The sequence below is a fragment of the Bacteroidota bacterium genome, assembly GCA_016718825.1.
Taxonomy (GTDB): Bacteria; Bacteroidota; Bacteroidia; order J057; family JADKCL01; genus JADKCL01.
In genome coordinates, this window is record JADKCL010000011.1 from 57672 (window position 1) to 173014 (window position 115343).

Here is a 115343-nt window from a genome sequence, read left to right on the forward strand (position 1 = left end):
CCGCCTCTTCATATTTCGGGGCAATGACGACCGCGCCACTCGAATCGGTAAATCCCCAGAAGCCGCCTTCCTTGTAAGGGATGAGCAGGCGCTGGCGCATCGCGGCTTCCTCCTCGGGTGTGATCAGCGGCTTGGTCGTGTCCACGCCGATCAGCGGCTCCATCACGTAGGTCTTCTCTGCCGATTGACTTTCTTCACTGCTCCCGCCGCAACCTGCAACACAAAAGCCAAACAGCCCGATGAAGGCCAATACAGGAAGGGAGAAGCCAATGCGAATCTTCATGGCATCAAAAATAGGGGGAAATTCGCTGGGATTGAAACGGAGGAGCTGTGCCTGACGAATGGCAGCCTGCTTTGCTTTCAACTTCAATCAATAGGATAAGCCTCCTCGGGTGCTTCCATTTCCAAAGTGGATTCCACGGCTGCGGGCGACGCATCCGAACCGACTACCTTGCCGATATTGCTGCTCACAATCTTGATGGCAATGGCCAAGAGGATGATCCCGAACACGCGCCGCACAATGGCGATTCCGCTAGGACCCAAAATGCGTTCGATCAGGGTAATGCTGCGAATCACAACATAGACGATGATGAGATTGATGAATACACTCAGGAGAATGTCGGCCGTCGTGAAGACCGCCTTGAGGGAAACGAGTGTCGTCAAGGTTCCGGCCCCGGCGATCAGCGGGAAAGCCAAAGGCACCACGGTTCCCGTCATGGGATTGCTGTGTTGCCTGAAAAATTCGCGGTCAAGCACCATTTCCATCGCCACGATAAAAATGACCACCGCGCCTGCCAACGCAAAGGAATGCACGTCGATGCCGATCAGCGAAAGCAATTGATCCCCCACAAAAAAGAATCCGACCATGATCGCACCCGAAATCAGGGTCGCCTTCAAGGCGGGAATGTCTCCCATTTTGCTGCGCAAATCGATCATCGTGGGAATGTTTCCCAAAATATCGATCACTGCAAAAAGGGTGAGTGAGATCGTAAGGACGTTGCTGAAAATGAACATAAGCTTTGACCGAAATTGAATTCGGAGGCAAAATTAGGCGCATTGAATTTCTTCCCGTCCGCAACCACTGTGACCAGAATCATATCGCTATTAAACTCCAGGACATGGTGCCGAATGGCCCAAGTACAACTGGCAATCCCTCAGGTCCAAATCGGATAGGCACCGATTCGACCCGGCAAACAGGCGAAAAATATTTTTTGACTAGGCGGGATTTTGCGGCTGTGAATGCGCTTCTCCCTGCCAACCCGCACGTTTGTGCGCGCCATCGCAGAAAGGCTTCTTCTCCGAAAGGCCACAACGGCACAGCGAACACTTCTCCGTCTCCATGATCAGGTTGCCTTCCAAGTCCACGATCCGCACCTTGCCGACAATGCGCGCCGAACCGTTGGGGACGATTGTGATCAGAATGGGTTCAACTTCCTCCACGGGTTCGGGCTCCGGTTGCTGTGCCAAGGCATAGCTCAATGCGCCACTCGGGCATTTTTTGACCAAGTCCACGATTTTGTCGATGCTGTCGCCATTCACATCGATCCACCGCTTGCGGTGGATGTCAAACACCGAGGGCAATTCCTTGATGCAAACCGCGGAATGCTGACAGATATTGGGATCAAACCGAACCGTGATTTGATCGTTGCTGTATTCTTGTACTCTTTTGACTTCGCTCATTGCAATCTTGCTTTGGATCTGCTGAATTGATCTCCCCGATTCTCCCCGAATCAGGAGCGTGAATAGTTGGGCGCTTCCTTGGTGATTTGCACATCGTGCGGATGGCTTTCGCGCAAACCTGCAGAGGTGATGCGTACGAAGGATGCTTCTTGCAAAGCCCTGATGTCGGCTGCACCGACATAACCCATCGCTGCACGCAGGCCGCCGACGAGTTGATACACCACTTCGGAGACATTGCCCTTGAAGGGAACACGTCCGACGATGCCTTCAGGAACCAATTTTTGGATATCGTCTTCGACGTCCTGGAAATAGCGGTCCTTGCTTCCTTCTTTCATGGCTTCGATCGAACCCATGCCACGGTAGCTTTTGAACTTGCGACCTTCGTAGAGGATGGTTTCGCCTGGGCTCTCTTCCGTACCGGCAAACAGTCCACCGGCCATGATCGTGCTTGCACCGGCGGCGATTGCCTTGGGGATATCACCCGAATACTTGATGCCGCCGTCTGCGATGAGCGGGATGCCTGCCTTGAGGGTGTATTTGGCCGCCTCGATGACCGCAGACAACTGCGGAACGCCGACGCCCGCCACCACGCGGGTGGTGCAAATCGAACCCGGACCAACACCGACCTTGATGCCATCGACGCCGGCATCTCCGAGGGCTTCGGCTGCGCTGCGTGTGGCAATGTTGCCTGCCACCACTTGGAGTTCGGGGAAAAGCTGCTTGATGCGCTTGACCATGTCGAGTACGCCTTGGCTATGTCCGTGGGCGGTGTCGACGGTGATGCAGTCCACGCTTGCGTGGACGAGCGCGGTAATGCGGTCGAGCGTGTCGCCTGAAACGCCTACGGCTGCGCCGACGCGCAGGCGACCAAGGTGGTCTTTGCAGGCGTTCGGGAAGTTGCGCTTCTTGAGAATGTCTTTGTAGGTGATGAGGCCGGTGAGGCGGCCGGTTTTGTCCACCACGGGCAACTTCTCGATTTTGTGGCGTTGCAGGATCTGCTCGGCTTCCTCGAGGGTCGTGCCTTCCGGAGCGGTGATGAGATTTTGCGAGGTCATCAGGCTACCGATCGTGCGGCCGTCGGCGGCTTGGAAACGGAGGTCGCGGTTGGTGATGATCCCGACCAACATACCCGCAGCGTTCACGATGGGAATGCCTCCGATTTTGTTTTCAGACATGATGGCCGAGGCACGGGCGAGGGTATCTTCCGGGCTGAGCGTAATCGGATCGACAATCAATCCGCTTTCATGGCGTTTGACGCGGCGGATATGCTCCACCTGCATCTCGATGCTCATGTTTTTGTGGACGAACCCGAGACCGCCTTCGACTGCCATGGCGATGGCCATTTGGTATTCGGTGACGGTATCCATGGCTGCAGTAACCAATGGAATGTTGAGCTTGATTTCGCGGGTCAAAAAGGTTGCTGTGCTCGCATCTCTTGGCAAAATCAAAGAGTGGGCAGGCAATAGTAGAACGTCGTCGTAAGTGAGACCTTCGTAGAGAATTTTATGTGAAAAAGGCATGGCGCAAATATTCTTGATATTTGCCAGACAAAGCTACAAAAGAAATCTTGAACCGAGAGATTAAGATTTTGTGATGTGCTAGAAAGTGGGATCCGCTGCCGGATTCACTGTTGTTTTCTTCTCCCAAGCGAATTCAGCGACCAAGTATTCCTCGCCTTTGAACATCACCGTAAAGCCGATTTTGCTTTCGATTTCATAGACTTTGGGGTCGAGATCGGGGTTGAGCATGACGTTGTCGCGGATCAAGTCGACACCCAGATCATCTTCGGCCGCATAAATTTGCATCAGAAAATCTTCGCGGCGCAAGCTGTCACCCGCCACGTGTTCCAAGGCCTCGGGAGACATTTTCCACCCCAAATCGTTGAGGATCAACAGGGCGTCATCCTCTTGATAAGTAGATAAACGCCGCTTCTTGCGGTGACGGACGCCACCGATCCAACTGCTGACTGCTCTTTTGAGTCTCTGGAATTCAGACATGATTTCTACTGTTGCTTGAGTTCAAAGGTATCGCTTTTCAGGAGAATGTGGAAGTCGTGCCTACCTGAGGAAATTTCAACATCCTCATCGATGGATAACGAGCGCACACCAACCTTGGCCCAACCATTCAAATGGTATTGCCCGGGCAAAACGTTCAGGATGTATTCCGAGGACAAACCCTTTGGCTGCTGCTTTTCCCAGCTCATAACTTCCTCCCTGCTCAATCGGATGGAACAGCTTTCTACGGTTGTATCCTCCATGGTCATTTCGATGAGAAATTTGACAGGGACCAACCGCGAATGCAATCCGTCGGAGACAAAACTAGCTACGAGAGCATAAACGTCATTGAACCGCTGTTGATCTTCGTCAACGACAAAACTACCGCCGGCATTGTCGACATTGACCGTGACCTTCTCATAAGAAACTTGCATCGACACACCGCCACGGTCATGGACGATGCCCTCCTCCCTGGCACGAATGCCTGTCGGATTCAATGCGCGAACCTTATTATAGAAGTCATCGAGTTTGGCCTTCTCGGGCTCAAAGACCCAGCGGTTGTTGCTTTGCTGAAAGAAACTCTCCCGACCTGCGCTGTCTTCCGTGATAAAATAGGTTTCGCTCTCCGGAAGCATCCCTCCGCCTTCGTAAAAAGTGATTTTGAAATCCGCCGGCCGCTTTTCGGGAAGTTTGGGGCCGCCGCCGAGCGTGGAACAGCTAAAGCACAGCATAGAAGCGATGCAAAAAACGAAGTGCAGGGATTTCATGAAATGAATTTACGCGAATCCCTGCAGAATCCGAAATAGACTGGCTGGTGCTTGTTCGAACCTGAAGCTGGCATTTTCCAAAAGCAGGATCGGGTTCGCCGTTCGAATTTTGGCTAATTTGCCGCCACATGAAAAATGGATTGCATATCGCAGTGATTGGCGGCGGTGCCGCCGGATTTTTTGCGGCTATCCGCTGTGCGGAGCTGCATCCGGAGCATACCGTCACGATTTTGGAGCGGGGCGGCGACTTTCTGGAAAAAGTCCGCATCTCGGGCGGCGGGCGTTGCAATGTCTGCCCTTCGGAGTTTGTCCCCCGCGAATTGGTGAAATACTATCCGCGTGGCGGCCGCGAATTGATGGGCCCCTTCAATACATTTTGCAGCGGCGATACGGTGGGCTGGTTTGAAAGCCGCGGGGTGGCCCTCAAAACCGAGGACGATGGCCGGATGTTTCCCGTCACCGACGATTCCGAAACCATTGTACAATGCCTCCGGCAAGCCGCCAAGGCGGCAGGCGTCTCCATGCTTGCCAAGCGCACCGTGATCGGCATCGAACCCGTCGATGGCCGCTGGCAAATCGACATCGCCCGCGACAATCCGCTGGTGGTGGACCGCGTCTTGGTCGCGCCGGGCAGCACCAAAACCATCTGGGCCATCCTCGAAAAGCTCGGCCATACCATCGAACCGCCCGTGCCGTCGCTGTTTACCTTTCACATCAGCGACCCGCGCATCGAAGGCTTGCAAGGGCTGTCCGTACCGGATGCGGAGGTGCGTGTGAGCACCGTGTCCTCGCAAAGCGGGAAGGGTTTGAGCGCAAGGGGGCCGCTGTTGATCACGCATTGGGGCATGAGCGGGCCGGCCATCTTGAAGCTGAGCGCTTGGGGGGCACGGACATTCGCGGAATTGGGCTATGGGTTTGATTGTGTCGTCAATTGGTTGGGGATCTTCTCCATGGAGCAGATGCAGGAACGCTTGCGACAGGAAAAAGAGGTGCAGGCGCGCCGCAAGGTGCAGGGCAAAAACCCATTCGATTTGCCCAACCGCCTCTGGAACACACTTTGCACGGCAGCCAAAATTTCGGACCACGCCAATTGGGGCGACCTGAGCAAGCAGCAGTTACAAGCCCTCGCCACCGAATTGGTCGCTGGAACCTACAAAGTCACGGGCAAAAGTGCCTTCAAGGATGAATTCGTGACCTGCGGCGGCGTGCGCCTGAGCGAGGTCAACTTCAAGACCATGGAAAGCAAGGTTTTGCCGGGCGTCTTTTTCGCTGGCGAAATCCTGGACATCGACGCGGTCACTGGCGGATACAATTTTCAGGCTGCCTGGACGACGGGCTGGGTGGCGGGGAGCGCCTTAGGGAGCGAATAGGTCATCCCTTCCAAGGTTGTCGGATAAATTTCCTGCACCTACAACTTCACCACCTTTTTCACCAGCACAAAATCCGACGACTTGACGCGCAAGGCGTAGAGTCCCGCAGGGATATTTCCCGTGCCAAGGGTGAACAGTTGGGTGCCCGCCTCCCCTTCCTGCCTGATCACGACTTGCCCGAGCTCGTTTTGGAGTTCGATGGTACAAGCTTCCACCGTGGGATGGTCCAATGCAACCTGTAACTTATTGGAGAAGGGGTTCGGGTAAATGTCACCGCGCATTTCGTTGCCATCTGCAAGGCCTACATAAACAAACTGGATGGAAATACTGGATGTGTCTTGACAACCAATCGAATCCGTGAGGATCAAGGTGACCACGTAAGCGCCGTCTGTGGCATAGGAATGCATTGGATTGACGGAAGTGGAGGTGTCACCATCCCCAAAATCCCAAAGATAACTCGTCGCATTTTGCACGGTTGGAGAGAAATTCCAATCCAAGCTTTGGGCGACTTGTTGGCCGGAGAAGCTGGCGTCGGGAATGGAAATTGCAACATCCATTTCTTTTCGCGCATAGCAACCCCATTGGTCGGTCACCAGCAAACCGTAGGTGCCGGGTGTGGTGAAAACAATGGTGGATGTATCAGGCCCGGGTTGCCAGTTGTAGTCGAACTGGGTGCCATTGAAGCCTGCGTCATAAAGGGTGGCATTGCATACGACCGTATCGGTTGGCAGATAAAAGACGGGCGGGGCAACATTCTCGGAATCGAGTTCGAGGTCCATCCAAGCCAATCGCCGCCCCATGTAGCTTCGGAGGGAATCCATGTGGACGTCATAAGTTTGACCACCCAGCAGATTCCACTTCACAAAATTGCGGGACTGCGCCTCGTTGACCAGTCCGTAGAGGCTGTCGATCAACGTGGTGAATGCGGTGTCGCTCAATGTATTTTCCCGGAGCATCGACCAACGGCAGGCGACTTGCTTGCGATAGTCTTGTTCCGTCCAAAGCTTGCTCCACCAAAACGGAAATGGCCAATAGGGGTGGGTCATCTCCCAAACCCAGCCGCTTGTGCGGGCCGGCAGGGTATAGTCCATGGCGCGGTCATAGTCCCAAGGCGGACCAATTTTGAGCTTGCCGCCATCGGTCGCCTTTTCCTTGTACAAAAATGTGCTTCGTCCGTAACTGTCATAATTGACGCTGAATTCGTTGACGATCAAGAAATCAACAAAGCTGGAGACCTTGATGAACTTCCGATATCCAGAATCCGGGTGAGCGAAATTGGGCCCATTCAGCACATTTTCAAAAGAGTCGACCACAGCGTGAATGTAATTTCTCTGCACAGGCAAGATGGTCGTTGCATTGGGATAGACAAACTTGAACTCCACTGGATAGTTGCAGGTGAGGTCGTTGATGGGAGGATAAATCGAATTCCATCCAGCAGGATCGCCGTTGATGTTCATTTCAATGATGTATCCCCCGGTCAAATCAACGCCGGCAGTATCGGTCGTCTTCAGTTTGGCAATGTCGACGCGGTTGGAGTCGCGCTTGATTTTTTCGGTCAATGTATAATAACCGCTGTAGACGCCATCTACAAGCACTTCACAGGCCTTTGTCCGTGGCGCATAGACACCCATCCGCCTTGCCATTTCATAGGTAATCGTGTTTTTGATCAAGGTGCGGTCCAGGTATTCTGCCTTGAAAATCCAATCGTGCTCCACGGGCAATCCCAACAAATTGGTGTCCAATTCGAAGCCAAGGCTGTCGACGAGTTCAAAATCATAGTTTTTCTTGGGATAGGTAGGCCCGGTAAACCCTTGCCATTCGGCCATGATCGTCCCGACAAACGCATAATTGGTCTGGTTGGTGTAGTTGCGATTGCCCGGGCCGTTGTCGATGATTTGCATCCTGACCGGCACCTTCGGATCATTGGCCATCGGAGTTCCCAGCGTTGTGAGCTTTACGATGGGTAGATTGCTCGAATAGAAAGGAAAAGGCTTGGCAGGATTTGCGCTGAAGGTAAGCCTCCAATCCACCAATGTGCCCACCCTTTGCGCGGCGGTATCTTTTACCCTTAACTTCCAGACCCCGTTGGGATTTTGGCCCATGTTGACATCGCCTAAATAACCTTGGCAGAGGTAGCTACCGGTAAACGGGGCAGTTCCCGAAGCAATGGGTGTCCCCAATCCGGTCATGCAGGTATTGGTGAAATTGTCCCCGCTCCCACCGACCCCGGCAAAAAGCTTGATGATGACACCATTCGGTGCTTCGAGCCTGACATCCATGTCCGAGTCACGGGTGTGCAGGATGTTGATGCAGACAGACTCCAAACCGTAAGTGGTATCGATAAACGGTGCCAAACCACTCACGGTGAGCGTGTAAATCGTTGTTGTGTTGTTGTCTGGGATTGTCTGATTGACTGTCGACGTGAACGTCTGACCAAACAATGAAGAAACGCAAAACAGCCCTACAAGAAGGGAAGCCAATCGATTCATACCTTTGAAATTTCTCAGATCCAATACTACCTACCTGCCAAACCGGCACCGAAATATGAAGCTATTAAGAATTTATTAATATTCCATTTATCAGCACCAAATCCCCTCAAAAAGCAGCGGTCTCCCGATCTAGCTCGAAAAAAAGAAGCTTTTTCGTTCAAGAATTACTTGATTAGCTTACTTTTTGGCCTGCCAACTTCTGATAGAATTTTAGTCGAAGCATAAAAAAAATCGCGCACAACGTCCATGAATCCTCCTCAATTTACTCCGCTGCCCACCATTCTTTTTCTGGTCATCACACTGTTTGTCTTCGTGGTAATTGTCCAAGGCTTGGTGGTCGGATTGCGCGGCATTAGACATCCGAATTATACGAGCATTCTTTATCTGGCGATTTTGGGGATGTTTTCTTGGCTGGGAGGACTGTTTCTCTTGAGTACGAATGGCTTCTTTGCCAATTTCACCTCCATGCCACCGCGTGTAACGGTGACGATTATCGTTCCATTCGCAGTGATTTTGTTTTTGACCTTCAAGCGTTCGTTCGGGGAGTTTTTGGATGTTTTGCATCCGATATTTCTCATTTACCTTCAGGCGTTTCGGATCTTGGTCGAAGTGGTGCTTTGGCTGCATTTCCGGGATGGCAATTGTCCCGAACAGATGACCTTTGAAGGATGGAATTTTGACATCATCGCCGGCATCACGGCGCCGATTGTTGGCTGGCTGGCATTCGGAGGAGGGCGCGAAAACAAGAAGTTGGCCATCGTCTGGAACTTGATCGGCATGGGGCTCCTGCTCAACATTGTAATTACAGCCATGCTTTCCGTCCCACAGATTGGCGTCTTCACCCCACCCAACTACATGGTCGCCTATTGGCCGATGGTTTGGTTGCCCGGGTTTGTGGCCCCGTTTGCGATGATGCTGCATTTGTTTTCGCTAAGGCAGTTGTTTCGGATGAAGTGACCGATGGTTCCAAAGCATCAATCGGCAAATTCGGGCAAAGCCAAATAAAATAATCGCAGCCCTTGGCGCCCAAGACCGCCTACAATTCCCCGCAGAATCGTAATTTTGCAGCACATTTCTTAAGAATGGAAGATAAGATCAATGCCGTCCATGCCGAGCTTGCCGCCTACGCGGGCACGGACGCAGAGGAATTCAAGCGGCTTTTCACGGGCAAAAAAGGATCGATCAGTCAGCTGTTTGAGGACTTCAAGGACCTCCCCGGCCCCGAAAAAGGCAAATTCGGGAAGTTGCTGAACGAGCTCAAGAATGCTGCAACGGTGCGCTTCACCGAATTGCAGTCCGAGGCACCCGCCAAACGCAGCAGCAGTGCGCCCGCCGACCTGACCTTGCCGGGCGACCCGCATTTTGTCGGTTCAAGGCATCCATTGTCGATCGTACAAAACCGCATTGTCTCCATTTTTGAGAAAATCGGCTTCGTCATCGCCGATGGCCCTGAAATCGAAGACGATTGGCACAACTTCACGGCCCTCAACATGCCCGAGGACCATCCGGCACGCGACATGCAAGACACGTTCTTCCTGAGCGACGACATGCTCCTGCGCACGCATACGAGCAACGTGCAGATTCGCGTGATGAAGGATCAAAAGCCGCCCATTCGCATCCTCGCGCCAGGCAAGGTCTACCGCAATGAAACCGTTTCGGCCCGTGCCCACGCATTCTTCCATCAGGTCGAAGGGCTTTACGTGGACAAGGACGTCTCCTTTCCCGACATGGTGCAAGTGCTGGATTACTTTGCCAAGCAGATGTTTGGTTCCGAGACCAAGGTGAAGTTGCGCCCAAGCTTCTTCCCGTTCACAGAGATCAGCGCTGAGATGGATGTGAGTTGCATGATCTGTGGCGGCAAAGGCTGCAATGTCTGCAAACACAGCGGCTGGGTCGAAATCCTGGGTTGCGGCATGGTCGATCCGGCGGTTTTGGAAAACTGCGGCATCGACCCCAATGTGTACAGCGGCTACGCCTTCGGGATGGGCATTGAGCGCATCGCGATGTTGAGCTACGGCATCAACGACTTGCGTTTGTTCTCACAAAATGACCTTCGCTTCCTTCAGCAGTTTCAGGTTTTGAATCCTTATTGAGATGAAAACGATCAAAGACATCCATCATGTAGCGGTCATCGGTGCAGGCGTCATGGGACGCGGCATTGCGCTGGCGGCAGCATTGGTTGGTTACAAATCAACGGTGTATGATATTCATCCTCAAATGCTTGAGGATGCCAAAGCCTACTTTGAAAAGTTCCTGAATGACTCGGTAAGCCGTGGCAAGATGGACGATGCAGGCCGTCAAAAAGTGCTTGACAACCTGGTCATCACCAGCCATTTGGGCGACCTTAAAGCCGACATCATCATCGAGGCCATTCTGGAAAATCTGGACCTGAAGCAAAAGGTTCTCCGCGAAATCGAGGCGATCAACACGGAGGATGCGATCATCGCGAGCAATACGAGCACCATTCCGATTACCCGCATTGCAGCAGGATTGAAGGTTCCAGGTCGCCTGATCGGCATGCACTTTTTCAATCCGGCGCCGATCATGAAGCTCGTCGAGGTGATCTCGGGTGCAGCAACAGAGGCTTGGGTGAGCGATGTGACCTTTGCCTTGGCAAAGAAAATGGGCAAGACTCCGGTGCACGCACAGGACGAACCCGGCTTCATTGTGAACCGTGTCGCGCGACACTATTATCTGGAAAGCCTCAAACTGTTGGAGGAAAACGGTACGGATCACGAAACGATCGACCGCCTGATGGAAAATGTCGGTTTCAAGATGGGCCCCTTCAAGCTGATGGACTTGATCGGTGTGGAAACGAACCATGAAGTGACCAAGTCACTCTACGAAGCATTTTTCCATGACGAGAAATTCAGGCCGAGCAGAGTCCAGCAAAAAAAGGTCGATGCAGGCCATTTTGGCCGCAAAACCGGACGCGGATTCTACAACTACTAAATTTCTTCAAAATTTGGTGTACCTTTTGCTAGGCTTTTGCATTTGGATCTTAATCCCAACCCAAGAATTATGAAAGTGAAACATACGCTGCTTGCCCTTTTGCCGATCATGGTATTGCTCATGACAGGTTGTCCCGTCGGATTGGACTATTCACTGGGAAAACCGGGCTCTGAGGAAATCAACAAGGCGTTGATTGGCACATGGGTCAATGCATCCGAAGAGGCGGAAGTGAAAAAGGTGAAACTCGCCAAAGGCAAAGACAACAGCTACGAGGTCACGGTCTTGGAACGCGGGGAAATGTATTCGCTGGAAACAAACGATCTCCAAGGCTGGGTCACAAGTGTCGGGGAAAAGAGTTTTCTCTACCTGAAACCCGACGGAGAGGAAAAGTACTACCATTACTGCTACTGGATGGACGGCGAAAATCTGATCACCTGCGATGTTTCCCTTCTCGATGGCGGCGTTGATGCAGTCACTTCGACGGAAACCTTGCGCCAACAAGTCGCCAAGTCCATGAGCATGTCTGACTGGGGCTCTGAAACACAGGAGTGGGGCAAGGAATAAGCCTGTTCCTGGCTATCCTTTCGCTGCCAATCCGAAATTCAAATTACATTTTACCGCATACGACTTCGAGCAATTGATCGGGTTGCAGGTACTGCGCTGCAAGCCGCTGGATATCTGCGGGTGTTAAGGCCATGATGATATCGTGCTTCCGGTCAATTTCTTCGAATGAGAAGTCATTGATCAGTGCATTTTGGATCAGACCGAGCAGTTGGGAAGGCGTTTCGCGACCCGTCGCGGACTTTCCGAGCATGTAGTTGCGCACCAAGTCCAATTCAGACAGCGGCAACCCTTTGTCGATCAACAACAGCATTTCTTTTCGAATCTCTTCGAGGGTCGAATGGATATATTGATTGCCGACATCGGTTTGTACGACAAATAGTCCGTCGTACTTCATCGTCAGCCAAGCTGAACCAACACCGTAGGTATAGCCTTTTTCTTCGCGGATGTTTTTCATCAGGCGCGATCCGAAGTAGCCACCGTATACCGTGTTCACGACCTGCATCGGATAATGGTCAGGATGGCTGCGCGGAAACGCGCGATGCCCTACACGTATGGTCGCCTGCATGGAATCAGGCTTTTCAAAATAATGAAGGCCGGTTGCCGCAGTTGGCATATCCCATCGGCCATGTGAGCCCGAGAGCGAAATTTTTTGATCGGGTGAATCCAACTTCTGACGGCCAATCGTTGCCTCCAACAATGCCAGCAATTGTGCTTCATTAAATCTGCCGGTAGCAATCACGCTTGCATTGGCGACATGGAAATGGGAGGCATGAAATTCCTTCAACTGCTCCAGGGTAATGGCGCGAATGTCGTCCTTTCCAGAATGCGCACCATAAGGATGTTGCGTTCCGAACAGCAGCCGATTGTACTCCTTGCGGGCGATATAGGCGGTTTTTTGCTCCTCGACATCCATGTGTTGCAAGGTCCGATCGCGCATTTTTTCCAATTCGTCGGCGGGAAATGCAGGCTCCTGAATCATCTCGGCCCACAGCGGCACGGTGGATTGCAAATGCTTGGCAAGCGAAGTCAGGCCGACGGTGGCCGATTCGTAGCCCGATTCGACGTGAATAAATGCCCCAAACCGGTCCAAGACCCTGGCAAATTCAAGGCTGTTGTGGCTACGGGTCCCTTCTTGCATCATTTTTGCCGTGAACCCAGACACGGACGGCGCTGCTTCAAAGCTTTTGCCAGCAGGAAACAAGGCGTTCAACTCAACGATTTCCTGCGTACCAAACTGCAGCAGGTAGACGGGAATGCCATTGGCGAGATGGGCGACACGCACTTTTGGAAAAAGGATCTTTTCAAGGGGCGCTGCAGCGGGCGTAAGCGTACGATCAAGCATTGGATTTGCCATTGGAGGGTAGATAATAGAGGGTGGAACAATTGTCTGGACGAAGGTACTTTTTTGTGGCAGCAATGAGGTCCTCGCGGGTGAGGCTCAGGTAATTGGCCAGGGAAGTATTGGCCAACTCAATGTCACCCAGTGCGTCACACATGGCGAGGTTCATGGCCTTGCTGAGCAAGGTCACACGGTCCATGACATACTGGCTTTCGATGCTGTTTTTAATCCGTTGCACTTCGTCTTCCTGCACGGTGAGCATGCCATCCAGCACTTCCTGCAGTGCCGCTTCGTATTCCTCCACGGTTTTCCCCTTGGCAATGGTGCCGTCGATGCTCAATGCCCCGGGATCATAGGCTCCCCAACTGAAGGCCCTCACCGAACTCGCCACCTGTTTGTCTTTGACCATGTGTTGGTAAAGATGGGCAGCCTTGCCACTGCTGAGAATGTCAGAAACCATGTCAATTGCAAAATAGGCAGGGTCGTCCTTGGCGGGGATATGGTACATTTTATAGACGGAAGCGAAAGGAACATCGCGGTAAACGGTTTGCTGCCTTGCTTCGCGCTGCTCCGGCTCGACGGGCAAAGGCTGATGCAGCAATTCCCTGCGGGGAATTTCCCCGAACCATTTTTCCGTGAGGGCTTTGACCTGCTCGACGGTCACATTGCCGGCGACCACCATGGTGGCATTGTTGGGGGCGTAGTAACCGTAGAAGAATGCCTTCACATCCTCGAGTGTCGCGCTTTCGATATGGGAAATTTCCTTTCCGATCGTCGGCCAACGGTAAGGATGCGTGGTATAATGCAGCCCACGCAAGATGAGGTGCGCGTCGCCGTAGGGTTTGTTGAGGTAACGCTGCTTAAATTCCTCGATGACCACACTCTTTTGGACATCGAGGCTTTTCTGGGAAAAGTCCAATTCGAGCATGCGGTCACTTTCCAACCAAAACCCCGTTTCCAATTGGTTGGAGGGCACCGTCAGGTAATAGTTGGTAATGTCATTGGTGGTGAAGGCGTTGTTTTCGCCGCCTACCATCTGCAAGGGATTGTCGTAACTGGGGATGTTTTTGCTGCCGCCGAACATGAGGTGCTCAAACAAGTGTGCGAAACCCGTTTTGTCGGGGGTTTCGTTCCTGGCACCAACACGGTACAGAATATTGACGACTGCCGTCGCAATGGAAGGGTCTTCGTGAACGATCACTTTCAGGCCATTGTCAAGGCTGAAAGTGTGATAGGGTATTGCAGACATTGGAAACAAATAGGGTGTCAAACGCGACGCACCGGAACTATTGTCCGAGGCGGTGCAAAAATAGCGAGGCCCGCCCAATAAGAGAAGCGTGAACTAAAAGGATGCGAGGCCCAATCGGGGCCTCGCGGGGACTAAAGTTTAGTAAGTGGGTTGGACTGGTCGTCGGAATTGGAAAAGAGAATGCCCATTTCCCTCCGCCGTAATTTTTCCATGAAGGGTCTTAGTGAAATGTCCCACTCAGTGTTACAACCCCATGCTCTCTATCATACACAAACAAATATAAAAACCAGCACACACCCATGCAAGAAATAAGCCCTGTTTTGCAAAATAAAAATGCGGGACCAACGAAAATTTGATGATTTCGGCGAAAAAGGTGGACCCAAATTGAAAAAGAGCCTAGATGTGTGTCGAATCGGGCGTAAAATTCGAAAAGACGGGGAGTCCTGCGATGCGAATTTGTTGTAAGATAATTGGCCACTCTCGCACACAAATCATTCACCCGACTAGACTTGCAAAAAATGCCAACGGTAACCCCTCGTTGGAGTGCAACAATTGTCAAGTGAAAATTTAGGTGATCGGTTTAGATCAAGTTAAGGCGATTCATCAGGCTGTCACGGTAAGTGCCGCCCACCGGAATAATTTTCTTGCCAACCGATACAGTTTTGTCTTCGATGGCATCGATTTGATCAATTCTTACAATATAGGAGCGATGAACGCGCACAAATTGGTCCGCCGGCAGCTTGGATTCGATGGACTTCATTGTAGAGTGACAAACATATTTTTTTTCTTTGGTGACAAGTGCGACATAGTCAGCAAGTGCCTCCACCCACATTAGTTGCCGGATATCGACTTTCACTAGTGCCGTATCTGACTTTACAAACACGTAATCGCCCTTAAACTGAACAGCTTGGTCTTGATTAAATTTGTCTTCGACCTTTTTCACGGCTTTGAGAAAGCGCGCATAGGTCAGTGGTTTCAGTAAAAAGTCTTCGACATCAAACTGAAAACCATCCACGGCATACTCCGCCTTGCTCGAAACCAAGATCACGGCAGGTTTTGTCTCCAGCGCGCCAAGAAGCTCGAGCCCGGTCATCCCTGGCATCTCCACATCCAAAAAAAGGATGTCCACCGCGTTTTCACGAAGAAAGTTCACTGCTTCTACAGCACTGGAAAAGGACCTTGTATGGACAAGGGATTCGGTTTGGGCAATGAGTCCTTCAAGCAATCTTACCGAAAGCGAGTCATCGTCGACGATCACACAGTTCATAGCCATTCAGTCCTTCGTTTAGAGCATGCTAAATATATCAATCTTCCTGCAATTGTACACTGTCCAATGGAAATTCGATACGGAGGTCATTCCAGAAAAACTTCTTGCCATGCTCCACGATCATTTCGCCACCACCCTCAAACTCTTTGGCAATTCGCTGGAAAAGTTTGGGATTCTGTGCCCCAAATCGAATTGGATCAATCTTTTTCTTGCGCAGAAATTCCTGAAAGTCCATAGTGGTTAATCATCTTTTTATCCTTGTCCCTTGGGGCTTCCCATTCAGCGGCTATTGAATCTTGCATCGCAAAACATTTCCCGCAGGCATTCCCTTCACGAAGTTTTCATTCACTTCATGCAGCACCTCAGCAATTTGTTCTGGAGTAAAATTGCTCGTGCATGCACCAAGCACGATGTTGCCTTCTTTTTGCAATTCTGCCAAGGTCCATCCCTCAAATGCTCCACGCGTGATTTCCAAGGCATACAATGGCACAAGCCCGGTGGAAAAATCGGGCAGATGTGCATCCATTTGAATTGCCAAATCCAAGGTGAGCAATTCGCCTGCAAGTTGGTTGTCTACCTTTCCAGCCTTAACGGCGAGGTCTGTGGTAGTCAGTGGTTGCGGCTTTCCATTCATCGGGAGGCTAGCAAGCAGGTCCCCGGCTGTCGCAAATTGAATCTGATGGTTGCAACCAATCGTAAGCCCATTCGGATACCTCACTTCGAAAGCGGCACGCAGTTGATCGCCCAAACTTGCATCGCTCGACCACTGTGTTTGCGGGACGGTGCGTGGTAAAAGTGCAGGATCATCTAGCCGGCACGTGCTTGCGCGGTGATCACATCGCCGCATGCAATACTCGACACCGGAAGAAATTTGTTGGCCTGTGCCGGAAAGCAATTCGCCGACCAAAATGCCGGCAGGCGACTGTACGGAAAACTGAAGGGCAACAAACGCACATTCCTCCAGTTCATCCAACGGAATCCGCGCTGCCCAGGATCCCCCATTTGGAAATTCATTTGCCTGAATTGGAAACTCTTCGTAGATACTCTCTCCGGTAGCTCTTCTTGGAGCTTGATGGTAGTCTCCGACAAATGCAGACAAGGACTTCAGCTTCATCCCCGATGCAGGATTCAAGGTAATCCACAGAAAAGCCGAATCATTTTGCAGCTCCAGCACGCCAATCGACCGATCGTTCGCTCCGTTTACATTGAGAAGTTCGGCATCACCACAGAAGCGGGTAACCAAGCTATCTTCCGAAGGCTTTGCTTCATTGGCGTCTGAGCGCTCCAAGGAGCCGCAACCACCTAGGGTCAACAGACCAACCAATGTACAAACGAAAAAAACCAGGGGGTGGCGTTTCATCTTGCTGAATTGCAAGCGTGATATTACAAAAATCTTGTCGAATGCCTTTCAAAGAAATTTGATCCCGCACACGAGAGGCCTATTTGCAAGTACCCGGCATGAATGCGTCCATCCAAGCCATGCGCGTCACCAACCAGTACTTGATCCTACGCACCTCTCCTTCATAATCGGGTTCATAAGGTTTGGCATTGGGCCACACGTATTCTCCCAAAATTTGCCAAACCTGAAAGTTTTCCTGTTGCGAATCATTGATGCTTGCCGCAGCCGAATCAATCACCGCAAACAACCTTTCCTGGCTCAAAATGCCCTTTCGCAATTCGAGCCACCTGCATTTCATTTGATTCTGAAACGCAGGATCCCTTGCCAAAAAATCCCACCAAAATGGTGTTTTGTCTGAAGTTGTGCCATACTCTTCCCAGTGCCAACCGCTGGGTGAATAGCCATAGTGGTGTTCAAAGTTGCCAAAACCCAGGTCATAGTCCCAAATTGGGCCAGCATGCAGTTTTCCTCCTTTGCTGTTCCTGTCCTTATAATAGTATGAACTCAACCAGAAGGCATCGACATTCTTGGCCAATTCGGCGACGATCATCACATCAATAAAACTTGGCACATCAATAAAGTGGGGATAGCCACCCTTTTCATCGGTCAGCCCCTTGTTACAAGCGAGCTCAAAACTATCGACGTAGGCGTGAATGTAGGCGCGCTGAGGATCCGTAATGTCGTCGGATTCGGGGTAATGAAAAAGCCAATATTGGAGCTCATCCGAGCGCATGGGGTAAAATTGGGATTCCCATCCATCGTTATTCGCTCCTTGCTTCCAATCCGTCTTGATGATATAGCCCCCCGTCAAACTATCTCCAGCATTGTCGTCTTTGTCGAGCTTGGCAATGTCAACACGCTTGTTGCCACGCTTGATCTTTTCACCCAACAAGTAGATGCCGCGGTATTCGCCATCCATCACAAGATCTACAAAACGGACTCTTGGCGAATAATGGCCCATTTTCCCGAAAATATCGTAGGCAAGAAAGTTTCGGAGCAGCGACTTGTCTGAAAAATTGGCGGTGAGCACGAATTCGGACTCCTTGGGCAGGTCAAGCAGCTTTGCACTCTTTGGCTTTTCTCCAAGAGAATCACGCGTTTCAATGGCAAATGACATTTTGGAATGTCGCTGCGAACTTCTTCCACGATACTCCATCCCTGCAAATCCATCGAATCCATTCCATGGATCTTGGGGATGATTCAAGTTGCCAGTACCGTTATCGATGATTCCGATTCGAACTTTTGACTTAGGCTCATCTCGGACGACCTCGCCTTGGCTTTTGATGACCACGATTGGCAAACTGCTCTCTGCCAAGAAATAAGGCTTTGCAGGATTCTTTCCAAAAACCAATTTCCAATTGAGCACTTTGCCCGTCTCTTCCTCCGGTTCGATATCCAAAATGGCCAATTTCCAAGTTCCGTTAGGGTTTTGTCCATTGTTGAGGCCTCCGAATGCAATTTCTGGGCGATAGGTTCCTGTGAAAGGGGCCTCACCCTCATTGATACTGACTTCAGCATCTTGGCTAAAACAGCAGTCGGTGAAATTGTTGCCGCCGTCGCCGTTGCGGCGATTCAATTCTGCAACAGCGCCATCGGGTGCGATCAGGTAAATGCTCACATCAGCATCCCACGTGTGTTGGATGTTGACACAAATCTTCTCCAAACCAAACTTTTGGTCGAGCGCAGTCGGCAGGCCGGCAATTTTTAACGGAAAAATATTGAGCGTTCCGTCGTCCTTGAGCTGACCCCCGACACCTGTGAAGGTCTGGGACCTACCATGAAAAAAGGTGCAGGCGGTGATCAACACCAACAAAAAAGGATTGAGACTTCTGATCTTCATCATCCGAAATTAATTCTTCTTGAAATCGCTGGCAAACGACACGGGGGTTGGTTTACCAAAATCAACGCTGGGCTTCACAATCAGGGTTCTGTACGGGGGAATCAGCATAAAGCATGTCGACAGAAAAAACACGGGCCGCATACAATGATGCGGCCCGTGGTAATTTCAGTCTCTGAATTCAGAAAGAATTAGAGGCAAGGGTTGCTGTTGCAAGCACCGATCATGTCACCTGGGTGACCACCGCCTTGATTGCCTTGGCAACCGCCACCGTGGTTTGAACCATGGCCGTGTGCATTGGAGCCACTTCCATGGCCACCGCTACCGCTGCCTTGGCCGCTACCATGGCCGCTGCCGCTACCACCGCTGCCGCTGCCGCTGTGGCCGTTGTTGCAGTTGCCACCTTGGTGGTGACCATTACAGTTGTTGGTGTGACCGCCGCAGCCATGGCCATTGCCACCACCGCTACCGGAGCCAGAGCCGCCGTTGCCAGAACCAGAGCCGCCCCAGCCGTGGCCGGATCCGTTACCAGAACCAGAACCGCTACCAGAACCATTTCCTGAACCGGAACCACCGTTGCCGCCGCCACCGCTATTGCCGCCGCCACCATTGTTGGTTGGGCAAACGCCGGTCACGTGCTGAGCAAGTTGGCTATAAGGTACGCAAACCGTGGTTGCACCGCCAGGGTTTCCTGGGGGAACGTGGCATACTTTTACGCCTGGGATAGTGGTGGTATTGCCGCCGCCGCCGTTGCCGCCGCCGCCATTTCCACAATTCCCGCCATTGCCGGAGCCGGAGCCGCTGCCGCCGTGACCAGAACCTGAACCTGAACCGCTGCCGCCGTTACCATTGTTGTTGGTGTTACAACCACGATAGGCGTGGTGGTTTCCATTACAACCTTGTGCATGCTGCAAACCAGTGTTGCATGTGTTTCCATTGTGCTGACCGGTGCAATTGTTGCGGTGACCGCTATTGGTTTGGCACGTTTGGTTGGTGCTGTGTGTACCACGGCATCCGCGAGTGTGGCCACCATTGCAAGAACGATTGTTGGCATGACTGCCCGAACAACCACGACCGTGGCCACGGTTGTTACAATTGTTATTGTTGCCGCTATGCTGTGCGTTGCAGCCATGCTGGTGATTGCCACCATTGCAGTTGCTGTTGTTGTTGTGGTTGTGGTTGCACCCTGGATGATGGCTACCGGAACCGCCGCTACCATTCCCGGAACCGGAACCACCATTGCCTGATCCAGAACCGCCGCTGCCGCCATTTCCACCACCATTGCCACCGCCGCCATTGCCACCACCACCTTGGGTGATTGTGCAGGAAACGTCAATTACGTTCACAGTGAAAATCACCACGTGCGTTGGAACGCCATCGACACTGATGACGACTGTGTAATCAGTGGTAACCGTTGGGCTCACCGTAAGATCTTGTGTGGTTGCACCGTTGCTCCAAGCGTAAGTGATCACGCCGGTTTCGGAGGTTGTTGGGTGCAATACAGTTGAGTTCAAGGTATTGCCAGTGCAGGTAAGGCCAGTGTAGACCACTTCACAGATGCGTGTCGTGTCCATCGGTGGTTCCTCTGGGCCATCCAAACAACGCAATGGGCAAAGGCTCTGCAACCATGGTGATGGCGAATTTGCTGGGTGGCCAGTAACGTTCCAATTGCGGTTACGACCCCAAAGGGTTGTTTGCGAACCAGCAACTACTGCACCGAAAAGATTCAATTTGATCGCACCTACACGCAATGCTACTGCATAGCATGGGTCAGGAAGCACCGTGGTGGCGATCCTCAACTGCCAGCGGTTGGCAGCAGGTGCAACGATGTTAGCGCTCCAGTCGTTTGTGACGAGTGGAATGCCGTTCTGATCAAACTGGAATGCAGATGCAATGCTGAACTCCCAGTTGTTTTGGTCACAGAACCATCCTGGAGCCATGGTGAAGTTACAGTCGATGTAACCGGTATCGTTCAGGTAGCCTTCCAACATGTTCAAATAACCCCAACGCATTGCTGATTCCGTTGTGTTACAAGGACGAGGACCAGCAGGTCCGTAGCATTTGTCGATGAACTCCGATCCATTGTCCTCGCGAACAAGAAACATCGTATCGGCTGTCTGACAGATGGTATCCAAGACGGGGTGCGGATCACCAACTGCACCTGCAAGGCTTGGATTCCCGTTGCCATTCTCTGTTGGAGCGACATTGTCTGGATTACAAGCGAAGAGCAACATGCCCATCGCAAGTATTAACATTGTTGACTTTCTGATGAATTTCATACCTCTACCTCTTTAGTAGTTAATTGATAATTGTTGACTGAAAAGCGTACCCCAGAACCTCTAGCAGGAGCCGCAATTCAAAGATTGCAGGAAAAAAATTCAGATGCAAGAAATTTGATCTTTTTGTCGAAAAACAATTCTCACCAACGAAGCATAAGGTCCAAAAGGCGGTTTTTGAGATCCAGAATTGGTGCCAAGCCCAAAAACCGCATGTAAGGTTTTTCAGATTGTGCAAATAATGTATGTACGATTTAAAATATTTCAGATGCTATGTTGTTTCACGCCACGCCACGTATCCTCTCGTGGAGTTTGTTAAAACAGCCCAAATTCGAGGATAAACAGACCCGCCTAAAAGAACAGTGGAATCGATATCAGGAAAAATGTCACATTATCTCGTTCCAAAACGTGTACGAATTGAGTGATTTTTTCCACGCTAAAACCGTGACGCGCACCGATTAGTAATATGCAGAAGCGGTGGCTTGGCGATTTGAAAAGCCTTAAAATTCAATGCCCCTCTCATTTGAAACCAAAGAACCAAAATCGTTTGCTAGAACAATGTCAATGCAAAAGCAGAAAACATCGAAGCCCAGGACTGCTGCCTTCATCACCGAAAAATTTTACCAATTCCAGAGGAACGGGGTTTCACATTTTCATGAATAAAGAAGGCAACCCAATCAGTACAATGGCAAACGCACACAAGATTCAGGAGACAATCGGCTAAAACGCTAACACAAAAAAAAGGGGGAGGGCATTGCTGCCCTCCCCCCTTTTTTTGCTGCCTCCTTTCCCTATTAGAGGCAAGGATTGGAACCGCAGCGGCCGATTTCACAGCCTGAGTCGTGACCTTGGTTAGGGTTACTGCCCGGGGCACGGAACCGTTCAATATGCGCTGGCAAAGCACTCCAATCAATACAGATGTCCTGAACATTGCTTGGGTTTCCTGGAGGAACGTGGCATACCCAAACTTTGTGTATACCATTATTGCCATTACCGTTTCCACAAGCTGCGTCCACGTAATTGACCGTGATCAAGTTGATCAAAACAGGCGCACCATTGCTGCTGATCGTCACCGAATAGTCGGTAGTCGCAGTTGGGCAAACACTAATAGAAGATGTCGTTGCGCCGGTGGACCACTCATAGGAAAGCGTTCCGCTCAAACCAGTGGTATTGGCGGCGATATTGGTACAAGCCAGTTGCGAAATGCCCGAATAGAAAGCAACGCAGGAGCTATCAACCGGAATCGGTGCCTGTTCGCGGCAACGCAATGGGCAGAAGCGCTGCAACCATGGGGAGATCGACTGCGCAGGGTTGCCCTGGACATTCCAGTTGCGGTTTTTGCCCCAAAGCACCGTGTAGGATCCTGGGACGACTGCTCCAAAGAGATTCAACTTGTTGGCGCCAACACGCAAGGCAACGTCATAACAAGGGTCTGGAAGGATCGTCGTGCTAATGCGCAACTGCCAGCGATTTTGATTGGGAATCACGTTGCTGGAAGCCCAGTCAGATGTCACAAGTGGAATACCATTCTGGTCAAATTGGAAATTGGAGGCAATGCTGAACTCCCAGTCGTTGCGGTTGCAAAACCAACCTGGCGCCATCGTGAAGTTGCAATCGATGTAATTGGAGTCACCATAGTAGCCTTCCAACATCTCCAAGTATCCCCAAGGACGAATTTCAGATGGGAAACAGGCACGTGGTCCAGCAGGGCCATAGCATTTATTGATCACTGGCGAACCGTCATCTTCACGGACCAAGAACATCGTATCTGCTTTTTGACAAACGGTATCCAAAACCGGGTGTGGGTCGCTGGCGGAGCCTGCCAAGTTTGGCTCGCCATTGCGGCCCTCCGAAGGGCCGATGTTATCAGGGCTACAGGCAAAAAGCATCATAGCCATTGCGAGTAACAGTACTGTTGATCGTTGAAAGAATTTCATACAATACCTATTTTGAATTTTAAAACTGTTGACTGATCAGGACCCATACGTACATCGCAGCGATCCCTAATTCAAATATTGCATGTGTAAGAACAAGATGCAAGATTTGTGGTGCTTTTGTCGCAAAAAATATTTTTTACCCTCCAAATATCCCTCCAGAAGGCGAAATGCAGGGTCCCTCCAAAAACGGCAAGAAAAATATTTGGAAAAAGCCACCTTAGAGAAGGTACAAACTTTAAAACTGAACATGGATTCATACGCTGCATATTCTCAAACTCAGATCAATCCATCTACGGACGTTGACTGTGTTTTGGATCACCGAAACCTCTGGTATCTGGCGCAAATCATCAACGCCATGGCCGCCTTTCTTAGGAAGATAAGCAAGGGCATGAAGGATCACTGATCAACGGCAAACTTGGTCCGGCTCACAAGCGAAAAATGGCCCCAATTTGGCAATGTGACCCATCATAACCCAAAGGGATCAACTTATCCCAATAGGAGCGCGGCAGTTGGCACCCCGCAAAGTCCACTGAAATCACCAACCGGAATTAGCATGAAAGAAAATGCACTCTTTGTAAAAATTTTGAGCGCCTTCCGACATTTTAAGAACACCAAGCGGCTCCATCAGAGCGGCAACAAGGGGAAACGGAATGCCGTCAAGTCAAAAATGCCCGACCTGCTTGGCGTCAATACATCAAAATGCAAACATCCCAAACATTTTTCAATGCTTGGGATGTCCAAAAATCCTTTATGCGTCAAAAACTCAGGCACTACAAACCATGCACTCATCTGGATTCTCCAATGAGCAGCTGATTTCGGCAAAGGCAGTGTCGCGGTCCTTTTCTTTTTTATCACGCATCATCTCTGCATCGACGGTAAACTTGATGGCGTCAGCGGCCGACTTCGTGCGGAGATAGTACATCCCCGTTTTGAGCCCCTTCTCCCAGGCATAGAAGTGCATGGACGTGAGCTTGCCAAAGTTGGCGTCTTGCATGAAGACGTTCATGCTTTGGCTTTGGCAAATGAATGCACCACGGTCGGCGGCCATATCCACAATCGACTTTTGCTTGATTTCCCAAGCAGTCTTGTAAAGCTCCCGGATATGGGCAGGGATCTCCTCAAAGCCTTGGATCGAACCATTGGCTGCGAGCAGCCTGTTTTTCATATTGTCGTTCCAGAGCCCAAGTGCAATCAGGTCTTTGAGCAAGTGCTTGTTGACCACGATGAATTCTCCGCTCAGCACACGGCGACTGTAGATGTTGCTGGTATAAGGCTCAAAGCACTCGTTGTTGCCCAAGATTTGCGATGTGCTCGCAGTCGGCATCGGTGCAACAAGAAGGCTGTTGCGGATACCAAACTTCTGCATCTTCGCTTTGAGTGTGTACCAATCCCAGCGCAGGCTTGGCTCCACGCCCCACATGTCAAATTGCAGGATGCCCTTGCTTGCCGGCGAACCCTCGTAGGTTTCGTAGGCGCCGTCACGTTCGGCAAGCTCCATGGATGCTTCCATGGCTCCGAAATAAATCGTTTCAAAAATTTCGCGGTTCAAGACCCGCGCTTCTTCGCTGTCAAAAGGCATGCGCATCAGGATGAAAGCATCCGCCAAGCCTTGAACACCGATACCGATTGGCCTGTGGCGCATGTTGCTTTTCTTGGCCTCAGGAACCGGATAGAAGTTGACATCGATCACCTTGTTCAGGTTGCGTGTGATCACCTTGGTGATCTCATACAGGCGCTGATGGTCAAATTTGCCGCCGCTGACGAACTGATTGAGTGCGATCGAGGCGAGGTTACAAACGGCAACTTCATCGGGGGCAGTGTATTCCACCACTTCCGTGCAAAGATTGCTGCTACGAATCGTGCCCAGATTTTGCTGATTGCTCTTTCCGTTGCAGGCATCCTTGTACAACATATAAGGAGTGCCGGTTTCGATTTGGCTCTCCATGATTTTGAACCAAAGTTCTTGAGCCTTCACGACGCGGCGTGCGCGGCCTTCAGCTTCGTAGCGATGGTACAACTTCTCAAAATCAGCACCCCAGCAATCATAAAGACCCGGCGCTTCATTGGGGCAGAATAGCGACCAATCTCCACCGTCTTTCACGCGCTGCATGAAAAGGTCAGGAATCCAGAGGGCAAAGAAAAGGTCACGGGCGCGGTTTTCTTCCTTGCCGTGGTTTTTCTTCAGGTCGAGGAAGTCAAACACGTCAGCATGCCAAGGCTCCAGGTACATGGCGAATGCGCCTTTGCGCTTGCCACCGCCTTGGTCCACATAACGGGCAGTATCGTTGAACACGCGCAGCATCGGTACGATACCATTGCTTGTTCCATTGGTGCCTTTGATATAGGAACCCGTCGCACGAATGTTGTGAAGGCTCAGGCCGATTCCGCCAGCGCTTTGGGAAATCTCGGCGCATTGCTTCAACGTTCCGAAGATGCCTGCGATGCTGTCATCTTGCATGGTCAGCAAGAAGCAGCTCGAAAGCTGTGGCTTTGGAGTTCCTGCATTGAAAAGTGTTGGTGTGGCATGCACAAACCATTTTTCACTCATCAAGTTGTAGGTCTCGATGGCAGCTTCCAGATCGCGGCCATGGATACCGACCGAAACACGCATGAGCATGTGTTGCGGCCGCTCGACCACTTCGCCTTCCATTTTCAGGAGATAGCTGCGCTCGAGTGTCTTGAACCCGAAATAGTCAAAATTGTAGTCGCGGTCATAGATGATGGTGCTGTCGAGCAAGTCGGCATTTTCCATCACGATGTTGTAGGTTTCCTCGCCGATCAAGCCCGCAGCTTCACCGGTTTTGGGATCCACATAGTTGTAAAGCTTCTCGATGGTCTCCGAAAAGGATTTTCCAGTCTCTTTGTGGAGGTTGGAAATCGCGATGCGGGCAGCCAAAATGGCGTAGTCCGGATGCTTGGTGGTCATGGAAGCCGCTGTTTCGGCGGCGAGGTTGTCGATCTCGGTGGTTTCGACATTGTCATAGACGCCGTCAATGACCTTTTTGGTCACTTCGACCGGATCTACATAATTGGCATCCAAGCCATAAACCAGCTTTTTGATGCGGGCAGTGATCTTGTCAAACTTCACTGCCTCCCTTTTTCCGTTTCTTTTCGTTACAAACATGGTGGTCGAGGATTAATACGAGGGACTAAAACAAATATGGGGGTGATTGGGAATACTTAGAAATCTTCGTTGAGGCTGAATACCTGATCCTCCTTCTTGCTCATGACACCGGCCTTCTGATACTCGGCGACACGCTTCTCAAAGAAATTGGTTTTGCCTTGGAGGGAAATCAGGTCCATCCAGTCAAAAGGATTGGGGGTTCCGTAGGCTTTTGAATAACCAAGGGTAACCAACAGGCGGTCGGCTACAAACTCAATGTACTGTCCCATCAGGACAGCGTTCATGCCAATCAGCGAAACAGGCAAGGCCTCCATCACAAACTCCTTCTCAATCCCGACTGCTTCCATGATGATCTCACGGATGCGCCACTCTTCCATTTTTGTTTCCAGCATGCTGTAAAGCAAACAGGCAAAATCACAATGCAGCCCTTCGTCGCGGCTGATCAACTCATTGCTGAAGGTCAGGCCTGGCATCAAACCACGCTTCTTCAGCCAGAAGATGGAGCAGAAGCTACCGCTGAAGAAAATCCCCTCAACAGCTGCAAATGCCACAAGCCTTTCAGCAAACGTTGCATCACTACCGATCCAACGCATCGCCCACTCGGCCTTTTTCTTTACACAAGGCACGTTGTCCAAGGCATGGAACAAATGGTCCTTTTCCTTGTCGTCCTTGATATAAGTATCGATGAGGAGACTATAGGTCTCGCTATGGATATTTTCAATTGCGATTTGAAATCCGTAGAAGCAACGGGCCTCTGGAACCTGTACCTCGGAAAGAAAACGCTCGGCAAGATTTTCGTTCACGATGCCGTCACTTGCAGCAAAAAAAGCGAGCACGTGTTTCACAAAGTGGCGCTCGTTGTCATCGAGTTTCGCCCAGTCGGCATGGTCGGCAGAAAGGTCGATTTCTTCGGCAGTCCAGAAACTTGCCTCGGCTTGTTTGTACATGCGCCAAATCTCATCGTGTTTGATGGGGAACAGCACAAAACGGTCGCGATTTTCTTTGAGTAAGGGCTCCATTGGTCTTCGGGCGATAAATAAAACTTTACAAACGGGTACAGCAAACAATAATTCCAAATACAGCCGACAATCCTCCCTAGGCATCTGCGACGCGGGGCAGCGTGCAGGTCCAAAATGTGGTGTCCACAGACAATACCAAGTAAGAATTGTTGCGACTGGACTACAAGTTTAAGCAGCCACAGACTAAAACGCCGCTGGACTTTTCAACAGAAAATCATGCATAAAATTTAAGCGTCTAAAAAACAGGAGATTGGGCTGTTGATACGAATTTAACGACATGTTCACCACAAGTTTTCCTTGCATATCTCCAATCGTAGGCAGTTGTGAAATTTGGCCGAATTGGGTTTTGCACATTAGGAATATTCAGCTTTAAGCCGAGGCCAAGCCTTTCTTGATCAATGTATTGACACACTTTCCTTGGTGATCAGGTGAGTGTGATCGGATTCGGAGAAAAGCACAAAATAAAGATGAGGATAGCCGCCCAACCCATAATTTTCTGCCGTGTTGTCAAGGGGGTATTGTCAGGCGCAACAGGGTGGTCCAGACCGATCAAACGCACCGCCATTCCGGCATACAAAAGCCAAATTACATTGGGCAAAACGGGGCCAAAACCGAGTGCAAGTACAAATTGTAAACCTGATAAAAGTATGGTTGCCATGACCAGCCATTGCCACTTTTTTCCGGCAAAAATTCTACCTAAAACATAGTACAAAAAAGCAAAATATAGAAGTGTTAGTGCGATTTGACTGAGGACATCGTACCAAATCAGCCCGGAAAACAGCAATTGCACATCCTGTAAAGTAAACATTCCCACGCCTCCGACGAGGAGCAGGCAGAGCACAGCTACACGGCTGATGATTCCAGCAATGCGCCCTCCAAAAAGCCCGTAAGTGACGTGACCGCCGTCAAGCTGACCGATTGGGAGGAGGTTCAAGGCGGTAAAAAAGAGGGTGAGAAATCCGACAAAGAGGTACGGATAATGCGCGATTTCGAAGCTGGGCGGCATATTGACATCGGAAGCGAAGAGCCTGTGCAGCAACTCGTAAAGCAGGCTTCCGCCAAAACGCAGAACACCCGGCGCGTTTGCCATCTCTGCCTCCGTCGGAACTCCGCCAAAAACTTGCTGGTAGTCCGGGTGTATTCCCAAGACCGTCGGCTCCATCGGGGGCAAATGCGTAAATCCATAAATCAGCAGGCCTACTGCTACCACAAAACCTGCCAATGGCCCCGCAACACCGATGTCAAAATACTTTCTGCGGCTCGACGGCACCTCTTTGATCCGGATGACGGCCCCGAAGCTTCCGATGTTGACGGGCATCATCGGGATGTAAATCGGAATATAATAAGGTAGGGTGCAGCGCACTTTGTGGTACACCGCGGTGAGGTAGTGGCCGAATTCGTGAACGGTGAGGAAAAGCAAAAACGAGAAAGAAAAGGGCGCCCCTTGCCAGATTCCGTCCTTCAGCCTGCCCCATAGGCCCGGCAAAGCCTCCAAGAACGACAAGTTGAACGGCCAAATGATCGATTTCGCACTGATCAATTCGGCCCCTGCCACCATCGTCGTGAACACGGTCACAAGAAAAAGAAGAATATGTATGTGATACCGCTGCTTCATCATATTGCCGGATTTAACGTCGGCTGCAAACGAATGTTTAAGGAATTATGCGTTTTCAACACTATCAACATAGATACGGGATTGACGGGGATAGACTTTCATTAATTTTGCAGGCTAGGTAAAAAAAATGGATTCTCCGGTAAATATCACGACTCCGACTGGAAAGGTATTGGAAGCACAATCGCCGATGATCAAAAAGTTTTGGGAAAGGCTCATGCCTGCTCAAAACGCCGAATTGCCCTGTTTGCACGAATGGCAGGCTGGCAAGTATCAGCCAACCTCCTTTAAGGATGTGCATGCACAAGCGCATTGCGCTGCAGGTTATCTCATGCGCAGAGGCTTGCGCAAGGGCGACCACGTGGGCGTTATTGCCCACCCGGGCATGCGCTACCACGTCTTGCAGATTGCTTTGCAGTTCCTTGGGGCGATCAATGTGACCATTCCACACAATTTTTCCACCGAAGAAATTGACCAACTCGCGCACCGCTACCATTTCCGGTTGTTGTTTGTCGACAGCGCGGCGCAGTTTTTGGCCTACGGCGAATTCAAGGAAATGAAGGAGCAACTTCTGGGCGTCGTGATCGGCGAAGACGATGTCGATGCGTTGGATCCGGAAAAGATCGTAACCTATGATCGCGTAGTTACTTTGGGCAAGGCTGCGTGGCGCGAGGAAGCCAATGAACTCAAAGCGATGAAGGGGGCGATGTTGCCGCAACACCTCTGTGCCATTCTGCTGGAGCCTGAAGGAAAGGCCACACAGGTCAAAATGGAACAATGGATGGCCGCTGTGGACCAGGCGGAAAAAGCGCTCCTCAACGCACAAGCAAAAAATCTCCTCACGAGCATCGCGCCCGACCGCCTACTTTGGCGTGCATTCGGATTTGCAGCAATTTTTAACCGTGTGGCTTGGTGGATTCGCCCGGCGCAAGACCTTCGCGGGGCTGGATATACGTTGATCAAACCAGAAATGGCTCTGCTGGATCCTACTGGACTGCGCATGCTCTACGATCTGCTTCCGGAATTGATCGACGTTCCTGAAAAAGGGCGCAAAGCGATCACCTTGGCCATGGAGGTCGTGCGCAAACGCGACGACGCCAAAGCCGCCGGCAAAAAAGATCCGATCATGAACAGGCTGAAATACAGCACATCCAACCGCAAACTCTACAAGCGCATCCGCAACAAACTCGGCGGTAAAATCTGCGAATTGGTTCTTGACAAGGGCGTGGTCGATGCCGATGCAAGACTCCTTTTTGAAGAAGCAAGCATCAAAATATCCCAACCGGGGTAAGTGAAAAGTGAAAAGTGAAAGGCGGCGGTCAGGCTTGGCGTCTAGCAGCGGCATTGAACGGCTCCTATCATTTGTGAAAAGTGAAAAGCCCCAGCAGGAACTGTGAAAATTTGCGTTAAGCTTCTAGCACTCTGACTTATGCGAAGGCAAGCCCCAAAGGAACTTTTCGTTTTTCAATTTTCACTCAATCAGGCATGAGGAAGGGGTAGCGGTAATCCGTCGGCGGCACAAAGGTTTCCTTGATCGTGCGTGGGGAAACCCAGCGCAAGAGATTTAGGTAGGAACCGGCCTTGTCATTCGTCCCGGAAGCGCGAGCGCCCCCGAACGGCTGCTGACCAACGACGGCGCCCGTTGGCTTGTCATTGATGTAGAAGTTGCCCGCCGAATTTTCCAGCAAGCGGCTCGCCTTTTCGACGACATAGCGGTCACGGGCAAAAATTGCACCGGTCAAGGCATAGGGGCCCGTTTTGTCTAGAATGCCAAGAATGTCTTCCCAGCGCTCATCATCATATTCATACACCGTGATCACCGGCCCAAAGATCTCCTCACACATCGTGAGGAACATCGGATTGCTGGTTTTGATGACCGTCGGCTCGATAAAGTAGCCTTTGGACTTGTCATAATTGCCGCCGACGATGATTTCGGCCTCGGGACTTGCTTTTGCACGGTCGATGTAGCTGGCAATTTTGTTGAATGACCTTTCGTCGATGACCGCATTCACAAAATTGGTGAAGTCGCGGGGATCACCGATTTTGAAGCTATTGACCTCGCTGATCACTTGCGACATTACATCCACATATATCGATCTTGGAATGTAGGCACGCGAGGCTGCCGAGCATTTCTGCCCCTGAAATTCGAATGCACCACGGCTGATGGCGACGGCAACCGCCTTTGGATCCGCACTGTTGTGCGCAAAGATGAAGTCCTTGCCACCCGTTTCACCGACAACTCTTGGGTAAGACTTGTACTTGGTGATGTTGTTCCCGATCTCCCGCCAAATATGTTGAAACACGCCCGTCGAACCGGTGAAGTGCAAGCCTGCAAATTCGGGATGCTGGAAGATGATGTCGCCCGCCATCGGGCCATCGACGTAAATCAAGTTGATGACGCCATCGGGCAAACCCGCTTCGCGGTAAATTTCCATGATGACCTGCGCCGAATAGATCTGCGTTTCGGCAGGTTTCCAGACGACCGTATTCCCCATCATCGCGGGAGCGCCACACAGGTTGGCGGCGATGGATGTAAAGTTGAATGGCGTCAAGGCAAAAACGAATCCCTCGAGGGGGCGGTATTCCAGACGGTTCCAAACCCCTGGCAACGACTCCGGCTGATCTTTGTAGATCTGCGTCATGTAGGCGACGTTGAAGCGCCAGAAGTCGGCGAGTTCGCAAACTGCATCAATTTCTGCTTGGAAGGCATTTTTGCTTTGACCGAGCATGGTTGCCGCATTCATCTTGGCACGGTACGGACCGGTGAGCAAGTCGGCGGCCTTCAGGAAAATGGCTGCGCGCTGCTCCCAGGGCATGGCGGCCCACTTGCTACGGGCGGCAAGTGCTGCATTGATCGCAGCGTGGACATGCGATGCATCGCCCCAAGCGTGGTGCCCGAGCAAATGTGAGTGGTTGTGCGGCGGATGCATGGCGCGCTTGTCGGAGGTGAAGACAACCTCGCTGCCGATGTACATCGGGATGCTTACCTGCTGGGCAGCAAGCTCATCGATCTTTGCCTGAAGGGCTTTGCGTTCGGCACTGCCGGGCGCATAGCTCAGCACAGGCTCATTTTTGGGAACGGGAACGTGAAAAATTGCGTTGGCCATAGGGAATTCTTTTCCTTGAAATTGGCCACAAAGTTACGCAGGATTTTAGGATTCAAGGTTTCAGGAATCCTGTCGGAAAGCAACAAAGGTCACAGAATTTCAATCCGGTCTCTCAATCCTTGAATTCAGCCAAAAACCGCACGAATTTCCGCTTGGCGACCGGCACCAAGGAGGCTTCCTCTGGAAAACGCAGCTTCGAATTCACCGAAAAAGTAGCAGGATTGGGCAGGTCACGCTGCTGCCGGATGAGTTCCCACTTGATCGATTCGTAAGTCGTTCCAATGCTGAGCGTAAAGTCTGCGACAAACTGCGAATGAATGCCGCGGTAGCGCTCATTGGCGCTTTCAAACATTGTAATTTGGTAGGAATAGGCCTTTACCTGATGGGCATTGCCCCCTCTGAGCAACAAATAGCCTGCGTCGCGGTACAGCGGAAGCAAACCCACCGTTTCGATTTCAATGTTTTCTTCGATCAATTCGTAGAGTTGTTTGCCTTCTTCAACGGTCGCTTTTACCTGTGGCAAGGAGAATTCGACAATTTCTTCGATTTCACGGAGGGCCTCGTCATCAGCCAACAACGAAGCGTACAATACCTGGAATTTCTCCCAATCTACTGCGCGCATCTGTTTGGGAATTGCGCCTTCGAATTGCAGTTTGCTCTGCTGAAAAGCGTGAAGGTTCTGGTAATGGCTGATCAAATCCGAAAACACCGGATACAACAGGCTTTGATCGAAGGCCTGTTTCACACTTTGGAGATAGGCAAGCAGCACATATTTTTTGTATTCAAAGTCCTGCAAGCCTTCCACGAACCAATCCGAATGGAGCGTTTTCATCGTTCACTTGATTTTCAACAGTAGAATCTACGCAAATCCCATCCAAAAGGAGGCTGATGTCCCGGTCCGCCCCAACCTGCGGGACGAAAGACAACAAGTGAAATTGTGCCTGATTTTCAAGGAAGATCCATGACCAAGATCACCCTCCGTTCCAACGAATGATTGGTTGATTGCTGTGAAATTTCGGAGATTCGGGCATGGATAAGAGAATCACCGCCATCTTCCTCATTTGCTTCGCCGTCCTTGCCTTTCAACGCGTTGTCGCCCAAACCACCTCCGATTCCCTGCTTTGCACCTATTTCTATATGGAATCCGGAGACATTTTTGTCGGCGAAGTCTTGTCAGAATCCAAAGAAGAATGGCGAATCAAGGAGCAGTTGCTCGGGGAAATGTCCTTGGACCCACGTGAGATCAAGGAAAAGAAAGACCTTTTCAAAGGAAGCAAGGTCAGCTTTTCACTGAATGACAATACCCGCTATACCGGCGTGCTGAATGGCTTGGAAAGCGATGCCTACATTGTCTGGATCGCACCCAATGGCGAAATCCGCATTCCAAAGTCCAAAGTGGCTTCGTTGGAAATTCTTCCGGAAGATTCTGATGTGCCACAAAATGCCAATGCGACACGCTATCTGTTTGCCCCATCGGCGATTCCACTGGAAAAGGGATCCGGTTACTATCAAAACGCCTATATTCTTCTCAATTCGGCAAATTATGGCATCACCGACCACATTTCGATCGGCGGCGGGGTGGGCATTCCCTTGTTTTTCTTTGTGAATCCCAAAGTTGGTTTCAAGGTCGCAGACCGGTTTTACCTATCCGGCGGCGCTATTGCTGCAACCACTTTCATCGGCGACAACATTACGGTTGCCATTCCATTTGCGGCGGCGACCTATGGGACCCATGAAACCAATGTCACGCTTGCAGCAGGCTACGGACTCTTTTGGTTCAGTGGGGATTTTGAACATTCCAAATACCCGATTGCAACGGCAAATGGCATGTTTCGCCTTTCGAAACGCTTGCACTTGATTACCGAGAACTGGGTGATCCCGATTCAGCGGGAGCGCGTCACGTTTGATCCTTTCGGGCAACCGACCGTGGTGAATCGACTCGAAACTTATGTCGCTTCAGGTTTGGGGCTGCGCATTCAAGTGGGCAAAAGTGCTACGTTTGACGTTGCGCCCGTTTACGTGAACGTAGGCGAAGCCCTGATTTTGCCCTATTTGGACTTTGTCTACAAGTTTTGAGCCTCCCGCTGTTGTCCAAATCCACACGCCTTTAATCACAAATTCCAATCCCGACCGGAAGTCGACATTGGAATTTGGTATTACATTCAGCGAATGCCTTAGATTCCCAACAGCAGACGCGCTGGATCCTCGAGGAATTCCTTGACTTTGTACAAAAAGGTCACCGCTTCCTTGCCATCGACCAAACGGTGGTCATAGGAAAGTGCAAGGTACATGATCGGGCGGATCACAATCTGACCGTTCACAACCACGGGGCGGTCTACGATGTTGTGCATTCCCAAAATCGCGCTTTGCGGCGGATTGAGGATCGGGGTGGAAAGCATCGAACCAAACACGCCACCGTTGGTGATCGTGAAGGTGCCACCGGTCATGTCGTCGATCGTGATCTTGCCTTCGCGGGCCTTCACGGCGAAGGCACCGATCGCCTTCTCCACTTCGAGGATGCTCATTTTCTGGGCATCGCGAATGTTGGGAACAACCAAGCCACGGTCTGTGCTCACAGCCACACCGATGTCGATGTAGTTGAAGCTCACCATATCATCGCCGTCAATTTGGCTGTTGATATTGGGCACAAACTTCATTGCCTCGCAACATGCGCGCACGAAGAATCCCATGAAGCCAAGGCCTACACCGTGAACTTCCTTGAATTTGTCTTTGTATTGTGCGCGCAAATCCTTGATCGCCTGCATATCCACCTCGTTGAAGGTGGTGAGCATGGCAGTGTCATTTTTGGCACCCACAAGACGCTCTGCGATCTTGCGACGCAAGACCGTCATTTTCTTGTGCTCGCTTGCACGGTCACCGGAAAGTGCGACAGGCTCCACAGCGGCTGTTTTGGTCTCCTGCTTTTCTGCAGCCGGCTTGACGGACGATGCACCATTGCCTCCGCCCTTGACGGCTTCGACCACATCAGCCTTGGTCACGCGGCCATCACGGCCCGTACCGACAACGGATTCCTTCGACAGGCCTTGATCCTTGATCATCTTTTCGGCGGACACCGAAGCCACGCCTTTGGCGTAGGTTGCTTCCTTGCCAGCCTCAACTTTGGCAACCGTTTCCACTTTGGTGGTTTCTGCCACGGGTTGTGCTGCAGGTGTTGCCGCGGCCGATGTATCGATCTTGGCGATCACTTCGCCGACGCGTACAACATCTCCCTCTTTGCGGAGGATTTCGATGCGGCCCTCACCTTCTGCATTCACAGTCAGTGTTGCCTTGTCTGAATTGATCTCGACCAATTCGGCATCCATCTCGACGATGTCGCCCGTTTTCACCAACCATGCACCCAATTCGACCTCAGTGATCGATTCTCCGGGAACAGGTACTTTCACTTCCAGAATCATGCGAATTATGCTTTGGAGAGTTCCTTTTTAGCTTTCTCTTTGCCCTTTGGGCCGCTTGTGGGCGCGAAGGCGCGCTCCATGATGCTCTTGTGCTCCAACAGGTGCACTTTTTTGTATCCCGTTGCCGGGCTTGCACTTTCTGGCCGTGAAATCACTTCCAACGGCAAGAAGCGCACTTTGCGCAGCAAAAATGACCAAGGTCCCATGTTCTCGGGTTCGTCCTGAACCCAATTCCACTGCTTGGCATTTTTGTATTTGGCTTTCAAGGCCTCCAATTGCTGTGTCGGAAGCGGATAAATCTGCTCCAAACGCACCACGGCAATGTCGGTACGGCCTTCTTCTTTTTGACGCTTGACCAAGTCGTAGTAGAGCTTGCCCGAAACGAGCAAGACGCGTTCCACGCTGGCTGCCTTGACGTTTTGATCATCAATGAGCTCTTCGAAGCGACCCATCGCCAATTCGGCCATGGTGCTTGTCGCCTCGGGAAGACGCAACAGGCCCTTGGGCGTGAAAACAATCAACGGCACGCGGAATGGGCGGTGCAATTGGCGACGCAGCAAGTGGAAAATCTGAGCCGGGGTTGTCGGCTGCACAATCTGCCAGTTGTTGCTGCTACACATTTCCAGGTAACGCTCCATCCTTGCGGAGGAGTGCTCGGGACCTTGACCTTCGTAGCCGTGGGGCAACAACATCGTGAGGCCGCTCAAGCGCATCCACTTTTGTTCGGAGCAGGAGATGAACTGATCGATCATGATCTGCGCACCGTTTCCAAAGTCCCCGAATTGTGCTTCCCAGAGGGTAAGCGTATTGGGTGAGGAGAGCGAATAACCGTATTCAAAGCCAAGGACCGCATATTCGCTCAAAAGCGAATTGTAGATGTCCATGGACTTGGTGGCACCAAGATTGTTGAGGGGTGTATATTCTTCCTCCGTCTGATCTATTTTCAGAACCGCGTGGCGGTGGGCGAAGGTGCCGCGTTCGACATCCTGACCCGACATGCGCACGCCGAATCCTTCCTGCATCAAAGTGGCATAGGCAAGCAATTCACCCATGGACCAATCGAGGCGATCGGATTTGACCTGTTCGCGACGGTTTTCAAAAATCTTGATGACCTTGTCAAAGAATGCCTTGTCTTTCGGAAGTTCAAGCATCTTCTCGGTCAAACTACGCAAAAGGTCCATCTTGAAACCCGTGTCCGGGCTTTTGGTCCAGTCTGCGGCTTCTTCCCTTCGAATGCCTTTCCAGACCGATTCTCCGAAGCTGTACTTGACGGCTTGGCCGTTTTGCTTCACTTCATTGAGCTGATTTTGCAAGGACGACCGGAAAGCCTTGTCCAACTGCTTGTCATAGCCAGCCTCGACAGCGCCTTGGGCGAGAAGGTGCTGGTAATAAATCTCGCGTGGATTGGCATGCGCCTCGATGGCCTTGTAAAGCGTGGGCTGCGTGAAACGTGGCTCATCCCCTTCATTGTGGCCGTGGCGACGGTAGCAAAGAAGGTCAATGAAAACGTCACGGTGAAATTCTTGACGGAACTCCATCGCCAATTTGCAGGCGAAAACCACTGCCTCCACGTCGTCACCATTCACATGGAAGACAGGGGAATTGGTGACTTTGGCGACATCGGTACAATAGGTGCTCGTGCGGGCGTCGTGGTAGTTGGTGGTAAAGCCAACCTGATTGTTGATCACCAAATGGATGGTGCCGCCTGCTTGGTAGCCTTCGAGTTCACTCATTTGAATCTGCTCGTAGACAACGCCTTGCGCAGCTATGGCTGCATCACCGTGAATCAGAATCGGGACGATTTTCTTGCGATCACCGGCATATTTCTGATCGAGCTTTGCGCGGGCCTTTCCTTGCGCCACCGGACCGACAGCCTCCAAGTGGGAGGGTTGGCACAGAGGCTCAGGTGCACTTGCGCACCCGTACGGGAGGTCACATCACAAGAATAGCCGTGGTGGTATTTCACATCCCCGGCAAAATCCTCGATTTCATTATAGTAGCCTTCAAATTCGGTAAAGATCTCCGAATGGGGCTTTCTAAGAATGTTGACCAGCACATTCAAGCGCCCGCGGTGGGCCATGCCCACCACATATTCTTGGACGCCGAGTTCCGAGCCCGATTCGATCACCTCATCCATGGCTGGGATGACCGTTTCGGCACCCTCAATGGAAAAGCGCTTTTCGCCGACGTATTTCTTGGCGAGGAAGTCTTCAAAGACCACCGCCTCGTTGAGCTTGGAGAGAATGCGTTTCTTTTGGTCGAGGGAGAAGGAGGGCGTGTTGCGCGGCTCCTCCATTTTTTTCCGCAACCAAAATTGGATTTCCGGCTCGCGAATGAACATGTACTGAGCACCGATGTGGTGGCAGTACGTTGTATCGAGCATTGCGACGATGTCGCGCAGCTTGGCGGGGCCAAGGCCCACATCCACACCTGCCTGAAACACGGTGTCCAAGTCGGCATCGCTCAGACCAAAGTTTTCCAAGGCCAATGTCGGCAGGTACTTGCGCCGATCACGCACCGGATTGCTCTTTGTGAAGAGGTGTCCCCGGGACCGGTAGTCATTGATGAGGTTCAGGACATAAATCTCCTTGACATCCCCGCTTGCCTGGCCTTGATCGCCAAACTGCATCCGGGCAAAATCAAAACCCTCAAAGAATTTGCGCCACCCGTATTCAACACTATCAGGGTCGCTGAGGTATTGTTGATAAACCTGATCGATGTAGCCGGGATCGGCGTTGCTCAAATAGGAATAATTAGATGCCATTTCTACTCATTCAAGATACAAAACCACCTGCTCAGGAAACCGCAAACACTGCCTTTTCGGTGACACGGGCTTCAAATTCGCCCCGGAATTTCTTCAAGGCAGAACGCACCGGCCATGCGGTTGCATCCGCCAAGGCGCAAACCGTGCGACCTTCCATCGTATCGCAGAGATTCAGCAACACCTCAATGTCGCGTGTAGTTGCCGTGCGGTCGACAAATTTCCGGAGGGTCTTGACAAACCAACCTGTGCCTTCACGGCAAGGGGTGCATTGTCCGCAAGATTCGTGGTCGTAAAACTTGGCGACACGGTAGGTAAACTTCACCATGTCAGTGTCTTCATCCAGCACACACATGCCGCCTGTTCCCAATACGGAACCGACGCTGCGTAGCGAATCGCTGTCCATGGTGAGCCCACTGTGGACCTCATCATAGGTCAGGAATGGGCAGGAAGAACCGCCCGGGACGACACATTTGATTTTTTTGCCGTTACGAACGCCACCGCCGACCTCGTAGATCATGTCGGTGAGCTTCATCCCGGTAGGATATTCGTAAACGCCTGGGCGATTTACGTGACCGGAAATGCCATAGAGCAATGGGCCTGGATGGGTTGGTGCACCCATCGCCGACCACCAAGCAGCACCATGCCGAATCACCAACGGCACATTGGCCAGTGTCTCGATGTTGTTGATGGTCGTGGGCTTGCCCCAAAGACCATATTGGGCAGGAAATGGTGGCTTCGACCTTGGATAAGGACGATTGCCCTCGAGCGACTCCATGAGTGAGGTTTCTTCCCCGCAGATGTAGGCACCGGCACCCGTATGGACATAAACGTCGCAGGAAAAATTGGTGCCGAAAAGGTTTTTGCCCGCAAAGCCTTTCATGTATGCTTCGTCCACCGCACGCTGCATCACATCGATCCAGTCCATGTATTCACCACGGATGTAGACATAGGCAGCCTCCATTTCCATCGCGTAGCAGGCGATCAAAGCCCCTTCGATGAATTGGTGCGGGTTGAATTCATAAATGCGGCGGTCCTTGATGGTGCCGGGCTCCGACTCATCGCCGTTGCAGGCGAGGTAGCGGGGCACACCCTCTTTTTTGGGAGGCATGAAGGACCATTTGAGACCGGCGTTGAAGCCTGCGCCACCACGTCCCCTGATATTTGCTGCTTTCACCTCGTCGATCACCTTGCGGGGATCCCATTCGTTGGAGGTGACAACTTTTCGCAGCATCTCATACCCACCGTGTTGCGTGTAAACGTCTATACGGTTGAGGTTAGGGATGTCCGGAAGTAATACTTTTTTGTAATCGCGCCAGTTTTCCATTGCCGATCGTCTTTTCAGATTGGAGGCTAAAGTTAGAAAACATTTTTCACATATAGCCAGAATACAGGCATCTTTTGGGATTTTACAGCATTGGGGGCGTGTTAAACATCCTGTCAAGGTGCTTGTTCGGGGGCTGTGGCAGCTTCTGATGCTGCAGCCGCAATTGTGTCCTCTTCCGTTGATGCTGCCTCGGTCGCACTTGCTTTGAAAAACCGTCTCTGAAAGATGATGATCGCGACGATCCCCACCGTGATGGCTGCATCGGCCACATTGAAGACAGGCAAGAGGTTCATTTCCAGACCCATCACCTCTCCATGCACGAGATTCACATAAAACATGTCTACCACCCGCCCATGCAACAAACCGCCCTCATAGTCATTGATTCCAGCAAACCATACTCCGTAAAACACCCGGTCGATGATGTTGCCAATGGCTCCTCCAAGGATAAAGGCTAAGAAATAGGGTAGGGAAGTGCGGGAATTTCGGACGGTTTGTAACAGGTAAATAATCACAATCACCGCAAAAATCGAAAAAAGCGTCAGGGCAAGTTTGGCCGTCTCGTCGTCGATGGAAACACCCACCTTCTGAAAGAGGTCACTGATTGTCAAACCAAAGGCTGCGCCTTTGTTTTCGATATAATTGATGCGGACAAAGTCTCCTGCGATCCTGATTTCTTCATAGGGGATCATCGTGAATTTCACCACAATTTTGACCACCTGATCGATCAGAACCACAAAAAAAGCCCACCAGAAAAACCTATAATCGAAAAAAAAGCGCTTGAGGGCCCCTTTTTCGCTAAAGACTTCTGATGGGTTTTGACGTAACTCGCTCAAGGCACAGCGTATTCTATGAGCAGCTTTTATTTGGGCTGAATGCGCTTTGCCTCGATTGACAGCTCTGTATGGGGCACAGCGCGCAAGCGCTCCTTGGAAATGAGCTTTCCCGTCTCTTTGCAGCGACCATAGGACCCGTTTTCGATACGGTCCAAGGCGCGCTGTAGGGAGCCGATGAACTTCATTTGCCGAGCCATGAACATTTCCGTCTGCTCCTTTTCAAGGGTGTCACTTCCGAAGTCGGTCATGTTATATCCGTCGGCGGTGGAGACATTGCTGTCACGAAGACTTTCCGCGAGTTCCTTGTACTCACGTTCGGCGGCATGCAATTTCTCGGTGATCAGCACGCGAAACTCCTCTAGCTCCGCTTTGCTGTAAAAATTCTTCTCTTTCTCTTCCATGATTACCGGGCGATTTTGATCCACCCTTGCACTCCATCGACTTCGACCGCAGTTCCCTCAACAAGTCCTGACTCGATTTTCAATGAATCCGCAAGGGTTTCATTACAAATATAATAGTTATTCTCAGTCAACGCCTCCCGCCACTCAGGAACATCTGAAAGCAAAACAGAAATGCGGTCTGTGACCTCCAATCCGCTGTCTTTCCGGATCCCTTGGATGCGGCTCACAATCTCACGTGCGAGACCTTCACGTTTCAACGCATCGCTCAGCGTAAGGTCGAGGGCCACGGTAACATTTTCGTTGGAGGCCACCCGCCATCCGGGCACGTCGGCTGTGCGAATTTCCACGTCGTCCCGCAACAATTCAAAAGGTGCTCCATCGACTTGGATCGTCAGCTTCCCGTTTTTGGTGAGCTCGGCAAATTCCTTGTTGCCAAATTTCTCGATGGCTTCTGCTGCGAACTTCATCTTCTGGCCCAAACGGGCTCCCAATGCCTTGAAATTGGCCTTGGCCTTTTTGACAATCACGGTGTTACCGTCTCCGTCGCGCACCAACTCGATGGCTTTGACATTGATTTCCGAGAGGATGATGTCCTGCACGGCGAGCACTTGTTGCGCCATGGCCTCATCGAGCACAGGGACGAGCACGCGGGCGAGCGGCTGACGCACCTTGACATTCACCTGCGGGTTTTTGCGGATGCTGTGAACCAACGAGGTGATTTCCCTGGCAAAATTCATGCGTTGCTCGAGGTCCAAGTCGATTTCTGCTGGATTGGAAACCGGGAATTGAGCCAAGTGTACAGATTCAAATGCTTCTAGACCCGTCGTTTTATTGAGGTCTCCGAATAATTTTTCGCTGTAGAAAGGAGCATAGGATGCCATCAACTTTGAAAGCGCAAGGAGGCATTCATACAACGTTTGGTAAGCGGCGACTTTTTCATCCGACATTTCGCCCTTCCAGAACACACGCCGACTCAACCGGATGTACCAATTGCTCAATTCGTCGAGGAAGGCCTCCATGGCCTTCACGCCACGATGAGGTTCATATTCGCCCAGGGCATTGTCCACCTCAGCGATCAAGGTATTGAGTTTGGACATCACCCAACGGTCCAATTCTCTGCGCTCAGAAACAGGAATGCGCGGCTGACTGAAGTCAAATTGATCGACGTTGGCGTATTGCGCAAAGAAGAAGTAGGTGTTGAAGAGCGTGCCAAAGTAGCTTTGTTGGCTCTCCTTCATGTGGGCCTCGTTGAACTTGAGGTTATCCCAAGGGGCAGCGTTGCCTACCATGTACCAACGCACGGTGTCGGCGCCAAATTCGGGCAGCACCTTGAACGGATCCACCACGTTGCCGAGGCGTTTGGACATTTTGACCCCGTTTTTGTCGAGGACCAAGCCGTTGGAAACGACATTTTTGTAGGCCACCTTGTCAAAAACCATCGTCGCAATCGCATGGAGGGTAAAAAACCATCCGCGGGTCTGATCGACACCCTCGGCGATGAAATCCGCCGGGAAATTTTGCTCAAACAGTGCCTTGTTCTCAAAAGGATAGTGCAATTGCGCTGCAGGCATGGAGCCTGAGTCAAACCAGACGTCGATGAGGTCGGGTTCACGGCGCATGGGTTTGCCGCTGTCGCTCACCAGCACTACATAATCTACATAAGGGCGGTGCAGGTCGTCGCGCAAGGAGAATTCGGTCGCTTGGTCTTGGGTCATGAAGCCCGCGGCCACGGCCTTTTGCATTTCGGCGACGAGTTCTTCGCGTGAACCGATGCATTTTTTCTCTGCGTAATCATCGGTGGCCCAGATCGGCAACGGAATTCCCCAGAACCGGGAACGGCTGAGGTTCCAGTCGACCAAGTTTTCGAGCCAATTGCCAAAGCGGCCCGTACCTGTGCTTTCGGGTTTCCAGTTGATGGTCTTGTTGAGCTCCACCATCCGGTCTTTGACAGCAGTGGTTTTGATGAACCAAGCGTCGAGCGGGTAGTAAAGAATCGGCTTGTCGGTGCGCCAGCAATGCGGGTATTCGTGCTCGTATTTTTCGACTTTGAAGGCTCTGTTTTCCTCCTTGAGCTGAATGGCGATGAGCACGTCGGTCGATTTGTAGTCTGCAGCGCTTTCATCGGCGCCGGTGTAGTTTTTCACGTACATGCCGGCGTAGGGTCCCATTTGGGGAACAAATCGGCCTTTCTTGTCCACGAGCGGGCCTTTAGAGCCATCGGGGTAAGTGATGAGCAGGGCAGGGACGCCATTTTGGGCGGCAACCCGGAAGTCATCTGCTCCAAAAGTTGGTGCGATATGGACGATGCCCGTACCATCTTCGGTCGTCACGAAATCGCCGACGATCACGCGGAAGGCATCGCCTTCCGGTTGCACATAAGGCATCAGTTGTTCGTAATGGATGCCCGCCAAGTCGGCGCCGGCATAGCCTCCGACAACTTCAACGTTGATCTTCTTGCCACCAACTTTGCCGGTGCCTCTGCCATCGACCAATGCGCCCTCCAACCCCAGCACCTTGCCCAGCAATGGTTCGGCAAGGATCACCGAGATCGGAGCATCGGTGTAGGGATTGCTGGTATTGACCTGCACATAATTGATGGTCTTGCCAACCGCCAAGGCAGTATTGCTCGGAAGCGTCCAAGGCGTCGTCGTCCAGGCGAGAAAAAACAGGTCGCCTGCTGCATTTTGGAACAAGGTCTCCGATTTTGCATCGCGCACGACTTTGAACTGTGCGACAATGGTCGTGTCTTTGACGGTTTGGTAGGTTCCGGGTTGGTTCAACTCGTGGGAGCTCAAACCCGTACCCGCAGCAGGCGAATAAGGCTGGATTGTATATCCTTTATAAAGGAAGCCTTTGTCAAACAATTGACGCAGGAGCCACCAGCAGCTTTCAATGTAGTTGCTCTCGTAGGTGACATACGGATGCTCCATGTCCACCCAATAGCCCATGTTTTCGGTGACTTCGTTCCACTCGTTGGTGAAGCGCATCACTGATTCTTTGCAGGCCTTGTTGTAGTCTTCGACGGAGATTTTGACGCCGATATCGTCCTTGGTGATGCCAAGTTCCTTCTCGACATTGAGTTCGATGGGCAAGCCATGGGTATCCCAACCTGCTTTGCGATGGACTTGGAAACCTTTAAGTGTTTTGTAGCGGCAGAAAATGTCCTTGATAGTGCGTCCCATCACGTGGTGGATTCCGGGGTGCCCGTTTGCGCTGGGTGGACCTTCATAGAAAACAAAAGCGGGGCCGCCTTCCCTTGTGGAAATGCTCTTGTTAAAGATGTCATTTTCCTTCCAAAACCGGAGGATGTCTTTGTCGAGCTCTGGCAAAGAGAGCTTTTGGTATTCGGGATAATGCTTGGCCATAAGGGTGCCTTTTGTTTCCATTGCGATTTTGCTTCGAATCCAGACTGGTTTGCGGCACAATTGCCAAACGGCAAAAAGCTGCGAATACCATCCAAAACCCGTTTTGAAAAAGAGTGGCAAAGTTAGAAAAAATCTATGAGGCTTGGTACGCCCAAATGCGGCGAAATGGTCACTTCGAATGATTTGCATTTGAATCCCAACTGCACCGTTTGATTCGATCACTGCAAAATCACACCTGCCCCAACCTTTTCAAATGGTGTCAAAAAGGAAAACGGATGCCAATTGACACCCGCTTACCACTACTATCCGCTGATTGATGTATTTCTATCTCAATGGAAAACGTCAAGTTTACCCTTGAACAATTTTCCGTTGATGGAGATTCTGTAAATATAAAGGCCGTTTGCAAAATCGGCAACCGAGACTTGCTCTTGGTACAAGTCTTGATGATCGACATCAAATTCCACTTGCTTGACGAGCATTCCGGAAATGTTGTAGATCTCAAGGCTTGTCGGACCTGCATTTGGGGCGTAGAACTTAACGGTTACCTGATCATTTGCCGGATTCGGGAAAATGCCATGCATCACAGCATCTTCAGGACCAGCCAATTCGATGCGTTGATGTTCCGTGAAGCTCGACAATCCATCGAGGTCCATCTGCTGGACACGGTAATACCAAGGTTCTCCGGTGTAGGGCGGGGTGTCAAATCGTTGGTAATGGGCACCCTGATTAGGATTGCCGGTTGAAGGCACAAATCCAAGGGATTCCCAAACAAAATGACTCCCGGCTCCAGAGCCTTCCAATTTTCCGCGCTGTACGTAAAATCCGCGGTTATTGACCTCCTGAATCGTACTCCAGTCGATTTGTACACGTTGGGGTCCCACCAAGGCGGCACGAAAATCTGACCAAACCACGGGAAACGGTGCGCCCAATCGCGTGATTTGATAGCTGCAATCATCATTTGCATAGCCGTCAAGCATCAAACGGTAGGTGTTTCCGACGACAAGCCCTGTCGCCTGTATCACGCCGCTTGATTGCAGAAGCGGGTTCCAACAATTGGATCTTGGGGTGAAGTTGATACAATCAACTGTCTCAAAAATCTGTGCCTGAATTCCATAGCCAAAATTGCAGTCAGGAACGTCGATCCTCAGTGTCATTCTTGAAGAATCCGCCACAAATGAAAACCAGCCATTGTTCTCGATCGATCCACAAAAATCATTGTCGAGGTCTACCGAAAAATCTGGCGTGTACAATTCATTGGTGAATCCGCAGACTGTGTCCGTTACCCCAAAGGAGACCAAGGTTGGGGAAACACAAAAATCACTTTCGTTTGGATTGCGAACACAAGCTGGCTCGCAGGGCTCGATTTTTATATTAAAAGGTGTGCAGGAGGGTGTGGGCAAATTGGAGACCATGATATAGTAGGTGCCGGGAGCCGTCAAGCTGATTGACCGCTTCTTGGGGTTACCACCCACAGAGGTTTGGGAGGCAATGCAGCTTGTTCCGATCAAATCCGGGCAGCCATTGTAGACAAAAAATCCTGTTCGAGGCTGTGTATTGCTCAATTCGACCGAAATGCATTCATTTCCTGCGGATACATATTTGAAGAGAAAGTCCTCACCATTCATGTAGGTGCTGTTGCACGCCATGGTGCTGTTGTAGGTGTTGCCGCGCCCGCAGGTCGTAAAGCCCACCTGATTGTAGGGCAAAGACGGAATCGTAAATGCCGTAGCGCAAGTTGCTCCCTGACCTACGCCTATACAAGGCACGATTGTGATGTCAAACGGAGAACAGTAAGGAGGTGTGTTTCCCTCCATGTCAAATACGATATAATAGGTGCCTGTAGAAGGCAGGGTGATGTTGTACAAATTGGGGTTTCCCGAGGAAGCCTCATGAAAGGCAACACAGGTACTGCCAACCACGTTGGGGCAACCTCTTATCAAAAACAGGCCGGTATAGATAAATGTGTTGGCCGTGTAAATGGAAATGCATTCGCCGGCAGTTCCGTTGTAGCGCATCACAAAATCTTCTCCATTCATGTACTGCGACCCGCAGGCATTTGCGCTGGTATATTCATTCCCGTAGTAGCACGAAGTCAAGCCTGACTGACTGTAAGGAAGGGAAGGGATAATCCACGGATTGCCACAACTGACGCCTGGTCCGCCGTAAGGGTTGAGCTCGGTGTGGTAAGCCAAGGTACCGCACGTGCTACCGCCTACACAATTGTATTGCGTGACAAGCACACGGTAGGTGCCCGTAATGGATGGTGTCCAGTACCATAGATGAGACTGCAAACCGCAATCGTCATCTGCGTAGCCCATTGCCGTAGGAACGCCGCTGTTGTCAAGTACAGTGATTTGGGTGTCCCAGCTTGCATAGCCACCACCCATACAAAAGGAAAACGTGTAAAATTCGCCGGCTGTGGCGGTAAAAGTATAATACTCTCCTCCCTTGATGCAAGGTATTGTTTGCCAGCCCAGTGTTGGAGCAATGGTGCCTGCAAATGTACCCCCTGTACACTGTGCATTCAGCGCATTCATCCACAATGTTATGAACCCAATCACCAGCAGACGCTGTGCAATTTTTTGTACACTTTTTTCCATTCCAACACCCTTTCCTTTTGGTTCCCGAAAACCAAGGCTTGCTGTTTAGAGATGTTGTCTGCCGAACCTTTTTTCCAACCTACTTAATAACTCTAATTTAAGGGCATGGTTTCCCACATCCAAATGTGGAATAGGCATTTATTCGGTTTTCCTTACATCAAGGAATGCGGTTTGAGAAATTAACAATTGCCGAAATCGTCAAGCCAAAATTGCCAATTTGGGCATCTAAATCCTTTCAGGTGACAAACCTGCTTCACCATGCAACTTGCCCTACTGGGCTATGATTCATGGGTTTATTCCCAATCTTCCTCAGTTGCTTGGAGTATTTCCCAGATCCGATCATTCAGTTGCTCCAATCCTACATTGGCGACGGAAGAAATCGTCACCATTTCCTGCTTGGGTAGCGATTTCTTGATTTTCTTCTCTAAAGCTTTCATCGCCTTTGAGTCCAGTAAATCGCACTTTGTAATCGCCAACAGCATTTTCTTGTCCAAAAGCTCTGGACTGTACGCCTCCATCTCATGGATCAAGGTCTTGTATTCCGCGATCGGGTCCGGGCTGTCGGCTGCTACCATGACCAACAAAATGGAATTTCGCTCGATATGCCGAAGAAAGGTAATACCCAAGCCCCTGCCCTCACTCGCACCCTCGATGATCCCCGGAATATCGGCCATCACATAGGACTTGAAGTCCCTGTATTTGACGATTCCGAGGTTGGGAACCAAGGTTGTAAACGGATAGTCGGCAATCTTGGGTTTAGCTGCGGATAGGACACTCAGTAACGTACTTTTGCCAGCATTGGGGAACCCTACCAAACCAACATCGGCCAAAACCTTGAGTTCGAGGATCGCGACCAATTCTTGGGCATAACCACCGGGGGTGGCATGTTCGGGGACTTGGTTGCTCGCTGTTCGGAAGTTCCAGTTGCCACGACCTCCAAATCCGCCGGCCAAAATCGTGAGCCGTTGGCCGTGCTCGGTGATTTCTCCCATGAATTCACCGGTTTCAGCATTCGTGACGGTCGTGCCGAGGGGCACTTTCAGCACTTCATCCTTGCCTTCGCGGCCAGTGCGCTTTCCACCTTCGCCATTCTTCCCGGCTTCGGCCTTGATGAACTTACGGTAGCGCAAGTCAAGCAAAGTCCAAAGCTGTTTGTCTCCTTCAAGGATGATATGTCCGCCGCGTCCGCCATCGCCACCGTCGGGACCGCCTCGTGGAACGTGCTTTTCACGACGCCAAGCCACGATCCCATCTCCCCCCTTACCACTGGTGAAATAAATCTGGACGTGATCGACAAATGGGCTGGGTGCTGACATATTAGAATCGCATTGGGAAAGGTCACCAAGGCCGATGGCCTAGGCGATCTCTCAGAAATTTTTTCAAACAATTAGTGGCTAGGCAGTTGCTAGCGCGTTGTCAATAATCGCGGTGAGACGACCGAACACTTCGTCCAATTCGCCCATGCCATCGACGACATGCAGTTTTCCTTGCGCTTTGTAAAGTTCGGCAACGGCAAGCGTCTTGGTATTGTATTCGACAACGCGTGCCTCTATCACTTCGGCTGTATCGTCCACACGTCCCTTTTCAATGGCGCGTTGCAACAGGCGGCGCACCAATTCATCTTTGGGCACATCCAAAAACAAGGTCAACGTAACGCTGCTTCCGACAAACTTGAGGTAGCCATCCAAGGTCAAAGCCTGCTCGTTGGTACGTGGGAAGCCGTCAAAGATGAATCCCGGAACCTTCCCTGCAAATTCGTCGATCCTGTTTTTGACGATCTCGTTGACGATTTCATCCGGGACAAGCAAACCTGCAGCCATGATTTCGGCCATGCGGTTGCCCAGATCGGAGCCCGAGGCTTTTTCCGCACGGAGCACATCTCCGGTGGAAAGGTGTTTGAGGCCGTATTTTTCAAGCAGTTTTTCTGCTTGTGTGCCTTTTCCGGATCCGGGAGGGCCAAACAAGACGATGTTGAGCATTTTATTCGATCCCATATCTAAAGTGAATAATGGGGAATGCAAAGTTAGGCATTCGAATGAGAAGTTGACAATCTAAAGTGCATGAGGGTTGTCATGGATCATCAGGGAAATATGCAAATGATCTCCGGTGCCGCCATGGCGCAACGTGCGATACCCCATCAGCCAAAAATAGGTCTCCAGCAATTTGTTTCGCCATTCGGGACGGCCATTCGTGCGCAGGTCCAAAGCATGTACATAGCCATCGCTCTGGGGGTAATGCAGGCTCTTTTTCTTCTGGAACAAGCCCATTTCGAGGTAATCGGCATGGGTGCGGGCCATGTCGGTCACAACCAGGTCGTGGTCAAAAATGATAAACGAGCTCACGCCCAGGCGCAGCAAGGGATGTGTCGTCGCATACTCTTCCTGCACATTTTGGGTTTTGGCATTTCCCGCAGCGAGGTAGAGAATGGCATACAGGCAAAATCCGGCGACGGCCACCAAAACGAGCTTCAGGTTGATGCTTTTGGCCTTTTGAACCGCCTTTTTCTTCTGAACCACATGCCCGACGATCCAAGTCAGGTAGAAATAGAGGGCCACCATCGAGGCGATGGCCGGAATGGCGATGCAGAGATAGGGATTCCATTGGGTCAATTCGTAGAGGGTGACCGATCCACGAAGCAGCAGGAAAAATGGCAGCACCAAGCCCGCCACGAATTTGAGTGGCCAGAGCAAAATCGCGACGACGACCGAGGAACCGCCCTTCTTTTTCTTGGCGGCCATGGATCAGGGTTTCAGGCTGTAGATCGCACGTAAGTTGCGGCCACGCTCGGCATAGTCCAGGCCGTAGCCGACCACAAATTCGTTGGGGATGCGGAAGCAATAGTATTCCGGAGGTGTCTCAAACATGTACATCTCATGTTTGAAGAGCAGGCTTGCGATTTTCACCGAGTTCGCGCCCTTGTGCATCAGGTCGCTTCTGAGCCAGTCCAAGGTGCGGCCCGTGTCGACAATGTCTTCGACGATCAGGACATCACGCCCCTCGGGGCTGTTGCTCAAATCGAGCAAAACGCGCATTTGACCGGAAGATTTAGTGCCACCGTGGTAAGATGACAACCGCACGAATTGAATTTCAGGATCCCAATTCAGGTGACGTACGAGATCGGCAGTAAAAATGAATGCCCCATTCAACACCGAGACAATCAGCGGATCCTTGCCTGCATAGTCCTTGTTGAGTTGCCGACCCATGTCGGCGATGCGTGATTGGATGTTTTCCTCGGAAAGGAACTCCTGAAATGTCTTGTCACCAACGCGAATCTCTTTCATTTCCAAAATTGCTTCCGCGAATATAGGGATTTGGAGATGTTTCACATGTAATTCTGCGATCCCGGTCGCTTCCCCGAAAAGTGCGGCCACCTGTGGGACAACTGTTCCATAATTGTTAACAATCTTAACATAGCGAATCAAAAAGTCTGCTTTAACTTTGCACTTTGAATCTGCCACCTAATCCGGGAGACACCAGTGTCTGACGCAATTAAGCACGAATGCGGGGTCGGTCTGATCCGCTTATTGAAGCCCCTCAAGTTTTATCAGGACAAGTATGGCTCGCCACTTTGGGGCCTCTTCAAGATGTACCTCCTGATGGAAAAACAGCATAACCGTGGTCAAGACGGGGCCGGACTCGCCGCCGTCAAAATCCACAGCCCTGCTGGAAAACCCTACCTCACCCGCAAACGCAACAATTCCTCCTCCTCTTGGCAATCGCTCATCAACGAAATCCAAGCCGAGCTCAAAGCGCTGGCTGTCAAGTATCCCGGAATTGAAAAGGATCCCGAATTGTTGCAACAGCATTTCAGCTTTGCGGGCGAACTCCTGCTCGGGCACTTGCGCTATGGCACCCACGGGGACAATACGATCGACGCCTGCCACCCAGTGGTGCGTAGCAACAACTGGCGCAGCCGCACGCTGACGCTGGCAGGAAACTTCAACCTCACCAATGTCGACGACCTGTTTCAGTACCTCGTCGATCTGGGGCAGCACCCACGGTACGTTTCCGACACGGAAACCGTCCTGGAGAGAATCGGGCATTTCCTCGATCAAGAAAACCAAAGCCTCTTTGACAAATTCAAGGAGCAAGGCAAATCCAATTTTGAAGCATCCGAGCTCATCGCGCAGGAATTGGACATTCGCAAGATCTTGCAGCGGGCAGCCAAACGCTGGGACGGTGGCTATACCATGGGCGGCATGATCGGTTGCGGAGACGGCTTTGTCGCCCGCGACCCCAACGGCATCCGGCCCTGCTACTACTTTGCCAATGATGAATTTGTCGTTGTCGCTTCGGAGCGCCCGGCGATCAGCACGGTCTTTGGGATCGACTATGACAAAATCAAGGAGCTTGATCCCGGCCATGTGATCGGCATCAAGGCTAGCGGCCAAGTCAGCATCAAGGCCTTCACCGAGCCTGGCGAAAAGAAAAGCTGCTCCTTTGAACGCATCTATTTCTCCCGTGGCAACGATCCCGACATTTACCGTGAGCGCCTTGCCTTAGGCGACCTCCTTGTTCCCAAGATTCTGGAAACCATTCACTACGACCTTCAAAACACGGTATTCGGGTATATCCCCAATACAGCTGAGATGGCGTTTTGGGGAATGATCAAGGGTGTCGAAACCTATATGATCAATGAAAAAATCCGCAAAATCCGGGAGCTGAATGGCAAAGCCACCGACGAGCAGCTGGTGGAGGTCCTCAGTTCGAGGCCGCGGGTGGAGAAGGTGGTGCTCAAGGACATCAAGTTGCGCACCTTTATTACGGACGACAGTTCGCGGGATGACTTGGTGGCACATGTGTATGACATTACGCAGGGTACAATCAGACCTGGCGTGGACACATTTGTCTGCATCGACGACTCGATTGTACGCGGTACAACGCTGAAAAAGAGCATTCTCAGCATTCTCAGCCGCCTCAAACCCAAGAAAATCGTCATCGTTTCCTCTGCACCGCAAATCCGCTATCCGGATTGCTACGGCATCGACATGAGTCAGATTGGACGTTTTGTCGCTTTTGAGGCTGCGATCGCCCTGCTCAACGACCGGGGTATGCACGGGATCATTCACCAAGTGTACCGTGAATGCCTTGCGATGAAACAAAATGGCCTTCTGGAAACCCGTAACGCGGTGAAAGCCATCTACGATCAGTTTTCGGAGGATGAAATCTCGCGAAAAATCTCGGATTTGCTGAAGCCTGAAGACATCTCCTGTAAGGTCGAGATCGTCTTTCAGCCCTTGAGCAACTTGCCCAAAGCGATCCCCAACCATTTGGGAGATTGGTACTTCTCAGGCAATTATCCGACCCCGGGTGGCAATCGTGTCGTGAATCAGGCCTTCATCAACTACGTCGAAGGCAAGAGCGAACGCGCCTACTGAGGCGTAAGATCACTGACAAGATTCATTTCCTTTTGGCAGGCTATTTGCTCATCTTTATTCTATTGCTTTTTGTTTCATAGAATAAAGGAGGATCCCATGAAAAAGCTGTTGTTGAATGTTGTGGCGTTGTCGATGGTATTTTTCATCGGCAGTGGATTTACAGCCCGTTTAGGGGAAGAGGCGATTGTGAAAATCGATGGTCAGGTTGTTGAGCCGGATGGAGAATTGACCTTTGACCGAGACGATACGGTTTATTTGGAAGCGACAGGCATCAAGCCCAATTCCAAGATTCATATCAAGGTCAAAAAGCTCGGGATTGCTTGGATGAAGGATGAATATCCAGTAGACAAAACCGGCGAGGTCAAGGGCATCATGCACATCCCGGAAGAAAAACTCACGGTCAACTGCTTCATCGAATACCATGCTGCCGATGGCAGCTTCCATGAAGTTCAGTTCAAGTGCAAAACGCGCTAGACCCCGCCGGATGCTATTCGGATCAGGCTGATTGGAGCATTCTGAAGATCGAATCTTTCAGATGCACGCGGTGCCTGCGCAGTTCGTTGAGATGCTCATCTGCCACTGCCACTGCGCCGCTTTCGATGCTGTGAATCTCGTGGTCGAGTTCATGGTACTCATCAAAAATCTTGCGAAAGTGAGTGTTGCTGATCTTCAGATCGTGAACCTTTGCGGCCAATTCTGGGAATTCGTGAAGGATGTCGTGCTTTTGCATAATTGTTTTCAACATTTTGATAGCACAAACCTCGTCGGAAAATCCCCGGTCAAAAATGACTGATGTCATGTTTTTGGGAGAGGGTTATCAGGAAAACGGGGCACTGGTGAGTGGTGACATTCGAAGGGATCAAATGAGGACACGACAAGCTTACAATGTACTTTGCCCCTCGAATCATGCTGCAAATCACTAACTTGCACCAAAATCAGAACCCAAATGAAAACAAAAACACTCATCCTCTGGACACTTGCAGCGATCTCGCTTCTTTTCGCGGCATGCGAGGGAAAGAAATTCAAGACGATGGGTGATGAAGACATGGACGCTGTCCTCGCCAACGATCTTTGCGGGGCATTGGGTGGCGCAACACTGCAAATGCAAGCAAGTGGGCGGATATGCGCGGGCTGGGAACCCTACAATGCATGCGGAGCATCTGGGGATTCTTCCAATTTATCTGGCGGGCAATTGGCGGCTTACCTTTACATTGGTACTTGGTTTTGGACAAAGAACTGCATCTTCGGCGTCCCTTCAAATGTCCATTTTTCCATGGGAGGAACCAATGAATACCATGGCGATTCGAAGTTGGAGCAAAATTTTGGTTCGGCTTTTCAGAGGTGGGACGTAACCGACCTCGACACATCCACCACAACCTATACCCTGAACGGCACCGGGTTAGTCATTGCAGGGGGAACTTTGAATGTGAAATGGCGGGACAAATACTTTGCATACACCGACAGCCTGCGGTATATCGATGTCAAGATTCGCAAAACTGACCATGCGATCATCGGCGGCGGTGGGACAGCGCGCATTTTTGGAACGATCGGACGACTGTCCAGCAACGATTTCGACCGTAAGGCGACCTTTGTCTTCAATCCCGATGGCAGCTATACCGTGACTTTGGACAATGGCACGGCGTTTACACGCTCGCAGTTCTGAAACGAAGCTTACGGTTGCTGTCGGCCTTTGACAATTTAAGCACGAGAGTCTACCCACGATCACTTTCCAACAACATTGAAGAGGCACTCGCATTGGGGAAGTGCGCCGAAGGATCTTTTTTCGTAATCTTGCCTCAGAGAAAATTCAATCTTATGCCGAAGATTTCCCAGCGTGGCCAAGAAATGCCGCCAAGCCCCATCCGCAAGCTTGTTCCATTTGCCGATGGCGCCAAAAGCCGTGGTGTGCATGTCTATCACCTCAACATCGGTCAGCCAGATTTGCCGACTCCGAAACAGTTCATGGAAACCGTGCGGAACGCCAATGTGGAGACCATTGAATACAGCCCGAGCGGTGGCTTTCCCACGCTGATCGAGAAATTCGCGGAATATTACCGTCGTCTCGGCCTTCCCGTGAACAAGGAAAACCTGATCATCACCACCGGAGGCTCCGAGGCATTGCTGTTTTCGTTCATGTCTTGCCTCGATCCAGGCGACGAAGTCATTGTTCCAGAGCCATTTTACGCGAATTACAATGGCTTTGCGATTGCATCCGGCACGAAGGTCGTTCCCATCACCACGCGCATCGAAGACAACTTTGACCTGCCGGAAATCGACGAATTCGAAAAACTCATCACCCCACGCACCAAGGCCATCCTGATCTGCAATCCGAGCAACCCGACAGGGAAGCTCTACGGTCAGGCTGCGTTGGAGAAATTGCGTGACGTCGTCAAGAAGCACGACCTCTTCCTGTTTGTCGACGAAGTGTACCGCGAATTTGTCTACGACGGCCAAACGCATTACTCTGCATTGAAGCTCGAAGGCATTGACCAGAATGTCGTGATCGTGGACTCCATTTCCAAGCGCTACGCTGCATGCGGTGCCCGCATCGGAATGGTCGTCTCACATAATAAGGATGTGATGGCTGCTGCAATGAAGTTTGCACAGGCAAGGCTCTCGCCCCCTACGCTCGAGCAAATCGGCGCCGAAGGCCTCACCGAACTGCCACAAAGCTACTTTGACGAAGTCAACGCCGAGTACGTGAGCCGCCGCGACACGATGGTGCGCGAGTTGCGCAAGATTCCGGGTGTGCTCGTGCCCGAGGTTTCGGGCGCATTTTATGCGGTCGTGCGCCTTCCGGTCGACGATACCGAGAAATTTTGCCAGTGGATTCTCGAATCCTTCCAATACAAAGGCGCCACTGTCATGATGGCACCCGCAAGCGGATTTTATTCGACGCCGGGCCTCGGTCGTGACGAGGTGCGATTCGCCTACGTCTTGGAAAAACCCGAATTGGTCCTCGCGATCGAATGCCTCGGGGAAGCCCTCAAGGTCTATCCCGGAAGCAAAATCGCCACGGCGGCCTCACACAGCAACGTTTAAGCTGTGGCGGGCATCTACCTGCACATCCCTTTTTGCCACAAGGCCTGCAGTTATTGCGACTTTCATTTCAGCACCAACCTCAAGAAGGTTGACGAAATGGCTGTGGCCATCGGCAAGGAAGCTGAATTGCAAAAAGGCTATTTCGAAGGCCGGCCCACCATCGACACCATCTACTTTGGTGGCGGTACCCCAAGTTTGATGCCGGCCGCCCACCTCGGAAGAATTCTGGATCAACTCCGTGAGAACTTTCTGGTTTCATCCACGGCCGAGATCACGTTGGAAGGTAATCCCGATGACTTGGATTCGAAGAAACTCAGGGAACTGTATACCATGGGTGTGAATCGCTTGAGTGTTGGCGTTCAGTCCTTTTCGGATGCGGATTTGTTGCTGTTGAATCGCAACCACAATGCCCAACAAGCCGATCGTTGCATCAAGGCGGCGCAGGACTTGGGCATCGACAACATCACCCTTGACTTGATTTACGGCATTCCCGGCAGCGGATGGAAACAATGGCAGGCAAATGTGGACCAAGCTATCGCGCTCCAAGTCCCACATGTGTCTGCCTACGCGCTCACGGTCGAGGAAAAAACCTTGCTTCACCACCAAATTGAAAAGGGAATGCTGACCGCAGAGCCCGATGCAACCCACGAAGCACAGTACTTCCACCTGATCGATCGCTTGGGTGAGGCGGGAATCGAGCAATACGAACTCAGCAATTTTGCCAAACCCGGCTACCGTTCGCGGCACAACGGTGCCTATTGGAAGGGAATTCCCTACCTCGGTTTGGGACCTTCCGCGCATTCTTACAATGGCACGACCCGCACCAACAATGTCGCCAACAATGCCGTCTATTTGCGGGCCTTGGACGAAGGTCGCCTCGCCATTGCAAGCCAAGAAACACTTTCCGACCGCGACCAGCTCAATGAATACCTGATGACGCAGCTGCGCATCGTCGAGGGACTAGACTTGCAACTTCTCAAGGAAAAATGGGGCTTTGACTTGCTGTATCAAGAGGAAGAGCTCGTCCAAGAATGGCTTTCGGAGGATCTCATTCGGATTGAAAACAACCACCTGCGACTGACGCGACATGGTTTTATGGTTTCGGATGGGATCATTCGGGAGTTGTTTGTGGTTTGAGGATCGCTCACCACTCTGGCGGAATCTACCTCGGTGTCAACGGTTGCTCCACAAAGGCTTTCACCAAGGCCGGCAGATCGGCGGTCAATTCGTTGGAGCGAATGTCCAAATCCCGAATCATGCCGCCTCCATCGATCAGATAATTCGCGGGAATGGCTTTCAGGAGGTATTGGCTCACCTCGGTGCTCTGTGCACCATTGGGTAACCGAATATGCGTAGCCCAGTTCAATCCAGCTTCTTTGAGTCCGGCGCGCCATTGGGCTTCGGTGTCATCCAAACTCGCGCAGACCAAGACGACGCCATTGTCGGCAAACAATTTTTCAAGCGAATCCATTTTGGCATTCTCGACGCGGGAGAATTCGCAGTAAGAGGCCCAGAATTGCAGCAAAACAGGTTTTCCACGCAGGGCGCTCAGGTCAAACGGCTTGCCATTGGCATCCGTCGCGGTGATGTTGGCGGCAATTTCGCCGATGCGACGATTGGCCTCTTGGTTCAGCGCATTGTTGAGCGCGGAGGCTGCAGGTGAGCCCGGCAGCTCGGACTGAATGCGGGCAGTCATTTTTTCAAGGTAATGGTAGTTGCCATTAACCGTAAGAGACAAGGCAGCGTGGGCGCGCAAGACAGGAATGCTGACCGTGTCGCAAAACGTCCGCAGATAGTCCCGGTAAACCACCATCGCCCGGTCGGTGACCACCTCGACTTCACGCCATTTGGTCGAATCCACCTTGCGGTCAATTGCATCGAGTTCTGCTTCAGACCCCGCGAAGGTCAGGTAAAGCCGATATTGGGTCAGGTTAAAATCGCGCAAAAGTTGCGACCTTGGGCTTCCTGTCACCTGAAAGGCCTCCATTTCATCGACCTTCGCATTCACGGTCAAGGCATCAAACTCGGGCATGAGCAAAATTCTGCCGCCATTTTTGATGCGGAGTTGAAAAATTGCATCCTTCATTCCCTTGGCGGTTACGGAGAATTTACCTTCTCCATCCGTTTCCACTTCTTTCACAGGAATCGCCGAAATGCCTTCCAAGCGTTCCAATTGCATTGATTTGCCATCCAACCCCTCGATTTGCCCTTCGACACGAAACTCATCTTCCCCTTTTTCAGGTTGGCCACAACTTGCGACCATCAGCACGGCCAAGAAAAGCGGAAAAACGATTTTGTGGATCTTGATTTTAGCGAACAACATGCGTTTGGAAGCGATTATCGGTTCAATATCGTCCATTCGAAGAAAAAGGAGGATTCAAGGTTTGCAAGACGAAGGGGCCGCCAAACCCAATGGACTACAGTTCAATATTAGAAAAACACAGGTTGGAGATCAAGGTCTATTTTGAGGCTTGCCGACTCAGCGGGAAATGGTAAATTGAATCCCATGAAGCAGGAACGTTATTCCTTTTTTGAAGATGTTTGGGACGTGGTGCGGCTTATTCCAAAAGGTCGGGTAACCACATATGGCGCGATCGCCGAGTATCTCGGGACAAAAATGAGTGCCCGCATGGTCGGCTGGGCGATGAATGTGAGTCCCGCCGATGTTCCTGCACAACGTGTGGTGAACCGCAACGGCCTCCTCACGGGCAAACACCATTTCCCTGAACCGGGGATGATGCAAGCATTGCTGGAAAAGGAGGGCATTACTGTCGTCGACGATAAAGTTCAAGATTTGCCGAAAGTGATTTGGCATCCCAAGGAACTGGAAACTTGATGGACGAGGCGCAGCCATTGGTGGCATCTGAATTTCACCTGCCGGTTAACAAAATCAAGACTTCACAGTTCAATTTGAATCAATCTCAAAATTCGATCATGCGTCAAAAATTATTTACCTGGGCAACGTTGGTGTGCTTGATGTTCGTTCACCTCGCCCTCAAATCACAAAATATGAATCAGACGGTCTATCAATTCACTGTTCAGGATATCCACGGAAAGGATGTCTCACTCGATCAATTCAAAGGAAAGGTCCTGCTCATTGTGAACGTCGCCAGCGAATGCGGCTACACCCCACAATACGCCGACCTTCAAGCATTGTATGAATCACACAAGGATAAAGGCCTGGTAGTCTTGGGCTTTCCTGCCAATGAATTCGGTGCGCAGGAGCCGGGAACCAATGCGGAAATCCTGACCTTTTGCAGCACCAAGTTTGGTGTGGACTTCCCGATGTTTTCCAAGATTGTTGTTAAAGGAGAAGATCAACATCCACTCTACAAATTCCTTACGCATAGCGATTTGAATGGTTCTGTTGATGCCGATATGAAATGGAATTTCCAGAAGTTCCTGATCAGCCGTGAAGGCAAGGTGCTCCGCAGCATCAAACCCGGCATGTCGGTCAACGACGAAGAGGCCCATGCCGCGATCGAGGCTGCGCTCAACTAAAAAACTGGCTTAAGCATTCAACGGTTCCACCGTCAAACTGAAATTTCAGTTGACCGTGGAACCGTTGTCGATTTTACCCTCTGGATTCAGCAGGTGCAACTTGCCGTTGGTGTCCTCAGCAAACAAAACCATGCCTTGGGATTCGATTCCCATCATCGGGCGCGGTGGCAGGTTGGCGAGGAAGGTGCATTGTTTGCCAATCAGGTCTTCCGGCGCGAAGTGCTCGGCGACTCCTGACAAAATCGTGCGCTGATCCAGCCCGCTGTCGATCAACAACTTGAACAGCTTTTTGCTCTTCTCGACGCGAGTGGCTTCCACAATCGTCCCAATCCGAATGTCCATTTTCTGGAAATCGGGAAAGGAGGTCATATCCTTGAATGGCGTCAAGGCGCCCGGTGCTTTTTCTTCCATTTTTTCGACTTGTTTTTCTTCTGTTTTTGCGGGTGCGGATTCCCCAGCTTTTGCCGCAGCCTGTTCTGCTTGGAGTGCAGCCTTGCGTTGCTGCAACTTATCAACCTGGGCAGCCACCACTTCGTCTGGCACGCGGCTGAAAAGGTGGGCGATCTCGGTGATGTTACCGCCTGCTTGTACGAAATCAAAGTTACCCGTCGTCACAGCCTCCCACTTCAGAGGCGCAATGCCGAGCATTTCAAAGATTTTTGCAGATGTACCCGGCATAAACGGCTCCGACGCGACAGCCAAAATTGCGGCGACGTTCAAACCAAGGTTCAAGACGTGACCTGCGGCTTCCTTGTCGGTTTTGACGAGTTTCCAAGGTTCGAGGTCGCTCAAATAGCGGTCACCTGCACGGGCAATCGCCATCATTTCATTCAACGCCTCCTTGAACCGAAATACCTTGATCAGTTCACCGACTTTGGTGAATGCATTCATCGCATCCCGAATGAGTACGTCATCCCTTTCCGATAAAGCACTACGCGAAGGAACGCCACCAAAATTCTTGATCGACAAGACTTTGATGCGGTTGACGAAGTTCGCGAAGGTATCAACGAGCTCGGTATTGCAACGCGTTTGATAGTCCTCCCAAGTGAAGTCGGCATCCTTGGTTTCCGGCATGATGGCCGTCAGTACGTAGCGCATCACATCTGCCTGACCGGGAAATTCCTTCAAATATTCATGCATCCAAACCGCCCAATTGCGCGAGGTGCTGAGTTTCTCGCCTTCGAGGTTCAAGAACTCGTTTGCGGGGACATTTTCCGGGACGATGTAGCCGCCCTGACCATGGAGGATGCAGGGGAAAATGATGCAATGGAAGACAATGTTGTCCTTTCCGATGAAGTGGTAAAGGGCAGTTTCCTTGTCCTTCCAATAAGGTTCCCAGTCCTTTCCGGTTGCGAGCGCCCATTCCTTGGTGGCCGAAACATAGCCGATAGGGGCGTCAAACCAAACATAGAGCACCTTTCCTTTTCCTTCCGGCACGGGTACCGAAACGCCCCAATCAAGGTCGCGGGTAATGGCGCGCGGCTTGAGGTCGTCAATCCAGGATTTGCATTGCCCGTAAACGTTGGTCTTCCAATCCTTGTGCCCTTCCAAAATGTAGGAATTGAGCCATCCATGGAATTTGTCTAGCGGCAAGAACCAATGTTCGGTGTCCTTTTTTACGGGAGTCGTATTGGAAACGCGGCTTTTGGGATTGATGAGTTCGTCGGGACTCAGGTCTTTGCCGCATTTTTCGCATTGATTGCCGTAGGCGCGGTCATTGCCACAATTGGGGCAGGTGCCCATGACAAAACGATCGGCCAGGAAAATCTCCTTTTCCTGGTCAAAAAGTTGCGTGCTTTTGCGGCGAATCAAGTGAAACGGATCGCTGACCGGCTTGTTGTAGAAGTTCATAAAAAACTCCTGCGCGGTCTCGTGATGGATCGGGTTGGATGTGCGGGAATAGATGTCAAAGGACACATTGAATTCCTGAAAGGCATCCTTGATCATTGTATGGTACTTATCTACAATGGCTTTGGGGGTGGTGCCTTCATCCAATGCTTTCATCGCAATGGCTGTTCCATGCTCATCGGAACCGCAGATATACACGACGTCTTCGCCGCATGAGCGCAGGTAGCGCACGAAGATGTCGGCAGGCAGGTAGGCGCCCGCAAGGTGGCCAATGTGCAAAGGGCCATTGGCGTAGGGTAACGCGGAGGTAACTGTGTACCGTTTGAAGCGTTTGCTTTCACTCATGCGCCAAAATTAACAAATGAATGCAGAGAATGCAGAAATCAGCCACCATGTATTGTGGTTGGATCGTTATTTTTGCAAAAATTGAATTGTTATGCGACCCATCTTGATGATCGAAGGCTTAAAAAATCTACACGACGCACGCTATTGTGCGGCGGTAGGTATTTCCATGGTGACGTTTCAGATGGATTCAGCCTCAGAGGAGGCGATGACTCCTCCCGTTGTCAAAGAGATCGTCGAGTGGCTCAGCGGATTGGAATGCATCGGTCAGTTTGGGCACGAAGCATCCAACGTGATCACGGAGAAGGCCACCATCGCGCTGATTGACCGCGTGATGTTGCCTATTGCCTATCCTTTGGAGGCTGCAAGCAATTTGGCGATACCCTTGCTTTTTGATGCGCGTGATGAAGTCTTGTCTGCTCAGCTTTCTCAGCGGTTGCAAGCGATCCATTCCCAACTTCCTGAAGCCCTATTTTTACTTCGAATCGATGCATCGGCACTCGCCTCAATTGAATGGATCAACCTGCTCAAACCGGTGCTAGGGAATACAATTCTCAGGTATGATGATCCTCAGGATATTTACTTTCAGGCAAACGCCCAAGGCACATTGCCTTACGGGTTTTGTCTCGGTTCATTTGCGACGGATCAAAGTGGCTATCTAGACTACGATTCCTGCGATGCGTTTCTGGAGACCTTTCAGTCGATGGTTCCTGCGTGAATTTGAGGTTTTGTTTTCTTTTCATGGGATCAATATTCTCCCTTTTGGGCCTTTTCGGTCGCTTTGATCTCATCTTCCATTTGTTTGATGCGGCCATGGTCGCCGTAGCTGTACCAATTTTGGCGGGCAACGATGACGTGATCCAAAACTGGAATATCCAGCAACTTACCTGCGGCGACAAGGTTGCGCGTAAGTGCATCGTCTGATTTGCTCGGTTGTGGATTGCCGCTCGGATGGTTGTGGCATAGGACAATGCTTGATGCCAGGCGGTTGATGGCCTCCTTGAACACAATCCTCGGGTCGACATTGACGCTGGAAACGCCCCCCTCGTGAATTTTGGACTCGCCGATGACATTGTGTTTGCGGTCCAAGGATATCACATAAAACATCTCCTTGCGCTCGTCCCCGATTTTCGGAATCAGATAGCGTGCGATGTCTCCGGAAAATGTGAAGTTGACCAGTTGATGCTCCGTTGAAAGTTTGCGTCGGGCCAACTCAAAGGCGGCTACAATGCACGAGGCCTTGGCCATCCCCACGCCCTGCATCGTCATCAGCTCCGGCATCGAGGCACGACTGAGGTTGCGCAATCCGCCGAATTCTTTCAGCATATCCTGCGCCAGGCTGATGGCATTCTTCTTTCCGAATCCTGATGCCAACAGAGTGGCCAACAACTCGGCTTCTGTAAGCGCTGAAATGCCTCTTTCAAGCAGTTTTTCGCGAGGACGGTCTTCTGCTACCAATTCGCGAATTGGTTTTTCTTTGTAGTTCATGTCTGCGGGTGTTGGATGAAACTGATGCAAGGTTAGGGCATCATCGGTTTCTGTCAATGGACAATTTCGCGAAAAAGTAACGCAGCCACCCATTTGTTGGAGCGATTCACGCCATCCACACGCATTCGTTTCCTAAAAGTGTATCCACAAAGAGACCGCCCGGGAGTCCGTAATGACATTGTACATTACCGAAATCCCAGGCGGTCGAAAAAAACCCCGCCAATGGCGGGGAAAAAATATTCTTGACTTCTTAGTCCACCAAAGGCGGATTAAGCAAGTTTAGAGACGAATTTGGTAAGCTGACCCTTGAGGCGACCAGCTTTGTTGTCGTGAAACAAGTTCACTTTTGCACACTTGTCGATCAAGGAAATCGTTTCGGGCAGCAATTTTTCAGCTGTTGCCTTGTCAGATGCATGGCGCAATTTCTTGATGGCGGTACGGGTTGTGATCAACCTGTAACGGTTGCGCAAACGACGAACGGCGTTTTGGCGAATTCTCTTTTTGGCACCTGCGTTATTAGCCATATCAATCTAATTTTTTCTTCTGTCTTAAAATAGGAGTGCAAATATAGGAAGACATGAGAAAAACAAAAAATTTTTTCCCCGAATGTGTACGAGAAAAAAAGAATACTTCGCTTTCGCGGCCCATGGATTCCTGATTCGCAACGCAAATTACTACGTGATGGCCACAAAACCTTGTAGTTTTGGCTTGATTTCCGTATCATTTCCATTCTGATCACCCCATTGAGAATGCGATTTTCCAACTTTAGGCGCCTGTACTTGCTGTTTTGTTTTTGCCTGACCTGGTTTGTGCTTCCATTTCACGCGGCAAAAGCAACACATATTGTTGGCGCCGAACTCTACTATGAATGCCTGAATTCGAGCGCAAACACATATTTGCTCCGTCTGCGTATGCTGCGGGATTGCCAGTTTGGGGAGGCTCCGTTTGACGAGGTGATTACGCTTTTCATCTTTCCGCGCAACAATCCTTCCAACTATTCCATGATCAATGTGCCGAAGCCGGCCTCGACGCCCCGGGTTTTGAACACGGGCTACGAATTGTGTGTCGACAACTCTTCGCAGCCTTGTGTGGAAGAAGGGATTTATGAGACTGCGACGACTTTGCCGCCGATTCAAGGCGGGTATGACGTCGCCTGGGCCCGCTGTTGCCGCAACAACAACATCGACAATCTGAATCAACCGCTGAATCAAGGGGTGACATTTTTGGCGCACATTCCAGGCCCTGAATTGGCGGTTTGCAATTCGATGGCGACATTTAATCAAAACCTACCCACGTTTATATGTGCCGACGAAGACTTCTATTTTGACCACTCCGCAACGGATGTCGATGGGGATTCGCTGGTCTATGCACTTACCTGGCCCTTTGACGGCATCAACATGCAGGGCTTCGGAGCAGGCAATCCCAACTTTGGCGGCAACCAACCCGTGGTGGATTTATTGAACCCGATGGGTCCCCCGCCTTATCGTAACGTCCAATTTCTGTCCGGATTTACTTTTGGCAGTCCATTTGGGCCGCCGCCGACCGCTGAAATCAATCGATTCACCGGCCGACTGCACTTCAAGGCACCCAGTCTCGGGGTTTTTGTAATTGCCATATCGGTCTTTGAATACCGCAACGGCGTTTTGATCGCGGAAAACAAAAAAGACATGCAGTTGCGTGTTTTGCAATGTTATCCGCAAAATGATCCGCCAATTATCAGCCACACCTTTTCACCAGCTGATTCTGTTGTCGGCGATACTTTGGTGATCTACGCCATCGACACAGGTTGTTATCGGGTCACGCTCTTCGATCCAGACTCTAGCCAACTTGCCGTGCAAGCGATTTCGTCGTTCTTCACCGGCCCCAATGCACCCACGGTGACAATTTCAGGCACCAATCCAATGTTTGTCGATATCTGCTGGGTTTCGAACTGCACGTTTTCCGGAACGGAGATCGAGCTGATTCTGATGGGTTACGACCTGGCGAATTGTCCCGTTTACAATCCTGCATTTGACACGGTATTTATCAAGGTGATTCCACCGCCCGATGCACCTCCGGTTGTCAATCATGCACTCCCACCGACCAATCCGCTTGGGCCCGATACGTTGTTGCTGGAAGTCGATTCGAATGCCTGCTTTTTCGCTTGGATCGTCGATACACTGGGCGGCAACGGGCCGATTACCTATTCTTATAGTGTGACTGACTTGGGTGGCAACGGCAACATGGCTTTCTCGGTGGTCGAAAACCGCAACAATCCTGACAGTGTCGGTCTGGAATTTTGCGTTACCGGCGGCTGCGACAACCGCGAACACATCTACCGACTTGTCCTTCGCGGTGTTTTGGAGGGCATTTGTCCGCCAGAAAACTTTGCCCTGGACACCCTGTACATCTTCGTGCCTCCAGTGCCGAACCCGCCGCCGACCGTGGCGCCCGACTTGTCGGGAAACAACTTTGACAATGACACCATGCTGGTGGACGTGCACGACACGATTTGCTTTCTTGTCGCGGTCAATGACACATTTCCCGGAATAGGACTTGATTTGCAAGCCACCATCAGCGCGATCGATGGCCTTCCGTCCGGGGGATTTCAGCCGAATGTTACCTTGCTCAGCAGTGGAGACAGCTTGGTGGTGCGGGTATGTTGGTACGCTGTCTGCGACAACGTCAATCGTCTTTTCCGCATTGTCTTGGAGGGAATACAAAACAACCGCTGTGCGCAGGATTCCGCCTCACTTGACACGGTTTTTGTTCGCGTGCAGGATGTTTTTAATCCGCCGCCGATTCTCTCCCATACGATCGACACAACGGTTTACCAATCAGCGGGGGACACCATTTTCATTGCTGCGGACAGTGCGGCTTGTTTTGGCTTTGCGTTGCAAGACCAGGGCAACAATGTCTATCTCGAACTTCTCACAGAGGTTTATTTACTTCCCGGCGGGATTCCCACGGCACACGCACCCACGGTCAATTTTTCTACAGTGAACGACACGTTGTTGCAGGGGCAAGTATGCTTTGTGCCGGGCTGTGCCTATCTCGGACAGGATTTGATGCTCGTTCTGATTGGCAGGGACACGTTTGACTGCAGCGAAAATCACATTGTGCGCGACACCGTTTACATCCAGGCTATACCACCCACCAATAGTCCCCCAGTGGTAAGCCACGACCTCAGCGGGCTGCAATTTTCTGGAAACCTGATCACGAGTGTGCCGATTGGCGAGCCCTATTGCTACCACGTCATCGTCTCGGATACTGATGGCACGGCAGCGCAACTGACAGCGACGGGCGTAGGAAACATCTTCGAGGATTGGTGGCGCTATGGCAATCCGGCAACATTGACGGTCACTGAAGGCAACCCATTGGATGTGGCGGTGTGCTGGAATCCAAGCTGTTACGATGCCGGGGAAACCTTTGCGATTGTAATCTGTGCGCGCGACACTTCGCGTTGCGATCTTGCGCCTACGGTTTGTGACACGGTCCGTTTCACGGTGGATCCTTGTTCCTTGCTGATTGGAAATGTGTTTACACCCAATGGTGACGGGATCAACGATGTATTTGTGCCTTTTGAGGCCGTCGGCGTCGATGATTATTGGATGAAGGTTTATGACCGTTGGGGCCACCTCGTTTTCACAGGCAACAATACAGGCTGGAATGGCGGAATGAATGGCGTTGCAGGTCGTCTTGTACCAGACGGGGTCTATTATTTCGACTTTGAATACCGGCTTTTCAGTGCGAGGGGCGTCCCGCTCAAAACGCGGCAAGTTGGCCACGTCACCTTGTTGCGCTGAACCCTACCAACGATTTCTATCGCCTCGTCGGGGTTGGCCTTTAGCGTCAGGATTTGTTATCCTCGCCGCGATGCAGCCATTTCGAGAATCGACTCGGCATATTCCCTGGCGTTGCTGAGTCTTGGCACCTTGTTTTGCCCACCTAGTTTGTCGCGCAGGCGCATCCATTCGTAGAATGTTCCCGCAGGAAGGCTATGCAACTTGGGTTCTCTCAATCCCCAGTTTCGATTTCGCTTGGCGGCATAATCTCCGTTGATGGCACAAAGCTCCTCATCCAAAAAATGCATGAATGCCAATCCGTCGGCAGGAGCCTTGGTGAATTCAACGAGCCACTCGTGATAACCGGGTTCGCCCCCTTGGCCGTAAAACGGGGCGGCGGTATAGTTGTCAATTTCAGCGCCCGTCTTTTCACAGGCAAAAGCAAGGGCACGATCGGCATTGTCGACCATCAATTCCTCACCACATGAATTGATAAAGTGCTTCGTGCGACCTGCGATCACGATTTTTGGGGGATTGAGGCTGGTGAACCGCACCGTGTCCCCAATTAAATAACGCCACAAACCCGCATTGGTGCTGATGACCATGGCATAAGTGACACCCAAGGCAACGTCGGCGATGGTATAGGCTTTAGGAAACGGATTGTCGATCTCTTCGAGCGGCAAAAACTCATAAAAGATTCCATAATCAAGCATCAAAAGGAGATCGTCTTTGTCTGGTTCATTCTGAAGTCCAAAAAACCCTTCGGAGGCATTGTAGGTTTCAAAGTAGCGCAGCTGATGGCTCGGCAAAAGGGCTTCAAACTGATGCTTGTAGGGCTTCATGCTCACCCCGCCATGGAAATAGACCTCGAGTCCCGGCCAAATTTCCAGAAGATTGCGGTCTTGGGTTCCAGCCATTTCCAGAACCTTGTTGATCAAGAGCAAGGTCCAAGTCGGAATTCCGGCGATGCTCGTGATGTTCATGTTCATCACACTTTCTGCAATGGCCTCGACTTTTTCTTCCCATTCGCCCATCAACGCGACCTTTTTGCTTGTGGCCCGGAAAAGGTTGAAGACATGTGGGGTATTTTGAATCAACACCGCGCTGAGATCCCCGTAATAGCTATTGGCATTGAGCTTGTTGATCTCGTGACTTCCACCGAGCGGAAGTCCGCGGCCGGAGAAGATTTCGCTGTCAGGACGGCTGTCGAGGTAGATCGCCAACATGTCCTTCCCACCCTTGAAGTGGCAGTCCTGCAATGCTTCTTCGCTTACGGGAATGAATTTGCTGCGGTCGTTGGTGGTGCCGGAGGATTTGGAAAACCACTTAATCTTCCCGGGCCAAAGAACGTTGTCTTCGCCCTTCAGGATGCGTTCGATTTCGGGGTACAATCCCTCGTAAGTATTGACAGGAACACGCTCCTGAAATTGCTGGATAGATTGGATGTCGGCGTAACCATGCCGTTGGCCCCAGTCTGTTTGTGCTGCGGTACTGATAAGCCGGTGAAAGACCTCCATTTGGGACTCCACCGGGTGCTTGATGAACAGGTCGATCTGGTAAATCCGCTTTTTGAGATACCAGCTTGCGATTGAGTTGATGAAACTCATTTACCCGCGGTTAAGTTGGAACTTGTCTCCGAGGTAGACTTTGCGCACCATCGGATCTGCCGCCAAATCTTCGGCGGTTCCAGATTTAAAAATCTTTCCTTCGACTAGCAAATAGGCACGGTCCACAATGTCAAGGGTCTCGTGCACGTTGTGGTCGGTGATCAAAACACCGATATTTTTCGTCTGCAGGTTGCGCACAATGCCCTGAATTTCCTCCACGGCAATCGGGTCGACACCTGCAAATGGCTCATCCAAGAGGATAAACTTCGGATCTGTAGCCAAGGCTCTTGCAATCTCCGTGCGGCGGCGCTCTCCACCCGAGAGCAGATTCCCCTGGTTTTTCCTAACGTGCATCAGGGAAAATTCGGCGAGGAGCATATCCGTTTTCATGCGACGCTCCTTGCGGGAGAGTTTGCTCGTCATTTCCAGAATGGCCATGATATTGTCTTCGACACTCAATTTTCTGAAGACCGAAGCCTCTTGTGCGAGGTAGCCGATGCCCATTTGCCCACGCCGGTACATGGGCATCCTCGTGATTTCTTTGTCATCGAGCCATACTTTGCCCATGTTGGGGCGAATAAGACCGACTACCATGTAGAATGTAGTTGTTTTGCCGGCACCATTCGGACCAAGCAATCCCACAATTTCCCCTTGCGCGACCTGCAAGCTTACGTCGTTGACGACAGTGCGCTCTTTGTAGGTCTTGATCAGGTTTTCCGCACGTAGCACCATATATTTTCAGGTATAGGGCAAATATACAAAAACCAAGCCAACGCGTTGGCAATTGATCCGGTGGCAAAAATATGGGGGACAACGCCACAATGACTGTAATGCCATGGCTGTGTCGCCCGTTTGCCACAGCTGCTAAACAAACAATCCTCTGGAAATCACTTCCCAGAGGATTGAATCGCACGAAGTGCTGTACAAAAACTAGTTCAGCACCAATTTGCGGGTAACGTTGCCTTGGCTCGAACGGAGATTCACGAGGTAAATACCCTTGGCCAAACCTTCGGTAACCAAATCGATCTGATGGTTGCCTGCAAGCTGCTCGCCGCTGAGAACAGTTCTTACGCGCTCGCCGAGGACGGAGCTGATCGTAATTTCGACTTGGTCGGTGGCATCCAAACGGTAGCTGAGTGCGCTATTGCCGTTCGAAGGGTTGGGAAAAATGTCAAGGTTGCTGAACACACCTTCCGTCGTCGCAACAGCATTGGGGTCGGCATACCAGACTTCGTAGGTTATTGAGGGATTGCCACCGTTCAAGACAAACATCTGATTGTGCACCACAAATACGGGCATTGTCTCGCCAGGGGCATACCATTCGTGGCGGAGAATCGACAATTCACCGATGGCTCCACCGAGCCAGCTGGAATCTGAAAACTGCGCAGAAATCTCCACGCGCTTTACGGATGGATAGGTCATGTAAGGCGTCGTCAATTGACCATCCCCATCAAACACGGTTTGATACCAGCCCTTGCGGGTTACGCTGGAAACGAAGCCGTCTGGATAAACACCCTCGACGGAATCCATATTAGCAACACCAAATGCCTGTGGGAAGACATACAAGTTGGCGGGATTGGAATAGGTTACCCGCGTGTTGGCGACAGACTTCTCGCCAATCAACTTCATTGTATCCGCACTTCCGACGTAAAACTTATAATCGTCATTGAATGGCTTGTAGCAAAGATTGGCACCGGGGAAGCCGCTTCCCTGGGCATGGGAGGCGGGAACAATATATTGGTTTGTGGCCACCTGTGAAGTGTGCCCGATTGAACCAAAGTTCCATGTTTGACCATTACCAGCTGGCCCGGGAGCGATAGAGTCACCGCGACGGTACACCTGTGAGTCCCCGACATCGGGAAAATCTGCACGCACAAGTTGAGCTTGAACACCAAGGCCCAACAAAACAAAAGCAATCAGTGTAAAGGTATTTCTCATTCCTATTGTGTTAAGACATCTCTATTGCCTCCAAATATCGGCAATTCTGCCTTGCTGCGCAAAGCATTGCAACCACAATAGCATCAAATTCGCCCGAAAAATTACGCGCTTACCGTGCGATCACCATCTTTTTGACCGTACGACCGGTAGGAGATTGCAGCATATAAAGGTAAATCCCGGGAGCCAAATTGGCTGCATCCCAATCGAATTGGTGTAACCCAACACCCAATCTTTGCGATTGAAATACGGTGCCGACATGCTGACCCATGATGTCCAATACGTTCAAGGTCAACATTTCCGGAGCATCCACTTCAAGTTTAAATGTAGTCCTGTCAGAAAATGGATTCGGGTAGTTTTCAATCGCAACCCGGTGGCTCAACATGACCGCCTCATTGGCCTCCACAAATACACCATTTTGGGCATACAACATGGCTACACCCGTGTTTTGAATCTGATTCTTTTTGCCGAGCAAGTACAAATCGCCGCCAATAATTCGAAATTGAAACTGATTCGCAATTCGACCACTCGCGCTGACGCCTACTTCACGCCACAATGCGCCGTCGCGGTGCATGAGTTTGGTGCGTTCAAAATTGCTGAAATAGTTATAGGCGATCCACAGCTTTCCGAATTGGTCAAGTTGCATCTCGATCGGCCTTCCAATGTTAGAGATGGACTGCGAATCGACGACGATGTGGCTCCAAGTACCGGATTGATCCATCTCTGAGAGCAAAACCGCATCGTCTTGCTCATTCAGGTATCCAATTTTGGGAAGACCATTGGCATCGAGTAGCAATGAATTGTGCTTCCCGATTGCGGAGGATGTTCCTCCGTTTACCGAGTCAATTTCCCAGGCGCGCGTGTTGCCATTGAGTACTGCATAATAGAGGCTTCGATCCGTGTCTTTGTAGTAGGCGACATGGGGGAGATTGTTGGCATCGAGCACAAGCGAAGGGTACATTCCTACTCCAACCGTATCACAAGCGATGTCTTCAAAAGTCCAGACCGTGTCGCTCAAGTGTCGACTACCGAAGTGTATACAGCCCTGATTGCCATCATAATATACAAGGTTGATTGTATCAATACTTGATATCGCGACATCCGTGAATTGTGGATTTCCTCCAGGGATGACAACTTCATAGCTCCACAAGCCGGAAGTGCGTGTGGCTAGGCGAAGGTCACGGCCCGACCCACCATTGTACGCAACCACAAGATCACCGGCACCTGATCGCGCCATGGAAACGGCAATAACATCAGTAGCCGTTGAGTCCAGTTTTTGTATTTGCCAATTCCACCCCGAGCTTCGCGTTCCTTCCGAATAAAACAGCTCACCGGTATAACCGTCATTAAAAGCGGTTTGAACGAGTGTATCGTTACCGGTCACAGTAAATACCGCATCCAACGATTGCCCTTTTGCCTCGGAAAATGTCACCTGATCGACCACCCATGGCCCACCCATCAAGTTTTGCTTGTACAACATCAACCTTTCTCGCTGTGCGTCAAATATCAACGCATACAAAGTATCCCCATGAATATCCAATTGACAACGGCCAATCGCGATGCCATTCAGCAACGTATCCGTTTGCCAAGTGTTCCCTGAATCGGCTGAAGATGCCAATACAAAATAAAGATTGCTGATGTCGGCATAGAGAATGAAAAGGCTGTCGCTCCCGCCGTTGGTCACAATATCGGTGTAGTTGCGGTAAGACCCCCTTGGCAAGTCATAATACCGAATGTCGCCGGTTGGGCTGATGCGCGTGTATTCAAGCGCGCTTGAATCGATGCAGCAAAAATTATCGCCAAAAAATACTGACGTGGTATAGGCAAGGTGGGTGTAGCCGTCTTCGCTACGCGTTGCAGAAATCCCTTCAAACGTAAAAAATCGGGTGAACTGCGGAAAAAAAATGGTTGCCGTGGAATAAATGCGCTCAAGGCTGTCGATTGGCGCTCTGGTCCAAACAGTATCGACAAATGGAAAGAGGGTGCGATGCTGTGTGATTTCATTATTGAAACGGGACAGACTAAACACATCGATGGTTCCGTCAGGCTCCATCAACATATCCAGGTATTCCCCATACCGGTCTCCCAATGGAAGGGTGTCCCTCAAGGGGTAGGGATTGCAGCTCTTATGAATGTCGTGAACGTGTCCAAGTGAACGCACAAGCCATTGGTTATTGACCCGGATTCCCTGATGCAATTTGAATCCGTAGTCACTTGTCGATGTGCACCCGGGAAAGGCATTGATATCCATCCATCCATCGAAAAAGGCAATCTGAGGTTTGTTGTTCTCATCAAAAACCAACTCCAAGCTGTGCTGAATCCGTTCCTTGCTTGAAACGGTTCCAAGTGGACCGTAATCTCCGTATCCCCTTCCGTGAATGTCCGGTAAATTTTCGACGATCCAGTTGCTTGGCCCGATTCGCTTTGCATACCGAACGGCCACTTGGGAACTCACATCTTCATAGTAGGCAATGTGGGGAACACCCGCTGTATCCAAGCAAATCGAGGATCTGAAGCCATTTTGATGCCCCGGTTCTACATATTCACGGTGCCACATGACGTCATTGGGTCCGCGCCAGGCATACACCAACTTATCTTCCACACGTTGCCAGTAAGAAATATGGATCGTCCCGTCATCTCCGATCTTCATGTCTGAATATGCCCCTGACTGCACCGTATCGGTCATCATGTTGATGTAATCCCAATACAAAAACTGGGCGCGCATGGGCAGCACAGCCAAAAGCAGCACCCACAAAAGCAGCAGTTGTTTCAGGTTGATTCTCATTTTCAATTTTTTCCTTGTTTGGAGACCATTGGGTTCCATTTCAAATCTAATACAACCAACAAGATACGCCCAAACCGCGAAAGAGAAAAGTGCAATAATTCGTGGGGGCTTTTGGAAAGACGATCCGCAAGGGTTCGGAAAAACAACCAAATTACGCCCTTCGCTATCGCGGAGAGCGCGTCAAATCTGTTCAAAATTACATTAATTGGATGCTCTTATATCCTTAATTTTCAACTGAATACTCGTGCGACCCTTATACGTTTTGTAATCCGGCTGAAAAACAAGATCAATGTCGAGTCGGTTCACAGCATCCCAACGCTCTGCCATAAAAAACCCTATTCCCTCCAATTTGATGCCGTTTTGTTGCAATAAAAACCGCACATGCTCCTTTTTGAGAATGGAAACATCCAACACGTTGATGCCCTTGGCTAAAAAATTCGGCTCCGGGTTAGAGGGCCCAAATGGCGACAATCTGCGTAGCAGGCGCATGAAACGGTCATCGATTTGATCAAAATCCAAGGCCGAATCAACATTCAGTTCGGCCTCCTTGGAGTTGGCGTCAATGGTAGCAGCAACAAGCTCCTCAAATTTTTGCCGAAACGCGGAATAATCCTCGTGGCGCATCGTCAGGCCTGCAGCGTATTTATGTCCACCAAATTGCACGAGTAGATCAGAGCAAGTTTCAATCGCGTCATGCAGGTCAAAACCAGGCACACTTCGCCCTGAACCTACCAAGTATTCGCCTGACTTGGTGAGCAAAATGGTCGGACGATGATGGCGCTCTATCAGGCGAGAAGCTACAATGCCGATGATTCCTTTATTCCACGAAGCATCAAACAAGACTGTCGTGGCGCGCGATTGCAGGGCCTCTTCCTCCGCAATCATGGCCAAGGCATGGGCGGTGATTTCCTTATCCTTTTCCTTTCTGTCCTGATTATAAGCCTGTAACGACTGCGCAAGCGCGTCCAAGTTTGGGGCCTTTCCTGTGAGCAATTGCACGGATTCAGTCGCATGCCAGAGGCGGCCCGCACTGTTGATCAGTGGCCCCATGTAAAAAACCAAGTCAGAAACCGTCCATTCACGCGGCGGCTCGTACAAGCGCTTGAGTGCATCTATGCCCGGGAGCGGATTGTTTCTCACCTTTTCAAGTCCGAAATGAAGCATCGTGCGGTTTTCTTCCTTGAGTGGCACAATGTCACAAGCTATGCTCAGTGCAACAAGGTCACAATACATTTCAAACGGATCAGAATCCATCGAAATGTCCTTTATAAACGGTTTACCAGCCAAGTATTGCTGCAATCCCTGACAAAGTTTCATTGTCAACGCACAAGCAGACAATGATTGATCGGGGTAGTTGCAGCCATCCTGCATAGGGTTCAACATGGCCACCACTGCCGGCAATTCTTCGCCCGGGTTGATGGTGATCCACTACGATTACATCGATCGCCTTTTCATTTGCAAACCGCACCTTGTCGATGGCCTTGGTTCCGCAATCGAGTGCAATCACCAAGCGGCATCCACTGTCAGAAGCATACTGTATTCCTTCAAATGAGATACCATAACCCTCTACAAATCTGTCGGGTATGTACACTTCAAATTGAAAGCCAAGATCTTCAAAATACAATTGCAGCAGGCTCACCGATGTCGTTCCATCGACATCATAGTCCCCATAAATCAAAATCTTCTCCCCTTTTTCCAAGGCTCGTGCAATGCGTTCACAGGCAATATCCATTCCCTTCATCAAAAATGGATCATGGAGTGCATCCTTGGTCGGGCTGAGAAAACGCTTTGCGGATTCAAGATCGGTGATGCCCCGTTGAACAAGCACGGTAGCCAAGGGCAAGGGAAATGACCCTGAGGTTGTCCCCAGCATTTGCGACAAATTTTCCACGGCTGCGCTCGCCGGTTGGGGTTTATATTTCCAAATCATTGCGGTTTGCGGCTGGTTTTGTCCATTTTGATTGACACCGCCCACAAAAGTACCTGAAAATCCAATTTGCGCTACCCGACGCATCTGGAAAGGCAAGATTTTTTATCCGGGACGTCGTTGGAGGCCTGAAATCTCCAAAAAACGAGGCGCTGCAGTCATGATTCGATGAAACTCGGGCGTTGGAATAGCCAACAGGCTTGTTTTTTCCTAGGTTTGCTGAAAGCTAGGCGTTTTGATAACGCTTCTGGCTGAATTGAGATGTTGAATCCTCGCCCACGTCTTGTTTTCATGTTGTATGCTGCGGCTGCGGTGGTTGCGGCCGTATCATTTACTTTGATGCCTTGGTGGACTGTCGACGACGCCTTTATCAGCTACCGCTACGGAAGCAACTTGCTTTTTCATGGGCAATTGACCTGGAACGTTGGCTCTGAGTCTCTTGTGGAGGGATATACCGGAATCTTCCTGCCGCTGCTTGCAGCGGGCACGCTTGCAACCGGACTTCCTCTCTTGGAAACGATCAAATTGCTCGGTCTACTTTCGATGTTGGGGACAATTTGGATGATGTGCAGGACTTTGCGAAGGCTTGGAACGGGACCGATTGGTCAAGGTTTGGCCGTTTTGGGAATGGCAAGCACCCCATTGCTCTACATGCATAGCATCAGCGGCTTGGAGACGATTTTTTTCACCTTTTTTATCTGTTCCGCCATTTTCGGTTTCTGGGGGATCAATTTGGCGGAGATAGGTATCAGGCGCTCCGCGGAATGTGCAATCTTCCTTTTCATGTCTGGTCTCTGTCGTCCGGAAGGCATTCTCCTGGCTGCATTGGTCACGGTCACGCTGTTGGCTTTCAGCGCAAAACATCGTTTCAAATTTTCGATATTCCTCCAATTCCTGCCGATTGGGGGCGCCATGGCGCTCCTCTTGGTCTATTGGCTGTGGCGCACGGCCTATTACGGCAACTTTTTTCCCAACAGCTACCACGCCAAGGTGTTTGACGGCCTGATCAATTGGGAATCCATGCTTGCCTTGGGAAAATTTGCAGGCTACTACTGCTTTTTGCCGATGGTGACTGGGCTGGCATTGTTTTTCGGAAATCCTCGGAGAAAATTTCGGCTTCCAAGTGCGTCCGTACTGGTTCCCCTTTTTTTTGTGGCAATCTGTTGGGCCATGTACGCACATTCCAACCTATGGATGAATTATGGCTCGCGCTTCTTTTTTCCATTTTTGCCCCTTTTTGTTGTTGGGATCACCGCATTCATTTCAAGGAATTGGCAGCAAATACAATCCTCCGAATCTCAAAACATGGGGGTTTTGCGCAAACTGCGTCTTTTGCTTTGGGGTTTTGCGCTGATTCAGGTTTGCATTTTGGGATTCCGTTTCAGGCAAGAATGGACGTTTTTGAACTACTATCACGCAATCGTCCAAGAAGAATTGATTCCGGTTGGCAAGTATCTGGCAGCTGAGCTCGACCCTGAGGCGACCGTGATTTCCTACATGGATGCGGGAGCCGTTGGCTACTACTCAGAAAGGAAAATCGTCGATTTCGGGAGACTCAGCGACCCCTATTTGGCAAAAACGAAGCCGGCCCTGCCACAAGTCTTGGACTATTTTTTTTCGATTGATGCAGATGCCGTTGTCATGACTTCACAAGCCGAAAACGAGTTCCAATACATCGAGGAAGCAGCGGCAATCGTCTCAGATCCAAGATTTGAAGTCTTCGTACTTGCACGGCAATGGGGAAACAGCGTCGGTTTTCCTTACTGGCAGCGGGTGTACCTCAGGCAAAGGTGATCCGCACATTCTGCAACAGGCATCAAAAACACTTGGGAAAACCCGCTGGAATAGGTATTTTGGAAACGTTTTGAATCAAAATGGAATCCAATACCTTGCAGGATAAGTACCTTCAGTTCATCCGTGCGATGAGATTTGACCTCGGGCTCTACCGTGCCTTGGCCATCTTTGCCGCAACATCACTGCCTTTGTTTAGGGGAATGTTGCCCGCAGAAGGCAATGACCCTATTTGGGTGCGCCTTCTGCTTGGGGGAATCATCCTCACCATATTCCTTTCCACCTTTGTTTCCGGATTTGTCCGAAAGAAAATCGCCTATTTCGGTCATTTTGTCATCTATTCGGTCACAGGTTGGGCCACATGGCTCGTTTGGCTCAACGGGTTTGCCAACCCTTATTTGATCAACTTTTTTGTCGTCTTGCTTTTTGCCGGAATCAATTTCAAACGGCTGAGTGCTTGGTGGCCCTATGCCCTGACATTGCTTGGATTGGGCACCTTGGCTTGCCTCCTTCCGCACCCCAATGGCATTAACCTCTGGGGATACCTGCCGATGCTGGCCTTCAATCTGCTTGTTTCTGCGGTGGCAACGAGCTTTCGCATTACCATTCAGTCAGAACTCAACCGCCAAAAACATCTGGTTTCCTCGATTTTTGAAAGCAGTCCCGATGCCATTTTCATGGCCAATTCGGAGACGCTCGAGGTGACGGATTCCAATCAAAATGCACGCCTGATGTTTGGCTTGACAGGCCTCAACAACAAAGCTCAATTACATGTGCACCTGACGACGTGGCTGCAAACCTACCTCGCCGACCGGGACAGCACGGAGCGGCTTGGACGCGGGACTGGCACCATCCCTACCCTGGACAAACGCACCATCGTCGGCGAAATCGTGATCACGGAAGTGCGCTCTTCCCAAGGCAATCAACTTTTGGTGGCCATCAGCGACATTACCGACAAACAGGCGATCGCCAAACGCTTGCAACTTTCAGATGACATTCTGCAGAAGGTCGACCATATCGTTTTGGTCTGCGATGCAGACTCCAACGTCGTGTATGCTACACCTTCGGTGCGCACGATGCTGGGATATGATCCACGCGAAGTGCTTGGACAGGGCTGGTGGAACATCAAGAAAAAAAATGGTGCCGACCCAGCCGAGGACAAAAACTATATCCGCGATTTTGTAACAGGTCAAGTTCCGGCAAAAAAAGACCTCTACGAAAGCCGTCATATTGACGCCCATGGGAAGGAGCAGTTTATTCTCTGGAAAGACTCGCTCACAGCCAACGGCCTGATCATGGGGGTCGGCATGCTCAACACCAAAAACCATCGCGACGAGGTTGTGCGCAAAGTCGTCTTCTCGATTGCCGAGGGATCGTCAAAGGCTCAAAATCCCAGCGAATTTTACCAGTTCATCCACCATGAGATTCGCCGCATCATCGACACACCCAACTTTTACGTCGCGGTATATGACAGCGAAAACGACGAGGTGAGCTTTCCTTATTACTCTGATGCCGAGGACTCGGTCGTGGTCGCGCGTGTAAGCCGCAAGCGTAAGGCAGGAAACGGACTCACGGAGTATGGCATCAAACGCCGGAAGGCAGTCTTGTTGGTCAAGGATGACATTCTGGACCTGCAAGTGCGCGGACAGGTAAGCGTAGCGGGGTCAATCCCAGAGGTTTGGCTGGGTGTACCGCTGATCCATGATGACCAAGTTGTCGGGCTTATCACGATTCAAGACTACGAACGCTCAGATGCCTACAGTCAGGAAGACCTGACCATCGTGACCTTCATCGCCAACCAAGTGGCGCAATTTGTCGCGAAACTTCAGGCCGACGAGGCCCTGCGGATGAGCGAAGAGCGCTTCCGAAGCATCTATGACCAAGCTGCCGTCGGCATTGCGCAATTGACTCCCGAAGGGAAATTTTTGCAGGTCAACCAGAAAATGGAGGAGATTTTTGGCTACTCTGCCGAGGAGCTCAGCCTGATGGTCCCTGCCGACTTCACCCATCCCGACGATGTCGATCTCGGGCGTGAAGAACTCATTGACGTGCTTGACGGCAAACGCGACAGCTATACCAAGGAGAAGCGCTACCGGCACAAAAGCGGCGCGCCGGTCTATGCCCTGCTCAACGTCTCGGCCTACCGCGAAAACGGCGAGCCTATTTTCATCATCTCGGTTTACGAGGACATCACCGAGAAGAAACGTGCCCAAGGAGAAACCGAATTGCTGCTGCGCCTGAGCTCAGGCTTGAATACGGCAGAGTCGATGAACGATGCCGTCGCGATCACCCTGGAGGAGTTGGCAGGATTTGACGATTGGGGATATGCGACCGCCTATTGGCTGGATCAAGCGGGCAATTACCAGCTATGCTCCGAAAAAATTGCGGAGGATGAGACGCTTGCGCAATTGTCTGTTCATGAGCGCTTTGATACCGATGCACTCAAGCAAATGACCCTTTCGGGCAAGATTCTCTGGCATGATGATCCGGAATTGCAAACGTTTAAAGAGGTGACTGCCCTGGCAAAGGAGCTCGCTGTCAATACGGTTGCGTTCCTCCCGATCGTGCATCAAGGAAAGGCCATCGTTGTGATATGGCTGATGAGCCGAGAGGGCACTTTTGATCGAAGAAGTCTTGAAAAAATCGCCGGCGCCGTGCGTTCACAATTGCTTGCGGTCCATTTCCGCAAAATGGCCGAGGCAGCCCGTATCGAAAGCGAAAACCGTTATCGCGCCATTACCCAGGCAGCCTTCGAGGGTATCGCTATTTATCAAAATGGCCGCATTCTCGACGCCAATGCCGCCTTTGCCAAAATCTTTTCCTTTGAGCAAGAAGACTTGATTCAAATGGAATTGGCAGATCTGATTTATGCCGAGTCGCCTGAAGAAACCGTCACAGAAATTGATCGGGGCGACAAAAGCGGCGTTGAGTTCATGGGCCGCAAAAAAGGTGGCGAATCCATACACTTGGAGGCACTCAGCAGATCTGACACCTGGCAAGGGCAACCTGCACGCATTCTTGCCATTCGCGATATCACCTCCCAAAAACTGATGGAGGAAGCCCGCGAATCCGCACGCCTCGATGCACGGTTCAAGGCCTATATCCAAAACAGTTCCGAAATCATCAAGATTATCGAACCTGATGGCCGCATTGCCTATTGCAGCCCCTCTTACGCTAAAATCTTCGGGATTGAGGCTGAGTCCGTCGTCGGGATGAACAACCGCGAATTGGTCGCTGCCGAGGATCACGCAGCATTCGAAACCGCACTTGAAGAGGTTCTCAGAAGCCCATTACACAGCCTGCAGCTCCAGATTCGTGCACCCCACCAAGATGGCCATGACCGCATTCTGCAGGTAACACTGACCAACTTGATGGACGACCCCATGGTCAAAGGCATTCTCATCAGCGAAGGGGACATCACCCACGTGATCGAGGCCCAAAACTCCATGCGCGAAAGCGAAGCCAGGTTCAAGTTGCTGTTTGAGCGTTCTCCAGATGCCATTTTTGTCGAATCGGAACATGGGCAGATTTTGGACCTCAACGAAGCCGCTTGCCAATTGCATGAAATGACGCGGGAGGAATTGCTGGGTCAATTTGTGGCCGATCTCGCAGCACCGGGCGAAAGGGAAACTGTTCTTGCGACCTTCCCCGATCTCATGTCAGGCAAGATCAACTACCTTGAGGGACTTACATATACCAAAACAGGGAAAGTGGTCGGCATCGAGATACGTTGCAATGTCATCAACTTTCAGAACCGGCCGGCATTGTTGCTTCTTGTGCGTGACATCAGTGAACGCAAAAAGGCAGAGTCCTTGCTCAAAGAAAGCGAAGAGCGTTTCCGTGCGTTGGTGGAACATGCAACGGAAGCCATTTTCGTGCTCGATGTGGACGCCAATCGGTTGATTGAGGTCAACATGAATGCCGAATTGCTTTTTGGCAGAAGCAGAGAAGAGCTGATGCATATTTCTCCAGCCTCATTGAACCCTCATTATCAAGCAAATGGTGACCAAAGCATTGAAATCGAACAAGCCCTCGTCCAGCGTGCGTTGCAAGGGGAATTGATGGTCTACGAATGGCTTTTTGTCAATGCCGATCAAGAGGAAATTCCTTGCGAGATTCGCCTCAACCGTTTCCCTTCCGCAACGCGACAACTTGTGAGGGGTTCAGTCACCGACATTACTGCAAGAAAGCAGGCCGAGTTGAAAATGCAGCGTTCCCGTGAAATGCTGCGCATCCAAAACGAACATTTGATCGAGCTTGCTGCGAGCCATGAGCTCAATTCAGGAGATCTCGACGTTGCTTTTGAATACATCTCCAAAACCTTGATTGACCTACTGAAGGTCACACGGGCAGGAATCTGGCTCTTTGATGCCAACGCCGAGTGGCTTGTCTGCAAAAAAGAATTTGATACCGAGACCGGAACCTTTGTCAGTGGAGATCAACGTCGCACCGCCGAGTACCCTCGTTACTTCGAATTGGTACAGTCCCAACGCGTATTGGCAATTGAAGATGCAGCCAATTCGGATGCCGTATTGGAGTTTCGGGAGCGCTCTATCGCCCCAAAGGGCATCGCGAGCACGATTGATGCCCCCTTCAGGCACGGTGGCCGCGTGGCCGGGATGATTTGGCTGAAACAGATGCATACCAAGCGTACTTGGGAACCTGAGGAAATCAACCTTGTGGCCACCATGGCCGACATGGTGACCTTGGCCTTGCAATCTTGGGAGCGCAAAAAGGCGGAAAATGCACTGCGTGACTCCGAGCGCAACAACAAGGCTCTCTTGGACGGCATTCCCGACCTGATCGTGCGTATCACGGAAAAAGGCACCATCCTGGACTTTAAACAAAGTGACCAACAGGATTTGATCCAATTTTTTGAAGGCGCCATTGGAAGTCCGATTGAATCATTGCTGCCGGAAACGATGGCTGGAAAACTGCTTTCATTCGCCAAAAAGGCCATCGAAATCGGCGAAATTCAGCAATTTGAATCGGAGGTCATCCTGGAATCGGGGGCGACGATGGATTATGAAACGCGCATCGTGCGGAGTGGTCCACAGGAGGTGCTTGTGATCGTCAGGGACGTCACCGAGCGCAAACGCACAGAAAAGGAGCTGATCAAACGCAACTTTGAATTGGACAGCTTTGTCTATCGCGCCTCGCATGACCTCAAGGCGCCGCTCAATTCGCTGATGGGTCTGATCGGTTTGGTCGAAAGTGAAACACAAGAGGCGGCGGTGCTTTCCTACATCAAAATGATGAACAAAAGCGTCGTGAAGCTCGATACGTTCATCCGGGACCTTGCTGACTTTTCACGCAATGCCCGCTCGGAGCTCGACCATAGTCCGATCGATTGGGCTGCGATGCTCAATGAAACGCTGGAAAACCTGCAGTTTGCAGACCATGCCGACCGTATCCAGAAAAATATCGAGGTCACCTTTGAGGGGCCATTCTATTCGGATCCTGTGCGAATCGGCATCATCTTCAACAATTTGATTTCCAATGCCATCAAATACCAGAACCTGAAACGCTCTGACTCAAAGGTGGATGTCACGATCAGCAGAGTAGGCGATCAGGCCCGTATTGAAATCAAGGACAATGGGATTGGCATTGCAAAGGAGCACCAAGCAAAGGTTTACAACTTGTTCTTCAGGGCAAGTATCCAATCGTATGGTTCCGGAATGGGCATGTACATCGTCAAAAATGCAATTGAACGCCTCAAGGGACATATCAGCATGCATTCGGAGGAGGGTGAAGGAACAACCTTTGTAGTGTTGCTGCCCGATTTGGGGCCGTCCATTCCACAGGAAGCGTTGGACTAAAAAAGAAACTCCGGATGATTTGCAACCAAGGGGAGCGTATTGTCCGCCGGTGCATATTGAGGGTCGCAATGGTAGCCAAAGACGCGATAGCGGTCAGTCCATCGCATCACATGACGGTAGTAGGCATGGGCTGCGATTTCAAAATGGAAAAATACCTCGTGGAAAACCGTAGGTTCGGGCAATCCAAGTTGGGTGATTTTCTCCATCAAGAAATCTACATCACCATTGTCCCCTGAATAGACAATGCTGCTTTTTCCGTCCGAGAAATAATAAGCGTAGGTCTGCATCCATTCGACGTGCTTCCCGAAGGTGTCGACAAAACCAACTCCCTCGATCTCAGAAATGGGTCGAAAATCAATGCGCAGCGATGGATCTCCCAAGGAATGCGAAAGCAAGGCCGAAAGCGAAGCTTGGAAATCCGCGGAAGGCACATAAATTTTCATCCGCCCTTTTTGCAGCACCAAAGAATGGTATAGCACCAAACTTGAGAGGCTGCCAACATGGTCGTCGTGCAAATGCGTGATCAAAATGCCGTCAATTTTGGAGACAAGTCCCAATTGGACCAATCTCGGAAACACTGAATGCCCGCAGTCAACAAGGTAATTGGCTTCCGCCATGGAAACGATGGCAGCGGAATTTCCCAATTCGACGTCAAACGCGCCTCCCGTACCAACAAACCGAATTCCCAGTGATGTATCCATTGACCGATCAATTTTCTAGCGCAAAGTTCGGCAATATCGTCGGAAATCTCGCCTCAGACCCAAATCGCATCAGGATCCTGCATGCTTCTCGACGATGGCTTGTTGCACAACGCCCAAAATCCGACCCACCTCCGCCTCCGGATCGAGGAAGTAGTTGCGGGCCCATACCCTGTAGAGCAACCATCCGCGCCGCTCCAACAACGCCGGCCGGTAGACTTCGCGTTCCTTGGCCGACCTGCCCAGGAAATAATTGGATCCTTCGCATTCGATCCCAAGTAGGCTCTCCCCGTCTTTTCCACGCACGACCAAATCCAAACTAAAGTTGCCGTCGCTCTGGATTTGATCCACCACCAAACCCTTTGCCTCCAACTGCCGCTTCAGCTTCCCGACGTAGGCCTCATTTTCAGCAGACAATCCCAAGCCGGCGACGCCCACGGTCGCTGGAACTTGCCGCAGTTGTCCCAAAATGGTCGTCACACTGTCGGCATCGCCTCGGCTCAGGGCGCGTGCATATTGCAAATAGCGCTTGAGCAATTTGGGGCCCTCGTGCTTCGCACCTTCGACATTGAGTTCCTCGGGCTCGATGCTGCAAACGATAATTTTCTTCTTCTTGGCACGGGTGATCGCAACATTCAACCGGTTTCCTCCGCCTTTTTGGTTCAGCAAGCCAAAATTGGCCACCATTTTCCCCGCCGGATTCCGTGCGTAGCCCACCGAAAAGATCATCACGTCGCGTTCGTCACCTTGTACGTTCTCGATGTTTTTGACAAAAATTCCCTGACGCTCCTCTCCTTCTTCGCGCTCCATGGCCTGAAACAATCTCGATAGCCCCGCCTGATCCTGGGCCTGCCGCATTTGCTCCAAGCGCTCCTCCAACAAGGTGCGCACCAATTCCTTTTGGTGGTAGTTGAATGTCACGACGCCGATCGTCGGATTGTCGGGGCGATTCACCAGCTCCTCCACCAATTCGACGACTTTTTTTGCCTCGACCAAGTTGCTGTTGCGTTCCCAGACACCCTCGACTTTCACAAAGCTGATCGGCGGAATGCTGATTGCTTCATGCTTGGCAGGCGGAATGACATTCAAGCGGCTTTCGTAGAAGGCATGATTGGAGAAATTGATGAGCTCCTTTTCGGTCGAACGGTAATGCCAACTCAGCTTGCATTGCCGGAACTTGGTCCGGGCCAAGTCCAAGATGCTTTCAACTTCGAGCGCAATCGCATCCTCGACAAACGGATCTTCCTCCTCATCGACCTTGACATTGTACAGGTCAAATGGCGGCAACTGCTTGTCGTCACCCGCAATCACGCATTGGTTTCCGCGCAACATGACAGGCAGGGCGCGCTCGACATAACATTGGGAAGCCTCGTCAAAGATCACCAAATCAAAGTACCCCTTCACCATTGGAAAAATTGCCGAAACGGATTCGGGAGAGGCCATCCAACAGGGGATGAGCGTACTCAAACCATCGTCCCAGAACTGTTGCACCAATTTGCGCACTGGCCAGAGTTGCCGCTGCTTGCGCACCTGATGGCCGATTTCACGGTAAGTGACCGGGTTGTTGAGGCGGTTGTATTCGATGCGGTCGAGCATGGAATCCTTGAGCTTGCGCTGAATCAGGCCGGTGACGGTGCGCACGCGTTGCGAAACGAGTTGCCGATAATTTTCCTGCCGTTCGGGCATTTGACGGCTTGAGGGCTCGAGCAATTCAGGATGGTCGATCTCCGTCAATGCAAGCCAAGCTTGCAACATCCCTTGGTCTGCCATGCCCAACAAAACCTGTTTTTCTATCACGCCAATTTGGGGCTCCAGATGGTCCAATGCTGCTCGATGGTTGCCTGCCAAGTTGTCGAGCATTCCATCCAACTGACAGAGGTCGTCGTAGTCCCTGTCAAAACTTTGCTGGAGCTTTCCAACGTATTCCAGCGCCGATGCCGGGTCTGACAATCCAGCCGTAATTTGGGCAAGCTGCCGCGGATGCAAATACGTTTGATAAGTTAGTCCAAGGCCTTCGGCAGTGGTCAAAATGGTTTCCAAACGCCTGATATCCGACAATACCCCTTGCCAATGCGTTTCTTCAAATGTGCCAGCTTGCACTTTGGGTTTGAAGATGTCGCCCCCTTTGAAGGAGGCCCATTCGGCGACAAGATCAACATTTTTGAGTTTCTGTGCCTGCCAAACGCTTAAATCAGCCGGCAAGCCGGTCAAAGGTATGTCGGCAAAAAAAGAGAATCCGCGGAGTTGCTGCGCCAACTCCATGATCTTGGAGACCACCTCGATTTCTGCCTTGAGCAATTTCAGGTCGGCAGGGTCAATTTTGCGGTTGCGCCGTTTGAGCAACTGCCGCACATACCACCAAGCTTTGATCCATTTGAGCGAAAGGAGCCGGCTGAATTTTCCCTTTCCGCTTTCGTATTGCTCGAAGTTACGTTTCAGATCTTCATGGAGCTGCAAGGGCAAGCCGTCCAAGATTTGAAAGGCCGCTCGTTTTTCAAACAGCTTGCCCAGCTTTTCCAGATGTTCACGTAGCGCCTTGGGCTTGAGTCCATCCTTCGCGGCCGAAGCCAAGTCGGCCTTGGCTCCGGGCTGCTTGACCAAGGTCTCCAGAACAGCAAAGGGCCCAAGCAGCCCGGGGATTTCCCAGACTTGCAAAATGGTCCTGCCGGCAGGGCCCATGGCGAGCCAAAGGCGGTGCAATCCCTCAACTTCGGCGGGCAAGCCAGCCAATTTCCCCTGCAGGGCCGCTTTGGCGGCAAATCCCAACCTGCTCAACGAAACCCGAAACCGCCAAGGATGCGCTTCGTCAAAAAAGTCAGCATAGGCGAGAATGTTGGAAAGGCGTTCGCGGAAAACCTGCCAGGAATCTTGGTCAAAATGCACAGCAAGGGGCGCCATGTCGATCACATCCGCCTTGCGGTCGGTGCGCAAATAAAGCTCGTGTGCAGACAAACCAAAGCGGCCGCGCTGCGTGAGGGCTAAAAACAGCCGGTCAAATTGTGTTCCCAATTCGTCGATGCGGCGGCTGTCGCGCCTGAAGTCGCGGAGCCATATATCGAGCCCGAGGTCTTTGCGCTCCTCTTCAAATTTGTCGAGGTCATCAATCTGCTGCCGAATGCGGCCAAAGATTTTGTTGCGGTCGCCGCGATAGTCGTGCACGAGGGCTGCAAACCGACCCAGCCCCACTTCGCTCATCCGTTGGAAGACAACATCAAGCGCTGCGCGTTTTTGGGAACAAACCAACACTTTTTGGCCTCTTGCCAGCGCATCCGAAATGAGATTCAGGATCACTTGTGATTTTCCCGTACCCGGAGGTCCGTGCAACACGACCGACTCGCCGGCGCGCACATGCAGGAGGGCCTCCTCCTGACTTTGATCGACGGAAGCTACGAAGTAGCGGTCATCCTCTTTGGGCAGCGGCAACCCGTGCTTCGTAATGCTGTTTTCAAAATGCTTTTCCAACGAAAAAGCATCCGACTGGGCCTCGAGCACTTCGTAGTCTTGCAGCAGGGCGCTGTCGCTTTGCGGATAAATCCCCACCACAGCATGCGGCAAAAAACGAAGTTTGCCGATCGGCAGCTCATCCAGCAGCGGCTGATTCTTTTCAGGAAAGTGATCCAGCCTGAACTGAAACAACTCCGAATTGAAATGCACCGCGACATCATGGTCGGCCATTTGCTTGTAAAGGCCGTTTAAAAAGCCCTGTAAATCGGCATGACGTTCCGGCCGCTCCTCCCAAAATTCGCGTTTCAGCCTCACCTGCATGAACTTCTCGTAGGCGAGGAAAAAGGTCGTATTGAAACTCAGGTCCTCTTCCGGATGGGCTTGCAAAATCCAACGCGGCCCGCCTTGGAAATCGCGCACCAAACGCACGGGAAACAAAACCACTGGACAGCGCGCAATGCTTCCGTCCAGAAATTTCCCTTCGACAAATGGATAACCTAGAAAAAGGTCATAGGTCCCCGTTTCCTCGTAAAGCGTGGTGATTTCGTGCCAGATATTGTTCAGGCGGCGATCGGCGAGGTTGGTGGCTTCATCGCGGGCACTGAGGTTCTTGATCAAGGCAACACTCTGTCCAGCAATGATCTTCGCAAGAATGTCAGCTGCGGATTGTTGATTGAGCTGCGACAGGTCAGTGAGATCAATATCCTTGCGCGCCGACAAGCGGTTGAGCTTCAAGGAGCGGTTGGCCTGACTCAAATTGGTAAGGCGCAGTTTGTATTGATGCATCACAGAAAACATAGAGCAATACTACCAAACTTTTTTGAGGCATGGGATGCGCCTAGCGCGGCAAATCTTGTTTCGGAAGATGCAACAAGTACCTTGGCTTCAAGACGCTGGGTCTTGTGGCGGGATTCAGGAACATCAAACTCATTCTGGTTGGCGGATTGTGGGCGTAGGTTTCGAGAAATTCGAATTGAATGCCGCGCTCACGAATCTGGCGCAAGCCATCGTCATTGGTGTACACGATGGCATCCGTTTTCTTCAGCAAGGGCTTGAAATAGACAGGCCCCGGAATGGGAAGCACATTGTCGGCAGCGTAAAAATCCAAGGCTCTTCCACTGATGATGAAGCCAAAAACCCGTGGTCGCGGCTCGAGCGAACTGACATATTTCCCCGCCTGTGCAGTCGATTGATACGACATCACCGCTGGATAAAGGGTCAGGTTGAGCAGTAAATTGCAGAGGCCGAATCCTACCGCCGTCGGCCATAGAAAACGGGCCCACTCATTCTTGGTGCGGAACATATCGATGGAAACGACAGCTGCGAGCAACATAAAACCGATTTTGGGCAGCAGTGGTTGTTCAGGGAATGCCACGAAGGCAAGCAACAACACCAAGATGACGGCCAAAAACCAGAACACGCGGTGAAAGACCTGAAAAAACTTTTTCCAAGGTTGGAGTACCAAGTTTTTGTGCATCTCCATTGCAAAAGCGGCCGTGAGAATCGCTGCGAATGGGTAAGTGACAAAAATATAGTGGGGCAACTTGAACTTGGAAAAACACAAAGCGGTGAACACCAATAAAAATCCACCTATTGCGATCCCTTCCGCGCGTGACGGCAACAAAAATCCCGCACGGAACAAGCGTATCCCCTCCTGAACCAAACCGCGCAGAAAAATCGCGGTCCAGGGCAAAAAAGACCAGGCAAAACTGTGCACGAAGAAAAATGCGGTTGCGTTGTTGCTCCATTCACTTTCTCCCGTTACACGTCCGAAGCTCTGTGTCCATAAGAAGAAGGTAATGCCATGTTCACCATACTGCTGGTATTGACCAATCAAAAACGGCGTGGTGATCAAAAGGGCCACGGGTATCACCAGCAGCCATTGCCACCGAAACAGCGCCGCCCAATCGCGGCGCAACAAAAGATCGGCCCCAATTGCAAATCCAGGCGCAATCAATGCCAAAGGTCCTTTTGCCAACATTCCCAATCCAAGAAACGCTGCGCCCAACAACAGGTGCCAAAATAATCCGCCACGTGACCAAGACACGAGCAACCACAATCCCATCACCATCGGACCGATCAAGTACATATCGGTCTTGACATCGTGGTTCATCAGAAAAAATGCTTGTGTACTCGCCAGGATCAACCCCGCCAATCTGCCGGTGGCTCGATTGTAAAGCAATCCGCCCAAGCGCTCTGTTCCATAGATTGCCATCATGGAAAACAACACCGATGGAAGTTTATAGGCCCAATTGGAAACGCCAAACAATTTGAACGACAGCGCCGACATCCAAAACACCATCGGAGGTTTGTCCAGATAACCGTGGGCATGATCATAAAGGTGCAGATAATCGCCGCTCCGCATCATGTCGCGGCCCATCGCCGCATACTGCGCCGCATCAATCTCCATCACATCGATCCACATTCCTGCAACGTATGCGGCAAAAATGACGGCATAAGGAAGGTACCTACGGATGTCGGATGGAACGTCCATTTCGAGGAGATTGTAATCGAATGCGAATTTAACCTCTCGTGCAACTGTTTACAAGCTTGCGATTGGGGCAATATCAACACCAAAGCAATTGCTATCGCCCGCAAACCCCAGAAAACGGCAGGCTTCCTTACACGTATTCGGTTATACGAACCCGTATTTGCTTTCAATTTCGAACAAATCCGAGCGAAATAATCAATATCCATTATCAATGAGCCAAAATATCTAACACATCAGCAACCCAGACATCTTGTCGTCGTACAAATTGTCAGAAAGCGCTCGCGGAGAGGTTGCCACGAGGTCTTCGAAAGAAATTCAACGATTGCAGAAAATGGGAGTGTTGTGCCATACATGTCAAGGTTCGGGAAGGTCCTCAGGAATGGGTCCTGCAGCGATGCGCCTTGGCAGTATGGCTTGTAACTTCTGCGAGGGACGCGGTTACAGACACGACAATCGGCGAACTGCCGAGGCGGCTACGGTCGAAGTTGGCAAGGTGCTGGCTTATGACCCGATGATTGGGACGGCCTATGTTTTCGTGGAGGAAACCTTGCATCGTGGCGACAACTTGATCGCGATTTGCCATGGCTTGGCAGTCGAATTCGAGCTCCGCACAATGGTAGTAGCTGGCATGAACATGCCGATGGCGCTACGTGGTTGGGAAGTGGCCATGCTTGTGCCGCAGCACTTGCAAGCCGGAACATGGATCATGCGTTTGGAAATTTGAGATTTAAATAGATTGAGATTGAGGAGGGCGTTTGCGAAGAGGCCGTTCACTGCGAAGTGGACGGCTTCGTTTTTTGTGCAGAATGCGGTGAGGAGGGAAACGCAGTGTGAGTTTGAGGGCGAGTGAGGAGGGCAAGTTTGAGAGTGAGCGAGGAGGGAAACGCAGTGTGAGTTTGAGAGTGAGTCAGGAGGGAAACGCCTTCGGCGTTTTGTCGGGGTAGCAGGATTCGAACCTGCGGCCTCGTCGTCCCGAACGACGCGCGCTACCGGGCTGCGCTATACCCCGTGAAACGGGGCAAATTTAGAGGATCTCTTTTTTATTTTGCAAGCCCATTTCGGCTCTGAATGCCCTTAAAAGCTCATTTTTCCCAACGCACATGGTTACGGCGTTTCTGCCATCTTGACCATGAGTGCTTCCAAAAAATCCTTGGCTTGGGCGTTGGTGCAGGTATAATTGTTAGCCATCATGGCAAAACAGAGGCGCTTGCCCGACTGCGTCTCCACGTAGCCCGCGTAGGTGCGCACACGGGAGATGTATCCGCTTTTGGCCCAAACATTGCCTTCCGCGGCGGTACCCTTGCACATGTTTTTCAGCGTCCCCGGGCAAGTCGCCAATCCCGCTACCGGCAACGAATTGAAAAAATCCTGGAACCACGGCTGCGAGACATTGTTGCGCAAGATGCTTGCCAGCTGATTGGGCGTCACCCCGTTGTAGCGACTCAATCCGCTGCCGTCCATCATGTGCAGACCCTCGACAGGGATGCCCTTGCTTTTCCAGAATTCGGCGATGGCTTTGGTTCCGCTTTCATTGGAACCGTCTTTGAGCTGCGTATAGCCGATCATCTTTACCAGGTGCTCGGCATACAGGTTGATGCTCTTTTTGTTCAGCCAATAGACGATGTCCTTGAGGGGCGGCGATTGATGGGTATAGAGTGTGATGCGTTCGGTCGGAAGAGGTTTAGCTTCCATGGCCATCAGGCGCGAGGTTGTGGCTTTGCCGGTGACACCGATCGAATCGGCCAAGAGTGCGTTGCGCAGGCATTGGACGGTGAACAGGGCCGGATCGGGAATCGAACCTTTGATCACAAAGGTGTCGCCCATCGGAACAGTGCCGCGCAAGGTGCGCAGGAAGGTGTATTGCGCGCCGTAGACAAACCCGTTGTCGCCGGAACTTGCACTACCTGTGCGCATTTCATTCACAAATTTGATGTCTGGCATCGGCGGATTCGTCCCGATGAATTCGGCTTTTGACCCGACAGACTTGCCCGGCAGAAATTTGACTTCGTAGCTGTTTTCATTGAAACTGAGTCCGCAGGCACCTGCCCCGTAGTAATTGCCGATGTCACTCCAGACCCAAGTGCTCGGCGTCAAGGCATCCTCAAAAATCGTTGCATCGCCGATGATGTCCCCTTCGATACGGGTCACGCCTTTTTCGCGGAGCTTCTTCACCCAGATCGTCAAGAGGCTTTGCATGTCGGTCCCCCATTGATACCGGTCCGAACCCAAGCTCGGGTCACCACCACCTTTGATGATGACGTTGCCTTTCAGCACGCCCCCTTCAATCGTGCCGCTATGCTCCAAAACGGTCTTGAATTTGTAATCCGGACCCAGAATGTTCAGTGCTGCAGCTGAAGTCACCGTCTTCATCGTGGAAGCCGGCAGCAAGCTTTCATCCGCCCTTTCCTTCTCCAGGAGTTTCCCCGATTCGACATCGTACAATGCAAATCCGAATTGACCATTTTTCATGCCCGGCAAAGCCTTGATGCGGTCGAGCTCTGCGCGCACGTGCTTGGTTTGGATGCTCGGCTCAGCGGTCTGCGCCGCCAACGGCAACGCAATTGTCGCGATCACCACGCCCATGAGCCAGGAATACATTCGGAAAAGCAAGGCAAACTTCATTGGCGCAAAGTTACAGGCGATCACCCTGAAGGTATCCACAAGAAAAACATCGGTCGGCGCATTCGTCCAACGCAATGACCACCTTTGAACCAATACGGGCTAAAACGACCTATTGTTTGGCAATTCGTCTCACCGAATGGCCGCCACCCTTGTGGCGCATGTGCAACAGGTAGATACCAGGGTCATATTCCTGCAAATTGATCTGTTGTGTGTTCAGGCCAAGATTCACTGGCACATCCATCAACTTGCGGCCCTGAATGTCCCATACCTCAATGGAAACCACACGACAAGGCTCGGGATTTTCATCGATCAGTTGTAGTTCACCATCATTGGGATTGGGGAAAAATAAAAATGCCCCACAGAAGTCTGTTGTTGGTTCGCCGTGGCTTCCCAAAACCGTATCACGCACGATGAATGCCGACATCATGCCGCCGTCCTCATGAAAAAGGTTGTGGCAGTGGTACATATAAGGTGTCATCTCGTCGGCGAAGTCATCAAAGCGTGTGATGAACTTGACCGTGTCTCCCGGTTGGAGCAAAACAACATCTTTCCGACCGCGCAGGTGTGCCGGCGGATTGTTGCCGTTAAATTCGATCACGTGAAACTGCACATCGTGGATGTGAAAAGGATGCGCGATATCGGTCGCATTGATGAGCTCCCAGATTTCGGTATCGCCAAGGTTGACTGTATCGTTGACCGCATCGTGGTCAAACAAGGCACCATTGATATAAAAAGGAAAACCTGACGAATCCACCGTGAAGACTTTGGTGCGGACCCTTGCCACGTTTTGAATGTTGGGCAGGTCGTAAGTTCGCAACTGCGAAGGCAAGGAGGTGACGGGATTTGCGGTCTGTGCAATAATTCGGAAGTCAAGAATCGGGAAGTTGTTTCCGTCCAACGGATTGCCGGGGCCGCCGCCGGGGCCTTGCGGGCCACCGGAAATGCCATCCCCCATCTCTGAATTGTTGGCCATCAACGGGAAGTTTGTGGTTTGGTTGGTAAAGTCTACCACGACATCCGCTCTTTCTCCGGGCGCAAGCAAAATACGCGTCACGGCCAGCGGTTGCTCCAACAATCCGCCATCGCTGGAGATCTGCCAAGCAATGTTGGTCGGTGGAAATCCGAGGTTGTACACCCTTTGGTTGGAGGCATTGAGCAGTCGGAAACGCACCATTTGTGCAGGCACTTCGATGTAGGGATTAAGTGTGCCATTGATCATCATGGTATCACTGAGCGCCTCATAGATGAAGGCATTGGTGAGGCTGTCAAAGGATTTGTCTTGGATGATGAGGGGAAAATCGTCCACGCCATACGTCCGAGGGAGGCCGAGCGCGGCTTCCAGGGAGTCGTGAACGATGATCATGCCCGCAGCGCCTTTGTACACTTGCTCGGTCGTATGCTCATGGAGGTGCGGATGGTACCAAAAGGTGGCGGACTCATCCAGCACCGTGAAGTCTGGCGACCACGTGGTCCCCGGCGCGATGGGTGTATGCGGGCCGCCATCGTCCATCGCCGGCACATGCAATCCATGCCAGTGCATGGTACTGGTATCGCTCAGGCTATTGGTGACGTTCATTTGGACGGCTTGTCCGCGTTGCAAAATCACGGTCGGGGCCAAATAGGGTTTATTGATCCCGTAGGTAGCGGTGGCATTCCCGGGAAGAAACTGTACCGTGGAGGGCGCAATTTCCAAGTTGATGACCGCACCGGAGAGGGTGTCTGGAATTGTCAAGGGATTCGGGCTTTGGGCAATGGCGCCAGAAATGATCCAAAAAATTACGAATACTGTAAAAGCTGTCCTTTTCATGCGTCTTGAGATGCCCTTTTCGTTTCAAACCTTTGCAAGGCGGCTCAAATTTGCGAATTTTTTATTGGTCAACTTAAAAACCCGGGCAAAGAAAAGAATCCCTGCAACCCCGGGGAGGGGTCAGCAGGGATTCACCAAAGCGTTGCAATTATAATCTTTTGATCAAGCAGCGCGGTTCACCTCGCTGCGCGAGCGGGAAACGGGAGCTGCAGGGGCACCATGGGCACCATCTTCGTAAGGCGAATCTTCATTGGTGTGCTTGGCGCGCATCGCATAGATAGGATCCCAACCACCGAGGCCAGTTACAATCGGATAGATTGCCAAAACTCCGATCAAGGCCAATGGGCTGTGAATCAACCCGCCAATCACGGCTGCAAAAACCATCCCAAGAAACACTCGGATGATACATTCTCCTATGCTGATGTTCGCTTTCATAGACTTCTGATTTTTAAACTGTTTTTTCTCGACTTGATAAGTCAAAGTTGGCAGCTTGATCTGTCGTGGCCGATGATCTGGCTCAGGAAAAAAACTGATTGTGGTCACCGTTGGGGTGGTTTTTGAGATGGAAGTCTCCGAATCTGCGGCCAACCATGTTGGCGAGCCATTGTTGTCGCTATCTTGCAGCATGGTTGTGCTTCCTACCGGAATGCAATACCCGAATGTTCATCTCAAAATCGACTCATGCCTGCGCGCGTAATTCTGATTCCCACCCCCATCGGCAACCTCGAAGATATCACATTGAGAGCCAAAAGACTGCTTCAGGAAGCGGATTTAGTAGCGGCCGAAGACACGCGGGAAACCGGCAAATTGCTCAAGCTGCTCGGCATTGAGCGGCCATTGACCGCGTTGCATCAGCACAATGAGCACTTCAAGGTAGGTACACTCCTGGAACGCGTCGCCCAAGAGGGCCTTACCCTTGCATTGGTTTCCGACGCCGGCACGCCGGGGATTTCCGACCCGGGCTTTTTGTTGGTCAGGGAGGCGATCGCGGCTGGAATCCCTGTGGAGGCACTCCCCGGCGCTACGGCTTTTGTTCCTGCACTTGTCGCAAGTGGCTTGCCCTGTGACCGGTTTGTTTTCGAAGGATTCCTTCCACAGAAAAAGGGACGCAAAACCCGCCTCGATGCCTTGCATGAGGAGGTGCGCACGATGGTCTTCTACGAATCCCCGTTCCGCATCCTCAAGCTCATGGAGGAATTCCAAAAGCATTTCGGGCCTGACCGCCAAGTTGCCGTTGCACGTGAATTGAGCAAATTGCACGAGACCTATTACCGGGGCAGCGTACAGGATGTCATCCAACAACTGAAAAATGGAATTCTCAAGGGGGAAATGGTCGTGGTATTGGCTGGCAAGGAATAAGCCGTATTGGCTCATCCTTTTGACCGGCCTCTTGCTGGCGGCCTCGTTTCCGCCATCACCCCTGAATTACCTCATTTACATCGCATTCGTTCCGGTTTTTGTCTTGTTTGAAACGGGAATCGTCCCCGAAAGACAGCCCGAAGACACCATTTTCCTTCCCTTCAAACGGGTCTTGTTGGTTTTGTGGCGAATTGGCACCTGGCAATGGATCTGGCGAAAAAGTACCCGGGGCTTGAAAGTTTTCCGCTATCGCCGCCGCACCATTTCCGGCAATGCCCAACTCTTCCGCTACAGCTACAGCATCTTTTTCATTTGGAATGCGCTCTGCTGTTACTGGCTGATGCTCACCGCCCTCGGCGCCAACAGTGTGCAAGTCGCCTTCGTGAATGTCATGGCGGGCATTCTCGCAATTGCCTTGAACCCCGTTTTGATGTCGATTCCCTGGCAATTGCACTCCCGGCTCCGTCATTTTTTGGCTCCCGAACTCTCCGCACTTGCACTATGCTCCTTTTGGATCGCCTTTGAATACCTTCATTTCAACTGGGAACTTGCCTGGCCATGGCTTACGCTTGGCCATGCCTTGAGCTTCCATCCCGAAATGATCCAATATGCGGAATTCACCGGGGTGCTCGGAATCTCCGCACAGATTCTCTTGGTCAATGTTTTGGCTTACGTAGCCGTGCGCCACATGCGGGCAAGCTTGACAAAGTCCGGCATTTCATTGCTGGGGGCCGTTTTGATTTTCGCCGCCCCGTACTTGATGAATGTCCCTTTGACCAACCCGGCTCGGCAAGCCTTTCAAAGCAATGACAGTCTACGGGTCAGGATCATTCAGCCCGACCTCGATCCCTTCGTCCAACGCAGCAACATCAGCACGCAGCAAACCATTGACCAGTTTGTCACTCAAATCACATCGCAACCTTTGGACAGTGGCACGATCGTTTTGCTTCCGGAAAAGGCAATTGACCAGCCCTTGGATCCCGTGGCCATTTTGAAGGGAAGGCTGATGGCACCCTTGTGGGAAATTGTCGATTCCTATCACGTGGAAATTTTGACGGGCATCGAAGACGTCGAGACCTACTCCGACTTGGTGACGCCACCGATCAGCGCCCGCCAAGGATATGGAATCGTGGGCGGAAAACGCAAGCTCGTCTACACCGACCACTACAACAGTGCCTTGATCATGCATGCCGACCGTAGCACGTTGGTTTATCGCAAGGGACATCTGGTGCCGATGGTGGAACGGGTGCCTTTTCTCAAGGGTCTACGCGCACTGAAATTTTTGCGCATCGACCCCGCAAAGGGCATGGAAAGTTATGGCAGGCCGGATTCGATCCAGCTTTCGCATACACAATCGGGCATCCCTACCAATATTTTAATCTGCTACGAAAGCGCATTTGGTGACCACACCCGACGCAAGACGCTTATGGGCGCACAATGGATTGCGATGATCACCAACGATGCCTGGTGGCGGCAAAGTTCGGGGTACGTGCAGCATGCTGGGCTATGTGTGATCCGAGCCATTGAAAATCGGCGTGCCATCGCACGGTGTGCCAACAATGGCCGCAGCATGTTTGTCGATGCCCGCGGTGAAATTACACAGGCCACAGACTACAGTGTCCCGGCCGTGATCGAAGGAAATGTTCCATTGTACACCTACACTACTTATTATGTGCGTCACGGCGACTATATTGGCGAGATTGCTTTGGGGATGTCGGGAATTCTGACACTTTTGGGCATTTTGTTGCATTACAGGCGTAAAAAGCAAAAACTTGATTCATGAGCCAACATCCTGAGTTGTCAACTGCCTTCGTTGCCCAAACCAAGGCCATCATTGCTGAAGTGGCTACTTTCATCCTACATGAACGCCAGACATTCGGCCCGGAAAAAATTGAGCACAAGGGTCCGAGCGACCTCGTTTCCTATGTGGACCGCACCGCGGAGACCATGCTGCGCACGGCATTGGAGGAATTGCTGCCCGACTCCGGCTTCATCGGGGAGGAAGGTGGTGGTCATCATGAGCAGGCAGAATGGCGGTGGATTGTCGATCCATTGGACGGTACCACCAACTTCATTCACAATGTGCCCGCTTATTGTATCAGTGTCGGCCTGCAGCACAAGGGCACCACGCTGCTGGGAGTCGTTCACGAAGTTCCTCATTCCGAAGTTTTTTGGGCTGTCAAGGGCAAGGGTGCATTCCTGGGAGAGCAAAAAATCCAGGTAAGCACTGCCGCGCACTTGAACGAGGCATTGCTCGGGACGGGGTTTCCGACTGCCATTTTTGAGCAGGCAAGTGACTATTTGGCAGCGATCCAAGATTTTTTGGCGCAATGCCACGGTGTCAGGAGATTTGGCTCGGCAGCCCTTGATTTGGCTTATGTCGCTTGCGGCAGGCTCGATGGATACTTCGAAATCGGCCTAAAAGCTTGGGATGTGGCCGCAGGGGCACTTTTGGTCACAGAAGCTGGCGGCGCGGTATCGGCCATTGAGGAGGGGGCAGATTTTCTATTTGGCAGGCAAATTGTAGTGAGCAATGCCAAGCTGCAACAAGCCTTGCTTTTTGTCCTCAGAAAGCACTTGGTTCGTTGACGCCAAAATCCTCGGTGTCGGTTTCCTCAAAATCGATCTCTACTGGATGGGCAATTGATGGGCCATTCCCAACTATTTCCTTAACTTTGTCGCGATTTTTCTATACTGATTTACTATGCTTAAACTGCTTCAGAAACTATTCGGCAACAAACAGGACAAGGATGCCAAAGAGCTCCGTCCTTATGTCACCAAAATTCTTGCCGAGTACGTCAAGCTTCGCAACATCTCCGACGACGAACTTCGCGGACGGTCAGATATTTTCAGGCAGCGGATTCAGAACCACATCAAAGAGGTTTCTGCCGAGATCGCAGCCAAGAAAAAGCAAGCTGAGACCACCGAGGACCTTGTCGCTTCCGAGCGCATGTATGAGGAAGCCGAAAAGCTACGCAAGAAGCGCAATGAGCAAGTGGAGCAAGTGCTCATGGAGATTTTGCCAGAGGCATTTGCTGTGGTAAAAGAAACCGCGCGCAGGCTTTCTGAAAACAAGGCCCTCACCGTCACAGCGACGGATTGGGACCACAAAATGGCTCAAAACAAGCCCAATGTGGTCATCGAAGGCGACAAAGCGATTTGGAAAAACAAATGGCTCGCTGCCGGCGGTGAAATCGAATGGAACATGGTGCACTATGACGTCCAGCTCATGGGTGGCGTGGTACTCCATACCGGAAAAATTTCGGAGATGGCGACGGGTGAAGGCAAGACCCTCGTGGCCACCTTGCCAGTTTACCTGAATGCCCTTACCGGCATGGGCGTGCACCTTGTAACGGTCAACGATTACCTTGCACGACGCGACTGCGAATGGAATGGCCCGCTCTTCCAATTTCACAAGATCAGCGTCGATTGCATCGACTTTCACGAACCCAACTCAGACGAGCGTCGTCAAGCCTATTTGGCAGACGTCACTTATGGAACCAATAACGAGTTTGGCTTCGACTACCTCCGCGACAACATGACCACCAATCCCGACTTCCTTGTGCAGCGGGAACACCACTATGGCATCGTCGACGAAATTGACTCGGTCTTGATCGATGAGGCGCGTACGCCTTTGATCATTTCCGGACCGGTGCCGCGTGGCGACATTCAAGAATTTAATCAGCTGAAGCCGCGCGTGGAAAAGCTCATGCGCAATCAACAGCGCATGGTTACCACCTTGATCGCCGAAGGCAAAAAAGCCATGGAATCGGGTGACAAAGAAAGTGTCAAGGAAGCTGGACTCAAGCTTTTCCGTGCACACCGTGGTCTGCCCCGCTACAAAGCATTGGTGAAATACCTTTCGGAGCCAGGCATCAAAAGCGAAATGCTCAAGACGGAAGGTTATTATCTTCAGGACAAGGGCAAAAACATGCATATTGTCGATGACGAATTGTATTTCACCATCGACGAAAAAAACAATCAGGTTGAGCTTACTGAAAAAGGTCGCGAATTGATCACCGGCGAAGGTGAGGATTCCGATCTCTTCGTGATGCCCGACGTCGCTTCGCGCCTGCATGAAATCGATGGCAGCAAGGAACTGACAGACGAAGAAAAGCTTCGTCAGAAGGATCTTTTAGCCCGTGAATTCGCAGAGAAGTCAGACCGCTTGCACACGATCAACCAATTGGTAAAGGCCTACACCTTGTTTGAGCGCGATATTGAATACATCGTCGACGAAGGAAAGGTCAAGATTGTTGATGAGCAAACCGGCCGTGTTTTGCCTGGTCGCCGCTATTCAGATGGTTTGCACCAAGCCATTGAAGCCAAGGAAAACGTGACGGTTGAAGCTGCTACACAGACATTTGCAACAGTTACGCTCCAGAACTTCTTCAGGATGTACCACAAGCTTTCGGGCATGACCGGTACCGCTGAAACCGAAGCTGCGGAGTTTTTCCAGATCTACAAGCTTGATGTCGTGGTGGTTCCAACCAACCGTGCCATCGTGCGCAAGGACGACGAAGACTTCGTGTACAAAACGAAGCGAGAAAAATACAACGCTGTCATCGACGAGATTGAAAAGCTGCGTCAAGCAGGTCGGCCGGTTCTCGTAGGTACTACCTCGGTCGAAGTTTCCGAGTTGCTGAGCAGGATGCTGCGTGTGCGCAAAATCGAGCACAACGTCTTGAACGCAAAGCAGCATCAGCGCGAAGCTGAGATTGTCGCCGCAGCAGGTCTTGCTGGCAACATCACGATTGCAACCAACATGGCTGGTCGTGGTACCGACATCAAGCTCGGCCCGAATGTGAAACAATCAGGCGGTTTGGCCATCATCGGTACCGAGCGCCATGAATCCCGCCGGATTGACCGGCAGTTGCGTGGTCGCGCAGGTCGCCAAGGCGACCCGGGAAGTTCACAGTTTTATGTATCGCTTGAAGACGATTTGATGCGTCTTTTTGGTTCTGAGCGCATCAGCCGCATCATGGACCGTATCGGCATCAAGGAGGGCGAAGTGATTCAGCACTCCATGATCACCAAGAGCATCACCAACGCGCAGAAAAAGGTCGAAGAAAACAACTTCGCCATGCGCAAGCGCTTGCTGGAATATGACGACGTCATGAACAGTCAGCGCGAGGTGATCTATCGTCGCCGCCGCAACGCCCTCTTTGGCGACCGCATGCGCCTCGATTTGGATACCATGCTCTGGGACGTCTGCGCCAAGCTCGCAGCGGAATACTATGAAATTTCAGACTACGAAGGCCTGCAATTTGCGACCATTCGCATGCTGTCATTCGATCCGGAGATTTCTGAAAAGGAATTCAACAAGCTCAACCAAGAGGCTTTGGCTGATCGCTTGTATGATGCTGCAAAAAGCTTCTACAAGCGCAAAACGACGCACTTGTCTGCAGTGACCCTCCAAGGTTTGCAGAGCATTCGCGACCGCGAAGCCCGTGTCGAAATGGTGGACATCCCCTTCAGCGACGGCACACGCAAGATGCGCATTGTGGTCAACCTCGATCAAGCATTGGCAACCAAGGGCGAGGATGTACCGCGTACATTGGAGCGCTCCGTGATGCTGCATGTGATCGACGACAAGTGGAAAAACCACCTGCGTGAGATGGACGAGTTGCGTACTGCGGTACAAAACGCGGTTTACGAGCAAAAGGATCCTTTGGTGGCCTATAAGTTTGAAGCTTATCAATTATTCCAGGAGGCCTTGGGTCAGGTGAATGAGCAGGTGATCTCCATGATCTTCAAGGCCGATTTGGATATCCAAGGTGACCGCGAAGAGAAGGTTCAGGAAAGCCGCGTCCATCGCGACGACTTTTCCAAGATGAAGGCCAACCATGGCGCCAACTTGGAAGCACAGCGCCGCGAAGCCGCAAAAGGCTTGAGTACAAGTGGTCCAAGCGAACCTGCCGAGCGTCCATTGACGCGTGCAGAACGCCGTATCCAAGACCGCAAGGGTCCAAAACGCTAAAATGCAACCCCGGCATTCGGGGTTGCGTATTGCAACTTGTGTTGAAAACGTGTTGAATCGCCTTTGAGCGCGACCAAAGAAAATTGAAGCATTCTAGCAGATTGCATGAACATTGAGCGAAATACTGGTTGGAAGGGCTTTTTCCTGCTCTTGACTGTGCTTTTGACAAGCACGCAGGCAACGGCGCAAAAGGAAACCGAGTCGGTTGAAAAATACCGTGTGGTGTATGATTTTACCGCCCCACAATACGAAATCGTTGGTGACGGCAGCTCCACGACGGATGTTCGCCCAACCGTTTCCAGCGACTCCCTTGGCGTCTACTACTATTTTGACGAGGGATTGCCCCACCTTCTCGACTTGCACAAACGCGGTAATCAAAGCACTTCTGAAGGTCCGGGTTTCCGGATTCAAATTTACGCCGGGAGCAAGATGGAAACCGCCAACGAAGCGAAAACCGACTTCCTGCAAACATTTCGCACCGCCAACATGGAGGTTTACAAAGACTGGAACCCGCCTCATTTTTGGGTTAGGGTGGGTGACTTTCTGTCGCGTAACGAGGCCATGAAGCAACTCTCACAAGTTCGCACCGTGTTTCCCGATGCCTTTGTCGTGCAAGACAAAATCAAGCTTCCAAAGTACAAGAAGCAAACTCACCACGACTGATTCCGCTTTCAACAGGTTTTTGTCTGTCGATTTTCGCTAATTTGGCCGTATCCAATCGGTCAAAATGAATTCTGCGCCCAATTACAAGGCTAGCTTTCTTCTCTTCGCAGCCCTTCCTGTTGTCTTTTTCTTGCTGTTTGGCTTTCACGGAATGGACATTGCCGACCGCGGATTCATTCCTGCATTTGCGCACCGGATCGTGTCTGGAGAAGCCATTTATCAAGACTTCTACTACGTACGGCCACCGGTTACGCCCTACCTCCATACCTTCGAAATGCTCTTGTTTCCGGAGACAATGGAAATGGTCGCCTACCGCTTCTTTTTCTATGTCTTTGTATGGCTTTCGGTCCTGTTCAGCATTTTGAGTCTGCGTAAATTCTTTGACTTCCAAAAAATCGGGATTTCGCCTTGGCTGCTCGGGTCCATGGGGTTCCTTCTTTCGGTCCATAATTTCTTTATCGCGCCATGGCATACGCTTGACGGCATTGTGTTCGCATCACTCGGGATTTACCTGATCAGCTTGGGACAACGAATCGGCTATCTTGTTGCGGGCCTTTGCTCCCTTGGGCTTGCTGCCATGACCAAACAGCCTTTTGCAATCGTTCCAATAGCAGGGTTGGTCCTACTCTTCTTTCTCTATCCCTGGAAAAAGGCGGTCCTCGCCGTCATTGGAGCCGGACTTGTTGGGGTGGCTGCGATCGCGGTGATTGAATACCTGCTTACGCCAAGCTTTAATTTCTTCGAAACCATGATCGCCCAAACCACTGGCGTGACCTCCTTCGAAGAAATGAAATGGAGCGCTTTCAAACTTTACGTACGGCCTGCCATTTTCACCTTTGTTCCCTTGGCTGTGATTTGGTACGTACTCAAATACCAATTAAGGAGTCCCTTCACGGGCAAGGTGATGGCGGCACTTGGCTTTTTGGGAATTCTTGCTGTTGCTATTGGTCCTTTATGGATCACCCTTCAGGATGGACAGTTTGTAATGCCAAAATCCGGATTTTACCACGCGTTACTGTTTAACGGAGGGATGATCGCGCTGTTGACCATTTTAAAGAGAGAAAGAAGAGGTCTGGCGGTGTTAATCACCATGATGGTTGTGGCTTGGGCAAGCAGTGTTTCTTGGGGTTATGCGACGCCCGTGCTCTACTCCTTTCCAAGCTTGTTTGCAATTGTCTATTTCGTAGGCATAGTTGCTGGATTTTCCCCTCCGAAATGGTTTTGGCCATCAGCGGCATCGGTTTGCCTCCTTTGTATAGCTTCGTTGAACCTTTTTGTTTACGGGGATGATTTCCGTTCAGAAATGACCCATGACCTTGGCACCGTTTTCCCTAGACTGAGTCATATCCATGCTGGGCAGCAACAATTTGACTACTACAATGAATTGAGGCAGTTGAACGAAAAATATGGTGAAAACTTTACCGTGTTGCCAAGCATGCCTGCGGCGCATTATGTGACCAATACGCAGCCTCGCATTCCCGCTGATTGGATTCATGATGCTGAAATCAACTACGCAGTTGGCATTGCCAAGACCATTTCCATCTTGGATGGTTCACCTAACTACGTTTTTGCGCTCAAAGACGAATTGCACCGTGCCGATGAGTCGGGAACATTCCGTTGCAGTGTGTTGCGTCATGTGATGGACACTTGGACGCAAATTGATGAAACAAAGGAATTTCTTGTCTTCGACAACCGGAATCTGATCAACGCTGCTGATTGATCAGCTGATAGAGTTCGTCGAGTTTCGGGGAGATTACAATTTCCGTGCGGCGGTTGCTTGCGCGGGCTTCAGGCGTACTGCCCTCCACCTTTGGAACAAACTGTCCGTGGCCCGCCGGAATGATCCGGGTAGGCTCCATTCCATTTTGCACAAGAATGCGCACAACTTCGGTGGAACGCATCACGCTCAGATCCCAATTGTCTTTGATGTCGCCGAGATTGCTCACCGGCATATTGTCGGTATGGCCTTCAACCATGATGGTGACGTCCTTTTGTTCCTTGAGTGCATTGGCAAGTCCGGCCAAGGCCTTTTGCCCGTTGGCATCGATCTTGGTGCTGCCGGTTGCGAAGAGGAGCTTGTTGGAAAGCGAGACATACACCTTGCCATCGATCACCTCCACAGTCAAGCCCTGATCCTTGAAACCCAACAAAGCATCGGTAACGCGCTTCTGAATGGCATTCATCAAGGAATCGCGTTGCTTCAATCGATTTTCCACATCGGCGAGGCGGTTTTCGCGTTCATTCAAGACGCCCTCCATAAAGGAAATCTTCTTGTCCCTTTCGTTGAGATCGCGTTGCAAGCCTTCCATTTGATCGACGAGGCCGCGCATTTTCTCATTCCCCTGGTTTTTGAGCTTTTGATAGTTACTGCTGATCTGCTCGTTTCTCTCACGCAGATCACCGATATCGCTGCTCATTTTGCGGTACCCGCTTCCTAGGCGCATTGTGTCATTGGCGAGCTTGGTGCGATCCTCTTCACATTGATTGAGTTTCATCTGCAGCTCGGCGACATCTGACTTGAGTTGATTCAAGGACTTGTTCCGGGAATCAGCCATGTCTTGCATTTTGTCTTTGAGGGCCTCCATCTCGCCATACTTCTTCTTGGAGACACAAGCCGTTGTTGCCAAGGAAAGGGCAATCATCCAGACTACTATTTTAGAAATGCGCATACGAATCTCAATTTATACTTCTTTTCGCCAACAAAATTAGAATCGTCGCGCATTTCGTCTAGGCTTGGTTTTTCACATTGTCGAAATCCCGCAGCCTGAATTGTACAATAAACAAGTCATTCAGCCATGCAGAGCATGTCCGTTCAAACATAAAGCATGAAAAATGGGGCGAATTGCAAATGTAGGGCAATAAAAAAAGGCCACCCTCTCGGATGGCCTTCTGCTTATTTTTTCAGCAAGATCAATTGCCGGCTGCTGGCTTCGAGAGGAAATCACCAACCTGATCAAGGTTGTATTTTGACTTCTCGCCTTCGCAAACAATTTCTGTCTTGAATTCTGTGTAGATGTAGCGATTGGCTGCACTGCGGGTAGGCTGAAACTTCAGATCCTTGATCACGCCGGGAACCAATGCTGCAATTTTGGGGTCATTGACTTGCATGACGCGGCTATTGATCACGCGACCGGTGTTGGGATCCGTTTCGAGCTCAACCAATGCTTGCGCCAATCCACAGTAACCTTCTTTGCGCAATGCCACGCGAAGGTTGACGCCAAAGGTAGATTCGTCAGAATACTTGACCTCAGAAGTTCCCTTGGTATCAATATTGATATCAATATCTGCATGCGTCTCTTGGTGGGATGCATCAGGTTTGGCATCGCCTCTTGAGACATACTCAATTTTCTCTTGTGGTGGCAATTTGATCGGGCCGCCTGGCTTCACCGTTTTTGTAGCGACTGGCGTCGGGGTGGTGACCACTGGCTTCACCGGCTCTTTCACGACCACTGGCTTGACGGGCTCCTTGGCAGGTTCTTTGACCGGCTCCTTCACCACGACAGGCTTCACAGGCTCCTTGACAGGTGCCTTTGGCTCATCATCAGAAAGGAAAGATTCCTCTGGTTCCTTTTTGGGTTCCACTTTAGCCACAACTGGCTCGGGTTGCTTGACCTCTTTGGGCTCAACCTTCTCCACAACGGCTTCTTTCACTTCTGTATCTCCTTTGTCGGTAAGGTTGCCGCCATTGCCCGTCTGTACGGAAGCGACACCGCCTTCAGATGGAATGGCTTTGTAGACATTCTCTCCAGGTGATCCGGAGCATGGAATGATCGGCTTGACCTCAAAGTAAATGGTCTTGCTGCCGGTCACACCGGTAGCATCCCACTTGACGTTTTGAACGATGTCCACGATCGACTTCTTGTAGCAATCGGTTTTGCCCGTCAAGGTTTTTGCCGATGTCACCGTGCCGGTCTGATCAAACTTCACCTCCAAGTAGATCGCATCATTGCCGCAGCAGGATGTCTTTTCCTTGAGGGTGTTGTAGATGTAGCCGTGTACAGTATGCTTTTCGTCGTCGAAAATGAAGGTTTTAGGATTGGCACGTGCGTTTTTGATGTCGACTTGTGCCGAAACCGATTGAATAAGCCCCAGTGTAATAAATGCTAGAATTGAGAGTATTCTCATGTCCGGAGAAATATAAATCCGTATTCTTTAGAGTTAAAGTAGCTACAAAAATAGGAGAAAAGATTGCATAATGAAATCTCTTCACAAAGTTTTCCACCGTTTTTCCCACGGCAGCTTCAATCAGCAACGAATTCACGAAACCGGACTTGCTCAGACACCTGCTGCTTCCAGTACGAAGTGCTCCTGAATCGCATCCAATGTCTCCAAAATTTCAGACAGGCTGTCGCAACTCACCAATTTGAGTCTGAAAGGCTTGAAGTGGTCCATTCCTTTGAAGTAGTTGGTGTAATGCCGGCGCATCTCGACAATGCCTGTACGCTCGCCTTTCCATTGAATGCCTGCCAACAAGTGGTTGCGGCATACCTCCACACGCTCGGCAACCGTGGGCGGTGCAAGATGCTCGCCGGTGGCCATGAAATGCTTCACTTCGCGGAAGATCCAAGGGTGACCAATCGCTGCGCGGCCGATCATAATACCGTCCACCCCATAGTTTTCCTTGTTGTAAACTGCCTTTTCGGGTGAATCGACATCGCCGTTGCCAAAAATTGGAATTTCGATGTCGGGGTGATCGGTGACTTTTTTGATCCACGACCAGTCTGCCTCACCTTTGTACATCTGCGCGCGTGTGCGGGCATGGATGCTCAAGGCCTTGATGCCGATGTCTTGCAACCGTAGCGCAACCTCCACGATTCGGATGCTGTTTTCATCCCAACCCAAGCGGGTCTTGACGGTGACTGGAAGATGCGTACTCTGAACAATTTCGCGGGTCATCGCAACCATTTTGTCGACGTCTTGAAGAATGCCGGCTCCGGCACCCTTGCAAACCACCTTTTTTACCGGGCAGCCGTAGTTGATATCCAAAAACTCAGGGTTGGCACGTTCGATATACTTGACGGCTTGCCGCATCGGCTCTATTTCGCCTCCAAAAATCTGAATCCCCACGGGACGTTCTTCATCATAGATGTCCAGCTTCTGCAGGCTTTTGTCGGCATCGCGGATCAAGCCGTCGACGGCAATAAATTCGGTATAGACCAAATCAGCCCCCTGTTGCTTGCAGATCATACGAAATGGAGGATCGCTCACATCCTCCATCGGAGCGAGCAATAGCGGAAATTCCGCAATGTCTATACCAGCAATTTTGACCATTTTAATGTTCGTCAGGAAATGACGCTGCTGCAAAAATAGCGAAAAATTGGTCGGACTGCTTCTCGAAGCGCATCCCCAAGAACAAGTGAGCCAAGTCAGGCTCACAAGTCTCGTTCAAGTTCTTATCTTTGGCGCGGTATGCGGCCTGCTTTTGCATGTCGCAGCAACATGGATGAGTAACCTCCTCAAGCGTTTTCTTACTGCATTGGTCGCCGGAAGCGTCGTCATCACGGCCATTGTGCTTTCCCAGTGGGGCACGATGATCTTTTGCGCGTTGGTTTCGATTTTGGGCCTCCACGAATTTTACCGCATCACCGGTGTCAAGTCAACCATTGCAAAGTGGTTTTTGATCGGAATGTCATTTGTCGTTTGGTATTATTGGGGTTGGGAGGCCTTTGCCCCGCACAACGAGACCGCCTTTCCGCATCCATTTTATTTTCGACTCAACCTTCATGGATTCATCGGATTGATTGCCGCCTTGGCAGCGATCATTCTTTTATTCGAAAAAAAGGTGACGCTTCCCGCCCAGGAGATGGGCTTGATGGGCTTTGGCTATATCTATGTGTTGGTGCCCATGAGCCTGCTGTTTCAGCTGACGGTGCTCACCCGCAGCAACGCCATCGGGAGCAATGACTATCATTTCCAAACCATTCTCGGTACGTTGATGCTCACTTGGTGCCTCGATACAATGGCCTATTTCTGCGGAAGATTTTTGGGCAAGCACAAGCTTTGGGAACGCATCAGCCCGAAGAAGACTTGGGAGGGCGCAATTGGTGGGGCGCTCTTTTGCATGGGCCTGGCTTGCGCATTTGAGTTTTGGATTTGGCCAATGAACTTTAGTTGGATTGTCGTGGGGGCGATCATCTCGATTTTTGCACAACTCGGGGACTTGGTGGAGTCTTTGTACAAAAGAGGCCTCCAAATCAAGGACAGTGGCGGTATTTTGCCGGGTCACGGAGGCATTTTGGACCGCTTTGATGGCCTTTTGATCGCCACTCCACTCATTTACCTCTACATTCAGTGGACAAATTGGAATTAATCTCTTGCAAACCCCCTCTCTTTTAGGGAATATTGCCCCCGCAACGGGGGAAATGTCAGCCATCCTCTGCATGCATACTAAATTTGGCTGCGATATTCTTACTTAATAATTTCGTCCAGGAATTAGCTACTCAGAATATGTCATCGGTAAATACAATTTCAGCACCAGTCAAAGTTTCGCCTTATGAGTCGCTTTTGAAGCGCCTCAATGAAGCAGCGGACATTCTCAAACTCGAAGATCGCTTTCGCGCCGTGCTATCGGTTCCGGAAAAAATCGTCGAAGTCAACATGCCTGTCAAGCTTGACAACGGCAAAACTGAAGTTTTCAATGGCTATCGCGTCGTGAACTCGACTGTGCTTGGCCCATCCAAGGGTGGCATCCGCTACTCTGAGCACGTGGACAAAGATGAGGTTATGGCCCTTGCAGGCTGGATGACCCTGAAATGCTCCATCGCAGGCTTGCCCTACGGCGGTGCCAAAGGTGGCATCACCATCGACCCGAAAAAATACAGTGTCGACGAACTTGAGCGCCTCACACGTGCTTACACTCGCCGCCTGAAAGACGTCTTTGGCGTTGACAGCGACGTGCCGGCACCCGACATGAACACCGGCGGCCGTGAAATGGCATGGATCGCCGACGAATACAGCCGTTTCTATGGCAATCAGCCGGGCGTGATCACCGGCAAGCCGCTTGAACTTGGCGGTAGCCAAGGCCGTGCAGCAGCAACCGGCCGTGGTGTCATGACCACAGCGATGTGCGCATTGAAAGAAATGGGCATCGATCCAAAGACCACCACTTGCGCTGTCCAAGGATTTGGCAACGTCGGTAGCTACGGTGCGGTCCTCCTCGCCGAAAAAGGTGTGAAGATCGTCGCCATCAGCGATATCTCCGGTGGTTACTACAACGCAGCAGGCTTGGACGTCGTGGGCGCATTTGCCTACGCCGCCAAAAACGGCAGCCTCAAAGGCTGGACCGGTGGTAGCGCGATTAGCAACAGCGAATTGCTCGAGCTCGACGTCACCATCCTCGCACCTTGCGCCATGGAGAACCAGATCACCCAAGCCAATGCCGCCAATATCAAGGCAAAGCTGATGGTCGAAGGTGCAAACGGCCCTGTGAGCGCAGACGCTGATGCCATCCTCGACAGCAAAGGCATCATGATCGTTCCCGACATCCTCGCCAATGCAGGTGGTGTGACCGTCTCCTACTTGGAGTGGGTACAAAACCGCGCCGGTCACTACTGGACCGAGGCTGAAGTCAACGAAAAGGCCGATCCAATGCTGGAGCGTGCATTTGCTCAGGTCTGGGCAGCTGCCAAGGAGTACAACTGCTCCATGCGCCTCGCTGCTTATGTCGTCGGCATCCGCAGGGTGGCCTCGGCTGTCAAGCTCAAGGGCAACTACTGAGCAGAATTCCCAGAATCAGCTTTTATGATGAATTCGGGAAACTGAAAATAGAATGGGGACCCTGCCTTTGGCGGGGTCTCTTGTTTTGGAGCAGAATTTACAGAATTCCCAGAATCAGCTTTTGTGATGAATTCTGGAAACTGAAAATAGAATGGGGACCCTGCCTTTGGCGGGGTTTCTTCTTTTTGGGCCGTTTGGGTGATCTTCGTCAGGCTTAACCATGAAATCCGTCACAATCGGTTGACTTTCATGCATTCATTAAAAAAATGTCGCTTGATGCATTAAATTTGCGGTTCAAGATAAATTTATCACACAATGAAAAATTTCACCTTCACTCGCTTCATGTTTGCTGGCTTTTTGAGCTTGGCAATAGGTTTCGGCATGGTCAAGGCGCAAGGTTGCGACGCCTATTATCCAATGAAGAAGGGCGCGGCTTTCGAGTTGTCGCATTTCAACGCCAAGGATAAACTCGAATCCACCACTTCCACGACCATTTTGGAGGAAAGCAATGCCGGGGACGTGTTTTCTGTCACCGCCGAATCGGTTTCCAAAGATGCCAAAGGCAAGGAAAGTTCGACGGTCAAATACGACGTGACCTGCCAAGGCGGGGAATTCCACATGGACATGCGCTCGACTTCGTTTGGCCAATCACAGCAAATGGAAGGCATGGAGAATGTAGAAATGAAAATCGAATCGGAGGACATGGTGTTCCCCAAGGGCCTGACTGTCGGTACCGTGCTTCCTGATGCAGGCATGACGATGACGGCAAGCATGAATGGCATGACCATCATGAATACCACGATCCGTGTGTTCAACCGGAAGGTCACCGCAAAGGAGGAACTCACAACAACAGCAGGAAAATTTTCGTGTGTCGTCATTGAGGAAGATATCGAAAGCAAAATGATGGGAATGAATGTTCAGTCCCACACCAAATCTTGGTATGCCCTCGGTGTCGGCATGGTACGCAGCGAAAACTCAAGCAATGGCAAACCACAGGGCTATACGCTTTTGACCAAAATCTCTGGAAATTGATTTTGGGGTGGTTCATAAAAAAGCCCGGAATGCGATTGCGTTCCGGGCTTTTTCATTTTTTAGGACATGCATTCCTGAACCTCACTCAAATGGCGAACTGTAAGCTGGGTTGGTAATCAATTCCTGATCCGTAAGTGTATGTAAAAATGCCACTAATGCTGCCTTGTCTTGCGGGCTGAGCTGCAAGCCATTGGGCAGGGTATTGCGAAGTGTTACATGAAGTGTCGGGCTGTCATGTATCCCATTGTCATAATGCTCCACGACTTCCTCCAAAGTTTGAAAACGGCCATCGTGCATGTAGGGAGGGGTAAGCGCGACATTTCGAAGGGAAGGAACTTTGAATTTCGCCCGGTCATTGGGGTCGTTGGTCACCACCTGGTATCCCAAGTCAGTAAATGAAACCTCCGGATCAAGACCATTGTTGATGTATTCGTCGTTTTCAAAGTTTTTCCCCGAATGGCAATGCTGACAGTCCCCACCGGAAATATTTGGGAAAAATGGATTGTATTCGGCGAAAAAGAGCTCCCGTCCGCGCTCCTCCTCGGCTGAGAGCGTCAGGTCGCCACGCAGGAACTTGTCGTACTTGCTTTCGGATGAGACAATGCTGTGCATGAACTGTTCAAGAGCAAGTGAAATGCGCAATGCCGTCACCTGCTCCGATCCGAAGGCACGCACAAACTGATCCTTGTACATTTGGATGCCGGAAAGTTTGGCGACGACATTCTCCAGGGTTTCGTCCATCTCCAAATGGTCTTGGATCGGCTTGAGGGCTTGGTCACGCAACAGGGGGGAGCGGCCATCCCAGAAAAATGCATTGGTATTCCAGAGCAGGTTGACCGCAGCCATGGCTTGGCGGTTGCCAGGCAGACCATCGACACCAAGGGAAAATTGCCGGACGTCGCTGAAGGCATCTGCCTGAACGTGGCAGCTGGCACAGGCAATCGTGCCATTTCTCGACATGCGCTTCTCATAAAACAGCATTCTGCCCAACTTCACACCCTCAACCCGCAACGGGTTGTCCTCTGGAATCACAGGATCCGGCAATTCGCCGTATTCGAGCGCATACGGCGTTGGATCATAAACGGGCAAGGTCCCTGCCGGCACGTCGTCTACTTCACGGCAGGACACCATGGCGATGGCAATGCCAAGAAAAAACGACCACTTTAAAGATGGAATTCGTCTAATCATCGGAGACTATTGTGTGATGACCACGCGTTTGGTGGCAAGAACGCCACCTTTTCCTTCAAGCAAAATTGAATAGCACCCCGCAACGGGAATATTCACTTCGGTACTGCCTCCCAGGTCGGCAGCGACTGTTTGGACCTTCCTACCCATGGCATCATAAACCGTGTATTGCATCCCGCGGATCTCGGGAGCATTCAGCAACAACGTCACATTGCCCGAAGAGGGATTGGGGTAGGCGGCAAAGCTGCGAGCGGCCAATTCGGTGGATGCTGCAGAGGTGGGCAATCCAGCCGAGAAAACATGGTCCCTGAAATTTTCCAGCACGGTGACCGATGCGCCGGTTCCGCCATGGCTGATTGGGCCGGAGGCCACATCCACATCACGCAAAGCCTCGACATAGTCGGCATCAATGGAAATCAACAAGTCCTGACCATTCGAAGTCCCTGCGGTAATCACATTGGCATAAAAATAATTAACATCTTCCAAGGCGTGGACTTCATACGTCTGTGCCAAGCTGGTGCCACTGTTGCCTTCCATGGCCACGAAGCGGTAACCTGAAGCCCAGCCCCAATGCATCGACGGCGACTGCGGCGCAAGCGGATGGTTCATGGCATACTGCGACGGATCCAAATGATTGTGGGCCGAATCAACACCGATTCCGAAGGAAATTCCTTCCAGGCTGACGACAGGGAAATTTCCAAGCGGAACGCTTACCGTTTGATTCGCATTGACCAGAATCCAGAGGTCGGGAATCGTTGTCGTTTGAAGGCCATCATGCGTCAGGGTGATTTCGCCGATGTAATACTGCAACCTGTCCACGTCGAAATCCTGCCCTAGATTGTTGGTCACCTGCGTTCCGGCCTGGAATGCATTGGCTCCCAACTTGTGGTTGATCTGAAGCGTGACATTTGTCTGGGCGAATGCCGCGATTCCAGTGAAAAGAAGACCAAATATGAAGTAGAGACATTTCATAGCTTTCGAATTTTGCCTGAATAACCGACAAAGAGCCCTAAAGTTAGATTGTAACCGCAAAATGGCAAGCCTAAAGGCGACAATCCAAGAACTTGATCTACAAAAGGAGACAAAAACAATCCTCTTCAGGTTCTTCCAAACTTGAGCCGTTGGAATAACCTACTGAAACAAAAAAGGGAAGCACCCGAAGACATTTCCCTTTTTCCTAAATTGATTTTGAGTGCTAATTACTTCGCAAACAGCATCTCGCTGTACTTTGGCAACGGCCAATGGTCGTCGGCCACCAGATTTTCCAAGGCATCGGCGCTCAAGCGAATCTCAGCCATCAGGGGAACGATGTTGTCACCGTAGTAAATCGCCTGTTCACGCATCGGACTGACCGACTCGGCGACTTTGAGCATTTCGGAGAGCTTGGCGACATTGGCGTGGGCTTTTCCGAGTTCGTCGGAGATGTTGCGCACGATATGCAGCTGCGCATCGTAGGCATTTTGCTCCAATCCGGCGGCTTTCATCGCATTGATGTTGCCAAGCACGACACTCTGATAGGAAATGCTGGCTGGAATGACGTAGCTCGTGAGCATTTCGATTTGAAGCTGCGCTTCGATGTCGATTTTCTTGATGTATTGCTCGACGCGAATCTCATGACGGGCATGCAATTCGTGGTGTTTGAAGATGCCCAGATTGGCAAACAGCTCCAACGATTGCTTGGAGACGTAGGCATCCAAAGCGCGTGGCGTTTGCTTGATGTTGCTCAAGCCACGTGTTGCTGCCTCGTCTTCCCATTCCTTGCTGTAACCATTGCCTTCAAAGCGGATGGCCTTGCTTTCCTTGACGTAGTCACGCAACACTTCCAAAATGGCCGCTTCCTTTTTCTTGCCACGCACGACTTTGCGGTCCACTGTCTTCTTGAATTCGATCAACTGATTGGCTACAATCGAATTGAGCACGATCATCGGACCGGCGCTGTTTGCACTGGAACCGACGGCACGGAACTCAAATTTGTTGCCGGTGAAGGCAAACGGAGACGTACGGTTGCGGTCGGTATTGTCCAACAGGATCTCTGGAATCTTGGGAATGCCCAGTTTCACATAGTTCTTGGGGACGTCCGCATTCTTCTTGCGATTGGGTTTTTCCAGTTCGTCAAGGATTTTGCTGAGCTGCGTGCCGATGAATGCGCTGATGATCGCCGGCGGAGCCTCGTTGGCGCCGAGACGGTGGTCGTTGGCAGCACTTGCGATGACGGCGCGCATCAGGTCGGCGTGCACATGCAAGGCCTTGATGATGTTGATGAAGAAGGTCAGGAATTGGAGATTGTCCTTGGGGGCATTTCCTGGCGAAAGGAGATTCTTTCCGGCATCCGTAGCGATGGACCAGTTGTTGTGCTTGCCGCTGCCGTTGATGAAGGCAAATGGCTTCTCGTGCAAGAGCACGCGGAAGTTGTGCTTGCGCGACACGCGGTCGAGCAGGTCCATGAGCAACAGGTTGTGGTCGATGGCCACGTTCAGTTCCTCAAAAATCGGCGCGCACTCAAATTGGCTTGGGGCCACCTCGTTGTGACGGGTTGTGAGCGGAATGCCGACGCGGAAGCATTCGATTTCAAATTCCTTCATGCAGGCGAATACACGCTCAGGAATGGAACCGAAGTAGTGGTCTTCCAATTGCTGACCACGGGCGGGTGGTGCACCGATGACAGCACGGCCACACATGGTAAGGTCCGGACGAAGGTCTGCCCAGGTGCGGTCGATGAGGAAGTATTCCTGCTCGATGCCCAAGGTCGGTGTCACGCGCTTGACGCTGCGGTCAAAGAAGTGGCAGACGTCCACGGCGGCCTTGTTCAATACCTCGATGGTTTTGAGCAACGGAGCTTTGTAGTCGAGGGCTTCACCCGTGTAGGAGACGAAAATCGTCGGAATACAGAGGGTTTTGCCGTAAGGAGTTTCAAAAATGAAAGCTGGGGAGCTGGGATCCCAAGCGGTATAGCCACGGGCTTCGAAGGTATTACGGATACCGCCGCTAGGCAAGGAACTTGCGTCAGGCTCTTGTTGCACAAGGTTGTCGCCGGAGAAGGCTTCGACTGCCTTGTTGCCTTCCATTTTCAGGAATGCGTCGTGCTTTTCAGCGGTGAGGCCGGTGAGAGGTTGGAACCAGTGGGTGTAGTGGGTAGCACCCTTTTCGATGGCCCAAGCCTTCATGCCATTGGCAACGCTCTCGGCGATGTCGCGGCCGACGGTGGAACCGTGGTCGATCACAGCTTGCAAAGCCTTGTACACATCCTTGGTAAGGTATTGCTTCATCACCTCTTGTGTGAACACATTCTCACCAAACATCTCAGAAACTCGGTTCGGGTGACTCACAGGAGCCACCGGAGGCCGATTTTGGATCATTTCCAGTGCTTTTGAACGAAGATTCGCCATTTCTCGTGGGGTAAAAAGGATTTAATGGCTGCAAATTTATAGTTTTTGATGAAATGCTGCGTTGAAAATTTATTTGCATGTTAAAAATTGCTGGAGTGAATTGCTCCTCCTGAAGCTTTATGTCTCCGTTTTCCAAATGTTTCATTCGAAAGATGGAAAAAAGAGAAAATGACTACAAATTCAATGGTTCAAATTCAATCCGACCTGACGAAAAAGCCAATCTGCATCTAATTATTCCCAATTATTGGTGGAAAAATTGTTTTAGCTATGCCTTTGCGAAAAAATCGCCGATGAAGTGACCTAAAACAGACCAGTTTTTCCCAAATTCCCATCAAAACCTACGTGTAGCTGAAATTTGTTCCAATAGAAGGTCGGATTTACCACAAATGAAGGGAACTACCACGGTTTGGAGCGCGCGCAGAGGGGGAATCAACGGGGAATGGTTTTTCTATCGCACCACCTTGGCGACGAGTGTTTCGCCAGCCACACGTACCTGTACCACCCAAATACCACGGGCGACGACAAGTGGAACAGTTACATGGTTGCGACCGGATTGTAAATCAAGGTCCGTTGTGTGAACACGCCTTCCTTGAAGGTCACAGATTTCCATGGATGCAGTTTGTTTATCGGGCGAATCAACGACGAGATCCAATCCCTCCGCGGAAGCATTGACGTAAAGTTTGGTTTTGTGCAGATCCCCCATGTCCACAAGCACCATGCTGCTGAGCATTTCGTTGCCATTGGCATCACGACCACGGAGGCGGTAAAGGTTGACCCCCGGATTGGGCTGCGAATCGATCCAGTCAAAATGGCCGGTTTGTCCGCCCTCCACCATTGTCAACGGCTGAAAGTTGGCATCGCCGGCGCTGCGCTCAAGCACGAGGTTTTCACTCACGGCAATGTCGAGGTCCCAGCTGCAATGCACCGATTGGCCTTCGGGGCCGGCCGAAAAGCTCGGGAAGCTCATGGGCAAGACCACCCCGCAACCGCCGCCACCGGCGGCTGTCAGGCTCAAGGTATAGGTCAGGCGCACCGCCGAACCGTTATT

The 115343-nt window shown here is 51.2% G+C and carries 84 protein-coding genes, 1 tRNA gene and 1 pseudogene (2 of these 86 cut by a window edge); 30 read left to right on the forward strand and 56 right to left on the reverse strand.

Annotation, left to right across the window (positions count from 1 at the left end):
• The 6 genes from IPN95_14215 to IPN95_14240 form a co-directional block, all read right to left on the reverse strand.
• A protein-coding gene (locus IPN95_14215) for a WG repeat-containing protein (protein MBK9450528.1) crosses the window boundary here: on the reverse strand, positions 1–364 show its beginning. Its footprint begins 707 nt before the window's first position; 364 of the gene's 1071 nt are visible here — the first part of the coding sequence; the start codon lies at positions 362–364; the stop codon falls past the left edge of the window.
• Positions 365–366: 2 nt separating this feature from the next.
• A complete protein-coding gene (locus IPN95_14220) occupies positions 367–1014 on the reverse strand; it encodes a MarC family protein (GenBank protein ID MBK9450529.1) in 648 nt (215 codons plus the stop codon).
• Positions 1015–1215: 201 nt separating this feature from the next.
• Entirely contained in the window at positions 1216–1680 is a 465-nt protein-coding gene (locus tag IPN95_14225; GenBank protein ID MBK9450530.1) for a (4Fe-4S)-binding protein, read from the reverse strand.
• Positions 1681–1730: 50 nt separating this feature from the next.
• Positions 1731–3200: an IMP dehydrogenase gene (gene guaB / locus IPN95_14230; protein MBK9450531.1), complete on the reverse strand. Its 1470-nt coding sequence runs from the start codon at positions 3198–3200 to the stop codon at positions 1731–1733.
• 78 nt (positions 3201–3278) lie between these two features.
• Positions 3279–3677, reverse strand: coding sequence for a hypothetical protein (locus IPN95_14235; GenBank protein MBK9450532.1), 399 nt, complete (start codon positions 3675–3677; stop codon positions 3279–3281).
• Positions 3678–3682: 5 nt separating this feature from the next.
• A complete protein-coding gene (locus tag IPN95_14240) occupies positions 3683–4405 on the reverse strand; it encodes a hypothetical protein (protein ID MBK9450533.1) in 723 nt (240 codons plus the stop codon).
• A gap of 164 nt (positions 4406–4569) precedes the next feature.
• Here IPN95_14240 and IPN95_14245 point away from each other — a divergent pair, with 164 nt between their 5' ends.
• On the forward strand, positions 4570–5811 hold the full coding sequence (locus tag IPN95_14245; GenBank protein ID MBK9450534.1) for an NAD(P)/FAD-dependent oxidoreductase: 1242 nt from the start codon (positions 4570–4572) through the stop codon (positions 5809–5811).
• 38 nt (positions 5812–5849) lie between these two features.
• Here IPN95_14245 and IPN95_14250 read toward each other — a convergent pair whose 3' ends face one another.
• Positions 5850–8300 carry a CotH kinase family protein gene (locus tag IPN95_14250; protein MBK9450535.1) on the reverse strand — a complete coding sequence of 817 codons (2451 nt, stop codon included), beginning with the start codon at positions 8298–8300 and terminating at the stop codon, positions 5850–5852.
• Positions 8301–8546: 246 nt separating this feature from the next.
• Here IPN95_14250 and IPN95_14255 point away from each other — a divergent pair, with 246 nt between their 5' ends.
• From IPN95_14255 to IPN95_14270, 4 genes are all read left to right on the forward strand, one after another.
• A complete protein-coding gene (locus tag IPN95_14255; protein ID MBK9450536.1) occupies positions 8547–9257 on the forward strand; it encodes a hypothetical protein in 711 nt (236 codons plus the stop codon).
• 125 nt (positions 9258–9382) lie between these two features.
• Positions 9383–10393, forward strand: a complete 1011-nt coding sequence (gene pheS, locus IPN95_14260) for a phenylalanine--tRNA ligase subunit alpha (protein MBK9450537.1) — start codon at positions 9383–9385, stop codon at positions 10391–10393.
• Position 10394: 1 nt separating this feature from the next.
• A complete protein-coding gene (locus IPN95_14265) occupies positions 10395–11252 on the forward strand; it encodes a 3-hydroxybutyryl-CoA dehydrogenase (protein ID MBK9450538.1) in 858 nt (285 codons plus the stop codon).
• 69 nt (positions 11253–11321) lie between these two features.
• Positions 11322–11816: a hypothetical protein gene (locus IPN95_14270; protein ID MBK9450539.1), complete on the forward strand. Its 495-nt coding sequence runs from the start codon at positions 11322–11324 to the stop codon at positions 11814–11816.
• A 43-nt stretch (positions 11817–11859) separates the two neighbouring features.
• On the opposite strand, the gene IPN95_14275 is transcribed toward IPN95_14270, so the two are convergent.
• From IPN95_14275 to IPN95_14310, 8 genes are all read right to left on the reverse strand, one after another.
• Positions 11860–13170, reverse strand: coding sequence for an insulinase family protein (locus IPN95_14275; protein ID MBK9450540.1), 1311 nt, complete (start codon positions 13168–13170; stop codon positions 11860–11862).
• On the reverse strand, positions 13151–14404 hold the full coding sequence (locus IPN95_14280; protein ID MBK9450541.1) for an insulinase family protein: 1254 nt from the start codon (positions 14402–14404) through the stop codon (positions 13151–13153). The genes IPN95_14275 and IPN95_14280 overlap by 20 nt, the downstream gene beginning before the upstream one ends.
• 580 nt (positions 14405–14984) lie before the next feature.
• On the reverse strand, positions 14985–15662 hold the full coding sequence (locus tag IPN95_14285) for a response regulator transcription factor (protein ID MBK9450542.1): 678 nt from the start codon (positions 15660–15662) through the stop codon (positions 14985–14987).
• Between the two features lie 46 nt (positions 15663–15708).
• Positions 15709–15906 (reverse strand): hypothetical protein, encoded by a 198-nt coding sequence (locus IPN95_14290; protein ID MBK9450543.1) that lies wholly within the window; start codon positions 15904–15906, stop codon positions 15709–15711.
• A gap of 51 nt (positions 15907–15957) precedes the next feature.
• On the reverse strand, positions 15958–17031 hold the full coding sequence (locus IPN95_14295) for a hypothetical protein (protein MBK9450544.1): 1074 nt from the start codon (positions 17029–17031) through the stop codon (positions 15958–15960).
• Positions 17032–17110: 79 nt separating this feature from the next.
• Positions 17111–18910 (reverse strand): CotH kinase family protein, encoded by a 1800-nt coding sequence (locus IPN95_14300; protein ID MBK9450545.1) that lies wholly within the window; start codon positions 18908–18910, stop codon positions 17111–17113.
• A 188-nt stretch (positions 18911–19098) separates the two neighbouring features.
• The gene (locus tag IPN95_14305; protein MBK9450546.1) at positions 19099–21186 is read right to left on the reverse strand and encodes a hypothetical protein; all 2088 of its coding nucleotides are present in this window, start codon (positions 21184–21186) and stop codon (positions 19099–19101) included.
• A gap of 791 nt (positions 21187–21977) precedes the next feature.
• On the reverse strand, positions 21978–23081 hold the full coding sequence (locus IPN95_14310) for a hypothetical protein (protein ID MBK9450547.1): 1104 nt from the start codon (positions 23079–23081) through the stop codon (positions 21978–21980).
• A gap of 136 nt (positions 23082–23217) precedes the next feature.
• On the opposite strand from IPN95_14310, the gene IPN95_14315 reads away from it, so the two are divergent.
• Positions 23218–23523, forward strand: a complete 306-nt coding sequence (locus tag IPN95_14315) for a hypothetical protein (protein MBK9450548.1) — start codon at positions 23218–23220, stop codon at positions 23521–23523.
• Between the two features lie 360 nt (positions 23524–23883).
• On the opposite strand, the gene IPN95_14320 is transcribed toward IPN95_14315, so the two are convergent.
• From IPN95_14320 to IPN95_14330, 3 genes are all read right to left on the reverse strand, one after another.
• Entirely contained in the window at positions 23884–26244 is a 2361-nt protein-coding gene (locus IPN95_14320; GenBank protein MBK9450549.1) for a ribonucleoside-diphosphate reductase subunit alpha, read from the reverse strand.
• 56 nt (positions 26245–26300) lie between these two features.
• Complete coding sequence (locus IPN95_14325; protein ID MBK9450550.1) at positions 26301–27263, reverse strand: ribonucleotide-diphosphate reductase subunit beta; 963 nt, start codon at positions 27261–27263, stop codon at positions 26301–26303.
• Positions 27264–27687: 424 nt separating this feature from the next.
• Positions 27688–28878, reverse strand: a complete 1191-nt coding sequence (locus IPN95_14330) for a site-2 protease family protein (GenBank protein MBK9450551.1) — start codon at positions 28876–28878, stop codon at positions 27688–27690.
• A 127-nt stretch (positions 28879–29005) separates the two neighbouring features.
• On the opposite strand from IPN95_14330, the gene IPN95_14335 reads away from it, so the two are divergent.
• Positions 29006–30166 (forward strand): AMP-binding protein, encoded by a 1161-nt coding sequence (locus tag IPN95_14335; protein MBK9450552.1) that lies wholly within the window; start codon positions 29006–29008, stop codon positions 30164–30166.
• Between the two features lie 184 nt (positions 30167–30350).
• Here the strand turns inward: IPN95_14335 and pruA are convergent, their stop codons facing one another.
• Together pruA and IPN95_14345 are read right to left on the reverse strand one after the other, a co-directional pair.
• Entirely contained in the window at positions 30351–31982 is a 1632-nt protein-coding gene (gene pruA, locus IPN95_14340; GenBank protein ID MBK9450553.1) for an L-glutamate gamma-semialdehyde dehydrogenase, read from the reverse strand.
• A gap of 112 nt (positions 31983–32094) precedes the next feature.
• The gene (locus IPN95_14345; protein ID MBK9450554.1) at positions 32095–32814 is read right to left on the reverse strand and encodes a hypothetical protein; all 720 of its coding nucleotides are present in this window, start codon (positions 32812–32814) and stop codon (positions 32095–32097) included.
• Between the two features lie 197 nt (positions 32815–33011).
• Between IPN95_14345 and IPN95_14350 the strand changes: the two genes are divergently transcribed.
• Positions 33012–34058, forward strand: coding sequence for a hypothetical protein (locus IPN95_14350; protein MBK9450555.1), 1047 nt, complete (start codon positions 33012–33014; stop codon positions 34056–34058).
• 98 nt (positions 34059–34156) lie between these two features.
• Here the strand turns inward: IPN95_14350 and odhB are convergent, their stop codons facing one another.
• The 11 genes and pseudogenes from odhB to hpt form a co-directional block, all read right to left on the reverse strand.
• Complete coding sequence (gene odhB, locus IPN95_14355; protein ID MBK9450556.1) at positions 34157–35398, reverse strand: 2-oxoglutarate dehydrogenase complex dihydrolipoyllysine-residue succinyltransferase; 1242 nt, start codon at positions 35396–35398, stop codon at positions 34157–34159.
• 5 nt (positions 35399–35403) lie between these two features.
• Positions 35404–38162: pseudogene (locus IPN95_14360) on the reverse strand (2-oxoglutarate dehydrogenase E1 component).
• Positions 38163–38193: 31 nt separating this feature from the next.
• Complete coding sequence (gene nuoF / locus IPN95_14365; protein MBK9450557.1) at positions 38194–39486, reverse strand: NADH-quinone oxidoreductase subunit NuoF; 1293 nt, start codon at positions 39484–39486, stop codon at positions 38194–38196.
• 113 nt (positions 39487–39599) lie between these two features.
• Positions 39600–40220: a signal peptidase II gene (locus IPN95_14370; GenBank protein ID MBK9450558.1), complete on the reverse strand. Its 621-nt coding sequence runs from the start codon at positions 40218–40220 to the stop codon at positions 39600–39602.
• Positions 40221–40345: 125 nt separating this feature from the next.
• Positions 40346–40720, reverse strand: coding sequence for a TraR/DksA family transcriptional regulator (locus tag IPN95_14375; protein ID MBK9450559.1), 375 nt, complete (start codon positions 40718–40720; stop codon positions 40346–40348).
• A gap of 2 nt (positions 40721–40722) precedes the next feature.
• On the reverse strand, positions 40723–44085 hold the full coding sequence (locus IPN95_14380; protein MBK9450560.1) for an isoleucine--tRNA ligase: 3363 nt from the start codon (positions 44083–44085) through the stop codon (positions 40723–40725).
• Positions 44086–44414: 329 nt separating this feature from the next.
• Complete coding sequence (locus tag IPN95_14385; GenBank protein MBK9450561.1) at positions 44415–46646, reverse strand: T9SS type A sorting domain-containing protein; 2232 nt, start codon at positions 46644–46646, stop codon at positions 44415–44417.
• A gap of 332 nt (positions 46647–46978) precedes the next feature.
• Positions 46979–48001: a GTPase ObgE gene (gene obgE, locus IPN95_14390; protein MBK9450562.1), complete on the reverse strand. Its 1023-nt coding sequence runs from the start codon at positions 47999–48001 to the stop codon at positions 46979–46981.
• 78 nt (positions 48002–48079) lie between these two features.
• Entirely contained in the window at positions 48080–48664 is a 585-nt protein-coding gene (locus IPN95_14395; GenBank protein ID MBK9450563.1) for an adenylate kinase, read from the reverse strand.
• Between the two features lie 72 nt (positions 48665–48736).
• Positions 48737–49423, reverse strand: a complete 687-nt coding sequence (locus IPN95_14400) for a hypothetical protein (protein MBK9450564.1) — start codon at positions 49421–49423, stop codon at positions 48737–48739.
• Between the two features lie 3 nt (positions 49424–49426).
• Entirely contained in the window at positions 49427–49966 is a 540-nt protein-coding gene (hpt, locus tag IPN95_14405) for a hypoxanthine phosphoribosyltransferase (protein MBK9450565.1), read from the reverse strand.
• Between the two features lie 195 nt (positions 49967–50161).
• Here hpt and IPN95_14410 point away from each other — a divergent pair, with 195 nt between their 5' ends.
• Positions 50162–52063 carry an amidophosphoribosyltransferase gene (locus tag IPN95_14410; GenBank protein MBK9450566.1) on the forward strand — a complete coding sequence of 634 codons (1902 nt, stop codon included), beginning with the start codon at positions 50162–50164 and terminating at the stop codon, positions 52061–52063.
• Positions 52064–52159: 96 nt separating this feature from the next.
• Positions 52160–52537 (forward strand): hypothetical protein, encoded by a 378-nt coding sequence (locus IPN95_14415; protein MBK9450567.1) that lies wholly within the window; start codon positions 52160–52162, stop codon positions 52535–52537.
• A 22-nt stretch (positions 52538–52559) separates the two neighbouring features.
• On the opposite strand, the gene IPN95_14420 is transcribed toward IPN95_14415, so the two are convergent.
• Positions 52560–52793, reverse strand: a complete 234-nt coding sequence (locus IPN95_14420) for a DUF465 domain-containing protein (GenBank protein ID MBK9450568.1) — start codon at positions 52791–52793, stop codon at positions 52560–52562.
• Between the two features lie 216 nt (positions 52794–53009).
• Between IPN95_14420 and IPN95_14425 the strand changes: the two genes are divergently transcribed.
• The 3 genes from IPN95_14425 to hemW all read left to right on the forward strand — a co-directional run bounded on the left by IPN95_14425 (position 53010) and on the right by hemW (position 56242).
• On the forward strand, positions 53010–53726 hold the full coding sequence (locus IPN95_14425) for a hypothetical protein (protein ID MBK9450569.1): 717 nt from the start codon (positions 53010–53012) through the stop codon (positions 53724–53726).
• Positions 53727–53878: 152 nt separating this feature from the next.
• Positions 53879–55105, forward strand: coding sequence for a pyridoxal phosphate-dependent aminotransferase (locus IPN95_14430; protein MBK9450570.1), 1227 nt, complete (start codon positions 53879–53881; stop codon positions 55103–55105).
• Positions 55106–55108: 3 nt separating this feature from the next.
• Positions 55109–56242, forward strand: a complete 1134-nt coding sequence (hemW, locus tag IPN95_14435; protein MBK9450571.1) for a radical SAM family heme chaperone HemW — start codon at positions 55109–55111, stop codon at positions 56240–56242.
• Positions 56243–56267: 25 nt separating this feature from the next.
• On the opposite strand, the gene IPN95_14440 is transcribed toward hemW, so the two are convergent.
• On the reverse strand, positions 56268–57428 hold the full coding sequence (locus tag IPN95_14440; GenBank protein ID MBK9450572.1) for an AhpC/TSA family protein: 1161 nt from the start codon (positions 57426–57428) through the stop codon (positions 56268–56270).
• Between the two features lie 183 nt (positions 57429–57611).
• Between IPN95_14440 and IPN95_14445 the strand changes: the two genes are divergently transcribed.
• Together IPN95_14445 and IPN95_14450 are read left to right on the forward strand one after the other, a co-directional pair.
• A complete protein-coding gene (locus tag IPN95_14445; protein ID MBK9450573.1) occupies positions 57612–57941 on the forward strand; it encodes an MGMT family protein in 330 nt (109 codons plus the stop codon).
• A gap of 98 nt (positions 57942–58039) precedes the next feature.
• Entirely contained in the window at positions 58040–58606 is a 567-nt protein-coding gene (locus IPN95_14450) for a glutathione peroxidase (protein MBK9450574.1), read from the forward strand.
• Between the two features lie 45 nt (positions 58607–58651).
• On the opposite strand, the gene metG is transcribed toward IPN95_14450, so the two are convergent.
• Positions 58652–60799 carry a methionine--tRNA ligase gene (metG, locus tag IPN95_14455; GenBank protein ID MBK9450575.1) on the reverse strand — a complete coding sequence of 716 codons (2148 nt, stop codon included), beginning with the start codon at positions 60797–60799 and terminating at the stop codon, positions 58652–58654.
• Between the two features lie 91 nt (positions 60800–60890).
• On the opposite strand from metG, the gene IPN95_14460 reads away from it, so the two are divergent.
• Positions 60891–61514 (forward strand): hypothetical protein, encoded by a 624-nt coding sequence (locus IPN95_14460; GenBank protein MBK9450576.1) that lies wholly within the window; start codon positions 60891–60893, stop codon positions 61512–61514.
• Positions 61515–61543: 29 nt separating this feature from the next.
• On the opposite strand, the gene radC is transcribed toward IPN95_14460, so the two are convergent.
• On the reverse strand, positions 61544–62284 hold the full coding sequence (gene radC, locus IPN95_14465) for a DNA repair protein RadC (GenBank protein MBK9450577.1): 741 nt from the start codon (positions 62282–62284) through the stop codon (positions 61544–61546).
• A 269-nt stretch (positions 62285–62553) separates the two neighbouring features.
• Positions 62554–62808 (reverse strand): 30S ribosomal protein S20, encoded by a 255-nt coding sequence (locus IPN95_14470; protein ID MBK9450578.1) that lies wholly within the window; start codon positions 62806–62808, stop codon positions 62554–62556.
• Positions 62809–63093: 285 nt separating this feature from the next.
• Between IPN95_14470 and IPN95_14475 the strand changes: the two genes are divergently transcribed.
• Positions 63094–66069 carry a gliding motility-associated C-terminal domain-containing protein gene (locus IPN95_14475; GenBank protein ID MBK9450579.1) on the forward strand — a complete coding sequence of 992 codons (2976 nt, stop codon included), beginning with the start codon at positions 63094–63096 and terminating at the stop codon, positions 66067–66069.
• 56 nt (positions 66070–66125) lie between these two features.
• Here the strand turns inward: IPN95_14475 and IPN95_14480 are convergent, their stop codons facing one another.
• The 6 genes from IPN95_14480 to IPN95_14505 form a co-directional block, all read right to left on the reverse strand.
• Complete coding sequence (locus IPN95_14480) at positions 66126–67655, reverse strand: GH3 auxin-responsive promoter family protein (GenBank protein ID MBK9450580.1); 1530 nt, start codon at positions 67653–67655, stop codon at positions 66126–66128.
• Positions 67656–68387: an LPS export ABC transporter ATP-binding protein gene (lptB, locus tag IPN95_14485; protein MBK9450581.1), complete on the reverse strand. Its 732-nt coding sequence runs from the start codon at positions 68385–68387 to the stop codon at positions 67656–67658.
• Between the two features lie 198 nt (positions 68388–68585).
• The gene (locus tag IPN95_14490; GenBank protein MBK9450582.1) at positions 68586–69593 is read right to left on the reverse strand and encodes a T9SS type A sorting domain-containing protein; all 1008 of its coding nucleotides are present in this window, start codon (positions 69591–69593) and stop codon (positions 68586–68588) included.
• A gap of 109 nt (positions 69594–69702) precedes the next feature.
• Complete coding sequence (locus IPN95_14495; GenBank protein MBK9450583.1) at positions 69703–72375, reverse strand: T9SS type A sorting domain-containing protein; 2673 nt, start codon at positions 72373–72375, stop codon at positions 69703–69705.
• 201 nt (positions 72376–72576) lie between these two features.
• The gene (locus IPN95_14500; GenBank protein MBK9450584.1) at positions 72577–73692 is read right to left on the reverse strand and encodes a hypothetical protein; all 1116 of its coding nucleotides are present in this window, start codon (positions 73690–73692) and stop codon (positions 72577–72579) included.
• Positions 73652–74305, reverse strand: coding sequence for a DHH family phosphoesterase (locus IPN95_14505; protein ID MBK9450585.1), 654 nt, complete (start codon positions 74303–74305; stop codon positions 73652–73654). The genes IPN95_14500 and IPN95_14505 overlap by 41 nt, the downstream gene beginning before the upstream one ends.
• A 258-nt stretch (positions 74306–74563) precedes the next feature.
• Here IPN95_14505 and IPN95_14510 point away from each other — a divergent pair, with 258 nt between their 5' ends.
• Together IPN95_14510 and IPN95_14515 are read left to right on the forward strand one after the other, a co-directional pair.
• Positions 74564–76096 (forward strand): hypothetical protein, encoded by a 1533-nt coding sequence (locus tag IPN95_14510; GenBank protein ID MBK9450586.1) that lies wholly within the window; start codon positions 74564–74566, stop codon positions 76094–76096.
• 80 nt (positions 76097–76176) lie between these two features.
• The gene (locus IPN95_14515) at positions 76177–81912 is read left to right on the forward strand and encodes a PAS domain S-box protein (GenBank protein MBK9450587.1); all 5736 of its coding nucleotides are present in this window, start codon (positions 76177–76179) and stop codon (positions 81910–81912) included.
• On the opposite strand, the gene IPN95_14520 is transcribed toward IPN95_14515, so the two are convergent.
• From IPN95_14520 to IPN95_14530, 3 genes are all read right to left on the reverse strand, one after another.
• Positions 81909–82613: a ribonuclease Z gene (locus tag IPN95_14520; protein MBK9450588.1), complete on the reverse strand. Its 705-nt coding sequence runs from the start codon at positions 82611–82613 to the stop codon at positions 81909–81911. The two genes, IPN95_14515 and IPN95_14520, sit on opposite strands and share 4 nt — an antisense overlap.
• A 69-nt stretch (positions 82614–82682) precedes the next feature.
• Positions 82683–86852 carry a DUF4011 domain-containing protein gene (locus tag IPN95_14525; GenBank protein MBK9450589.1) on the reverse strand — a complete coding sequence of 1390 codons (4170 nt, stop codon included), beginning with the start codon at positions 86850–86852 and terminating at the stop codon, positions 82683–82685.
• A gap of 40 nt (positions 86853–86892) precedes the next feature.
• Positions 86893–88548, reverse strand: a complete 1656-nt coding sequence (locus IPN95_14530; protein ID MBK9450590.1) for a glycosyltransferase family 39 protein — start codon at positions 88546–88548, stop codon at positions 86893–86895.
• Between the two features lie 328 nt (positions 88549–88876).
• On the opposite strand from IPN95_14530, the gene IPN95_14535 reads away from it, so the two are divergent.
• On the forward strand, positions 88877–89269 hold the full coding sequence (locus IPN95_14535; GenBank protein ID MBK9450591.1) for a hypothetical protein: 393 nt from the start codon (positions 88877–88879) through the stop codon (positions 89267–89269).
• A gap of 211 nt (positions 89270–89480) precedes the next feature.
• Here IPN95_14535 and IPN95_14540 read toward each other — a convergent pair.
• The 4 genes from IPN95_14540 to IPN95_14555 form a co-directional block, all read right to left on the reverse strand.
• Positions 89481–89554: transfer RNA gene (locus IPN95_14540), tRNA-Pro, on the reverse strand.
• A 95-nt stretch (positions 89555–89649) separates the two neighbouring features.
• Positions 89650–91242, reverse strand: coding sequence for a D-alanyl-D-alanine carboxypeptidase/D-alanyl-D-alanine-endopeptidase (gene dacB / locus IPN95_14545; GenBank protein ID MBK9450592.1), 1593 nt, complete (start codon positions 91240–91242; stop codon positions 89650–89652).
• Between the two features lie 34 nt (positions 91243–91276).
• A complete protein-coding gene (locus IPN95_14550; GenBank protein MBK9450593.1) occupies positions 91277–92974 on the reverse strand; it encodes a multicopper oxidase domain-containing protein in 1698 nt (565 codons plus the stop codon).
• Positions 92975–93136: 162 nt separating this feature from the next.
• The gene (locus IPN95_14555; GenBank protein MBK9450594.1) at positions 93137–93409 is read right to left on the reverse strand and encodes a DUF2892 domain-containing protein; all 273 of its coding nucleotides are present in this window, start codon (positions 93407–93409) and stop codon (positions 93137–93139) included.
• Between the two features lie 246 nt (positions 93410–93655).
• Between IPN95_14555 and rsmI the strand changes: the two genes are divergently transcribed.
• The 6 genes from rsmI (at position 93656) to IPN95_14585 (ending at position 102696) form a co-directional block, all read left to right on the forward strand.
• Complete coding sequence (gene rsmI, locus IPN95_14560) at positions 93656–94333, forward strand: 16S rRNA (cytidine(1402)-2'-O)-methyltransferase (GenBank protein ID MBK9450595.1); 678 nt, start codon at positions 93656–93658, stop codon at positions 94331–94333.
• A complete protein-coding gene (lnt, locus tag IPN95_14565) occupies positions 94284–96116 on the forward strand; it encodes an apolipoprotein N-acyltransferase (protein MBK9450596.1) in 1833 nt (610 codons plus the stop codon). Before rsmI ends, lnt begins: the two co-directional genes overlap by 50 nt.
• Entirely contained in the window at positions 96113–96922 is an 810-nt protein-coding gene (locus IPN95_14570; protein ID MBK9450597.1) for an inositol monophosphatase, read from the forward strand. The genes lnt and IPN95_14570 overlap by 4 nt, the downstream gene beginning before the upstream one ends.
• A gap of 115 nt (positions 96923–97037) precedes the next feature.
• Positions 97038–100313, forward strand: a complete 3276-nt coding sequence (gene secA / locus IPN95_14575; protein ID MBK9450598.1) for a preprotein translocase subunit SecA — start codon at positions 97038–97040, stop codon at positions 100311–100313.
• Positions 100314–100418: 105 nt separating this feature from the next.
• A complete protein-coding gene (locus IPN95_14580) occupies positions 100419–100976 on the forward strand; it encodes an SPOR domain-containing protein (GenBank protein ID MBK9450599.1) in 558 nt (185 codons plus the stop codon).
• Positions 100977–101040: 64 nt separating this feature from the next.
• Entirely contained in the window at positions 101041–102696 is a 1656-nt protein-coding gene (locus IPN95_14585) for a hypothetical protein (GenBank protein MBK9450600.1), read from the forward strand.
• On the opposite strand, the gene IPN95_14590 is transcribed toward IPN95_14585, so the two are convergent.
• The 3 genes from IPN95_14590 to dusB form a co-directional block, all read right to left on the reverse strand.
• Entirely contained in the window at positions 102680–103618 is a 939-nt protein-coding gene (locus tag IPN95_14590) for an OmpA family protein (protein MBK9450601.1), read from the reverse strand. The genes IPN95_14585 and IPN95_14590 overlap by 17 nt on opposite strands.
• 268 nt (positions 103619–103886) lie before the next feature.
• Entirely contained in the window at positions 103887–105101 is a 1215-nt protein-coding gene (locus IPN95_14595) for a hypothetical protein (GenBank protein ID MBK9450602.1), read from the reverse strand.
• Between the two features lie 150 nt (positions 105102–105251).
• A complete protein-coding gene (dusB, locus tag IPN95_14600) occupies positions 105252–106247 on the reverse strand; it encodes a tRNA dihydrouridine synthase DusB (protein MBK9450603.1) in 996 nt (331 codons plus the stop codon).
• Between the two features lie 46 nt (positions 106248–106293).
• Here dusB and IPN95_14605 point away from each other — a divergent pair, with 46 nt between their 5' ends.
• The 3 genes from IPN95_14605 to IPN95_14615 all read left to right on the forward strand — a co-directional run bounded on the left by IPN95_14605 (position 106294) and on the right by IPN95_14615 (position 109724).
• Positions 106294–107286 (forward strand): phosphatidate cytidylyltransferase, encoded by a 993-nt coding sequence (locus tag IPN95_14605; protein MBK9450604.1) that lies wholly within the window; start codon positions 106294–106296, stop codon positions 107284–107286.
• 137 nt (positions 107287–107423) lie between these two features.
• Positions 107424–108692, forward strand: a complete 1269-nt coding sequence (locus IPN95_14610; protein ID MBK9450605.1) for a Glu/Leu/Phe/Val dehydrogenase — start codon at positions 107424–107426, stop codon at positions 108690–108692.
• A gap of 315 nt (positions 108693–109007) precedes the next feature.
• Complete coding sequence (locus IPN95_14615; GenBank protein ID MBK9450606.1) at positions 109008–109724, forward strand: hypothetical protein; 717 nt, start codon at positions 109008–109010, stop codon at positions 109722–109724.
• 81 nt (positions 109725–109805) lie between these two features.
• On the opposite strand, the gene IPN95_14620 is transcribed toward IPN95_14615, so the two are convergent.
• The 3 genes from IPN95_14620 to IPN95_14630 all read right to left on the reverse strand — a co-directional run bounded on the left by IPN95_14620 (position 109806) and on the right by IPN95_14630 (position 114295).
• On the reverse strand, positions 109806–110855 hold the full coding sequence (locus tag IPN95_14620; protein MBK9450607.1) for a c-type cytochrome: 1050 nt from the start codon (positions 110853–110855) through the stop codon (positions 109806–109808).
• A gap of 63 nt (positions 110856–110918) precedes the next feature.
• Positions 110919–111881 carry a T9SS type A sorting domain-containing protein gene (locus tag IPN95_14625; GenBank protein MBK9450608.1) on the reverse strand — a complete coding sequence of 321 codons (963 nt, stop codon included), beginning with the start codon at positions 111879–111881 and terminating at the stop codon, positions 110919–110921.
• A 227-nt stretch (positions 111882–112108) separates the two neighbouring features.
• Positions 112109–114295 carry a glutamine synthetase III gene (locus IPN95_14630; GenBank protein ID MBK9450609.1) on the reverse strand — a complete coding sequence of 729 codons (2187 nt, stop codon included), beginning with the start codon at positions 114293–114295 and terminating at the stop codon, positions 112109–112111.
• A gap of 152 nt (positions 114296–114447) precedes the next feature.
• Between IPN95_14630 and IPN95_14635 the strand changes: the two genes are divergently transcribed.
• Positions 114448–114594: a hypothetical protein gene (locus tag IPN95_14635; GenBank protein ID MBK9450610.1), complete on the forward strand. Its 147-nt coding sequence runs from the start codon at positions 114448–114450 to the stop codon at positions 114592–114594.
• Between the two features lie 149 nt (positions 114595–114743).
• On the opposite strand, the gene IPN95_14640 is transcribed toward IPN95_14635, so the two are convergent.
• Positions 114744–115343, reverse strand: partial view of a T9SS type A sorting domain-containing protein gene (locus tag IPN95_14640; protein MBK9450611.1) — the 3' portion only. Its footprint extends 552 nt past the window's final position; 600 of the gene's 1152 nt are visible here — the last part of the coding sequence; its start codon lies beyond the right edge, outside the window; its stop codon occupies positions 114744–114746.

What these genes read in the sequence shown, in the direction of transcription:
- IPN95_14220 (MBK9450529.1), bottom strand. Translation starts at nt 1,014, where the DNA reads ATGTTCATTTTCAGCAACGTCCTTACGATCTCACTCACCCTTTTTGCA.
- IPN95_14225 (MBK9450530.1), bottom strand. Translation starts at nt 1,680, where the DNA reads ATGAGCGAAGTCAAAAGAGTACAAGAATACAGCAACGATCAAATCACG.
- guaB (MBK9450531.1), bottom strand. Translation starts at nt 3,200, where the DNA reads ATGCCTTTTTCACATAAAATTCTCTACGAAGGTCTCACTTACGACGAC.
- IPN95_14235 (MBK9450532.1), bottom strand. Translation starts at nt 3,677, where the DNA reads ATGTCTGAATTCCAGAGACTCAAAAGAGCAGTCAGCAGTTGGATCGGT.
- IPN95_14240 (MBK9450533.1), bottom strand. Translation starts at nt 4,405, where the DNA reads ATGCTGTGCTTTAGCTGTTCCACGCTCGGCGGCGGCCCCAAACTTCCC.
- IPN95_14245 (MBK9450534.1), top strand. Translation starts at nt 4,570, where the DNA reads ATGAAAAATGGATTGCATATCGCAGTGATTGGCGGCGGTGCCGCCGGA.
- IPN95_14250 (MBK9450535.1), bottom strand. Translation starts at nt 8,300, where the DNA reads ATGAATCGATTGGCTTCCCTTCTTGTAGGGCTGTTTTGCGTTTCTTCA.
- IPN95_14255 (MBK9450536.1), top strand. Translation starts at nt 8,547, where the DNA reads ATGAATCCTCCTCAATTTACTCCGCTGCCCACCATTCTTTTTCTGGTC.
- pheS (MBK9450537.1), top strand. Translation starts at nt 9,383, where the DNA reads ATGGAAGATAAGATCAATGCCGTCCATGCCGAGCTTGCCGCCTACGCG.
- IPN95_14265 (MBK9450538.1), top strand. Translation starts at nt 10,395, where the DNA reads ATGAAAACGATCAAAGACATCCATCATGTAGCGGTCATCGGTGCAGGC.
- IPN95_14270 (MBK9450539.1), top strand. Translation starts at nt 11,322, where the DNA reads ATGAAAGTGAAACATACGCTGCTTGCCCTTTTGCCGATCATGGTATTG.
- IPN95_14275 (MBK9450540.1), bottom strand. Translation starts at nt 13,170, where the DNA reads ATGGCAAATCCAATGCTTGATCGTACGCTTACGCCCGCTGCAGCGCCC.
- IPN95_14280 (MBK9450541.1), bottom strand. Translation starts at nt 14,404, where the DNA reads ATGTCTGCAATACCCTATCACACTTTCAGCCTTGACAATGGCCTGAAA.
- IPN95_14290 (MBK9450543.1), bottom strand. Translation starts at nt 15,906, where the DNA reads ATGGACTTTCAGGAATTTCTGCGCAAGAAAAAGATTGATCCAATTCGA.
- IPN95_14295 (MBK9450544.1), bottom strand. Translation starts at nt 17,031, where the DNA reads ATGAAACGCCACCCCCTGGTTTTTTTCGTTTGTACATTGGTTGGTCTG.
- IPN95_14300 (MBK9450545.1), bottom strand. Translation starts at nt 18,910, where the DNA reads ATGAAGATCAGAAGTCTCAATCCTTTTTTGTTGGTGTTGATCACCGCC.
- IPN95_14305 (MBK9450546.1), bottom strand. Translation starts at nt 21,186, where the DNA reads ATGAAATTCATCAGAAAGTCAACAATGTTAATACTTGCGATGGGCATG.
- IPN95_14310 (MBK9450547.1), bottom strand. Translation starts at nt 23,081, where the DNA reads ATGGCTATGATGCTTTTTGCCTGTAGCCCTGATAACATCGGCCCTTCG.
- IPN95_14315 (MBK9450548.1), top strand. Translation starts at nt 23,218, where the DNA reads ATGCAAGATTTGTGGTGCTTTTGTCGCAAAAAATATTTTTTACCCTCC.
- IPN95_14320 (MBK9450549.1), bottom strand. Translation starts at nt 26,244, where the DNA reads ATGTTTGTAACGAAAAGAAACGGAAAAAGGGAGGCAGTGAAGTTTGAC.
- IPN95_14325 (MBK9450550.1), bottom strand. Translation starts at nt 27,263, where the DNA reads ATGGAGCCCTTACTCAAAGAAAATCGCGACCGTTTTGTGCTGTTCCCC.
- IPN95_14330 (MBK9450551.1), bottom strand. Translation starts at nt 28,878, where the DNA reads ATGAAGCAGCGGTATCACATACATATTCTTCTTTTTCTTGTGACCGTG.
- IPN95_14335 (MBK9450552.1), top strand. Translation starts at nt 29,006, where the DNA reads ATGGATTCTCCGGTAAATATCACGACTCCGACTGGAAAGGTATTGGAA.
- pruA (MBK9450553.1), bottom strand. Translation starts at nt 31,982, where the DNA reads ATGGCCAACGCAATTTTTCACGTTCCCGTTCCCAAAAATGAGCCTGTG.
- IPN95_14345 (MBK9450554.1), bottom strand. Translation starts at nt 32,814, where the DNA reads ATGAAAACGCTCCATTCGGATTGGTTCGTGGAAGGCTTGCAGGACTTT.
- IPN95_14350 (MBK9450555.1), top strand. Translation starts at nt 33,012, where the DNA reads ATGGATAAGAGAATCACCGCCATCTTCCTCATTTGCTTCGCCGTCCTT.
- odhB (MBK9450556.1), bottom strand. Translation starts at nt 35,398, where the DNA reads ATGATTCTGGAAGTGAAAGTACCTGTTCCCGGAGAATCGATCACTGAG.
- nuoF (MBK9450557.1), bottom strand. Translation starts at nt 39,486, where the DNA reads ATGGAAAACTGGCGCGATTACAAAAAAGTATTACTTCCGGACATCCCT.
- IPN95_14375 (MBK9450559.1), bottom strand. Translation starts at nt 40,720, where the DNA reads ATGGAAGAGAAAGAGAAGAATTTTTACAGCAAAGCGGAGCTAGAGGAG.
- IPN95_14380 (MBK9450560.1), bottom strand. Translation starts at nt 44,085, where the DNA reads ATGGCCAAGCATTATCCCGAATACCAAAAGCTCTCTTTGCCAGAGCTC.
- obgE (MBK9450562.1), bottom strand. Translation starts at nt 48,001, where the DNA reads ATGTCAGCACCCAGCCCATTTGTCGATCACGTCCAGATTTATTTCACC.
- IPN95_14395 (MBK9450563.1), bottom strand. Translation starts at nt 48,664, where the DNA reads ATGCTCAACATCGTCTTGTTTGGCCCTCCCGGATCCGGAAAAGGCACA.
- IPN95_14400 (MBK9450564.1), bottom strand. Translation starts at nt 49,423, where the DNA reads ATGGCCGCCAAGAAAAAGAAGGGCGGTTCCTCGGTCGTCGTCGCGATT.
- hpt (MBK9450565.1), bottom strand. Translation starts at nt 49,966, where the DNA reads ATGAAAGAGATTCGCGTTGGTGACAAGACATTTCAGGAGTTCCTTTCC.
- IPN95_14415 (MBK9450567.1), top strand. Translation starts at nt 52,160, where the DNA reads ATGAAAAAGCTGTTGTTGAATGTTGTGGCGTTGTCGATGGTATTTTTC.
- IPN95_14420 (MBK9450568.1), bottom strand. Translation starts at nt 52,793, where the DNA reads ATGCAAAAGCACGACATCCTTCACGAATTCCCAGAATTGGCCGCAAAG.
- IPN95_14425 (MBK9450569.1), top strand. Translation starts at nt 53,010, where the DNA reads ATGAAAACAAAAACACTCATCCTCTGGACACTTGCAGCGATCTCGCTT.
- IPN95_14430 (MBK9450570.1), top strand. Translation starts at nt 53,879, where the DNA reads ATGCCGAAGATTTCCCAGCGTGGCCAAGAAATGCCGCCAAGCCCCATC.
- IPN95_14440 (MBK9450572.1), bottom strand. Translation starts at nt 57,428, where the DNA reads ATGTTGTTCGCTAAAATCAAGATCCACAAAATCGTTTTTCCGCTTTTC.
- IPN95_14445 (MBK9450573.1), top strand. Translation starts at nt 57,612, where the DNA reads ATGAAGCAGGAACGTTATTCCTTTTTTGAAGATGTTTGGGACGTGGTG.
- IPN95_14450 (MBK9450574.1), top strand. Translation starts at nt 58,040, where the DNA reads ATGCGTCAAAAATTATTTACCTGGGCAACGTTGGTGTGCTTGATGTTC.
- metG (MBK9450575.1), bottom strand. Translation starts at nt 60,799, where the DNA reads ATGAGTGAAAGCAAACGCTTCAAACGGTACACAGTTACCTCCGCGTTA.
- IPN95_14460 (MBK9450576.1), top strand. Translation starts at nt 60,891, where the DNA reads ATGCGACCCATCTTGATGATCGAAGGCTTAAAAAATCTACACGACGCA.
- radC (MBK9450577.1), bottom strand. Translation starts at nt 62,284, where the DNA reads ATGAACTACAAAGAAAAACCAATTCGCGAATTGGTAGCAGAAGACCGT.
- IPN95_14470 (MBK9450578.1), bottom strand. Translation starts at nt 62,808, where the DNA reads ATGGCTAATAACGCAGGTGCCAAAAAGAGAATTCGCCAAAACGCCGTT.
- IPN95_14480 (MBK9450580.1), bottom strand. Translation starts at nt 67,655, where the DNA reads ATGAGTTTCATCAACTCAATCGCAAGCTGGTATCTCAAAAAGCGGATT.
- lptB (MBK9450581.1), bottom strand. Translation starts at nt 68,387, where the DNA reads ATGGTGCTACGTGCGGAAAACCTGATCAAGACCTACAAAGAGCGCACT.
- IPN95_14490 (MBK9450582.1), bottom strand. Translation starts at nt 69,593, where the DNA reads ATGAGAAATACCTTTACACTGATTGCTTTTGTTTTGTTGGGCCTTGGT.
- IPN95_14495 (MBK9450583.1), bottom strand. Translation starts at nt 72,375, where the DNA reads ATGAGAATCAACCTGAAACAACTGCTGCTTTTGTGGGTGCTGCTTTTG.
- IPN95_14500 (MBK9450584.1), bottom strand. Translation starts at nt 73,692, where the DNA reads ATGAAACTTTGTCAGGGATTGCAGCAATACTTGGCTGGTAAACCGTTT.
- IPN95_14505 (MBK9450585.1), bottom strand. Translation starts at nt 74,305, where the DNA reads ATGATTTGGAAATATAAACCCCAACCGGCGAGCGCAGCCGTGGAAAAT.
- IPN95_14510 (MBK9450586.1), top strand. Translation starts at nt 74,564, where the DNA reads ATGTTGAATCCTCGCCCACGTCTTGTTTTCATGTTGTATGCTGCGGCT.
- IPN95_14515 (MBK9450587.1), top strand. Translation starts at nt 76,177, where the DNA reads ATGGAATCCAATACCTTGCAGGATAAGTACCTTCAGTTCATCCGTGCG.
- IPN95_14520 (MBK9450588.1), bottom strand. Translation starts at nt 82,613, where the DNA reads ATGGATACATCACTGGGAATTCGGTTTGTTGGTACGGGAGGCGCGTTT.
- IPN95_14525 (MBK9450589.1), bottom strand. Translation starts at nt 86,852, where the DNA reads ATGTTTTCTGTGATGCATCAATACAAACTGCGCCTTACCAATTTGAGT.
- IPN95_14530 (MBK9450590.1), bottom strand. Translation starts at nt 88,548, where the DNA reads ATGGACGTTCCATCCGACATCCGTAGGTACCTTCCTTATGCCGTCATT.
- IPN95_14535 (MBK9450591.1), top strand. Translation starts at nt 88,877, where the DNA reads ATGGGAGTGTTGTGCCATACATGTCAAGGTTCGGGAAGGTCCTCAGGA.
- IPN95_14550 (MBK9450593.1), bottom strand. Translation starts at nt 92,974, where the DNA reads ATGAAAAGGACAGCTTTTACAGTATTCGTAATTTTTTGGATCATTTCT.
- IPN95_14555 (MBK9450594.1), bottom strand. Translation starts at nt 93,409, where the DNA reads ATGAAAGCGAACATCAGCATAGGAGAATGTATCATCCGAGTGTTTCTT.
- rsmI (MBK9450595.1), top strand. Translation starts at nt 93,656, where the DNA reads ATGCCTGCGCGCGTAATTCTGATTCCCACCCCCATCGGCAACCTCGAA.
- lnt (MBK9450596.1), top strand. Translation starts at nt 94,284, where the DNA reads ATGGAATTCTCAAGGGGGAAATGGTCGTGGTATTGGCTGGCAAGGAAT.
- IPN95_14570 (MBK9450597.1), top strand. Translation starts at nt 96,113, where the DNA reads ATGAGCCAACATCCTGAGTTGTCAACTGCCTTCGTTGCCCAAACCAAG.
- secA (MBK9450598.1), top strand. Translation starts at nt 97,038, where the DNA reads ATGCTTAAACTGCTTCAGAAACTATTCGGCAACAAACAGGACAAGGAT.
- IPN95_14580 (MBK9450599.1), top strand. Translation starts at nt 100,419, where the DNA reads ATGAACATTGAGCGAAATACTGGTTGGAAGGGCTTTTTCCTGCTCTTG.
- IPN95_14585 (MBK9450600.1), top strand. Translation starts at nt 101,041, where the DNA reads ATGAATTCTGCGCCCAATTACAAGGCTAGCTTTCTTCTCTTCGCAGCC.
- IPN95_14590 (MBK9450601.1), bottom strand. Translation starts at nt 103,618, where the DNA reads ATGATTGCCCTTTCCTTGGCAACAACGGCTTGTGTCTCCAAGAAGAAG.
- IPN95_14595 (MBK9450602.1), bottom strand. Translation starts at nt 105,101, where the DNA reads ATGAGAATACTCTCAATTCTAGCATTTATTACACTGGGGCTTATTCAA.
- dusB (MBK9450603.1), bottom strand. Translation starts at nt 106,247, where the DNA reads ATGGTCAAAATTGCTGGTATAGACATTGCGGAATTTCCGCTATTGCTC.
- IPN95_14610 (MBK9450605.1), top strand. Translation starts at nt 107,424, where the DNA reads ATGTCATCGGTAAATACAATTTCAGCACCAGTCAAAGTTTCGCCTTAT.
- IPN95_14615 (MBK9450606.1), top strand. Translation starts at nt 109,008, where the DNA reads ATGAAAAATTTCACCTTCACTCGCTTCATGTTTGCTGGCTTTTTGAGC.
- IPN95_14620 (MBK9450607.1), bottom strand. Translation starts at nt 110,855, where the DNA reads ATGGTGTCCTGCCGTGAAGTAGACGACGTGCCGGCAGGGACCTTGCCC.
- IPN95_14625 (MBK9450608.1), bottom strand. Translation starts at nt 111,881, where the DNA reads ATGAAATGTCTCTACTTCATATTTGGTCTTCTTTTCACTGGAATCGCG.
- IPN95_14630 (MBK9450609.1), bottom strand. Translation starts at nt 114,295, where the DNA reads ATGGCGAATCTTCGTTCAAAAGCACTGGAAATGATCCAAAATCGGCCT.
- IPN95_14635 (MBK9450610.1), top strand. Translation starts at nt 114,448, where the DNA reads ATGGAAAAAAGAGAAAATGACTACAAATTCAATGGTTCAAATTCAATC.